Annotated in this window: 105 protein-coding genes and 1 pseudogene (1 of these 106 only partly in view); 20 read left to right on the forward strand and 86 right to left on the reverse strand. The window is 34.6% G+C overall.

From position 1 onward, the window contains the following. From BLR17_RS12970 to BLR17_RS12990, 5 genes are all read right to left on the reverse strand, one after another. Positions 1 to 278 carry the 5' portion of a hypothetical protein gene (locus BLR17_RS12970; RefSeq protein WP_066328828.1) on the reverse strand. It extends 214 nt beyond the left edge of the window, so 278 of the gene's 492 nt are visible here — the first part of the coding sequence; its start codon is at positions 276 to 278; its stop codon lies beyond the left edge, outside the window. Positions 279 to 329: 51 nt separating this feature from the next. Continuing rightward, positions 330 to 1,076 carry an SDR family NAD(P)-dependent oxidoreductase gene (locus tag BLR17_RS12975; protein ID WP_066328829.1) on the reverse strand — a complete coding sequence of 249 codons (747 nt, stop codon included), beginning with the start codon at positions 1,074 to 1,076 and terminating at the stop codon, positions 330 to 332. Positions 1,077 to 1,566: 490 nt separating this feature from the next. Next, positions 1,567 to 2,955: a dihydrolipoyl dehydrogenase gene (gene lpdA / locus BLR17_RS12980; RefSeq protein ID WP_066328830.1), complete on the reverse strand. Its 1,389-nt coding sequence runs from the start codon at positions 2,953 to 2,955 to the stop codon at positions 1,567 to 1,569. Between the two features lie 411 nt (positions 2,956 to 3,366). Continuing rightward, complete coding sequence (locus tag BLR17_RS12985) at positions 3,367 to 4,398, reverse strand: iron ABC transporter permease (protein ID WP_066328832.1); 1,032 nt, start codon at positions 4,396 to 4,398, stop codon at positions 3,367 to 3,369. A gap of 6 nt (positions 4,399 to 4,404) precedes the next feature. After that, entirely contained in the window at positions 4,405 to 5,547 is a 1,143-nt protein-coding gene (locus BLR17_RS12990; protein WP_066328834.1) for an ABC transporter substrate-binding protein, read from the reverse strand. A 98-nt stretch (positions 5,548 to 5,645) separates the two neighbouring features. On the opposite strand from BLR17_RS12990, the gene BLR17_RS12995 reads away from it, so the two are divergent. From BLR17_RS12995 to cobC, 5 genes are all read left to right on the forward strand, one after another. Continuing rightward, entirely contained in the window at positions 5,646 to 6,008 is a 363-nt protein-coding gene (locus BLR17_RS12995) for a C1orf53 family protein (RefSeq protein ID WP_066328836.1), read from the forward strand. 107 nt (positions 6,009 to 6,115) lie between these two features. Further along, a complete protein-coding gene (locus BLR17_RS13000) occupies positions 6,116 to 6,631 on the forward strand; it encodes a bifunctional adenosylcobinamide kinase/adenosylcobinamide-phosphate guanylyltransferase (protein WP_066328837.1) in 516 nt (171 codons plus the stop codon). 166 nt (positions 6,632 to 6,797) lie between these two features. Next, positions 6,798 to 8,474, forward strand: coding sequence for a nicotinate-nucleotide--dimethylbenzimidazole phosphoribosyltransferase (gene cobT / locus BLR17_RS13005; RefSeq protein ID WP_066328838.1), 1,677 nt, complete (start codon positions 6,798 to 6,800; stop codon positions 8,472 to 8,474). A 56-nt stretch (positions 8,475 to 8,530) separates the two neighbouring features. Continuing rightward, positions 8,531 to 9,349 (forward strand): adenosylcobinamide-GDP ribazoletransferase, encoded by an 819-nt coding sequence (locus tag BLR17_RS13010; protein WP_066328839.1) that lies wholly within the window; start codon positions 8,531 to 8,533, stop codon positions 9,347 to 9,349. Then, entirely contained in the window at positions 9,334 to 9,855 is a 522-nt protein-coding gene (gene cobC, locus BLR17_RS13015) for an alpha-ribazole phosphatase (protein ID WP_066328840.1), read from the forward strand. Before BLR17_RS13010 ends, cobC begins: the two co-directional genes overlap by 16 nt. A gap of 279 nt (positions 9,856 to 10,134) precedes the next feature. On the opposite strand, the gene BLR17_RS13020 is transcribed toward cobC, so the two are convergent. The 19 genes from BLR17_RS13020 to BLR17_RS13110 form a co-directional block, all read right to left on the reverse strand. Further along, positions 10,135 to 10,497: a hypothetical protein gene (locus BLR17_RS13020; protein WP_066328841.1), complete on the reverse strand. Its 363-nt coding sequence runs from the start codon at positions 10,495 to 10,497 to the stop codon at positions 10,135 to 10,137. A 114-nt stretch (positions 10,498 to 10,611) separates the two neighbouring features. Next, entirely contained in the window at positions 10,612 to 11,244 is a 633-nt protein-coding gene (locus BLR17_RS13025; protein ID WP_066328843.1) for a response regulator, read from the reverse strand. Further along, positions 11,241 to 12,896: a sensor histidine kinase gene (locus BLR17_RS13030; RefSeq protein WP_066328844.1), complete on the reverse strand. Its 1,656-nt coding sequence runs from the start codon at positions 12,894 to 12,896 to the stop codon at positions 11,241 to 11,243. The genes BLR17_RS13025 and BLR17_RS13030 overlap by 4 nt, the downstream gene beginning before the upstream one ends. Positions 12,897 to 13,298: 402 nt before the next feature. Next, positions 13,299 to 13,718, reverse strand: a complete 420-nt coding sequence (locus BLR17_RS13035; protein ID WP_139068387.1) for a hypothetical protein — start codon at positions 13,716 to 13,718, stop codon at positions 13,299 to 13,301. Between the two features lie 196 nt (positions 13,719 to 13,914). Then, positions 13,915 to 14,709: an alpha/beta fold hydrolase gene (locus BLR17_RS13040; RefSeq protein ID WP_066328846.1), complete on the reverse strand. Its 795-nt coding sequence runs from the start codon at positions 14,707 to 14,709 to the stop codon at positions 13,915 to 13,917. Positions 14,710 to 14,952: 243 nt separating this feature from the next. Further along, the gene (locus tag BLR17_RS13045) at positions 14,953 to 17,196 is read right to left on the reverse strand and encodes an AAA family ATPase (RefSeq protein WP_066328847.1); all 2,244 of its coding nucleotides are present in this window, start codon (positions 17,194 to 17,196) and stop codon (positions 14,953 to 14,955) included. A gap of 262 nt (positions 17,197 to 17,458) precedes the next feature. Further along, on the reverse strand, positions 17,459 to 18,958 hold the full coding sequence (locus BLR17_RS13050) for an FGGY family carbohydrate kinase (RefSeq protein ID WP_066328849.1): 1,500 nt from the start codon (positions 18,956 to 18,958) through the stop codon (positions 17,459 to 17,461). Between the two features lie 450 nt (positions 18,959 to 19,408). Next, positions 19,409 to 20,383 carry an ABC transporter permease gene (locus tag BLR17_RS13055; protein ID WP_066328850.1) on the reverse strand — a complete coding sequence of 325 codons (975 nt, stop codon included), beginning with the start codon at positions 20,381 to 20,383 and terminating at the stop codon, positions 19,409 to 19,411. Positions 20,384 to 20,385: 2 nt separating this feature from the next. Beyond that, on the reverse strand, positions 20,386 to 21,876 hold the full coding sequence (locus BLR17_RS13060; RefSeq protein WP_066328852.1) for a sugar ABC transporter ATP-binding protein: 1,491 nt from the start codon (positions 21,874 to 21,876) through the stop codon (positions 20,386 to 20,388). A 1-nt stretch (position 21,877) separates the two neighbouring features. Continuing rightward, positions 21,878 to 22,492 carry a DUF2291 domain-containing protein gene (locus tag BLR17_RS13065; RefSeq protein WP_169817167.1) on the reverse strand — a complete coding sequence of 205 codons (615 nt, stop codon included), beginning with the start codon at positions 22,490 to 22,492 and terminating at the stop codon, positions 21,878 to 21,880. Position 22,493: 1 nt separating this feature from the next. Beyond that, positions 22,494 to 23,414: a D-ribose ABC transporter substrate-binding protein gene (locus tag BLR17_RS13070; protein WP_066328856.1), complete on the reverse strand. Its 921-nt coding sequence runs from the start codon at positions 23,412 to 23,414 to the stop codon at positions 22,494 to 22,496. Next, entirely contained in the window at positions 23,411 to 24,367 is a 957-nt protein-coding gene (locus BLR17_RS13075) for a transketolase family protein (RefSeq protein ID WP_066328858.1), read from the reverse strand. Before BLR17_RS13075 ends, BLR17_RS13070 begins: the two co-directional genes overlap by 4 nt. Further along, the gene (locus tag BLR17_RS13080; protein ID WP_066328859.1) at positions 24,367 to 25,206 is read right to left on the reverse strand and encodes a transketolase; all 840 of its coding nucleotides are present in this window, start codon (positions 25,204 to 25,206) and stop codon (positions 24,367 to 24,369) included. Before BLR17_RS13080 ends, BLR17_RS13075 begins: the two co-directional genes overlap by 1 nt. 10 nt (positions 25,207 to 25,216) lie before the next feature. After that, the gene (locus tag BLR17_RS13085; protein WP_066328860.1) at positions 25,217 to 26,620 is read right to left on the reverse strand and encodes an L-fucose/L-arabinose isomerase family protein; all 1,404 of its coding nucleotides are present in this window, start codon (positions 26,618 to 26,620) and stop codon (positions 25,217 to 25,219) included. 50 nt (positions 26,621 to 26,670) lie between these two features. Next, positions 26,671 to 27,432 (reverse strand): DeoR/GlpR family DNA-binding transcription regulator, encoded by a 762-nt coding sequence (locus BLR17_RS13090; protein ID WP_066328861.1) that lies wholly within the window; start codon positions 27,430 to 27,432, stop codon positions 26,671 to 26,673. A 389-nt stretch (positions 27,433 to 27,821) separates the two neighbouring features. Further along, on the reverse strand, positions 27,822 to 28,145 hold the full coding sequence (locus BLR17_RS13095) for a type II toxin-antitoxin system PemK/MazF family toxin (RefSeq protein WP_066328863.1): 324 nt from the start codon (positions 28,143 to 28,145) through the stop codon (positions 27,822 to 27,824). Beyond that, a complete protein-coding gene (locus BLR17_RS13100) occupies positions 28,136 to 28,381 on the reverse strand; it encodes an AbrB/MazE/SpoVT family DNA-binding domain-containing protein (protein ID WP_066328865.1) in 246 nt (81 codons plus the stop codon). The genes BLR17_RS13095 and BLR17_RS13100 overlap by 10 nt, the downstream gene beginning before the upstream one ends. Positions 28,382 to 28,649: 268 nt before the next feature. After that, positions 28,650 to 29,336 carry a hypothetical protein gene (locus BLR17_RS13105; protein ID WP_066328867.1) on the reverse strand — a complete coding sequence of 229 codons (687 nt, stop codon included), beginning with the start codon at positions 29,334 to 29,336 and terminating at the stop codon, positions 28,650 to 28,652. Positions 29,337 to 29,453: 117 nt separating this feature from the next. Further along, complete coding sequence (locus BLR17_RS13110) at positions 29,454 to 30,131, reverse strand: Crp/Fnr family transcriptional regulator (RefSeq protein WP_066328869.1); 678 nt, start codon at positions 30,129 to 30,131, stop codon at positions 29,454 to 29,456. A 109-nt stretch (positions 30,132 to 30,240) separates the two neighbouring features. Here BLR17_RS13110 and BLR17_RS13115 point away from each other — a divergent pair, with 109 nt between their 5' ends. The 8 genes from BLR17_RS13115 to BLR17_RS13150 all read left to right on the forward strand — a co-directional run bounded on the left by BLR17_RS13115 (position 30,241) and on the right by BLR17_RS13150 (position 39,223). Then, the gene (locus tag BLR17_RS13115; RefSeq protein WP_066329001.1) at positions 30,241 to 32,649 is read left to right on the forward strand and encodes a heavy metal translocating P-type ATPase; all 2,409 of its coding nucleotides are present in this window, start codon (positions 30,241 to 30,243) and stop codon (positions 32,647 to 32,649) included. A 206-nt stretch (positions 32,650 to 32,855) separates the two neighbouring features. Further along, positions 32,856 to 33,047: a cbb3-type cytochrome oxidase assembly protein CcoS gene (gene ccoS, locus BLR17_RS13120; RefSeq protein ID WP_066328870.1), complete on the forward strand. Its 192-nt coding sequence runs from the start codon at positions 32,856 to 32,858 to the stop codon at positions 33,045 to 33,047. Between the two features lie 2 nt (positions 33,048 to 33,049). Continuing rightward, positions 33,050 to 35,230 carry a cytochrome-c oxidase, cbb3-type subunit I gene (gene ccoN, locus BLR17_RS13125; RefSeq protein WP_066328872.1) on the forward strand — a complete coding sequence of 727 codons (2,181 nt, stop codon included), beginning with the start codon at positions 33,050 to 33,052 and terminating at the stop codon, positions 35,228 to 35,230. 91 nt (positions 35,231 to 35,321) lie between these two features. Then, a complete protein-coding gene (locus BLR17_RS13130; RefSeq protein ID WP_066328874.1) occupies positions 35,322 to 35,495 on the forward strand; it encodes a CcoQ/FixQ family Cbb3-type cytochrome c oxidase assembly chaperone in 174 nt (57 codons plus the stop codon). A 21-nt stretch (positions 35,496 to 35,516) separates the two neighbouring features. Further along, complete coding sequence (locus BLR17_RS13135; RefSeq protein WP_066328876.1) at positions 35,517 to 36,419, forward strand: cbb3-type cytochrome c oxidase N-terminal domain-containing protein; 903 nt, start codon at positions 35,517 to 35,519, stop codon at positions 36,417 to 36,419. A 105-nt stretch (positions 36,420 to 36,524) separates the two neighbouring features. Beyond that, positions 36,525 to 37,958 (forward strand): cytochrome c oxidase accessory protein CcoG, encoded by a 1,434-nt coding sequence (gene ccoG, locus BLR17_RS13140; protein ID WP_066328877.1) that lies wholly within the window; start codon positions 36,525 to 36,527, stop codon positions 37,956 to 37,958. A 30-nt stretch (positions 37,959 to 37,988) separates the two neighbouring features. Next, positions 37,989 to 38,444 carry a FixH family protein gene (locus BLR17_RS13145; RefSeq protein ID WP_245683142.1) on the forward strand — a complete coding sequence of 152 codons (456 nt, stop codon included), beginning with the start codon at positions 37,989 to 37,991 and terminating at the stop codon, positions 38,442 to 38,444. 77 nt (positions 38,445 to 38,521) lie between these two features. After that, positions 38,522 to 39,223, forward strand: a complete 702-nt coding sequence (locus BLR17_RS13150) for a sulfite exporter TauE/SafE family protein (RefSeq protein ID WP_066328878.1) — start codon at positions 38,522 to 38,524, stop codon at positions 39,221 to 39,223. A gap of 97 nt (positions 39,224 to 39,320) precedes the next feature. On the opposite strand, the gene BLR17_RS13155 is transcribed toward BLR17_RS13150, so the two are convergent. From BLR17_RS13155 to nhaA, 13 genes are all read right to left on the reverse strand, one after another. Further along, a complete protein-coding gene (locus tag BLR17_RS13155; RefSeq protein WP_066328879.1) occupies positions 39,321 to 39,800 on the reverse strand; it encodes a hypothetical protein in 480 nt (159 codons plus the stop codon). 13 nt (positions 39,801 to 39,813) lie between these two features. After that, positions 39,814 to 40,671 carry an SGNH/GDSL hydrolase family protein gene (locus BLR17_RS13160; protein ID WP_066328880.1) on the reverse strand — a complete coding sequence of 286 codons (858 nt, stop codon included), beginning with the start codon at positions 40,669 to 40,671 and terminating at the stop codon, positions 39,814 to 39,816. A 10-nt stretch (positions 40,672 to 40,681) separates the two neighbouring features. Continuing rightward, positions 40,682 to 41,254, reverse strand: coding sequence for a dihydrofolate reductase family protein (locus tag BLR17_RS13165; RefSeq protein WP_066328881.1), 573 nt, complete (start codon positions 41,252 to 41,254; stop codon positions 40,682 to 40,684). Between the two features lie 190 nt (positions 41,255 to 41,444). Then, positions 41,445 to 41,954, reverse strand: a complete 510-nt coding sequence (locus BLR17_RS13170; RefSeq protein WP_066328882.1) for an HPP family protein — start codon at positions 41,952 to 41,954, stop codon at positions 41,445 to 41,447. Positions 41,955 to 42,129: 175 nt separating this feature from the next. After that, on the reverse strand, positions 42,130 to 42,540 hold the full coding sequence (locus tag BLR17_RS13175; protein ID WP_066329004.1) for a nuclear transport factor 2 family protein: 411 nt from the start codon (positions 42,538 to 42,540) through the stop codon (positions 42,130 to 42,132). Between the two features lie 12 nt (positions 42,541 to 42,552). After that, on the reverse strand, positions 42,553 to 43,077 hold the full coding sequence (locus BLR17_RS13180; RefSeq protein WP_066328883.1) for a TetR/AcrR family transcriptional regulator: 525 nt from the start codon (positions 43,075 to 43,077) through the stop codon (positions 42,553 to 42,555). A 279-nt stretch (positions 43,078 to 43,356) separates the two neighbouring features. Further along, entirely contained in the window at positions 43,357 to 43,722 is a 366-nt protein-coding gene (locus BLR17_RS13185; protein WP_066328884.1) for a hypothetical protein, read from the reverse strand. 127 nt (positions 43,723 to 43,849) lie between these two features. Then, the gene (locus BLR17_RS13190; RefSeq protein WP_139068388.1) at positions 43,850 to 44,239 is read right to left on the reverse strand and encodes a hypothetical protein; all 390 of its coding nucleotides are present in this window, start codon (positions 44,237 to 44,239) and stop codon (positions 43,850 to 43,852) included. A 383-nt stretch (positions 44,240 to 44,622) separates the two neighbouring features. Further along, entirely contained in the window at positions 44,623 to 45,987 is a 1,365-nt protein-coding gene (gene hemN, locus BLR17_RS13195) for an oxygen-independent coproporphyrinogen III oxidase (RefSeq protein ID WP_066328886.1), read from the reverse strand. A gap of 226 nt (positions 45,988 to 46,213) precedes the next feature. Beyond that, positions 46,214 to 48,169 carry a DUF349 domain-containing protein gene (locus BLR17_RS13200; RefSeq protein WP_066328888.1) on the reverse strand — a complete coding sequence of 652 codons (1,956 nt, stop codon included), beginning with the start codon at positions 48,167 to 48,169 and terminating at the stop codon, positions 46,214 to 46,216. A 248-nt stretch (positions 48,170 to 48,417) separates the two neighbouring features. Beyond that, complete coding sequence (locus tag BLR17_RS13205) at positions 48,418 to 49,029, reverse strand: alpha-ketoglutarate-dependent dioxygenase AlkB family protein (RefSeq protein WP_066328890.1); 612 nt, start codon at positions 49,027 to 49,029, stop codon at positions 48,418 to 48,420. A gap of 29 nt (positions 49,030 to 49,058) precedes the next feature. Then, positions 49,059 to 50,366 carry a TIGR00341 family protein gene (locus BLR17_RS13210; protein ID WP_139068389.1) on the reverse strand — a complete coding sequence of 436 codons (1,308 nt, stop codon included), beginning with the start codon at positions 50,364 to 50,366 and terminating at the stop codon, positions 49,059 to 49,061. Beyond that, positions 50,350 to 51,528 (reverse strand): Na+/H+ antiporter NhaA, encoded by a 1,179-nt coding sequence (gene nhaA / locus BLR17_RS13215; RefSeq protein WP_066328892.1) that lies wholly within the window; start codon positions 51,526 to 51,528, stop codon positions 50,350 to 50,352. Before nhaA ends, BLR17_RS13210 begins: the two co-directional genes overlap by 17 nt. Positions 51,529 to 51,673: 145 nt before the next feature. Here nhaA and yaaA point away from each other — a divergent pair, with 145 nt between their 5' ends. After that, complete coding sequence (gene yaaA, locus BLR17_RS13220; protein WP_066328894.1) at positions 51,674 to 52,432, forward strand: peroxide stress protein YaaA; 759 nt, start codon at positions 51,674 to 51,676, stop codon at positions 52,430 to 52,432. Positions 52,433 to 52,624: 192 nt separating this feature from the next. On the opposite strand, the gene BLR17_RS13225 is transcribed toward yaaA, so the two are convergent. The 5 genes from BLR17_RS13225 to BLR17_RS13245 all read right to left on the reverse strand — a co-directional run bounded on the left by BLR17_RS13225 (position 52,625) and on the right by BLR17_RS13245 (position 58,584). Continuing rightward, positions 52,625 to 54,205, reverse strand: coding sequence for an MDR family MFS transporter (locus BLR17_RS13225; RefSeq protein WP_066328895.1), 1,581 nt, complete (start codon positions 54,203 to 54,205; stop codon positions 52,625 to 52,627). 379 nt (positions 54,206 to 54,584) lie between these two features. Next, the gene (locus BLR17_RS13230) at positions 54,585 to 55,664 is read right to left on the reverse strand and encodes an HlyD family secretion protein (protein ID WP_066328896.1); all 1,080 of its coding nucleotides are present in this window, start codon (positions 55,662 to 55,664) and stop codon (positions 54,585 to 54,587) included. Between the two features lie 20 nt (positions 55,665 to 55,684). Beyond that, positions 55,685 to 57,007: a TolC family protein gene (locus BLR17_RS13235; protein ID WP_066328897.1), complete on the reverse strand. Its 1,323-nt coding sequence runs from the start codon at positions 57,005 to 57,007 to the stop codon at positions 55,685 to 55,687. Continuing rightward, a complete protein-coding gene (locus BLR17_RS13240; RefSeq protein ID WP_066328900.1) occupies positions 56,997 to 57,623 on the reverse strand; it encodes a TetR/AcrR family transcriptional regulator in 627 nt (208 codons plus the stop codon). The genes BLR17_RS13235 and BLR17_RS13240 overlap by 11 nt, the downstream gene beginning before the upstream one ends. Positions 57,624 to 57,900: 277 nt before the next feature. Further along, positions 57,901 to 58,584: a 2'-5' RNA ligase family protein gene (locus BLR17_RS13245; RefSeq protein WP_066328902.1), complete on the reverse strand. Its 684-nt coding sequence runs from the start codon at positions 58,582 to 58,584 to the stop codon at positions 57,901 to 57,903. Positions 58,585 to 58,759: 175 nt separating this feature from the next. Here BLR17_RS13245 and BLR17_RS13250 point away from each other — a divergent pair, with 175 nt between their 5' ends. Continuing rightward, a complete protein-coding gene (locus tag BLR17_RS13250; protein WP_066329006.1) occupies positions 58,760 to 59,311 on the forward strand; it encodes a DUF4494 domain-containing protein in 552 nt (183 codons plus the stop codon). A gap of 68 nt (positions 59,312 to 59,379) precedes the next feature. Here the strand turns inward: BLR17_RS13250 and BLR17_RS13255 are convergent, their stop codons facing one another. Beyond that, entirely contained in the window at positions 59,380 to 60,108 is a 729-nt protein-coding gene (locus BLR17_RS13255; protein ID WP_066328903.1) for a sulfite exporter TauE/SafE family protein, read from the reverse strand. Positions 60,109 to 60,427: 319 nt separating this feature from the next. Here BLR17_RS13255 and BLR17_RS13260 point away from each other — a divergent pair, with 319 nt between their 5' ends. Continuing rightward, positions 60,428 to 60,709 carry a hypothetical protein gene (locus BLR17_RS13260; protein WP_066328905.1) on the forward strand — a complete coding sequence of 94 codons (282 nt, stop codon included), beginning with the start codon at positions 60,428 to 60,430 and terminating at the stop codon, positions 60,707 to 60,709. A gap of 186 nt (positions 60,710 to 60,895) precedes the next feature. On the opposite strand, the gene BLR17_RS13265 is transcribed toward BLR17_RS13260, so the two are convergent. Together BLR17_RS13265 and BLR17_RS13270 are read right to left on the reverse strand one after the other, a co-directional pair. Further along, positions 60,896 to 62,278 (reverse strand): DUF6055 domain-containing protein, encoded by a 1,383-nt coding sequence (locus BLR17_RS13265; protein WP_066328906.1) that lies wholly within the window; start codon positions 62,276 to 62,278, stop codon positions 60,896 to 60,898. Between the two features lie 123 nt (positions 62,279 to 62,401). Beyond that, a complete protein-coding gene (locus BLR17_RS13270) occupies positions 62,402 to 62,818 on the reverse strand; it encodes a winged helix-turn-helix transcriptional regulator (protein ID WP_066328908.1) in 417 nt (138 codons plus the stop codon). 128 nt (positions 62,819 to 62,946) lie between these two features. On the opposite strand from BLR17_RS13270, the gene BLR17_RS13275 reads away from it, so the two are divergent. Genes BLR17_RS13275 through BLR17_RS13285 form a run of 3 tightly spaced genes read left to right on the forward strand, consistent with a single transcriptional unit; the run spans position 62,947 to position 65,479 of the window. Further along, positions 62,947 to 63,651: an SDR family oxidoreductase gene (locus tag BLR17_RS13275; RefSeq protein ID WP_066328909.1), complete on the forward strand. Its 705-nt coding sequence runs from the start codon at positions 62,947 to 62,949 to the stop codon at positions 63,649 to 63,651. 39 nt (positions 63,652 to 63,690) lie between these two features. Continuing rightward, positions 63,691 to 64,458, forward strand: coding sequence for an SDR family oxidoreductase (locus BLR17_RS13280; protein ID WP_066328910.1), 768 nt, complete (start codon positions 63,691 to 63,693; stop codon positions 64,456 to 64,458). A gap of 19 nt (positions 64,459 to 64,477) precedes the next feature. After that, on the forward strand, positions 64,478 to 65,479 hold the full coding sequence (locus BLR17_RS13285) for an NADP-dependent oxidoreductase (protein WP_066328911.1): 1,002 nt from the start codon (positions 64,478 to 64,480) through the stop codon (positions 65,477 to 65,479). A 149-nt stretch (positions 65,480 to 65,628) separates the two neighbouring features. Here the strand turns inward: BLR17_RS13285 and BLR17_RS13290 are convergent, their stop codons facing one another. The 24 genes from BLR17_RS13290 to BLR17_RS13405 form a co-directional block, all read right to left on the reverse strand. Next, the gene (locus BLR17_RS13290; protein WP_083189489.1) at positions 65,629 to 66,816 is read right to left on the reverse strand and encodes a two-component regulator propeller domain-containing protein; all 1,188 of its coding nucleotides are present in this window, start codon (positions 66,814 to 66,816) and stop codon (positions 65,629 to 65,631) included. 107 nt (positions 66,817 to 66,923) lie between these two features. Then, on the reverse strand, positions 66,924 to 67,658 hold the full coding sequence (locus BLR17_RS13295; RefSeq protein ID WP_066328915.1) for a hypothetical protein: 735 nt from the start codon (positions 67,656 to 67,658) through the stop codon (positions 66,924 to 66,926). Positions 67,659 to 67,813: 155 nt separating this feature from the next. Beyond that, positions 67,814 to 68,605 carry a hypothetical protein gene (locus tag BLR17_RS13300; RefSeq protein WP_066328916.1) on the reverse strand — a complete coding sequence of 264 codons (792 nt, stop codon included), beginning with the start codon at positions 68,603 to 68,605 and terminating at the stop codon, positions 67,814 to 67,816. 154 nt (positions 68,606 to 68,759) lie between these two features. Next, positions 68,760 to 69,254, reverse strand: a complete 495-nt coding sequence (locus BLR17_RS13305) for a hypothetical protein (RefSeq protein WP_066328918.1) — start codon at positions 69,252 to 69,254, stop codon at positions 68,760 to 68,762. A gap of 276 nt (positions 69,255 to 69,530) precedes the next feature. Then, positions 69,531 to 70,292 carry a tryptophan synthase subunit alpha gene (trpA, locus tag BLR17_RS13310; protein WP_066328924.1) on the reverse strand — a complete coding sequence of 254 codons (762 nt, stop codon included), beginning with the start codon at positions 70,290 to 70,292 and terminating at the stop codon, positions 69,531 to 69,533. A 125-nt stretch (positions 70,293 to 70,417) separates the two neighbouring features. Next, positions 70,418 to 70,738, reverse strand: a complete 321-nt coding sequence (locus tag BLR17_RS13315; RefSeq protein ID WP_066328926.1) for a gamma-glutamylcyclotransferase family protein — start codon at positions 70,736 to 70,738, stop codon at positions 70,418 to 70,420. Between the two features lie 93 nt (positions 70,739 to 70,831). After that, positions 70,832 to 72,013 (reverse strand): tryptophan synthase subunit beta, encoded by a 1,182-nt coding sequence (trpB, locus tag BLR17_RS13320; RefSeq protein WP_066328927.1) that lies wholly within the window; start codon positions 72,011 to 72,013, stop codon positions 70,832 to 70,834. Position 72,014: 1 nt separating this feature from the next. After that, positions 72,015 to 72,635: a phosphoribosylanthranilate isomerase gene (locus BLR17_RS13325; RefSeq protein ID WP_066328928.1), complete on the reverse strand. Its 621-nt coding sequence runs from the start codon at positions 72,633 to 72,635 to the stop codon at positions 72,015 to 72,017. A gap of 162 nt (positions 72,636 to 72,797) precedes the next feature. Continuing rightward, positions 72,798 to 73,589 carry an indole-3-glycerol phosphate synthase TrpC gene (gene trpC, locus BLR17_RS13330; RefSeq protein ID WP_066328929.1) on the reverse strand — a complete coding sequence of 264 codons (792 nt, stop codon included), beginning with the start codon at positions 73,587 to 73,589 and terminating at the stop codon, positions 72,798 to 72,800. A gap of 56 nt (positions 73,590 to 73,645) precedes the next feature. Then, positions 73,646 to 74,014 (reverse strand): four helix bundle protein, encoded by a 369-nt coding sequence (locus BLR17_RS13335; RefSeq protein WP_066328930.1) that lies wholly within the window; start codon positions 74,012 to 74,014, stop codon positions 73,646 to 73,648. Between the two features lie 50 nt (positions 74,015 to 74,064). Beyond that, on the reverse strand, positions 74,065 to 75,057 hold the full coding sequence (gene trpD, locus BLR17_RS13340) for an anthranilate phosphoribosyltransferase (RefSeq protein ID WP_066328931.1): 993 nt from the start codon (positions 75,055 to 75,057) through the stop codon (positions 74,065 to 74,067). A gap of 90 nt (positions 75,058 to 75,147) precedes the next feature. Further along, entirely contained in the window at positions 75,148 to 75,714 is a 567-nt protein-coding gene (locus tag BLR17_RS13345; RefSeq protein ID WP_066328933.1) for an anthranilate synthase component II, read from the reverse strand. 89 nt (positions 75,715 to 75,803) lie between these two features. Then, positions 75,804 to 77,204, reverse strand: a complete 1,401-nt coding sequence (locus tag BLR17_RS13350; protein ID WP_066328935.1) for an anthranilate synthase component I family protein — start codon at positions 77,202 to 77,204, stop codon at positions 75,804 to 75,806. A gap of 271 nt (positions 77,205 to 77,475) precedes the next feature. Then, positions 77,476 to 78,747 (reverse strand): hypothetical protein, encoded by a 1,272-nt coding sequence (locus BLR17_RS13355; RefSeq protein ID WP_066328937.1) that lies wholly within the window; start codon positions 78,745 to 78,747, stop codon positions 77,476 to 77,478. A 194-nt stretch (positions 78,748 to 78,941) separates the two neighbouring features. Then, on the reverse strand, positions 78,942 to 79,508 hold the full coding sequence (locus BLR17_RS13360) for a YceI family protein (protein ID WP_066328942.1): 567 nt from the start codon (positions 79,506 to 79,508) through the stop codon (positions 78,942 to 78,944). A gap of 198 nt (positions 79,509 to 79,706) precedes the next feature. Then, positions 79,707 to 80,273, reverse strand: a complete 567-nt coding sequence (locus BLR17_RS13365) for a YceI family protein (RefSeq protein WP_066328943.1) — start codon at positions 80,271 to 80,273, stop codon at positions 79,707 to 79,709. A 27-nt stretch (positions 80,274 to 80,300) separates the two neighbouring features. Continuing rightward, complete coding sequence (locus BLR17_RS13370; protein ID WP_066328945.1) at positions 80,301 to 80,933, reverse strand: NAD(P)H-dependent oxidoreductase; 633 nt, start codon at positions 80,931 to 80,933, stop codon at positions 80,301 to 80,303. A gap of 4 nt (positions 80,934 to 80,937) precedes the next feature. Then, positions 80,938 to 81,399 (reverse strand): MarR family winged helix-turn-helix transcriptional regulator, encoded by a 462-nt coding sequence (locus BLR17_RS13375; protein WP_066328946.1) that lies wholly within the window; start codon positions 81,397 to 81,399, stop codon positions 80,938 to 80,940. Between the two features lie 366 nt (positions 81,400 to 81,765). Next, positions 81,766 to 84,486 carry a family 78 glycoside hydrolase catalytic domain gene (locus tag BLR17_RS13380; protein ID WP_066328947.1) on the reverse strand — a complete coding sequence of 907 codons (2,721 nt, stop codon included), beginning with the start codon at positions 84,484 to 84,486 and terminating at the stop codon, positions 81,766 to 81,768. A gap of 105 nt (positions 84,487 to 84,591) precedes the next feature. Then, the gene (locus BLR17_RS13385) at positions 84,592 to 84,885 is read right to left on the reverse strand and encodes a chaperone modulator CbpM (RefSeq protein ID WP_066328951.1); all 294 of its coding nucleotides are present in this window, start codon (positions 84,883 to 84,885) and stop codon (positions 84,592 to 84,594) included. Beyond that, a complete protein-coding gene (locus BLR17_RS13390) occupies positions 84,882 to 85,787 on the reverse strand; it encodes a DnaJ C-terminal domain-containing protein (RefSeq protein WP_066329007.1) in 906 nt (301 codons plus the stop codon). Before BLR17_RS13390 ends, BLR17_RS13385 begins: the two co-directional genes overlap by 4 nt. A 275-nt stretch (positions 85,788 to 86,062) precedes the next feature. Next, on the reverse strand, positions 86,063 to 88,303 hold the full coding sequence (locus tag BLR17_RS13395; protein ID WP_066328953.1) for a cation:proton antiporter domain-containing protein: 2,241 nt from the start codon (positions 88,301 to 88,303) through the stop codon (positions 86,063 to 86,065). Between the two features lie 152 nt (positions 88,304 to 88,455). Further along, positions 88,456 to 89,802, reverse strand: coding sequence for an adenylosuccinate lyase (gene purB / locus BLR17_RS13400; RefSeq protein WP_066328954.1), 1,347 nt, complete (start codon positions 89,800 to 89,802; stop codon positions 88,456 to 88,458). A 147-nt stretch (positions 89,803 to 89,949) separates the two neighbouring features. After that, on the reverse strand, positions 89,950 to 90,645 hold the full coding sequence (locus BLR17_RS13405) for an SIR2 family NAD-dependent protein deacylase (RefSeq protein ID WP_066328955.1): 696 nt from the start codon (positions 90,643 to 90,645) through the stop codon (positions 89,950 to 89,952). 198 nt (positions 90,646 to 90,843) lie between these two features. Between BLR17_RS13405 and BLR17_RS13410 the strand changes: the two genes are divergently transcribed. After that, a complete protein-coding gene (locus BLR17_RS13410) occupies positions 90,844 to 91,503 on the forward strand; it encodes a TrmH family RNA methyltransferase (RefSeq protein WP_066328956.1) in 660 nt (219 codons plus the stop codon). Between the two features lie 47 nt (positions 91,504 to 91,550). On the opposite strand, the gene BLR17_RS13415 is transcribed toward BLR17_RS13410, so the two are convergent. From BLR17_RS13415 to BLR17_RS13495, 17 genes and pseudogenes are all read right to left on the reverse strand, one after another. Then, entirely contained in the window at positions 91,551 to 93,149 is a 1,599-nt protein-coding gene (locus BLR17_RS13415; protein ID WP_066328958.1) for a PepSY-associated TM helix domain-containing protein, read from the reverse strand. Positions 93,150 to 93,237: 88 nt separating this feature from the next. Next, complete coding sequence (locus BLR17_RS13420) at positions 93,238 to 95,397, reverse strand: TonB-dependent receptor (protein WP_066328959.1); 2,160 nt, start codon at positions 95,395 to 95,397, stop codon at positions 93,238 to 93,240. A 92-nt stretch (positions 95,398 to 95,489) separates the two neighbouring features. Further along, positions 95,490 to 95,870, reverse strand: a complete 381-nt coding sequence (locus tag BLR17_RS13425; RefSeq protein WP_066328960.1) for a hypothetical protein — start codon at positions 95,868 to 95,870, stop codon at positions 95,490 to 95,492. A 266-nt stretch (positions 95,871 to 96,136) separates the two neighbouring features. Next, the gene (locus BLR17_RS13430; RefSeq protein WP_066328961.1) at positions 96,137 to 96,688 is read right to left on the reverse strand and encodes a hypothetical protein; all 552 of its coding nucleotides are present in this window, start codon (positions 96,686 to 96,688) and stop codon (positions 96,137 to 96,139) included. Positions 96,689 to 96,952: 264 nt separating this feature from the next. After that, on the reverse strand, positions 96,953 to 97,720 hold the full coding sequence (locus tag BLR17_RS13435) for a hypothetical protein (protein ID WP_066328962.1): 768 nt from the start codon (positions 97,718 to 97,720) through the stop codon (positions 96,953 to 96,955). A 536-nt stretch (positions 97,721 to 98,256) separates the two neighbouring features. Continuing rightward, a complete protein-coding gene (locus BLR17_RS13440; RefSeq protein ID WP_066328963.1) occupies positions 98,257 to 99,012 on the reverse strand; it encodes a hypothetical protein in 756 nt (251 codons plus the stop codon). 312 nt (positions 99,013 to 99,324) lie between these two features. Beyond that, the gene (gene secA, locus BLR17_RS13445; RefSeq protein ID WP_066328965.1) at positions 99,325 to 102,672 is read right to left on the reverse strand and encodes a preprotein translocase subunit SecA; all 3,348 of its coding nucleotides are present in this window, start codon (positions 102,670 to 102,672) and stop codon (positions 99,325 to 99,327) included. 80 nt (positions 102,673 to 102,752) lie between these two features. Further along, the gene (locus tag BLR17_RS13450) at positions 102,753 to 102,974 is read right to left on the reverse strand and encodes a DUF2795 domain-containing protein (protein WP_007138072.1); all 222 of its coding nucleotides are present in this window, start codon (positions 102,972 to 102,974) and stop codon (positions 102,753 to 102,755) included. A 160-nt stretch (positions 102,975 to 103,134) separates the two neighbouring features. Next, positions 103,135 to 103,704 carry a cob(I)yrinic acid a,c-diamide adenosyltransferase gene (locus BLR17_RS13455; RefSeq protein WP_066328966.1) on the reverse strand — a complete coding sequence of 190 codons (570 nt, stop codon included), beginning with the start codon at positions 103,702 to 103,704 and terminating at the stop codon, positions 103,135 to 103,137. A gap of 74 nt (positions 103,705 to 103,778) precedes the next feature. Next, on the reverse strand, positions 103,779 to 104,468 hold the full coding sequence (locus tag BLR17_RS13460; RefSeq protein WP_066328968.1) for an ABC transporter ATP-binding protein: 690 nt from the start codon (positions 104,466 to 104,468) through the stop codon (positions 103,779 to 103,781). Between the two features lie 111 nt (positions 104,469 to 104,579). Further along, complete coding sequence (locus tag BLR17_RS13465; protein ID WP_066328969.1) at positions 104,580 to 105,359, reverse strand: O-methyltransferase; 780 nt, start codon at positions 105,357 to 105,359, stop codon at positions 104,580 to 104,582. Between the two features lie 93 nt (positions 105,360 to 105,452). Next, positions 105,453 to 106,124, reverse strand: a complete 672-nt coding sequence (locus BLR17_RS13470; RefSeq protein ID WP_217635908.1) for a 3-keto-disaccharide hydrolase — start codon at positions 106,122 to 106,124, stop codon at positions 105,453 to 105,455. A gap of 31 nt (positions 106,125 to 106,155) precedes the next feature. Beyond that, positions 106,156 to 106,491 carry a cupin domain-containing protein gene (locus tag BLR17_RS13475; RefSeq protein WP_066328970.1) on the reverse strand — a complete coding sequence of 112 codons (336 nt, stop codon included), beginning with the start codon at positions 106,489 to 106,491 and terminating at the stop codon, positions 106,156 to 106,158. Between the two features lie 63 nt (positions 106,492 to 106,554). Beyond that, positions 106,555 to 107,913, reverse strand: coding sequence for a glycoside hydrolase family 28 protein (locus BLR17_RS13480; protein WP_066328971.1), 1,359 nt, complete (start codon positions 107,911 to 107,913; stop codon positions 106,555 to 106,557). A 145-nt stretch (positions 107,914 to 108,058) separates the two neighbouring features. Beyond that, complete coding sequence (locus BLR17_RS13485; protein ID WP_066328972.1) at positions 108,059 to 109,456, reverse strand: Gfo/Idh/MocA family oxidoreductase; 1,398 nt, start codon at positions 109,454 to 109,456, stop codon at positions 108,059 to 108,061. A 682-nt stretch (positions 109,457 to 110,138) separates the two neighbouring features. Beyond that, positions 110,139 to 111,740 (reverse strand): annotated as a pseudogene (locus BLR17_RS13490) (RagB/SusD family nutrient uptake outer membrane protein); the annotation flags it as partial. A 19-nt stretch (positions 111,741 to 111,759) separates the two neighbouring features. After that, complete coding sequence (locus BLR17_RS13495; protein WP_083189492.1) at positions 111,760 to 115,083, reverse strand: SusC/RagA family TonB-linked outer membrane protein; 3,324 nt, start codon at positions 115,081 to 115,083, stop codon at positions 111,760 to 111,762. Between the last annotated feature and the right edge of the window lie 260 nt (positions 115,084 to 115,343).

Consider the following 115,343-nt stretch of genomic DNA (forward strand, 5'->3'; position numbering starts at 1 on the left):
ACTCGTTTAATTTCTGTTTGTATGAATTGTTCTTGATTTTCATTGAATTTTAGTTCGACTTGTGCCACTTTTTTGCTGTTAGAATAAATGCTACCTACACCAATTGCTGTAAAAAAGATTCCAATAACCAATAAAGGAAAAAGCAACACTTTGGCAGATGGTAAATTTCCGTATAAATAAAACAGAAATGCAATTGCAATTAGAAATAGCCCAAAACCTAATATAAATTTGCCTTCAAAAATTTCTCCGTTGTACCAATCAAAAGTATTTTTTATCATAATTTCATTTTTTTAATTAATAAACAAATATTCTATTTATTTTTAATATGATTATTTTGCATTATAACCGCCATCTATGTTTAAAATAGTTCCTGTCATAAATGTATTTTCGTCAGATGCTAAAAAGTAAATTGCTTTTGCAATATCTTCAACTTCACCTAATCTATTCATTGGATGAATTGCTTCAATGCTTGAAACATCATATGTTCCTGAAGCAATAGCGTTTTTCAAAATATCTGTTTTAATTGCTCCTGGTGCAACTGCATTAACTCGAATTCCTTGTTGTGCATAATCAATAGATGCGCCTTTTGTTAAACCTACAACTGCGTGTTTTGATGCATTGTATTGTGCGGTTGCATACAAACCATTTAATCCTGCTATGGAAGCTAAATTTACAATTGTTCCACCACCTGTTTTCAGCATTTCTATGATTGCATATTTCATTCCATAATAAACGCCCATTACATTTGTTTCAAGCATTTGTTTTAAGTCGTTAGATTCTGTTTCTGCTAATACTGCATTTCCTAATGAAATTCCCGAGTTGTTTACAATAGAATCTAATTTACCAAACTTTTTAACTGTCGTTTCAATAACTGATTTTACTTGTTCTTCGTTTGTTACGTCTAAAGGTAGAAATGTAATGTCTGCACCATTTTGTTTAAAGTCTGCAATTACAGATGCTTCTTTGTCAGCATTTCTACTAGTTATTACTACATTGTAACCATTTTTTGCAAAATGTAAAGCTGTTGCTTTTCCAATACCTGTTGTTCCGCCTGTGATAATTACTGTTTTTTTCATTTTCTTTTATTTTTAATGATTTATACAGCAAAGGTAAGTCGGTGTTAAATAATAAATTTGTCTGTGAGGTTCAATATTTTTGTCTGTAAAGTTCGTTTGGTGTCGTCGTTCGGTAAAATTACAGCTAACTAGTTTATAGGCGAAACAAACCTTCGCAAATACACCCAAAATCGAGTAGATTGGCGAAGGTTTGTTTCGTTTTTATCAGTTTCAAATATATTTAAATATTCTTACAATTTGTTAATTTATTATGTGATTGCTTCGTCCCTCGCAATGACTCGTTGTTATGGAAATTGTGCTGCGTGAGGGATGGCAGCGGAACTCTCCCGATTTTTTATCGGGAAGCGGGAGTGTACAGCCCGACCCTGGTGGAACGGAGTGGAAGCAGGGGCACGCCCCAATAAATAGCCATAAAAAAATCCGACTGGCTTGCACCAATCGGATTTCTATAATTATAAGGATGAGATTGCTTCGTCCCTCGCAATGACTACTAGATGTGAATTACTTCACCATAAGCAGCAGCAACAGCTTCCATAACCGCCTCACTCATGGTTGGGTGTGGGTGGATTGATTTCAAGATTTCGTGACCTGTAGTTTCTAGTTTACGGGCTACAACTGCCTCAGCAATCATATCAGTAACTCCGGCACCAATCATGTGACATCCTAACCACTCACCGTATTTAGCATCAAAGATTACTTTTACAAATCCGTCAGCATTTCCGGAAGCTTTTGCTTTTCCAGAAGCTACGAATGGGAATTTTCCAATTTTTAAATCGTATCCTTTTTCTCTGGCTGCTTTTTCAGTTAAACCTACAGAAGCAATCTCAGGAGTAGCATAAGTACAACCCGGTACGTTTCCGTAATCGATAGCTTCTACGTGCATACCTGCAATTTTCTCCACACAGTTGATTCCTTCAGCAGAAGCTACGTGAGCCAAAGCCTGTCCAGGAGTTACATCACCAATAGCGTAGTAACCTGGGATATTTGTTGCGTTGTAAGCGTTTACTAAGATTTTATCTCTGTCAGTAGCGATACCTACTTCTTCTAATCCGATGTTTTCAATGTTAGTTTTGATACCAACAGCTGATAATAAAATATCTGCTTCAAGAATTTCTTCTCCTTTTGCCGTTTTAACGAATGCTTTTACTCCTTTTCCTGTTGTGTCAATTTTCTCAACAGAAGAATTAGTCATTACAGTAATTCCGGATTTTTTCAAAGCTTTTTCAAATTCTTTAGAAATATCCTCGTCTTCTACAGGAACTACATTTGGCATAAATTCAACGATAGTAACCTCAGTTCCCATTGAGTTATAGAAGTGAGCAAATTCCACTCCGATAGCTCCAGAACCTACGATAATCATCTTTTTTGGTTGTTCCGGTAAAGTCATTGCCTGACGGTAACCAATTACTTTTACACCATCTTGTGGTAAGTTTGGCAACTCACGAGAACGAGCACCAGTAGCAATGATAATATGATCCGCACTGTATTCAGTAACTTTTCCGTCTTGAGCAGTAACGTCTAATTTTTTACCTGGTTTTAATTTACCAAAACCATTAATAACGTCGATTTTGTTTTTCTTCATCAGGAAAGTAATTCCTTTGCTCATTCCATCAGCAACATTACGGCTACGTTGAATTACAGCAGGGAAATCCTTGTCAAATTCAGAAACTTTCAATCCGTAATCGGAAGCGTGTTTTAGATAATCAAAAACCTGAGCCGATTTCAATAATGCTTTTGTTGGGATACAACCCCAGTTCAAACAAACTCCACCTAAGTTTTCTTTTTCAACTACGGCTACTTTAAAGCCTAATTGTGATGCTCTAATGGCAGTTACATATCCGCCGGGACCACTTCCTAAAACAATAACGTCGTATTTCATTTCTATTTATTTTACTTGTTTTTATTGGTGAAATGCGATGAGCAAACTCACATCATTTCTATATATTTTATTTGTTTTTTAGTTGTAAAAAATGAAGTTTGTCCATGCGGTCTTCATCTTCTGCAGATTACTAAATTGATTGAGACTGCGAATTTAATGATTTATTCTGTTTTTGAAACTCACAAAAGCACAAACTTTTAACAGAATGCTGTTTATAAACGATGATTTTTCGAAATCTAACAAAATAGGCTCTGTTTCTTATATATTTTTAGGAATCTGTTAATGCTGTTGCGGACTTTTAACCATTAAGATTACAAGGTATTGCGCAAAGGGCACAAAGCTTTCTATTCTTTGTGTTTTTAAAGATAAAGAATGATTTTTTCTTGCGCTCTTTGCGGTGGAAATTTATAATTATCCAATCATTTTTTGTTTTCTTAGCAACAACCAAATCACAATTGGTGCTCCAAAAATAGAAGTTACCGCATTAATAGGTAAAGTAATTTCACCACCGGGAACCTGCGAAATGGTATCGCAAATCAGCATGATAATAGCGCCAAAAAGTAATGTGCTCCAGAATAAAACAGTATGATTGCTGGTGTGAAAAACCAATTTGGCTATATGCGGAACTGCAAGTCCAATGAAAGCAATAGGACCTGCAAAAGCCGTGATGCTTCCTGCCAGAATACTGGTCGCCAAAATGATTATCAATCGAGCTTTGTTGTAATTTAAGCCAAGACTCCGGGCGTAGTTTTCGCCAAGAAGTAAAGCGTTTAATGGTTTAATACTCCAAAGGCTCAACAATAAACCAATGGACACGCAAACCAATAAAATAACAATGGAGGACCACGAAAGGTTTCCTAAATTTCCTAAAGACCAAAAGGTAAATTTTTGCAATTGTTCGGCAGTGCTAAAAAAGCTTAACGTTCCCACAATGGCGCTACTTAAACTCCCAAACATCAGTCCTACAATCAAAATAGTCATGGTGTCCCGCAAGCGAATAGAAACCAATAAGACTGCCAATAATACAAGAGAACTCCCAATGGTTGAAGCTAAGACAATTCCATAGGGTGAAAGTACTATTTCCTGTAAAAAAGGAGGAAGTAAGCCTGCGCCTAAAATGGTAAAGGCCACTCCTAAACTCGCTCCCGAACTCAATCCTAAAACATAAGGCCCGGCTAATGGATTTCTAAACAGGGTTTGCATTAATAGACCACTTATCGAAAGTCCGATTCCTACCAAGATAACCGTGATGGATTTGGGTAAACGGTAATTCATGATGATGTATTCCCAGGTTGATTTACTGGCATGACCACCACTTAAACTATGGTAAACTTCTTTAAAAGGAATGGTTATCGACCCTAAACTGATATTGGTTAAAAATAAAAACAGCAGTCCTAAAACAAGGTAGGTGAATAGAATCGTATTTCGTTTTTGGTTTTTCAATGGAGCTTAATTTAGTTTTGTTGCAAAAGTAAATGCGTAGTCATTTAGCAATTCGGGGTGGAAGATTTTAATGTAATCTTTTAAAACCAAATCAGGTCGGCTTGGGGCTAATTCATAATAAATTGTTCCTCCGGTAGCACCAAACCTGCTCTCAAAAGTATAAATATTTTTGTTGTTAAAAGCAGCAAACTGGCTGTAATGTGGATTGCTGTCGGCCAAATCTTTTAAATCTTTAAACGAGCCGGTAGCAATCCAGACATCAGCGTTTTTAGCTTTGTCCAATATGTTTTCAAAAGCTAACCCCAGGCTGCCGCTGCCTTCAACATCAGCCCATAAATAATTCGATTTGGCGTCTTTCATAAATTGGGCAACCCAACTTTTTCCTTTGGCTACAAACCATTGATTTTGGTACATCGAACCATATAAAACAGTCGATGCTGCTTTTTGATTGGCTACTAGTTTTAGTGCTTCGTTGTAGTTTTTTACAATGTTGTCAAAAAGTTTTTTTCCTTCTTTTTCTTTGCCAAATAAGGCTGCGTACAATTTAATCCATTCGGCTTTTCCCAGCGGGGATTGTTCCATCCAGTCGGCCTGTATAATCACGTTTAAACCACTTTTTTCTAAGTTGGCAATCATCGGATTGTTGTTGTCAATTCCAAAAGTTACGATAGCTTCCGGAGCTAAGTCAATTAGTTTTTCGATATTTAAACGTTCGTTTTGACCAACATTTTTCACTATTCCGGCATCAATCAATTTTCGGGTTTTTTCAGAGGAAATATAGTCCGTGTGTGGAAATCCGGTCAGGGATTTTTCAACATGAAGCATTTCTAAAAAAGGAACATTCGTAGTCGAAGTCACTACGATTGATTGTAACGGAACGGATAGTTGGGGGTATTTTTGTAAGCTGTCCGGAACGGAAGCATTTTTCTCTTTTAAGATATAAGTGAAATTTTTATTGGCATCCGGCCAGGGATTTAAAACCTTCACAATAGAGTAGCCATCGTATTTGTAAATAGCCAGATTGCTCGAATATTCAATTTCGTTTTTTACAGTTGCAATTGTTTTAGTGTTAGTGTTTTCGGTTTTTTTACAGCTAATAAAAAAGCAAATACTTAAAACTGAAAAAAATGTATAAAGAGAGTTTTTCATTGTAAATCATAAAAATCAACGCAAAGGTATAAGAAAATCCACAAAATATCTTGTTTGTTTTTTAGGATAAAAAAATCAACAAACACTATCTTTACCTCATGAATGCTATAAAAGTAAAACAATGTTCCAATTGCGGGACACACTTTAATTGTGGTGATAGTGCTCCCAAAAAGAAATGCTGGTGCAATGATTTTCCGCCTATTTTTAATTTATCGGAAGGAGGGGATTGTCTTTGTCCGGCTTGTTTTAAAAATAGTTGTTCAATAAAAATAGAAGAATACGTTGCTACTATAACACCCGAAACCGCTTTGGATAATAAAGCCAAAGATTTACCCAAAACAACGAATCTAATTGAAGGAATCGATTATTATTTAGAAAACGGAAATTATGTTTTTAAAGCCTGGTTTCATCTCAAAAGAGGGAATTGTTGTGGAAATGGTTGCCGACATTGTCCGTATTAAAAAAGTTGTGAGTTATGAGTTATGAGTTATGCGAAGAGAAACATACGTTAGAAAAAACAATTAGAAATTAAAATTTATAATTAACAATTTACAATCAATAATTAAAAATGATTTATTTCATAACAGGAGGGGAGCGCTCCGGGAAAAGCAGTTATGCTGAAAATATTGCTAAAGATTTATCGTCAAGGCCGATGTATGTGGCTACGGCCAGAAAATGGGATGATGATTTTCAAAAGCGAATTGATCGTCATCAAAAAGACCGTGACGAACGCTGGATTAATATTGAAAAAGAAAAGTTTTTAAGCGAAATTGATTTTTCAGGACAAGTGGCTGTGATTGATTGCGTAACTTTATGGCTGACCAATTTTTTTGTAGATACTAAGAACGATGTTGAGTTGAGTCTGATTCAGGCTAAGGCTGAATTTGAAGCCGTGGCCAATCAACCCAATGCGACTATCATTATTATTTCAAACGAAATTGGTATGGGTGTTCATGCAGATACGCATATTGGTCGGAAGTTTACCGAATTGCAAGGCTGGATGAACCAATATTTAGCAAAAAAAGCGGATAAAGCCATCTTAATGGTTTCGGGAATTCCTGTTGTTATTAAAGGAGGGTTATGATTTAACAATGGCAATTTCAATAATCAATAATAATCACGAAATTCAAAAGCAATTGTAAGATACAATTTTAAAACATAGTTTTTTTGAAATTGAAATTGATGATTGAAATTGTTATTGCCATTGATTTTTGCCATTGATTTTTTGAAATTGAAATTGATTTTTTAATATGAGCAATTTAGACGAAATAATAAAATCACGCCGTGATACCCGTCATTTTACCAATGATGCAGTTCCTGATGCTGTGATAGAGAAAGCTTTACAGGCGGGACACTGGGCGCCTTCTGTTGGCTTGACCGAAGCCACGCGCTACTATTTAATTAAATCAGATGAGGTTAAGAAGGCTGTAAAAGAGTTATTTCTTGAATATGATATAAAAGCTGCCAAAAGTACCGATGACGAATTACAAAAAGCGCAATATCAGGCATTAAAATTAGAAGCTATTGAAGAGGCTCCTTTGGGATTAGTCATTTGTTATGATCGTTCAGTGCTGAATCATTTTACCATTGGAACAGTGGGAAGCAATGAAGCGATTAAGTTTAGTGCGGTTTGTGCGGCTCAAAATATTTGGCTTTCGCTTACTGAACAAGGTTATTCGATGGGCTGGGTTTCGATTTTGAATTATTACCAATTCAAGAAAATATTAGGCTTACCAGAGCATATTGAACCACTGGGGTATTTTTGCGTAGGCAAACCGGCAACGGATTATGATAAGCAGCCGATGTTGCAACAGCTGCATTGGAAACATAAATCAGAAGCGCCTTGTGTGACTGAAATAAGTCAACTCAGTTCGGCTGAAGACTGGGAGGTTGAAGTAAATGTAGCTCACAAAGATACTTCAGTTGCTTTGAAGAAGGCATTAGAAGACAAAATAAACCAAAAAACAAAACCTACTGGTGCATTAGGCGTACTTGAAAAAATAGCCCAACAAATCGGTGAAGTTTTTCAAACATTGGAACCTAAAATTAAGCAACCTCATATTGTTGTTTTTGCAGCCGATCATGGAATTGCACAGCATGGGGTAAGCGCTTATCCACAAGATGTAACACGCCAGATGCTGACTAATTTTTTAGATGGCGGAGCGGCAATTAATGTATTTTGCAAACAAAATAACATTGCGCTTTCGGTAGTTGATGCGGGTGTCAATTATGATTTTCCTTCCAATACCAAACTAATTTCGGCTAAGATTGACAAAGGAACCCATTCGTTTTTAAATGATTCGGCTATGAGTAAAGCACAAATGGAATTGTGTTTTGCTAAAGGAGCTGAAGTTGTGACAAATATTGCAAAACAAGGCAGTAATTGTATCGGTTTTGGTGAAATGGGAATTGGGAATACGGCTACCGCTTCGGTTTTGATGAGTGTACTTTGTAATTTTTCTATCGAAGATTGTGTAGGCAGAGGCACGGGAGTTACGGACGAAAAACTGGAATTCAAAATTAATATTTTAAGAAAAGCAATAGAAAATTATCACGGCCCAAAGGATTTGGATTCTTATTTGGCTCATTTTGGCGGATTTGAAATTTTGCAAATGGCAGGCGGAATGCTTGCTGCTTATGAACAGAATATGGTTTTTTTAGTGGATGGTTTTATTTGTAGCGTCGCTTTTTTAATAGCTTTCAAAAAAAATCCTGCAATATTGAAAAATGCTGTTTTCAGTCATCAATCGGCTGAGAAAGCCCATAAAAAATTGTTGGATTATTTGGATGTATCGGCAATTCTTCAGCTTGATTTGCGTTTGGGAGAAGGAACAGGCTGTGCCCTTGTTTTTCCAATAGTTCAGTCGGCTGTGGCATTTTTAAATGAAATGGCGAGTTTTGAAAGTGCCGGGGTGAGTAAAAAATAGAAAGCAGAATATAGAATACAGAAGGCAGATTTTAGAATTAAAGTATTTATAAAATAATGAAAAAAGAACTCCATATATTTTTTACAGCATTGATGTTTTATACCCGAATTCCCTGTCCTGCAACTATAGATCACCATCCTGATTATTTAAACAAGGCTTCGAGATATTTTCCTTTAATTGGTTGGATAGTAGGAAGTGTAAGTTTTGTAACCTATTATTTTTCTGCTTTTGTTTTTTCAAATGAAATTGCCGTTGTGCTTTCGATGATTGCCGGTATTCTGGTTACGGGAGCTTTTCACGAAGATGGTTTTGCCGATGTATGTGATGGTTTTGGCGGAGGCTGGACTAAAGAAAAGATTCTTTTAATTATGAAAGACAGTGCTATAGGAGCTTTTGGTGCGATTGGTTTAGTATTACTTTTTTTATTGAAGTTTCAAAGTTTGATTCAATTAATAAGTAATATTCAAATAGTAGGTGTTGGAATTGGGATTCTGTCCCGAAGTTTCGGGATTGAAATTTTACTTCTTTTTGTAGCAGCTCATGCTTTGAGTCGTCTGGCTGCTGTTTCTATTGTTTTTACCCACGAATATTCCAGAGAAGATGCGACAAGCAAAAGCAAACCGATTGCTCAAAATTATACTTGGAAAGAAATTATAGGTGCTTTCTTTTTTGGATTAATTCCCTTGTTGGTTTTGTCTTATTTTCAATGGCAATTGTTTCTGGCAGTAATTCCGGTTTTTGTAACCCGATATTTTCTTGCACGTTATTTCCAAAAATGGATTGGCGGTTACACAGGAGATTGCCTTGGAGCAACGCAACAGGTTTGTGAAGTCATTTTTTATCTGTCAATAATTGCAATATGGAAGTTTATTTAGTCAGACATACCGAAACAGTTTGTGAAAAAGGTATTTGCTATGGACAAACTGATGTGGGGCTGAAAGCGCCTTTTTTGGAACAATTTGAATCGATAAAAAAGCAAATTCCTGCTGATACAATCATTTATTCCAGTCCTTTATCCCGATGTGTTCAATTGGCTAATTATTTAGCGCCTTCGATAATTACCGATTCTCGTTTGATGGAAATGCATTTTGGAGATTGGGAAATGAAAAAATGGGATGCCATTCCTCAGGATGAGTTCGCTCCCTGGATGAATGATTTTGTCAATGTAGCTGTTCCTAATGGAGAATCTTTTGTTGGTTTACATCATAGGGTAACTGATTTTTGGTCTGAAATAATAACTCAAAATAACTCAAAATCAATAGCAATTGTTTCGCATGCAGGCGTGGTTAGGAGCATTTTGTGTACTATTTCAAATTTACCTCTGAAAGACGCTTTTACCAATAAAGTCGATTTTGGTGAACTTATCAAGTTGAAATTATAACTTAAGGTTTTTGATTGTATTTTACTGGTTAACAGTGGTTTGTTTTGTTTGAATAAAATGTTTATATCGCAAAAAAATATATTAAAATAGTGCTGTTCAAACAATTGAAGAGTTGCTGCTTTGAATTACAGTAGTAGTTTTGAGTATGGTGTATGAAAAAGTTGGAGCCTTTGAAGAGCAGAAAAAAAATGAGGCTGTCTGAAAAGTAATTTTCAGACAGCCTCTTATTTTCTAATGACACTTTTTTTCTCTGTTTTTTTATGCAGATTCAGTTCACTTTTATTTTTCTGTACCAACTGTTTCCACTGCAACCAGTTCTTGTTTAGAGGTGTTATTCCATGGACCATGATTTTTGTAAGCCGGTCCTGTTAATTGTTGTCTTTCAGAACCTGTAGTTTGCACCAGTACCAGGTTTTCTTTAGAAGTGATTTTTCCTGGCTTTTGGTTTTTGTATGCAGGTCCCTGAAGCGTTACTTTATTACTTTCTGAATATATTTTAGTTGGCACTGCTTTGTGCATCCAGGATTTAAAATTTTTAAAAGCCGGACCTTTTAAATCACTTTGTTTCACCTCATTTTTCTCTTGTGCAAATCCGTTAAAAGAAATTACTAAAAATCCTAAAATCAATGCTATCTTTTTCATGGCTATTACTTTTTGTTGTTTTAACAAAATTACATTCAGTAATAGTCTTTTAGGATTATGTAAATTTACTCAATTTGCATCCGTATTTATACGGATATTGTTGTTTTTAATCGCTTAAACTAAATTCATTTTTGCTGCTTTTTTTATGAGTTCAGCGGTATTTTTTACTTCTAACTTTTTTAAAATATTAGCACGATGGGTTTCTATGGTGCGGGAACTCACAAAGAGTTTAGCTGCAATTTCTTTAGTGGTTAAGCCCTTAGCAATTAATCCTAAAACTTCGGTTTCTTTGTTGGATAGAATATTCTCACTGATACTTTGTTCCGACATGAAGTTGATCATTTTTTCTGAAATTTCAGCACTGAAATATTTTTTCCCTATAGCAACGCTTCTTATGGCGACTATCAATTCCGATTCATCTGTATTTTTTAACAGGTAGCCGTAAGCGCCCATTTTAGCGCATTTTGCGATGTAATTACCATCATCATGCATGGAAATGACAATAGGTTTTATATTTGAATTTAAAGCTTTTAATTCTTTTAAAACGGCAAAACCATCCCTGTTGGGCATTGTGATATCCAATAATACAATATCCGCCTCAAATTGGGTATTTACAAGCTCCATCAACTCCAAACCATCAGCGACACTTTTAACTATTTTGATGTCGTCATGTTTTCTTAGTAACTCGGCAAGTCCATTTCGAAAAAGCTCGTGATCATCGGCTATTATAAGTTTTATTGCTGTCATAATTCTATGGGTAATTCAATTTCAAAACTGCTGTTTTCGGGAGTTGAATGGATGGTAATCGTACCATTGCAAATTTCAACTCGTTCCTTGATGTTCGTAATTCCTGAGCCTAATTTAATCGAATTGATGTCAAATCCAATTCCATCATCAAAATAAAAAAGAGAAATAAAATTATCAAATTCTGAAAGTGTAATTCGGATGTTCTTTGCATTAGCATGTTTTAAAGAATTATTGATTAATTCCTGGCAAATTCTAAAAAGATGAATGGCTTGTTGGTTGGTAATATTAGAACCTTCCTGTCGCGTTAAATCTTCATATTCAATAGTTACCGTTGTCGATTTTTTCAGGTTTTCGATAAAATTGGTTAATGTAACCCCGATTCCAAAATCATCTATTGAAGCAGGCATTAAAGCATTGGACATCAATCTGATTTCTGAAATGGTATCATCCACTATTTTTTTCATTTCTGATTTTTTGACTTCATTTTCCACTCGGTTTTCAATGTAGTGTTTCAAAGAAGTTAAATACGGACCCACGCCGTCATGAAGTTCCCTCGCTAGGCGACGTCTTTCGTTTTCCAATCCGTTTACCAGCATTCGTTTGGACTGAATTCGGGTATTTTCTTCTTTATTTCTAAATTCGATGAGTTTGTCTCTCATTGCTAAGAGGCTTTTTCCTAGTAAATCATTCGAACTTTTAGGTTTAAAATCAGTGTTTAAATTCATTTTACCAATATCATCAGAGAATTTGACCGCGCCCTGCAAAGAAGCTTTTAAATTGGCCAAAGCATCAAACATTTCCATTATTTCACTGGAGTTTTTGATGAATTCATTGGTTTGATTGTAATCGCCTTCAGCCATAATTCGGAGGCTTTTTTGCATATTCTTAATGGGGTTGGTAATAATGCGTATCAGAAAAAGCGAAAGCATCACCGCCAGTAAAAAAATGGCAATCGTTAAGCCTATCAGTCTTTCTTTTAATTCCTGTAGCGGAACCGTCACTTCATCCACATCCATTTCAGAGAGAATGACCAATTTTAAATTGTACACTTTTATGAGACTGTACACACTATACACATCAATGCCACGGTAATCCTTAAAAACCCCTCTGCCATTGAAACTTTTAAAAGCATTGTTTACTCCTTTAGTTTTTACAGTTATGGTGTAAGGAATTTTATTGGGATAAAAACGGGATTGGGAACGCATCCGAAAATCTTCGCCTACCAGATACGATTCACCACTGGCACCCATTCCGGTACGTTCCAGAAGTATATTTCTGATTTTGTTGTAATCTAAAATTTTAATTATTGTACCTCTTTTCGAATGGGAGATAAAAGCGATGGTTGTTTTTTTAGCAACATGGTAAGGGGTCAAATCGTAAATTCCGGTACTGTTTTTAATACTGTCCGGAAGTTGCAGCAGTGAAGGATCTGTTTTTTGGTTTTGCCAATCGGAAGCTTCAAATCGTTCCCATTCGGATTTTAATAAATGTTCAATCTGATTTTGCTTAAGCGTTTTAATCGAATTTAATTGCAGCAAAATACGATCGTTCAACACATTTGAAAACTGTTGGTAGGAAGAAAAAGACAATAAAGCAATAACTAATGCGATTAAACTATTAATGATAATCAGTATTAGTGTTTTGATGTGCATGTTTTTGCTTTTTTTTATTGATGTAAATATACTTGGTTTACCGATTTAAAAGAAATTTTGATACAATTGTTCTGCTGAATTTTCCTGAAATTGTAAGTCTTTGATTGAATTTAACCGCAAACTTGTCCTGCTGATGAATGAAGTTTTTATTGAACCATAAAAAAAGGATAACACGCAGATTCAGCAGATTTTTTATTATTTTCTGCGTGAATCTGTTTAAATCTCCCTAAATCTGCGTGAAAATGAATGTGAAGTTTTTAGTCTTAACGCTATTGAATTGACTTTTTATAAGTGAAATTTTTAAGGTTAAGAATTTCTCACAAAGATGTCTTGCTAACGAAGGAAGCATCTCATAAAGTATTGTTTTTCATGTACCGCTTTGTAAACGATAGCCATTAAGTGTTAAAAATCTATTTTTAAAGAAAGTGAAGCTTGTTTTTTAAAAGCTACATCATAGCCTTGAGGAAGAAGTATATTTTGATTGTCAATACTTATGGCTACAGCCAATTTTTTGTTTTTTGAAGCATTCACAAAGCAAGGAATACTTGCCAGTGACACAACACCTCCTCCAACAGCAATATAGGCTCCGGTAAAATCAAAATCAAAGCCGGAACCATAAGACGTTTGGTTTGAATTGCTTAATTGGACAAGACCGCCAATAGCAGCTAATCCTAAGCCGCTTCCCAGTATTATCCAGGCTGTCTTTTTTTGTTTTTTACTTTTTTCTAAATAATAATCTTTTGAAAGTGGAGTAGTTGGTGTTTGACCAAATGAATTTAGAATGAAAAACACCATCGATAGCGAAAGTAGCATTTTTTTCATAACCTAAAGAAATAATGCCTACTCTTTCAATATGCAGTTTTCGGCTACTCTGATGTATTTATTTTCCGAATTTCCCAAAAAAATAAGGACTTGAATACAAGTATTAAATTAATGAAAAAAATGATACGGAACTGTTTTTGAGTTGATTAAGTTTTTGATTAGCAGTTCGCCCTTTTTCTGTTCGTATTTTTAAGTATTATTTATTTAGGAATTTTTCTATCATTGGAATTACAAGTTCACTTTCCTTAAAATCAGCTGTTATTGTTGTAATTTCTCCAATGTATTGTCCGTGTCCACCCGGAATGATTGCTAATTCAGCGTTTTCAATTTGTCTGTGCAATTCAATAGCGTGTTCCGGAGTGATAATGTCTTTGTCGCCAATAATGATTAAAGTAGGTGCTGTAATAGATTTAATTTGCTCGTCCGGAATGTCTTTGAAGTTTAGCATTCTCTTGGCATCTCTGTCGTGCATAAGTTGTAAACCATCGGCATCTGCTGCCACTTTTTTGTAGCCCACTTTTAAAAGTTCGGGCATATTTTCCAATTTGGCATTTTCCATAAATCCCCAGAACCATTCAGGAACTCCGTTTCGTTTGGCAAGTGCTGAAGCTAAAATTATTTTGTCAACTGCTTCAGGGTGGCGAATAGCGATTTGTAATGTAGTTGTCCCACCATTGCTAAAACCTAAAAAGTCTGCTTTAGCAATGTTTAAATTTTTAAGAAGTCTGGCAACATCGTCGGCGTCCTGCTCAAATGTTAGGTCCGCATTTCGATCATTTGTACGTCCGTGAGCCTGAAGTTCAACAGCAATTACTTGCCTGCTTTTAGCAAGTAGCGGAATGATTTTTTCAAAATTGGTCTGAATTGTTGAGCCACCACCGTGAATTAAAACAATGGGTTTTCCCTGTCCGTGGATTTCATAATACATTTTCAGACCATTCACTTCAGAATATCCATTTTTAAAAGTCAAATTGTCACTTGTTGTTGCCATATTTTTAGCTGTATTTTTTGTTTTGTTGTTTCAGGACGATTTTTCTAATTCTGCTTCTTTAGAAGTTATATTCATATTTTTTTACAATAACAGCTAACGTTTGGTTAGTAGGAGAGCATCTCAACATGTATATTGCATTACAAATGCTACGATTTGTTTTTTTATTGTAAGTAGGCACTCGTTGCAAACGAGAGCCAGAGGGCACACTTATTGGTTATATCGTGTGTTGGGCGGTCGTATTTTTTAATTCATCATCATTTTATAGTGTTCTTCTCCAATATTTTTAAATATCATCTCGAAAGCAGTAAAAAGTTTATCAGGTTCCTCATTGACAATTCTTTGATAGTATAAATCATCAAAAGGTAATGATTTATGGCTTACATCATTGATTTCAGAAATCAACGCAGAGCATATTGGGTAAATAGGGTCAGTAACATCAAGATTTTTAATACTATCCCAATGACTTTTTCCTAATCCAATAAAATTTACATAACTCTCAATAATTCGACGCATACTATTCCCAATAGTAATATTGAATACTTTATCATTAGAATCTTTCAATACTTTGATACTTTTCCAAAGCAACATATAATCATTATGCACAAAGGTTTCATCTCCTTTATATTCAATTCCTGACTTACTATTATGTTTTGATACGGAAAAATGAGCTTTCTTTTTGCAAATTGGTCTCTGTTTAAAAGATACCTCCTTATAAAAATATAAATTGTGAGATAAAATAAACACTTGATTAATGTTTGGATTTTCAAACTGATTTCTATCAGTGGCAGAATACTTAATTAATGAATGAATAAGAGTTGAAACAACAAATAGTACTTGGCTATCAAGACTTGATACAGGGTCGTCAATTACGATAATTCTTTTTCTTAATTCAGAGTCTTTATCTTTTGTACCTAAAACTAATTGATAAAAATATAGAAAAGCAATAAAATTCTTTTCACCCTCACTAAGTGTCTTAAAAACTTCTGTTTCTGTGCTATTTTGACGTTTTAAAATATATCTTGATATGTTATTTGAAGATTCTTTTTCTTCTATTGTAAAATTATCAAAGCCACAACTTTTCAATATTCCATTTATGGCTTTTACAGCTTCATCAGTTGAAACAGTTAGTAATTTTAATTCCTCAATCTCTTCTTTGATTGTTTTCTCAGATTGTTCAAAATGGGATGTAAGAGAATGCAATTTGTTTAACAAAACGATGATTCTCTTTTCATAATTGTCATATTCAGTTATATAATTTTCCGATTCTTTGGCTAAATAGTTCCAAACATCTTCAACTAATTGCTCTTTATTTTTTTGAAAATCAACTATTTTTTCATTGTTCTCTTCAATTTCGTCATTGATAATTTCTAATTCAGGATTAAAGTTGGATACATCAAAAAACTCAATTATCTCATTTGAATATCCAAGTTTTCTCTCAAACTTTTTTATGTTATCTGCAAGCAAGTCACTACACTCTTTATGAAAATCAGTGGTCTTGTTGTCTTTATTATAAACTTTTGAAACCTCATTTACATTTTCTAACAGTAGTTTGAAAGTCGAAATGTAAGTTTCTTTTAATGATTTTAATTTATCAATTTTTTCTTGGTAGGTCTTATTAAAATACTCTTCGAATCTTTGTTTTAAGTTGTCATCATATGTTTCACTTTGACAAAAAGGACAAATGTTTTCTTTTCCTTCAAGTATATAATTACGCCCTTCTTCAACCCATTTTCTTATACCTAAGGACTCAATTAATTCAGCAATATCAACTTCTTTATTTGTAGTAATAACCTCTTCCATTAAAGGGATTATTTCATTTTCAATCTCCTTAAGTTTTTCGCAAAACTGTGAAGATATTTTAACCTCAATCTTTTTCCTCTTAACTTCAAATAAATCTTTATACCTAGATGATAAGTTTTCAAGTGTTAATTTCTTGCTAGCTGCATCTAAAGGCAAATAGTCTTTTACATTTTTAAGATGATTGTCTTTACTTCTTGAATACTCTAGTTCAATTTCATAAAAAGTATCAAAAGAGTTTCTTTCCCACCAGCAGTTTTTCTTTAAATCATCTAGTTTGTCATTTAATGCTTTTTTAATTTTTTTTTCTCGTGATGCTAAAATTTCAAAATATGAGTCAAGTTTTTTAATCTCTTTTTGTTTTGCCTCAATTTTATCGTCAATGTCTTTATTTCCCTCATTTAGAGTAAATACTCCTGACAATTCGGTATTAGAAATAAAATTCCTCTCCACATACTTTTCATCAAAAACTATAATTTCATCTCGATGAGAGTCATAGCCTAAAACTTTACAATGTTCAAATTTTTTATCCTTCTCAAAACTTGATAAACTTTCATTATGTAGGAGTTTCGCCAAGGTCGATTTCCCGGAACCATTACTTCCAAAAAAGAAATTGACTTTTGATAAATCAGTCACTTCAACTAGATTTTCAAAAGTATTAACCCTTTTAAGTTCTATTTTATGAATCATTCTAATTATCTTATTTATAGGATTTTTTTTTTAGTATTATGCCCAATTAGTTTTATGCTTGTTTGACATATTATACGCAAGTTTTTGTTTGTAATCTTGCGTATAATTTTAAATAGCGTAATACAAAAATAAAAATATTTCTTACATATACAAAAACAGCCGCTTTAAAAACGGCTGTAAATGGGTATTCTATATTTTCTGAAAATCTGTTTTCTACTTTCTGTATTTTGAAGTCTGAAATCTGCCTTCTGCGTTCTGCCTTCTAAAATCTGGCAATCTTCTCTTTCCAACCCTGATAGCCATTAGTTGGTAAATCGTTATTAGCATTAGCTAAAACCTGTTCAGTTTGTTTTTTATTGATTTCCGAAAGTTGTGCTATACTTTCATAAACACCACTTTTCAGTCCGGATAGATAAGCTGCTCCTAAGGCAGAAACGTCCGGATTCTTTTGTTTGTTTAAAGGAATGCCCAATAAATCAGCCAGAAAGTGAATCACAAATTGGTTTTGGGTCATACCGCCGTTTACCGAGATTGATTTTAATGCAGCCTGCATGTCTTTTTCCATTGCTTCGACTACATCTTTTATTTGGTACGGAATACTTTCTAGCGCAGCCCGAACGATATGATTTTTGGTAGTTCCAAAAGTCATTCCTTCAATAGAAGCTTTTCGGCTCATTTGCCAGTGCGGTGCGCCAAGTCCGCTAAAGGCGGGAATAAGATACACGCCGGCATTGTCATTTATAGCTGTTGCCATGGCAGCGGTTTCGGCAGGAGAGGAGAACAATTGCAATTCGTTTTTCAGCCATTCAATAGTCGAACCACAGGAAACAATGGCTCCTTCCAGTGCGTAATCCACGCGGTCTTCGGTACTCCAGCAAATCGTGGTCAACATTCCTGCTTGAGACAAAACGGCTTTGTCGCCAATGTTCATCATAATCGAACTCCCGGTTCCCAGAGTGACTTTAGCAGTGCCTTTTTCGAAACAGCCTTCTCCAAAAGTTGCCGCATGCGAATCGCCAATCAACGATGTCATTGGAATAGAAAAATTGTCGTCTAACTTTAAAATTTCACTCCAATTTACTGTTCCAAAATCATGTGAAGAAGGGCAGGGTTGCGGTAAGTTTAAATTAGATAATCCCCATTTTTCAAGGATTTCTTTATCCCATTGTAAAGTATGAATATTGAAAAGTAAGGTTCGGGATGCATTGGTATAATCGGTTTTAAAATGGGTTCCATTGGTCAGTTTGTACAAAAGCCAACAATCTACCGTTCCGAAAAAGACCTCTCCGTTTTCTATTTTCTTTTTTAACTCGGCATCATTTTGTACCAGCCAAAGCAATTTGGTCCCCGAAAAATAAGGATCTAATAACAAACCTGTTTTTAGTTTGATAAAATCATTCTGTCCTTTTTCGATTAAATCCGTACAAACAGCAATAGAACGCTTACAAGCCCAAACCACCGCAGGAGCCAAGGCTTTCCCGTCTTTGTCCCAAAGGATAAAAGTTTCCCTTTGATTGCTGATACCGCAAGAAACAATATCGGAAATATTCAGACCTTTTTGGGTGAAATCGTTTAGACATTCGGTTACCGAATCCAATACGTTTTGAAAAATGTCTTCCGGATTTTGTTCTACAAAACCATTGTCAAAATAATCGGTTTTTAAATCCACACTACCTTTGGCGGCCGCCTGACCTGATTCATCAAAAAGTATGGTTTTGGTGCTGCTGGTACCTTGGTCTATCGCGAGAATGTATTTTTTCATTTTGAATTATAAATCAAATTGTTGTTGTGATTGCTGTCCTTAGCTTCCGCAGTCGAGTGTCAAATGTTTGAAGAATGCGTAAAAAGAAAAGCTGTTTGAGCGTAGCGAGTTCTTTTCTTTTAGCATTCGAAAACTAATTTGACCGACGAGGAAGTGTAAGACTTGATTTTTTTGTTTCTTTTTTGATTAAGCAAAAAAGAAAAATATTTAAAACTAATTTTGTCTTGAAAGCACTTCGATATCCTTATTTTTTTTAAGGAAAGATGATATTTTAAACCATTAAGATAATTAAGGAAATTTAAGCTTAATGTTTCTTCATTTTCTTAATACTGACTGATTTTACACCTCCCTAACCCTCCTCAAGGAGGGAATTGAGACTTGAAAACCTAATCGATTCCCCTCTTGAGAGGGGTTAGGGGTGTGTTATTCGTTCTATTATTTAAAAAAATATTACTTATTTTTCTGATTCATTTTGTCAATAATCACCGCTAATAAAATAACGATTCCTTTTACAACCTGTTGCCAAAACGGCGACACATCCAGTAAAACCAATCCATTATTTAATACCCCGATAATTACCGCACCGATTACAGTTCCTGCAACGGTACCCACGCCACCAGACAGCGAAGTACCACCTATAACCACGGCTGCGATAGAATCCAGTTCGTAACTCATACCGGCATTAGGTTGGGCAGAGTTGAGTCTTGAAGTTACTAAAACACCACCTACAGCCGCCATCATTCCGGCAATTCCGTAAACGGCCAATTTGATTTTATTGATGCTGATTCCTGATAAAAAAGCTGCTTTTTCGTTTCCTCCAATAGCATAGATGTAGCGTCCAAAGGTTGTTTTCTTAGTTAGAAAAACTACGATTAGAACCATAAACAGCGAAATCCAAACCGGTACCGGAATTCCTAAAATCCAACCTGAACCAATAAATTCAAATTCAGGACCTAAATTAGAAATCGGAATACCTTCAGTGTAAAGCATTGTCAGTCCGCGGGCTATGGTTAGCATGGCTAGCGTTGCCACAAAAGGCGGAATTGCAAATTTAGTAATCACCCAGCCGTTAAACAGTCCTAACGCCATTCCGATGAGTATCGCCGCCAAAATGGCTCCTAAAACGGTAAAACCGACAAATAAATCCATGGCTTCAAAGGAAAGTCCGCTTTTTAATAGTCCGGCACATATTGCTGCGGTAAGACCTAAAACAGAACCTACCGAAAGATCAATTCCGGCCATTAAAACCACTAAAGTCATTCCGACAGAAATACAAACATTAACTGAGATTTGTCTTAATACATTCCAAAGATTCGTGCCGGTCATGAATTTATCCGACAGCAGGCTGATAAATAAACACAAAATAAACAAGGCAATCAAAGATTGCGATTTTTTGATAATAGGGTGGTTTAAGGAAATAGTCATAATTATTCAGGTAAGGCTGATTTTAATAATTTATCTTCATTGGCTTCGGTGGCTAAATAGGAGGCTTTAATCTTTCCTTCGGCCATTACTAAAATTCGGTCCGAAAGCGCTAAGATTTCGGGAATTTCAGAAGAAACTAAAATGATACTCATTTGGTTGGTTGCGAGATCTTTTATTAGGTTGTAAATTTCATTTTTGGCATTGATATCGATTCCGCGCGTTGGCTCATCCATCATTAAAATCTGAGGATTGGTTGCGAGCCATTTGGCTAAAACTACTTTTTGCTGATTTCCACCACTTAAATTTTGGCATAACTGCATTTCAGATGGTGTTTTGATGCGTAGTTTTTCGATATAATCCTGTGACGAAGTTTTATCTTTTGAAGGACTTAAAAGCCCAAACGTAGGCAGATTAGTCAGACTGATATTCGAAGAAATATCCATTCCCAGCACTAATCCTTCGGTTTTACGGTCTTCAGTTACAAAAGCCAATCGGTTTGCAATGGCATCTTTCGGTTTTTTATGGAATGTGTTTTTCTCGTCAATTTCTAAAGCATACTCACTGTTTGAAGGGTGCATTCCGAATATGGTTTCCAAAAGTTCGGTTCTGCCGGCTCCCATCAATCCAAATATCCCCAGAATTTCTCCTTTTTTTAATTCGAAAGAAATATCGTGAAGCAATTTTCTTTTCTTATCATTTGGGTGCATCAGGTTGAGTTTGTCTACTTTCAGAATGGTATTTGGAAAATGATTTGCGCTGTTTTTTCTTTCGATAAGCACATCACGACCTACCATTTTTCGAATTAATTCTTGCTCGGTAGTGTCTTTCATTTCTCCGGCATCAATGCTGTTCCCGTCTCTTAAAACGGTGTAATGTTCGGCAATCTTGAATAATTCCTCCATTTTATGGGAAATGTAAACAATGGTTTTGCCTTCTTTTTTCAGCTCATAAATAATGCGATGTAGGTTGTCTATTTCTTTGTCGCTCAGGGCAGAAGTTGGCTCGTCCATCAAAATCACATCGGCATTACAAAGCAGTGCTTTTGCAATTTCAATTAATTGTTGTTCTCCTACTTTTAGCTGTTGCACTAAGGTTTTCGGATTGACGTTCAATTGAATTTTTTCAAAAATACGTTTGGCTTCCGTTTCCATTTTTGAGGAATCCAAAAGTCCGAGTGAAGTTTTAATTTCTCTTCCCAGGAATAAATTTTCGGTTACACTCAACTCCGGAATTAGGTTTAATTCCTGATGAATAATGGCAATCCCGGCATTTTGTGCTTCTTTTATACTCGAAAAGGAAACTGTTTGTCCATTTAATTGAATTTCACCATCGTATTGCGTGTAAACCCCTGTCAAAATTTTTAACAAGGTCGATTTTCCCGCACCGTTTTCTCCCAATATGGCATTGACTTTGGCAGGATAAAATTTAAAATTTACCTGATTCAGTGCTTTTACGCCCGGGAATTCTTTCGATATGTTAATTGCTTCTAACAATTTACTGCAGTTTAATTTGTGATGGAATAATTAAAAGATCGGTAAACAAAATTTGTTTTTTGCTTAATTTGATGGCTCCTGAAAACGAAATGCTGTCGCCAATTTTTACTTTTTTGATTTCTTTTGGTACCACCTCATTTCGAACAATATCATTTAAGGATTCTGAAACTTTGTTGAATTGAGCATTGGTTTTAAAATCGGTTAGTTTTACCAAGCCGGAAGCATCTCGTAAAGCATTTCCGAAAATGTATTTGGTATCAATGTAAACAACACCATTTTTTTCGTCAGCAATAGTGTAAACTCCGTCTTTGATATCGATGATTTTTCCGGTGCTTTTAATCATAAAATAAGCCGAATTTCCTATTCCTAGTCGGTTTCCGTATTTTTTAAATGCCTCATCCTGATTGGTTTTTACCGAAGAAATCAAATTTGTTAAAGCAATCGTTTTTTTGCTTTTCAAAATACCTTTGTAGTAAATGGAATCAGCGTAAGCTTTAAAGTCGAAATTTTCCTTATTTGCATTTTTGACATCACTCAGTTTTTTGAAATAAACCGAATTGTATCCTAAAACTGCAATGATTACGAAAGCTAAAAGATATAAATACTTTTTTTTCATTTTAGTAGTCTTTAATGTTTGCTGCATTTACTAATTCAACTTCTACAGGAACTCTTTGAGGAAACACTTTTCTTCCTTTAAAATATTCATCTGCATATTGGGCAGCGGTTTGAGCCATCACTTTAGGAAATTGCATGCCTGTAGCCACAATTTTCTTTTCTCTGATTTTTTCAACCACATCACCAGCACCATCAAATCCGAAAATTTTAACTTTAGTTTCTTTTCCTGCCGCTTGCAAGGCTTGAAAAGCACCCATTGCCATTGCATCATTGCCACAAAAAACACCATCAATATCAGGATTAGCCTGCAGTATCGTTTCTAAAACTTCCATGGCTTTATTTCGGTCGAAATCACCACTTTGTTGCGCTACCATCTTTAGGTTTGGAAATTTATCCACAACCGAATGGAATCCTCCTGAACGTGCCCAGGTGTTATTATCACCAACCAAGCCCAGAATTTCTACATACTTTCCTTTTTCTTTTAATTCTTTTACAAATTCGATTCCGATAGCAACACAACCCGAATAGTTATCCGAAAGAATTTGGCTTGTAGCGGCATCATCGGCATTTACTTCTCTATCCATGCAAAAAACCGGAATTCCGGCTGTTTTAGCTTTTAAGATATTCGAAATAGAACCGTCAGAATCCGTTGGGTTTAACAAAATCGCATCATAACCCGAAGAGATGAGGTTCTCAAAATTGTCCGATTCGATAGCAGGATTGTTTTGAGAATCGAATATTTTGGCTTCATAACCTAATTTTTTGGCATTTTCAGCAGCTGATTCGGCCAGCATCACAAACCAGGGATTGTTCAATGTTGAAACCACAACTGCAATTTTAGGCTTCTCAGACTTCTCTTTCGAAGAACATCCAAAAACAAAAACTGCGGTTAAAATTATTAAGGAAAGCTGTTTTATCTTCATAGGTTGATTGTGTTTAAAGCAGTATTTTTTAATCCTTCGGCTGAGATACCATAATGATTGAAAATTTCGATTTGTGAACCCGAAACCGTGTGATCATCCGGTAATCCTACAATTTTGAATTTATTGGTAAAACCATTTTGGAACAATAAAGAAGCCACAGCTTCGCCTAATCCGCCATTTACCGAATGTTCTTCCACTGTAATAACAGGTTTTCCATTTGAGGCAGAGTCCAGTAATAATTCGGTATCCAAAGGTTTAATTGTGTGTAAACTGATTATTTTACAGGAAATATTATGCTCTTTTTTCAATAGTTTAGCCGCTTCCACACAAGGAAGTACGGCTTCGCCGGTAGCAATAAAAGTCAAATCGTTTCCTTCCTGAATGACACGTCCTTTACCAATTTTAAAATCAGTTGCATCCGGATTCAGGTTGGCAGGCATTGTTTTTTTACCAAAACGCAGGTAAACAGGACTTTGCATTTCGGCTGCTTGTTTGATGGCTTCGGCAGTTTCGAAATTATCGGCAGGGGCAACAATAGTAATGTTATTGATGGCTCTCAAAACCGCATAATCATGCAAACTATGGTGTGTGGTGCCTAATGCTCCGTAACTTACACCGGCACTAATACCGATCAGTTTTACAGGATTATCAGAATAAGCTACGTCGTTTTTAATTTGTTCCAAAGCTCTTGCGGTAAGAAAACAGGCTGGAGAAACAGCAAATGCTTTTTTGCCCATACTGGCTAATCCTGTGGCAACACCTACTAAGTTTTGTTCGGCAATACCCACTTCAACAATTTGCTCGGGATATTTTTGTCCAAAAGGAACTAATTTTCCGGAACCACGGGAATCGCTGGTAACCACGATAATATCTCTGTCGGTTTCGGCTAGATTTTGAAGTACTTCAGAAAACACTTCAAGGTTAGCGGCGTCAATTGTCTTTATATCTTCCATTATTTCAAGCTGTTTTCAAGTTCTTCTAATTGTTGGTCTAATTCTTCCATAGCCAAATCGTATTGCTCTTTCGACGGAACACCGTGATGCCATTTCAATACGTTTTCCATATAGCTGATTCCTTTTCCTTTAGTGGTATGCGCAATGATAAAAGTTGGTTTCCCTTTTTCTAACGGAAGTCCTCTAAAGGTTTCTAAAAGCTTTTCGATATTATGTCCGTCAACATGTTTAACTGCCCATCCAAAGGCTTCCAATTTTTGATCAATTGGCTCTAAGCCCATCACATCTTCGTTAGGAGCAGTAATTTGCAATTTGTTGTAATCTAAAATTGCGCATAGATTATCCAATTTATAATGAGCTGCAAACATCATCGCTTCCCAGTTAGAGCCTTCGGCCATTTCGCCATCTCCTAAAATGGTAAAAACTTTAGCCTTTGAATTGTCTTTTTTGGCAGCCAAAGCAGCTCCTGCACAAATAGGCAAACCGTGACCTAAACCACCGGTATTTTGTTCAATGCCGGGAATAGATTTGGTTGGATGCCCGATATAAGGCGATTTGTACTGGCAAAGTGTCAATAAATCTTCTTCAGGGAAAAAGCCTTTGTCGGCCAAAACAACATACAAAGCTTCCACACAATGTCCTTTACTCTGAATAAATCGGTCTCTGTCATTAGAACCGAAATTCTCAGGAGAAACGTTCATCACATCATTGTACAATACATTCAGAATGTCTAAAATAGAAAGACTTCCACCGGTGTGACCCGCCTTAGCATTATAGATGTATTTGAGTATTTTTTTTCTACTCTCTATTGATTTTCGTTTTAAATTTTCGATATACATCTTGATTTATTTAGTGTTTGTAAACTTCCCAGCCCATGTAGTTTCCTAAGGCTTCTTCTAAGATGGCTGCTGTTTTTGAAGCGTTCATTACCACGTGGTGTTCAAATCCGTTTTTACAAACGTATTGCATCAATCCTTGTAAATCCGGGATTTGGGCTACGGCTCTGTTCCCAAAAGTGTTCAATTCGTCGTTGGTCAATTCGCCTTCACCAATGTAAACTTTGATGATTCCTTTAGGGTCATCCGTACTGATTCTACCGTAAGTTAATGGCATAGCCGGAGTTCTTCCGTCCAAAGCTCCGTAAGTATTTTCAACTCCCACAGTAGTTCCTAAGATAGGAGCAGTGCTCAAAGAAATGTCCGGCAGGAATGATTTTGCCCAGTTTCCGCAGTGGAATAACACACATTTTTCAGGATCGTCGGCATAGTTGTTATTCCAGTCCACCAAAGCACTTGGAGAGCCTGAAGCCAATTGCATCGCATACATACTCAATGTACCTGTAACGTCCACTTCGCAGGCACTTGGAAGCATGTTTTCGCTCATGATACTCATGCTCGTACACACATTACAGCCATAGTTTTGTTGTAATGAAGTCCAACACTGAATAGCCGTAGCGTCTAAAGCATACTCTTCCATGAAATCTTTCAGTACCACATCTAATTTTGCAATTTGAAGCATCGCTTCGTTAGGTGTTTTTCCCTGGGCAACGTAAGCGTTGATTGATTCCAGATGTTTTTTTACAGCCGGACTATCAGCCGTTAATTTGTTAGCTTTTCCTAAAATTTCAGATAAATCTACAGTGGTAACCGTGATACCGTTTCTTTGTAATATTTTTTCAGAATAACGAACCGTGTTAAAAGCACCCGGTCTTGCACCGATAGCACCAATACGTACATTACGCATTCCTTTAACTACACGACAAACAGCAGTAAAGTCTAGTAAATCTTTTTGGAAAATAGGATCTGACGGACTCATTACGTGTTGGCTTGTCAATGAGTATTTGATACCGTATTGGTATAAATTGTTGCAAACGGAGATTTTTCCACACCAGGAATCACGACGGTTTACCACATTCATTTTTGTCAATTCATCCGGATAAGCCTGGATTAAAACAGGAACATTTAAATTGGCTAATTTTAGGGTATCAGCTACTCCTTTTTCATCACCAAAATTAGGCAGTAAAACAAGTACTCCCATAATTTCATCCTGGTGTTTTTTGAATAATTCGGCACATTTTTGTGCTTCTTTATACGTTTCTACACCGCCTAGTTTGGTGTCAGTACTCTCTAATAAAATAGGTTTGATGTTTAATTTAGCAAAAACTTCAATGATTTCAAATCTTGCTTTTTCTACTAAACTATCCGGGAAAAAATCTCTGTTTCCAATTATTACTCCTAAGGTTGATGTTGCCATTGTGTTTGTTTTTATTTTCTTTTTGTATATTTTTTTCTTTGTTTTCTTTTTTATGCTACGATAACTTCAATTTCATTATCTCTAAACACTTCTTTGTGTTTTTCTTCAATTCCGTTATCGGTAATGATATAATCAATTAAGGATAAAGCGCCTAAGCTGGCCAAAGCACTTTTGCCAATCTTTGTGCTGTCAGCCACTAAATAAGTAACTTCGGCTGCATCAATCATTGCTTTTTTAACTACCAAGTCACTGATGCTAGGGTAGGTAAGTCCTGATTTCAGGGAAATTCCTGCAGTGGCTAAAAATAGTTTTTGAACATTTAAGCCTTTGAAGAAATCGGCGGCTTTTTGACCGGTTAATGATAATGTAGGTGGTTTGAATTCGCCTCCGGTCATAATTACCTCAATATCAGGATCGGTTCCTAATAGTAAAGCAATGTTTAAAGCATTGGTAATTACGGTAAGTTGTTTGAGTCCTTTTAGTTTCTTGGCTATTTCAGTGGTTGTAGAACCCGAATCAAGGATAATGGTGTCTCCGTTTTCAATAAATTCCAGGCATTTTTCAGCTATTGCCGATTTTTCTTCTAAATTTTCCTGACGTTGAAGCGAAAAGCTTCTCACTTGATCTTCAACGTTTTTAATACTTGCTCCGCCGTGTTCTTTCAAAATTAGCCCCTCACTTTCTAATTTTTCAAGGTCCTGACGAATAGTTACTTCGGTAACTTTAAATAGACGGGCTAAATCAATGACTTTGGCAAAACCGTCTTCTTTTAATAAATCGAGAATTTTCTCTCTTCGTTGATTGGGTAACATAAATTGTGTTTTCTTTTTGTGTTAGTGTGAAAACAAATATAAAAGAAAATAAACGAAAGAAAAAGAAAATAAAAGTTAATTTTTGATAGAACGAATTAAAATTTAAGAAGCTATTTTGTTATTCGAAAAAATAATCCGATTTTGTTGATGGATTATTATCTAATAAAAGAAAATGACAGGTCGCTCCTACGGAGCTAAAAACCCGAATAATCCTCTATTTCTATAAAGAGAAAGTCTCTATGGGACTTTGACTAACTCCGTTAGGAGTGAAATGTTTGTAGAAAAAAAGAATCCATGCAAAGAAAGCTCCATAGGAGCGGGTAGTTTCAAGGTGGTGTTGTGAATAGGAAATATTTCACAGTGTTAAAAAAAATAGAAAGCTGGTGTTGTCAGTCAACAAATGTTTCTCTTAAAGTTTCTTTGACTTTTGTGATTTCTTTTTCAGTCAAATTTCCCAGCACTTTAACTATTCTTAGCCTGTCAACCGTTCTGATTTGATCCAAAACAATCCAGCCTTTTTTCTTATCGTGATTGATTTCAACCCTGGTCGGATAAGCTTTGGAACTACTTGTCATAGGTGCGATGACAATTGTTTGCAAATACTTATTCATTTCGTTTGGAGAAATTATAACGCTTGGACGAGTTTTCTTCATCTCGCTTCCAATTGTTGGATCGAGATTTACCAGAACGATTTGGTATTGCTTTAAATCCATTCTTCAAGATTTTCGTCTTCAAATACATCATCAATCAGCAATTTATCATCGCCATTTTCATGCATTTTTTTAAATGCTTTATCCCAACCAGTTCTGGGTTCTGATTTTGGTTTTAAAATGATATAACCTTTTTCTAAAATAAGCTCCACTTTATCTGTGATATTGTATTTTTCAATTAAAGTTTTTGATAATCTTATTCCTTTTGAGTTTCCTATTGCTATAACTGAAACATCCATAACTATATTTTTTTTGTAAGTACAAAGTTATTACTTTATTTCGGAGTTTCTAATTGTGAATAAAGTTTTTACAATGGCATTGATATATTTTTTTAAGAATTATTTTTAGTGAACCGCGTTGCAAACGCTACGATTTATCTATTTATGTAAGTAGGCACTCGTTGCAAACGAGCGCCAGTGGGAATTATTTTTTAGTGAACCGCGTTGCAAATGCTACGTTTTATTTATTTATGTAAGTTGGCACTCGTTGCAAACGAGCCAGTGGGAGTTATTTCTGTGCAACTAGTCTTATTCTTTCTTTGATTGTATTCTCTTTATCTTTTATAGATGACAGATTCTCTCTTTCGATGCTTGAAAGAATTTCTTCAACTTCTTGATCAATATCAGCATAATCAATGATTTCTTCTGAATATTCTGACTCGAAATTTTCATCCATATTTTGGTCTGTAAAAAAATTATACCGATCAAAAAAGTTAGTTTTACTTTCTAAACTCCAAATTTCATTTTCGCTGTAATTTTTTGCAATTCTTTTATGATTTGTATCTAAATTTAAACGGTATATTTTATAATTTTTTTTACTCATGAGTGATTGCCAAAATTCTTTGGAACCAGGACTCGTATGATATTTATCTGAAATTAATTTATAGTCAAATTCAAATATCAGTAAATCAAATAAGTAAGTAAGATAACCTTGTTTGGGATACTTGGAATAAGTCCAACCGATTTCAAAATATTCAATTCCATGATAAACACTTATTTCGCCGTGTATTAGTGAAACTGTATCTCTTTGCTCTTTGTCTATAAGTTTAAAAGTTAGTTTGTCTGTAGAAACTTTAATTTCTTCGTATTTTCTTGATGTAATTTTTTGAGGTTTATAATCTTCAAAAATCTTTTTTTCGTATAGTTTTTCTAGATAATCATAATCTAAATCCTCAGGTTTTTTTATTATTGGCATTTTAGATTAGGGGTATCGTTTTCTAATAATATTTACTAACTTATACTCACTACTGTTTAGGGTATTAATAATAAATATATAAATAATATTTTGTACAAAAAAATAGCAAAGAAAACCTTACGCCATCTTTTTAAGCTGAGGAATATTTTTAAGAGTGATTTTTTTAGCTTTTAATTCGATTAAACCTAATTTATTAAAATCAGACAATAAACGAATACAGCTTTCGGTAGCGGTACCAATCATGCTGGCGAGTTCGTCGCGGGTGAGTTGGATTTTTAAGCTGTCGTCTTCATTTTTGCCAAAGGTATCCTGAAGATAGATTAGGGTTTCGGCCAGACGTTGTTTTACAGTTTTTTGGGCCATGTTGACTACGTGATCGTCAGACTCTTTCAAATCACCACAAATGGTTCTCATGACATTCATAGAAAACTGATTGTTTTTGTCAAAGAATCCCATGATTTCACTTTTTGGGATAAAGCATACCTGCATGTCCTCAAGCGCTACAGCGCTCAGGTTGACAGGTTCTTCACTTATCATCGAGCGTTGTCCTAAAAGTTCTCCTTTGGTCACCAGTTTTACAATATGATCTTTTCCATTCTGACTCAGTTTGGTCAATTTGCAAACGCCGTCTTTGACGCAAAAAATGCCATTGACATTTTCGCCTTCTTCAAAGATCACTTCTCCTTTTTTCACTAAACGGGAAGTCTTGCATTCGGCAAGTTTGACTAATTCCTCTTTGTTTAGTGCTTTCAGGGAGCTGAATTCTCTAACGATACATTGTTCACATTTGCTCATTTTGAATGAATGATTTGATTATTTACAAAATTAAGTATTTATATGACATATATCATATTTTAAGTGTTATTCCTTTAAGAATTTTGCATTAGGTAAAATGAGCAAAGTTATGGATACACAAAACTGTTTCCATTGTGGTTTGGATATTGAAAAAGAAGCTGAAATTCTATTTGACGCTAAAACATTTTGTTGCACCGGTTGTAAAACGGTTTACGAAATTTTTAGTCTGAATGATTTGACTTCTTATTATGATTTCGAAAAATCACCTGGAGCCACTCCGCAGGAGATTAAAGGAAAATATGATTTTTTAGAAAATGAAAGCATCGTTGCAAAATTATTGGAATTTCAGGAGGATTCAACCGCTATTGTTTCACTTAGTATTCCTCATATACATTGTAGCTCTTGTATTTGGATTCTGGAAAATTTACAACGCCTTCAAAAAGGAATAAATAGTTCTCAGGTTAATTTTCCTGAGAAAAAAGTTCGGATTATTTATAATTCCAATGAAGTTTCACTGAGCGAAATTGTTCGCCTCTTATGTTCTATTGGATACGAACCTTACATCAGTCTGGAGGATTACACCACTACAAAGGCAAAAGCCGACCGAAGTTTGATATACAAATTGTCAGTTGCTTTCTTTTGTTTTGGAAACATCATGCTGCTTTCTTTTCCGGAATATTTTGAGGTGAAAGAATTTTGGCTGGACAACTATAAACCGTTTTTCAGATGGTTGATTTTTGCCTTGTCATTGCCTTCTTTCCTGTATTCTGCCAGCGGTTATTATGTTTCGGCTTATAAAAGTATTAAATCCGGAATGCTTAATATCGATATTCCTATTGCTTTAGGAATCGTTGTCTTTTTTATTCGAAGCACTGTTGATATTGTGATGGACTATGGTTCCGGTTTTTTTGATAGTCTGACCGGTTTGGTTTTCTTTATGCTTTTGGGCAAAATGTTCCAAATTAAAACCTACAGTTTCCTGAGTTTCGAAAGAGATTTTAAATCCTATTTTCCGGTTGCTGTTACCCGAATCAATACGGATGCTTCCGAAGCAAGTGTTGCTGTTTATGATATTCAAAAAGGAGACCGATTACTCATTAGAAACCAGGAATTAATTCCGGTTGACGGGATTTTGATAAGTGAAAATGCGACTATTGATTACAGTTTTGTTACCGGAGAAGCCATTCCGATAAGTAAAAAATCTGGAGATAAAGTCTTTGCAGGAGGAAAACAAATTGGTGAAGTAATCGAAATGGAAGTGTTGTTTTCGGTTTCCCAAAGTTATCTGACCCAATTATGGAGTAATGATGTGTTCCAGAAAAATGTGGAGCAAAAACACAAAAACATTACCGACAGCATTTCGCGTTATTTCACGCCCATATTATTATTGATTGCTTTTGTGGGATTTGCTTATTGGATTTTTAAAGATGCCAATACAGCTTTTAATGTGTTTACTGCGGTATTGATTGTGGCTTGTCCTTGTGCTTTGGCTTTGACGGCTCCATTCACATTGGGAAATGTATTGCGAATTGTAGGTAAGCAAAAGTTTTACCTCAAAAATGCTCTGGTAATCGAACAATTGGCAAAAGTAGATACGATTGTTTTTGATAAAACAGGAACAATTACGACTAATAAAAAATCGAATATTTCGTATGAAGGAAAACCGCTGTCTGAAGCTAATTTAATTCAGGTTAAATCAGTGCTTCGGGGGTCTAATCATCCTTTAAGCCGCATGTTGTATGACTTTTTTCCGGATAATGGAAGAGTGAATGTCAGCGATTTTGAAGAAATCACCGGAAAAGGAATTCAGGCAAAAACAGCGGAAAGTTTGGTCAGAATAGGCTCGGCAGGTTTTGCCGGAAATTCTGAAGAGAATAGTGGCTTGCAAACTTCGGTTCATATTCAAATTGACGGAGTGTATTTTGGGAAATATGTTTTTAAAAACCAATATAGAGAGGGCTTGGAGCAGTTGTTTAGCGGTTTGAAAAAAAACTATGAAGTGAAGGTTTTGTCAGGAGATAATGCCGGAGAAAAAGAAGCTTTAGAGCAACTTTTACCTCAGGGAACCGAATTGGTTTTTAATCAAAAACCGGAACAAAAACTCGAGTTCATCAAACAATTACAGGCTTCAGGTAAAAATGTGATGATGGTAGGCGACGGACTGAATGATGCCGGAGCGCTGGCACAAAGTAATGTGGGGATTTCTATTTCGGAAAATGTGAATGTTTTTTCACCGGCCTGTGATGCTATTTTAGACGCTACACAGTTTCAAAAACTGAATTCTTTTTTAAAATTTTCCAAGAAAGCCATGTTGGTTATCAAAATGAGTTTTGGATTATCATTGCTCTATAATGTGGTGGGACTAACTTTTGCCGTAACAGGCAAATTAGAACCTCTTGTTGCGGCAATTATAATGCCTTTGAGTACCATAACCATAGTGAGTTTTGTAACCTTAATGAGTAATTACTATGCGGGGAAGTTAGGGGTTAGAGGCAAGAAGCAAGAGGCAAGAAGTTAGAAGGTTAAAGGAGTAATTTTTCTGTTATTTAGGAAAATTTCGTGATTTCCCCTCCTCTGGAGGGGTGCCCGGAGGGCGGGGTGGTTTATTTAAAGAAAAGAGATTATCGAAATAAGATATTTTTCTCTTTAATAAATCCAAAGTATGATAAATATCATAGTATGCCCGAAACAAGGAGTTTAATTTTGTTAACACAAATTTAAGGTATGAGTGTCATCTATTTATTAATCACTATTAGCATATTCGTAGCTATAGCCTTTTTGATTGCCTTTTTTGTGGCAGTCAAGAACGGGCAGTATGACGACGATTATACGCCATCCGTCAGAATGCTTTTTGACGATGAAATTAATTTAAAAGCCAAAAAAGAAATACAAACAACTGAAGAAAAACAAAATTAATTATGGAAATGCAGCAGTTTTATTACGACAACAAAATTGTCAAAAAGTTCATTTACGCTACCATTGTTTTTGGGGTAGTAGGAATGGCTGTCGGACTTTTATTAGCAATCTTTTTTTTATTCCCTAACTTAACTGATGGAATTTCCTGGTTGAGCTTTGGTCGATTAAGACCTTTGCATACCAATGCGGTTATTTTTGCTTTTGTTGGGAATGCTATGTTTGCGGGAGTGTATTACTCTTTGCAACGACTTTTAAAAGCAAGGATGTTTAGTGATCTTTTGAGTAACATTAATTTCTGGGGATGGCAATTGATTATCGTAGCTGCGGCAATTTCGCTTCCGTTAGGATACAGTACTTCAAAAGAATATGCCGAATTAGAATGGCCTATCGATATTGCAATTGCGCTGATTTGGGTAGTTTTTGGTATCAATATGATTGGAACTATTTTAAAAAGAAGAGAGCGCCATTTGTATGTAGCTATTTGGTTTTATCTGGCCACATTTGTAACTGTTGCCGTATTACATATTTTCAACAGTTTGGCTTTACCGGTTTCTGCATTAAAAAGTTACTCTGTTTATGCAGGGGTTCAGGATGCCTTAGTACAATGGTGGTACGGACACAATGCGGTGGCTTTTTTCCTGACTACGCCTTTCTTAGGAATGATGTATTATTTTATTCCTAAAGCGGCTAATCGTCCGGTGTATTCTTACCGATTATCTATTGTTCACTTTTGGTCTTTGATTTTCCTGTATATCTGGGCGGGACCTCACCACTTATTGTATTCTGCTTTACCTAACTGGGCACAGAATTTAGGAGTTGTTTTCTCAGTAATGTTGATCGCGCCGTCTTGGGGAGGTATGATTAACGGATTGTTGACCTTACGTGGTGCCTGGGATAAAGTTCGTGAAGAACCGGTATTGAAATTCTTTGTTGTAGCGGTGACAGGTTATGGTATGGCTACTTTTGAAGGGCCAATGTTGTCATTGAAAAATGTAAATGCCATTGCGCACTTTACCGATTGGATTATTGCTCACGTACACGTAGGAGCTTTAGCATGGAACGGATTTATGGCTTTTGGTATCATCTATTGGTTGATTCCTCGTATGACTAAAGGACCTTTGTATTCACTAAAATTAGCTAATGTACATTTCTGGATTGGTACCCTTGGAATTATACTTTATACTTTACCAATGTATGTTGCCGGTTTCTTACAGGCGTCAATGTGGAAACAATTTAATCCTGACGGGACTTTGACTTATGGTAACTTCCTTGAAACGGTAACTCAAATTATTCCAATGTATTGGATGAGAGCGGTAGGAGGAACGATGTATGTAGCCGGAATGTTAGTTTTAGTTTATAACATTTATCAAACCGTTAAAGCTAACAATATTGTTGAGGACGAATTAGCAGAAGCTCCGGCTTTACAAAAAATCAGTGCCGGAAGAATTAAAGGGGAAAAATTCCACCCTTGGTTAGAAAGAAAACCAATCCAATTGACGATTTTGGCTACTGTAGCGATTTTGATTGGAGGTATAATTCAAATCGTACCTACGATCATGGTGAAATCTAATATCCCAACCATTACAAGTGTTAAACCTTATACACCATTAGAATTAGAAGGACGCGATTTGTATATCCGTGAAGGTTGTGTGAGCTGTCACTCTCAAATGGTACGTCCATTCAGAAGTGAGGTAGAACGTTACGGACCTCAGTCTAAAGCGGGAGAATTTGTTTACGATCATCCATTCCTTTGGGGGTCAAAACGTACTGGTCCTGATTTGTTAAGAGTAGGTGGTAAGTACAATGACAACTGGCACTTTAACCATATGTGGTCTCCACAAAGTACCTCTGCGGGTTCTATCATGCCGGGTTACAAATGGTTATTTGACAACAAAGCCTTAGATATTTCGGATATCGAAGGAAAAATGGAAGCAATGAGAACATTAGGGGTTCCTTATACTGATGCTGACATTGCCAATGCTCAGAAAACAATTAAAGAGCAATCTCAAAAAATTGAAAATAGCTTACACGCCGATCCTGATTTTGTAAAAAGTTACGAAGAAAGTAAAAAGAAAGCGGCTGCCAGAGGAGAGCAATTCATAGCGATGAAAGACAGGGAAATTGTAGCCTTGATTGCTTACATCCAAAGATTAGGAACTGATATTAAAGTGAAAACAAACTAAGTAACAAAGTAACTAAGTGTCAAAGTAGCAAAGAATAAAAGTTAAAGAACTTTGAAACTAAGCTACTTTGATACTCAAAAACTCAAAAAAAATGTTTGAACAAATAAAACATAATATGGAAACCATCGCGGGAGTTGCGATTTATCCAATAGTATCCTTATTGATTTTCTTTTTCTTCTTTTTAGGATTGGCACTTTGGGTTTTCTCCTATAAAAAAGAGAAAATCAATGAAATGAGCGAAATCCCATTGAGAGACAGTTTGTAGTATAATTTCAAAATTAGTAAAATGAAAAAATTAATTCCAGCATATGTAAGAGTTCCAGTATTATTCTTCATCATTTTTGGTGCGATTGAATATTTTATCGACTCGGGCGATAGAGCAGCTTTTATAAAATATCCTATTATTGATGTAGTCTTATTGGTTGTTTTAGTACTGTTGATTGCCGTAGAAATGGTCATCAGTGCAGCTGATAATATTGTGTATCAGCTATTACCTGAGGAAGAAAAAGCCCGATTAGCTGCCGAAGAACTATTACCGGTTAAAGAATCAGCCTGGTTTAAAAACCTAATGAATAAGCTTACCCGAACAGTTCCTATTGAAAATGAGTCACGCCTGTTATTAAACCATGATTATGATGGGATTAAAGAATTGGATAATAATTTACCGCCTTGGTGGGTGTATTCATTCTATGCCTGTATTGTTTTTGCAGCTATTTATTTAGTTCGTTTTGAAATTTTGGGAGCTGATAATCAGGAAATGGAATTGAAAAAAGAATTGGCTCAGGCCAAAATAGATGTAGAAGCGTACATGAAAAATGCACCTGATTTAATGGATGAAAAAACAGTTACGCTGCTTACAGATCCGGCTGCTTTAGCCCAAGGGAAAGAGATTTTTACAACTAATTGTGCCGCCTGTCACAGAGCGGATGCAGGTGGACAAATTGGACCAAACTTAACGGATGACCATTGGATTTTAGGTGGCGGAATTAAAAATGTATTCCATACGATTACTAACGGAGGACGTGACGGAAAAGGAATGGTTTCCTGGAAGACCAACGGGATGAAACCTAAAGATATTCAAAAAGTAGCCAGCTATGTATTGTCGTTAAGAGGCAGTAATCCAAAAGATGCAAAAGCTCCCGATGGTGAACTTTGGGTAGAAGAAGCTTCTGCTTCTGCAGTAAAATAATTATTTAGTATCCATTAAGGAATTAAGCAGGGTTTGGTTTTTAAAAATTAATTCCTTAATGGTAAAAAAAATCTAAAGTTTTTTAGAGGATAAATCATAAGCAAAATGTCAAAATTAGCAGACGAAACTTTTAGCCCCGAAAGCTTTCGGGACAGCATTGGAACTATTGACAATGAAGGGAAAAGGAAATTTATTTATCCTAAAAAACCTTCGGGTAAATTTTACAATTACCGAAAGGCACTAAGTTATTTGCTGTTATTAATTCTGGTTGCTAATCCGTTTATAAAAGTAAATGGAAATCAGTTTATGATGTTCAATATTCTGGAGCGTCGATTTAACATCTTTGGTTTTCCATTTTGGCCGCAAGATTTCTACCTCGTTGTGCTTTTTATGATCATAGGAGTGGTGTTTGTGATTTTGTTTACGGTAATCTTCGGACGTATATTTTGTGGTTGGATTTGTCCGCAAACAATTTTTCTGGAAATGGTTTTCAGACGAATCGAATTTTGGATTGAAGGAGACAGAGGAGCTCAAATGCGATTGGCAAAACAGGAGTGGAATGCCGAAAAAATCAGAAAAAAAGCATTGAAATGGACGGCGTTCTTATTGATTTCTTTTGGTATTGCAAATGTCTTTCTGGCGTATTTGATAGGGAGTGATGCCCTGATTGCAATGATTGAGGACGGACCGGCAAGCCACATCAAAACTTTGATTGCATTATCTGTTTTTACAGGAATCTTTTATTTTGTTTTTGTTTGGTTTAGAGAGCAGGTGTGTATTATTGCCTGTCCTTACGGAAGGCTGCAAGGCGTTCTTTTAGACAATAAATCGATTAATGTGGCTTATGATTTTGTTCGCGGTGAAAAAGAAGCAGGACGAGCCAAATTTAATAAAAAAGAAGACAGAGCATTAACCGGAAAAGGGGATTGTATTGATTGCCGACAATGTGTAAATGTGTGTCCTACCGGAATTGACATTCGAAACGGAACACAATTAGAGTGTGTGAATTGCACCGCCTGTATTGACGAATGCGATACCATCATGGAAAGTGTGGGATTCCCAAAAGGTTTGATTCGATATGCTTCGGAAGATGAAATTGAGAAAAAAGCGCCTTTTAAGTTTACCGCAAGAATGAAAGGCTACACGGCAGTGCTGACTATTCTGGTGGGAATGTTAGTAGGATTGTTGTTTTTACGTACCGATGTTGAAGCACTCATATTGCGATTGCCGGGGCAGTTGTATCAGCACAAAGGAGAAAACATTAGTAATGTGTTTACTTATAAAATTATTAATAAGACCAATGAGGATTTTAATGCAATTCATTTTAAGTTAAAAGACATCAAAGGGAATTTGAAAGTAGTAGGAAATCAAATATTGAAAGTACCCAAACAAGGTATGAGCAGCGGAACTCTGTTTGTTGAAATTAATAAATATTTGCTGGAAAGCGACAAAACAAAATTAAAAATAGAAGTGTATAACGGCGATAAAAAAATAGAAACAACCAGTACTAGTTTTTTAAGCCCAAGAAGTTTTGACTAAAAAAGGATTGCGTACTTCAAAAAAGATAAGATGATGAAAAAAATCAATTGGGGAACAGGACTTGCAATAGCGATTGCATTATTTATGAGTTTCATATTGTATTTTGTAATTAAAGTACAATCGAATTCTAAGTACGATAACGAATTAGTGGTCGAAGAGTATTACAAACACGATGCCCGTTTTCAGGAAGAAATGGAACGTGTACAAAACGCTCATGATTTAGACCAAAAACCAATTATAACTAAAACAGAGGAAGGAATTACTATTGAATTTCCTCAGGAATTTAAAGCTAACCAAATTACTGGAACAGTGTCCCTTTACAGGCCGTCTAACAAAAAATTAGATTTCGATACTCCGATTTCGTTGTCTAATCCAACTTTGCTCATACCTAAATCAAAATTGGTAGGCGGTCAGTGGGACATTAATATGGAATGGCAATACGCCGGAAAAAAATACCTGACTAAAGAACCTATTTATATTAACTAGTTACTAAGTTGCTAAGGTTCTAAGAGACTAAGTTTCTTAGCATCTCAGCAACTTAGGACCTTAGCAACTCAAAAAAAATGCTTTACACCGCCTTGATATTCGGCTTAATCAGTAGCTTTCACTGCATAGGAATGTGCGGGCCAATAGCTATGATGTTGCCCGTAGATCGAAGTAATCCGGCTAAAAAAGTAACGCAAATTTTAAGTTATCATTTAGGGCGAATTTCGGCTTATGCCGTTATTGGTTTTGTTTTTGGTTTGTTAGGAAAAGGTTTTTTTATGGCTGGAATGCAACAAAAACTGTCTGTTATAATAGGGGTTTTGATGATTGTAGCCATTGTGATTCCTGAAAAAACTTTTGCCCAATATAATTTTTCAAAACCTGTTTTCAGATTAATTTCAAAAGTAAAACAAGCCCTGGGCAATCAGTTTAAAAAGAAAAGCTATCAATCGCTTTTTACGATTGGTTTATTAAACGGATTTTTACCCTGCGGAATGGTTTATGTGGCATTGTTTGGAGCAATTGCCATGCAAAGTATAGGTTTGGGAATTTTTTATATGGTTTTGTTTGGTTTAGGAACCGTGCCGTTGATGAGTACGGTGGTGTATATCAATTCCTTTTTGACGGTATCTATTCGTAACAAAATACAAAAAGCAATTCCTTATGTGGTTGTTTTAATAGGGGTTTTGTTTATCCTTAGAGGTTTAGGATTAGGGATTCCTTATGTTTCACCTGCCACAATGAGCTTGTTTGTGCAGGCAAATCCTAATTGTCATTGAGTGATTTTTTTTGGTTTAAATAATTCGATTGAAAAAGCGGCTTTCCTTTTAGGAAGCCGTTTTTTTATTATGACAGGCTGTTGAAGGAATTTTGCGATTATCCCATCCCGGAAGAGGCTGAAGAGGCCGTAGCTATAATGTAATTAGTGGCATAAACTACAAGTAATACAAAGTAGTCATCAATAGGTTTATTGTCTAAATGAATGCTATAATTATAACGGAATTTTCTCCAGACAAATTGAGGTTTAAATTCCATTAGTTTTTCTCCATTTTTATTCTCTAAAGTGTATTTATTATGGAAGAAACCTTTTCCCTTTAAAAGAAATTCCTGTCCGTCCTGGAAAACAAATTCAATTTGTCCTCGCCAATTCATTTTGAAAGATCCAATTTCTGTTTCGTTTTTTGTAATGTCAATCGTTGTTTTAAAAATACTCCGGGGTTTAATTAGATAGTTTTCAGCATTTGGAAGTTTAATAGTTGCCTTTTCTGAAAATAGATTTTCATAAAATAGTTCCCCCAGAAGTTGTCCTTTTTCAACCAACTGAAAGTTTTTGGTATTGATAGCTAAGGCTTCCATAATTAGTAGCTTTTTATTGTTTTACAAAACCCGAAGGCAGCGCCAGTAATTGATACTGAATGGTTTTTGCCAAACGGTAATCGCCCACCGCATTAGGATGCAGCATGTCTGTGTCTTTTTTACTAAAATATTGCGCATGCGATTCGGCCATAGGGAATAAACCGCTGGTTGAATATAAGTCGATAACAGGGACAGCCCAGATAGCCGCTGCCTTTTTTAGAGTTTCCACATAATTTTCGATATACAAACCTTGTTCGTTGCTGAAGTTCTCATCCGGTTGTACGTTTTTATCGTTAAACTTAGCATAACCTCTGTGGATAGGCGTCATGATAATAATTTGTTGTTTAGGATAATTATTTTTCAGGAAAGACATGGCCTTATTAATTCTTCCGCAAAAGGTGCTGTCATTGATAATGGGGATGCGGTATTTACGGCTGACTTCTTTTCCGTTAAAATTCGTCTGCTTAGTGGTTTCGCTAAAAAAATCCCCCATAGGAGTGCCATGCATGTAATCATTTGTTCCGGCAAAGATGATAATGGCATCAATATCACTCCCTTTTTCAGCCTGCAATTTTTCAGCTTGTTTATAAATGTGGTTCCATTGATTTCCACTGATGCCATACACAAAAGGTTCAATGCCTAATAATTCAGTCAAATATTCCCAATACACATAAGTCGTTCCCACTCGGCGTTTATCGGTCATAGAATCGCCCAAAAAAGCCACTTTTTTCCCCTGCCATTGAGAGTTTAATGTTTTTTCTTCTGTGGTCAGTTCTACTTTTGGAGCAGTGATGGCAGCGGGCTGTTGTGCCCAACCTTTACTGCAAATAGTGAGTAGAAATAAAAAGCTAAAGCGAATACATTGTTTCATTTTCTAAATTTTATGCCTGGTCAATGATATAACTGAGTTCGGTTACACCGCAGTCAAAGGCTTTGGTGTTGACTAATTTGAGTTTGGTTTTTTCTTTGATATTGGCAAATAGAGGAATACCTTGTCCTAAGATTACGGGATTGACAAACAGCCAATAGCCGTCAATAAGATTTTGCTCCAGCATGGCATGCGTAGCAGTAGGGCTACCAAAAAGTAATATTTCCCCTCCCGGCTGATTTTTGATGCTGTTGATGTGCTCTGTCAGGGAATCACTAATGATGGTTGTATTTGATAGCGAAGTTCCTTTTAAACGTTGAGACAAAACGATCTTGTGCGCCTGACTATACCATTGCGAATGTTCTTTGTCGTGCTTGCTGGCATTGGGTTTATCTGCTGCGGTAGGCCAGTAATTTTCCATCATCTCATAGGTAACGCGGCCATACAAGGCAGTATCAGTCTGACTGATGCGCTGCCCCACATGATCAAAAATTTCTTCGTTAATTGTTATCCAGTCCATTTCGCCTTGAGGTCCTGCCACAAAACCATCCAGTGAAATATGCATAAAGGAAATTATTTTTCTCATAGCTTACTTTTTACTTCTTACTCAACCATGTCAATTTTCTATAAAGATAGAAAATTAGATTTGTTTTCGATTCGGCCTATGTGAGGTAAAATACGAGATTGTTTTGTTGTTGCAGTTTTTTTGCTGAAATTGAGGTTGCTGAAGATACTTTTTATATGTTTTGTAATATCTCTTTTATTTTATCAAAGTTTTATCTCCAGTATTTTGGATATTTTCTATATGGGTTTATGTTGTTAAAAAGCAAAGCAACGATAGCTATTATTGCTGAACCCGATAGAACAGGATTCAATAAAAAATCCCAGTGACAAGCCCCTAGAATAACCACTATTGGATCTGCTCCGGCTGGCGGATGTGTGGTTTTAGTTAGTAGCATTATTCCAATGGCTAATCCAACTCCTAATGAGAGGGTGTACCATTCGTTGCCAAAAAGCCAAAAGCAACAAAGCCCTATGAATGTTGAAATTAAGTGTCCGCCAATAATGTTTCGGGGTTGTGCCAAAGGACTATCAGGAACTCCAAATGCCAGTACGCAACTTGCACCAAATGGAGCCATAATAAGTGGTATTTGAAAGTTTTTTGTCAAAAAAGATAATATTGCAATGGTTATAAAACCTCCAATTCCTGAATAAACCGAAAATTTTAAAGTCACCGGTTTGGGGCTTTTTTCTACAGTTTTAAATTTGATAATGTATTTTTTCATTTTACTATTATTGAGTTTTAGATAGTATTTTAATTGCCTGTTTTATGATTTATTTAAATTATAACAGATAAAAAAAGAACCTCTTCTAAATTATTTAAAAGAGGTTTCGAGTATTAGTTTACGATAAAAGCTAGGGGATTCATTTCTAAATGGTATCATCGATTGGAATATGTTTTTATAAATATCTCTCAGATTCATTTATTTCAAGGTCATTAATACTTGCATATCTTTTTTTCATCAACCCATTTTCGTCAAATTCCCAGTTTTCATTACCATAGGCTCTAAACCAATTTCCATCTTTTTTTTGGTACTCATATTCAAATCTTACTGCGATTCTATTATCTGTATGTGACCAATACTCTTTTTTGAGTTTGTAATTCAATTCTCTTTTCCATTTGTCGCTAAGGAATTTTACGATTTCTTCTCGTCCATTAACGAAAGTACTTCGATTTCTCCATTCGCTGTCAATGGTATAGGCTAATGAAACTTTCTCTGGATTCTGAGAGTTCCAGGCGTCTTCAGCCATTTGAATTTTTTGTTTTGCGGTTTCCAACGTAAAAGGAGGAAGGGGATGTTTCTGTTCCATTTTGTTATTCATTTAAATTAGACTTGTTGTTATTGCTTTTGATTGATGTACAATTTCGTTTGACTTAAATAATTGACTTTCTATGATAGCGCTTTCAAATAACAGGTAAATATGTGTTGCCAATAATTCATCCTTTACCAATTGATTAAAGAATATTCTTAAATCATTTTTGTGTGATTGGATTACTTTTAGAATGCTTTCTTGTTCTTTTGATATTTCAGATAAAATATTAAGAAAACTGCAACCTCTGAAGTTTTCTCTCTCATTCATTTGCATGATAAAGTCAAATGCGCTTATAACTTTTTCTTTTTGATTTTTTGATTTTGATGTAAAATCAATAAGCTTACTAAACCAATAATCATGTCTTTTATTTAGAAAAGCTACACATAAGTCATCTTTAGATTTAAAATGCTGGTAAAAGCTGGCTTTAGCAACATTTGCTTCACTTATGATTTGGTTAATTCCGGTGCTGTTATAACCTTGTTGATGAAATAAAACAGAGGCTTGTTCTAGTATTCTTTCTCTTGGTGCACTCATGAGTTCCTTATTTTTTCTTCAAAGGTATAAAAAAAACAAACATACAGACAAGTCTGTCTATTTTTTTTATTGAATTTTTTTAAAAAATTACAAAAGGAGCTTTTGAATCCTTTAGTAAGATTGAGAATTCTGGGGGCAAAAAGACTTGCTGATACTACTGAAATTTCCAGATTAGGAAAAAACTACAGGTGTTTTTCTGAAGATTCACTCGTAGTAACGGCGAAAAACTTAATTTAATGAATTGAATAAGGTAGTAGAGAGTAATAGAGACAACAATGATTAACCTCCAAGGAATAAATCCAAAACGATGGCTATTAAAAAAAGTATTCCTCCAATGGTTTTAGTAACCGAAGCAAAACGTTGGTAATTTTTTTCATTATCTCTTTTGTCAAAATGATCAACGACAATCGACATCGTATTGGCGATTGCAAACAAAAAAGACGCATATAAAATCCATGCCAATAATCCATGATAGTGAGAACCTTGTCCCGCTCTTTTACCCGGTACAAAAATATCATCTACCATTACTCCAATCGTCCCGTAAAGAAGCACAAACATTGATATAAGAACACTTGCAATCCTTTCCTCCAGAGGAATTTTATTCGGTTTGTATGCTACTTTTTCATTTGTATTTTCTATTTTCATAAGATGTGCAGTTGGGAGTACTTCATAAACCGCGTTGCAAACGCTACTATGTGTCTATTCAGTAAGTAGGCACTCGTCACAGACGAGCGCCAGTTGAGAAACTCTAAATATAATTTTTTGATTCTCGTTATTTATTTTTCAAATTGAAAGTTTCGATTATATTTTCTTTTAATCTTAATGTAATCATAGAATTTTTCCGAACATTAATTTTGTATTTAATTGTATCTGCATCATTATAAGACACCAAATATGTTGAAAGAATTTTTTTCGTTTCATTTTCGTACTCAACTGAATCTACAATTTTATATTTATAAATATCTTCGCTTTTGAATTCCATATTTTTAAAAAAGGCAATTTTATCTTCTCGAATACTAATTCCAGATAGAGAATCCGAATTACTTATCCATTCGCCTTTGGGAATTAATTGCGATGCATTTAATTCTACTTTTAAAGTTTTCTTTCTGTCGCAGTTGCTAAAAAATATTATTACAATTAAACAAAGTAAATTCTTCATCATAATTTATGTTAGTTATCTCTGTTCGTAGTTTTAAAAATAGCTATTATCACTGATGTTTCCGTTTAGATATTTTCTGCGGTAACAAATGTTTATTTTCAAATTGTTTTCATCTGCGTAATTTCGACATAACTCCTTAATGACTAGTGAATAAGTAAAAAAAACCTTCGTATATGCACTTAAAATCGGGTAGATTGGCGAAGGTTTGTTTCGTTTTTGTTTGTAACAAATATATTTATTTTTTCTTACAAATGAGAAAAGACTAATTTCAATTTCAAGCGTTTTGTTTTGGGAAAGTAAAGGATAAAGAACTGTATCAGGAAAAAAAATCCGACCTGTGGGGACAAATCGGATAGTAGGTTAAGTGGCTGATTTTTCAATGGGGATTAGATTGTCATTGAAAACAGTGCTGTTTCGGGGGCTTTTCGTTTTAAATGCAGGTCAAAAGCCATGCAGATGTTTCTAACATAAGCTTTGCCTGTATCAGTTACCTGAACGCCGTTTTCTTTGATTATTAAAATTTTGTCTTTCTCCATTTCTTCCAGTTGTTCTAAAATTTCCGGAATTTCTTTGAAATAAGTATTTTTTTCATCCCAAGTGGTTTCAAATTGACACATTAAATTCAGTATGTGTTTTCTAATGATAAGGTCTTCTTCTGTTAATAAATGTCCTCTGAAAACAGGGAGTTTATCTTGTGCTAAAGCTTTGTAATAATCGTCCAGATTTTTTTCGTTTTGGGCAAAACTATACCAACTATCACTAATGGATGAAACGCCCAGACCAATCATCAATTGGGTTTTAGAAGAGCTGTAACCCATAAAATTACGGTGCAATTGTCCGTTTTGAAATGAACGATACAAGCTGTCGGTAGCTAAGGCAAAATGATCCATTCCTATTTCGTGATAGCCGTTTTTTTGTAATAATTCTTTTCCTATCTGGTATAAAATCCTTTTTTCCTGATCTTTCGGAATGTCTTCGTCTTTAAAGCCGCGCTGTCCGTTTCCTTTAATCCAGGGCACATGAGCATAGCTGTAAAAAGCCAATCGGTCGGGTTGCAGGGATTTGGTTTTTTCAATGGTGTCCACAACATTTTCAATGGTTTGGAATGGTAACCCAAAAATGATGTCATGCCCGATAGAGGTATAACCAATTTCTTTAGCCCAAAATGTCACTTTGGCTACATTGTGAAAAGGCTGTTCACGATGGATGGCTTTTTGCACTTTTTCGGCATAATCCTGCACGCCAAAACTCACTCTTCTGAAACCTAAATCGTAAAGTTTTTCCAAGTGTGCATGAGTGGTATTATTAGGGTGTCCTTCAAAACTAAATTCGTATTCCTCAGCTCTGGTGGCATGAGTAAAAATACCGTTGATTAAATCTTCCAGATTTTTTGTAGAAAAAAAAGTAGGTGTTCCTCCACCCAGATGAATTTCTTTGATAACGGGTTTTTCGTCAAGAAGTTGACAATATAAGTTCCATTCCTTTAAAACGGCCTCTATATAAGGTGATTCTACATTATGATTTTTAGTAATTCGTTTGTTACAACCACAAAAAGTACACAAACTTTCACAAAACGGAAGGTGGATGTACAGGCTGATTCCTTCTTTGGTATTGCTCTCTTTGAAAGATTTTTTTAAAGAACTTATCCAATCCTCATAAGTGAATTGGGCTTCATTCCAGTAAGGAACAGTGGGATAGCTGGTATATCGGGGGCCCGGCACATTGTATTTTTGAATCAAAGAATTTTTCATGATCAATTATTTTACTCTCCAAAAGTAGTTCGATTGAATAGCAATACAAATGATAATTGTCATACTTTGTTAATTATGGGTTATGAGTTATGAGTTATGAGTTGTGGGGTGCGAGTTCTGATAGCTATCGGGATGAGTTGTGAGTATAAAAAAAGCGATTTTCAATTTGAAAATCGCTTTTTAATAAAACTTCTTGTTTCTTGCTTCTTTTTTCTAAAATCTAAATTTATTCCTGATTGATATTTCTAAGTTGTTTTAGCTTTTCTTTCCAGGTATCTAAACTTTCTTTGTGGATAGCAATGTTTTTGCGAACTTCTAACACAATGGAGTTTTCTTTTTTAGCGTTTTTGGTATTGGCAAAAAACTGAATGTTGTTTTCCAATTGGAAAATTTCGTTTTGTACTTCTTCGATTTTGCGAATGATAAAAATCTTTTCGTTTTCCAGTTTTCGGCTGTCGTGACTCTCTGAAAGATTTTCAATTTTATTGGCAAAACGCATCATATCCGAATCTTTTTTGCTTAAACTCAATTTGTCAAACAAAGCATCTAATATTTTATTGAATTTACCTTCAATATGACGTCTTGTAAAAGGGACTTTACCAAAGCTTTTCCAGTTTTCGATATGCTGTTTGATGGCATCCAAATCGGTTTTGTGGTCGCCTACTAACTGGAATTCTTTAATGGTTTCCAAATAAGCTTTCTTTTTGTCAAAAGCTTCCATTTCTTCGGCATTGTGCTCGTTTCTTTGTTCTTTTAATCGGTCAAAATAGTGATTACAAGCCTCTTTAAATTCAGCCCAAACTTTATCGGAATATTTTCTTGGAACATGTCCTATTTTCTTCCAGTCTTCCTGGATTTGTTTCATGATTGGAGTAGTTCCGGCAAAATCTTCGCTGTCTTTCAATTCGTTTGCTTTGGCTACCAGAGCATTTTTCTTGTTCAGATTTTCGTTTTGCTCTTTTTTAATGTCTTTGTAAAATGAATTTTTAAAAGCATTAAAGTTTCTAACAGCATTTTTAAAAGCGGCCCAGGTTTCTTCGTTGACATCGGCAGGTACTTTTCCGGTAGAGAAAAAAGTATCTCTTAAAGCTTCTACTTTTTCTATTTGAACCAGCCATTGCGAATGTGCATTAACTTTTATCGTAGCCAATTCTTCAATTTGAGCAATGATGTCTTTTTTCTTTTGCAGATTTTCCAACTCCGTTCCTCTCATTTTTTCAAAAAGAACTTCACGCTTGTCATGCATTTTTTTAGTTAAATCACTAAACTGATTCCAGATTTCGTCGCGAAACTCTTTAGAAACAGGACCTATTTCTTCTTTCCAAATGCGGTGTAAATCTTGTAATTCTCTAAAGGATTTGTTGACATCTTCTTCGTGAAGTAATTCTTCTACACGCGCAATTATTTTTTGTTTTTGTTCTAAATTGTGTTTAAAATCTAGATCTCTTGCCTCTCTGTCTAAGTGTAAATAATCGTAAAAATTTTCAACATGAAAATGGTAGTTGTTCCAAACGTGGTTGTATTTGTCTTTAGGAATAGGGCCTGCATTTTTCCAACGCTCCCTTAATTCGTTGAAATGTTTCAGCGTATCCTTGATGTTTTCGTTTGGATTAATCAATTCTTTTAACTCTTCTACAATGGCTAATCGAATTTCTAAATTGGATTTAAGATTGTTTTGCAGACTTTTAAAATGGGTATTTTTATTGTCTTTGTATAAATTGTATAATTGATCAAATTTATTTTTTAAAGGATAATGATACTGAAATTCTTCAGTAGTATCGGGATTTTCAGCTAGAAACTCCTCTTTTTTTTCTTCAATGAAATGGTTGTATTTGGATAAAAAAGCTTTTTTGATTTCTTCAACATGTTCGCGTATGGACATGACTTTTTCATTAGAAACCAATTTTTGCAATTCATCCACTATAGCTTCCATCGATAAAGTATCGTAATCTAGCATCGGAATTTCATGACGTGCTTTGAGCGTTTCGTCTTCGTGTTCTTCCGCATTAGATGCCTCAATTTCGTTTAAGGCTTTTTGCTTTTCTAAAATTTCAGTGTCCTCTGATGTTTGTTCTGTGGCTTGGTTATTAGTCACTTCAGTATTAGCCTGAACATCAGTAGCTAAATTTCCATCTGTCTCCTTACTGGTTTGTGACAGGTTATCATTCATTTCTTCTAACATTTTTTAAATGTTTAAGGGTTCTTTAATTAGTTAATTTGATGTGAAAGATACTAAAGGTCTGTTGAAAAACAAAATAAAAGCTTTGTTAATTAGCTTGGGTAGTTAATAAAGGGATGATTTTTTAAGGAAATCGTTGTTGATTTTTTTACCAATTGGAAGAATTTGCAAAAATTAATTAAACATATAAGCCATGTATGTTTTTTAAAACAAGTAAGAAAAACTTCTATGACTTATATGTTTAAAAAAAATCATTCATGAACAATAGTCCTGAAAGTCAGGTTAATTCTGGGTTTGTTGACTTTTGTAGTAGGGGGAAGGCGATGCAGCCAATGTGTTTGGGTTTCGTCTTTCATGACAAGGAGACTTCCTCGTTCCAGTATTAAAGACACGGTTTCTTTGGTTGTTTTGTGTTTGAAAGCAAATTTTCTTTCGGCACCAAAACTCAGCGATGCAATTGCCCCGTTTTTTTTCAAATCTTTTTCCCCGTCGCTGTGCCAGGCCATGCCTTCGCTGCCATCATGATATAAATTGAGCAGACAGGAATTATAAGTTTCTCCGGTTTTTTCTTCGACTAAAGTTTTTAATTGCTTTAATTCTGGAGTCCAGGAAAGGGCTTCTTTGGTAATTTTAGAATAGCTGTATTTAAAATTGGTATCGCCATACCAGGCTACTTTTCGTTTGGTGGTAATGAGTTGTCCAAAAATGATGGCTTCGTCATTTTTCCATTCGATGGTTTCCAGTAAACGATTCAAATAGAACTCTGCCTTAGCATAATCCATGATTGGTCCATAATACAGCACGGTTCCGTCTTTAGGTAAAAGATTGCTGTTTTCGTTAAATTCGGGACTAAATAAATCCATTGGGTTTCTTTATTATTGCAATAAAGATATTAGTTTTGGCGGTAAATTTCGATTTGTTTTCTAGTTAATCGTTGTTTTAACCACTGTATGATTTTCTTTTTTTCCGAAACATCCAGTTCATTTTTACTTTTATAAATGAGAATAGGAACTATTTTTAAGCTATCGGTTTTTTCGTTAAAAATATGATTGGATATTGATATGTTTTCGATGGAAGGGAATAATATTTTCATTTCAGCCAGCAGTTCTTTGTTGTTGAAATGATTGGCTTCTATTTCTTTTTTTAGGTTTAAAATGGTAACGTCTTTTTCGCTTATAGTCGATTTGTTAAACTTAATTTCGTTCAAAATATCGCTTTTTATGTCGGTTGTGTCTTGTTTAATTATCAATTGAGTATTGGTCAAATCATAATCTTTAAGACTTTTGTTTAAATCTTTGATTTCAGAATCACTAAAACGTTTTGAAAGGAAACCCAGTTCAATTATTTTTGGATTTTTATTGAATCTTGTTTTTTGGTAGACAATGGTAATCCCTTTTTCAGTAAATTCTTTTTCAGTAAAAACAGCTAATTGTTGTTCGAATTTTTTTTCTTCAAAGAGCAGATAAGCAAAGTAAATACTTGGAAGAATAAAAATGATTAGCAGTGTGCTGATGTAAAATTTTACTTTTTTTTGGGTAGGCTCGTCCAATTGTTTCTTTGTAGGATATGCCAGGTATTTAACGATTAAAAAGGTTGAAATGCAAATAAAAATGCAGTTAATTGCATATAAATACATGGCTCCTAAAAAGAATTTAAAGCTAGCGGTGGCTAGTCCATAACCCGCAGTACATAAAGGAGGCATCAAAGCTGTAGCGATGGCAACTCCGGGAATAGGATTTCCTTTTTCCACTCGGGTGATAGCTACTGCACCTACAATTCCACCAAAAAAAGCGATAAGAATATCGTAGAAATTAGGAGAAGTTCGGGATAAAAGTTCCGGCTGCGCTTCTTTAAAAGGACTGATATAGAAATAAATTGCAGAGACAATTAAGCTCACTATTGTAGCAATAAATAGGTTTTTAAGTGACCTTTTAAGTAGTTCAAAATCATAGGTCCCTAAACCAAAACCGGCACCTACAATAGGCCCCATTAATGGTGAAATAAGCATTGCGCCAATAATTACAGCAGTCGAATTAACATTTAAACCAACTGATGCTACTACAATGGCACAGGCTAAAATCCATAGATTAGACCCCCGGAAAGAGATGTTAGCAGTTACGTTCTCTAAAACCTTGGCTTTATCCTCTTCACCTTTGTTGAGGTTGATATAAGCAAATAGTTTCCTAATTAGAGACGGCATGTTTTTTCTTGTTTTTTAAATTTTGTTTTAAGGCTAAAAAACCAATGCAGCCGGCAATTAAAGACGAAATCAGAATAATGAATTTAGCGTTGTTAATGATATGTAGGTCATCAAATGCCAATAGGGTAACAAAAATAGACATCGTAAAACCAATTCCGCCTAGGAAACCAACACTGATGATTTTTTTCCAATTCAGGTCATTAGGTAATTTACACAAGCCAATAGTTACGGCAATAAAACTGAAGAGTGTGATACCAATTGGTTTTCCTAAAACCAAACCTAACATAATTCCCATACTGTAATGTAAATGTAGCGCATCAACAATATCATCTCCTAAAACAATAGCGGTATTCGCTAAAGCAAAAAGAGGAAGGATAAAAAAAGCAACGGGTTTATGTAAATAGTGTTGCAATCGATAAGACACTGAACGGCTGCTGCCATCACCAAAAGGAATTACAAATGCTAATAAAACACCAGTAATTGTTGCGTGAATTCCTGAGTTCAGCATGAAATACCACATAATTGCACCACCTATTAAATACGGAATTAGGTTTTTGATTTTCATTCGGTTTAGGATGAATAAAAACAATAAGATGCCCATAGCAATACCCAGGTTCATCCAGGAAAGTGATTTTGTATAAAATATAGCAATTACTAAAATAGCTCCTAAATCATCAATAACAGCCAGGGCGGTTAAGAATACTTTTAACGATAATGGCACCCGATTTCCTAATAATGATAATACACCCAGAGCAAAAGCAATATCAGTAGCCATTGGAATTCCGGCACCGGAATGTGCTGGTGTACCTACATTTAAAGCTAAATAGATTCCGGCAGGAATTAACATTCCCCCAAGTGCTGCAAAAATGGGTAATAAGGCTTCTTTGATGTTAGCTAATTCTCCAATATAAATTTCTCTTTCTAATTCTAATCCAATTAAGAGGAAGAAAATAGTCATTAAACCGTCATTGATCCAATATTCTACACTTTCAGTACCTAATTTCATATGCCAGATATGAAGATATTCGGTTGCAAAGGTGGAATTAGCCAATAGTAAAGAAATGAGTGTGCAAGCAATTAAAACTAATCCACTGGATTTTTCATTTTCAAAAAATTCTTTAAAAAGAGCAGTACTGTAAAGGCGTTTAATTGTTTTTCTCATTTGTATAGATTATTTCTCTTTAAGAAAAAAAAGAGAGTCGTAGAACCACAAAAATAACGAAATACTATATTTATTAAAAGCTTTAGGTGTTAATTTGTTTGCAATTAGTATTTTTGAATTGGTTAAAAAATGTCAAAACCATTTTATGAAAATAGTAATATCACCCGCCAAATCATTAAATTTTGAGAAAGAATTGCCTACAGCTCAGTTCACTCAGCCTTTGTTTTTAAAAGAATCCCGTCAAGTACACAAGGTGTTAAAACAGCAATCACCTAAAGACTTATCTGATTTAATGTCTATCTCTGATAAATTAGCCGATTTGAACTGGCAACGCAATAAAGAATGGAAAACGCCTTTTACTCCCGAAAATGCCCGTCCAGCCGTTTATACTTTTGATGGTGATGTGTACACCGGTTTAGACGCTTATTCGATTCCGGTTGAAAAATTGGAGGTACTTCAGGATAAATTAAGAATTCTGTCAGGTTTGTACGGAATTTTAAAACCATTGGATTTAATTCAGGCTTATCGATTAGAAATGGGAACAAAATTGCCTATTGACGACAAAAAAAATCTGTATGATTTTTGGAAAACAACTTTAACACATTCGTTAAACAAAGAATTGAAAAAAGAAGAGTTGTTTATCAATTTAGCCAGCAACGAATATTTTTCGGCTATTGATGCTAAAGCTTTGAAAGTTCCTGTAATCACTCCGGATTTTAAGGATTATAAAGATGGGAAACTGAAGATGATTAGTTTTTTTGCCAAAAAAGCAAGGGGAATGATGGTGCGTTATATTATTGATACTAATGCTGAAACCATTGATGATTTAAAAGGATTTAATTATGAAGGCTATCAGTTTGATGCCAATTTATCCAAAGGAAATCATTTGGTTTTTACTCGATAACTTGTTTTTTTTACCATATAAGTCATATAAGTTTTAATTTTTTTGGATAAGAATATTTAAGCCCATATAAGCAAAAAAAAAAATGCCGTCTCGTTCTAAAAAAGCGAGACGGCATTTTTGTAATCTGAGATCTGAGATCTATCCCGATGGCTATCGGGACTAAAATCTGCAATCTAAAATCTGCCTTCTGAATTAGTGCATCGCATCGGCGGCATTGATTTTATTTTTTCCTTTTTTGATTAATAAAATAAAAGGAATGCAGCATAGAAACAGTAAACCTAAATAAAGGAAAATATCCATATACGCTAATACTGTACTTTGTTTCATTACTGAAAAATCCAAAACTTCATAGGCTTTTTTAAGGGATTCGTTAATCGAATAACCTTTGGCCATAAAAGCTTTTTGCATTTGAGAGATTCTTTGTTGTACTTCAAATGAACTTCCGTCTAAATTAGCTACTAAATTAACACGATGCATCTGTGTTAATCGGGTGATGAATGTGGTAATAATGGCAATACCAAATGAACCGCCTAATTGTCTCATCATCCCCGTGAAAGCAGCACCTTCACCAATATGTTTTCCTTTAAGTGTAGAAAGGGATAAAGTGGTAATAGGAACAAATAGCAATCCTAAACCAATTCCTCTCAAAATTAAAGGCCAATACATATGTTCTACACCGGTATCCGGAGTCATGTTGTAATACATGCTTAGTGTAAAAATGAAAAAGATTAAGAAACCTACAGCTACCATATAACTTTGCGGAACGCCTTTTTGAATCATTTTCCCCACAAAAGGCATCATTATCGCTGTGGTAATGGATCCCGGAATTAATAGTAAACCGGCATCGGTAGCTGTCCAGCCCAAAATAGCCTGAGTATAGATAGGGATAATTAGCGTAGAACCGTACAATCCAAATCCCATAATGAAACTCATAATGGTACCAATTCGAAGATTTCCGTCTTTTAATACTTTTAAATTAACAATAGGATATTTGTATACCAATTGTCTCCAGATAAAGAGAATTAACCCAAAAAGCGAAACAACACTCAGTGTAATTATTATATTATCATTAAACCAATCATCCTGTTGTCCGTGTTCCAAAACAAATTGTAAAGAGCCAATAAATGTTGCCAAAAGAATGATTCCGTACCAGTCCACCTGATTTGATTTTAATTTTTCGCCATATTTTGGACTTTTTACAAAGCTCAATGTCAAAAGTGTGGCAATTATTCCTAAAGGAATATTGATGTAAAAAATATAGGGCCAGGAAAAATTATCTACTAAATAACCTCCTAACGGCGGTCCCAATGTAGGTCCTACAATTACTCCCATTCCATAGATAGCCTGCGCCATTCCGCGTTTGGCGATAGGATAACTTTCGGTAATGATGGTTTGAGCTGTTACTAATAAAGCACCACCTCCTAAACCCTGAACAAATCGAAAGGCTACTAATTCCCATATATTTGTGGCATTTCCGCATAAAAAGGAGGAAACCGTAAAAATTACAATCGATACAGCAAAATAATTACGTCTTCCAAATTGTTGCGAAAGCCAGCTTGTCATTGGGATTACAATAACGTTTGCAATGGCATAGGCAGTAATCACCCAGGCAACATCCGTTAAGGTGGCACCCAGACTTCCTCTCATGTCAGTCAAAGCCACATTGACAATAGTGGTATCTACAATTTCCAGCAAAGCACAAAGTACCGCGGTTATTGTAATGATAACCCTTCTAAAGCCATATTCTACTAAATCGTCGTCTGCTAGTACCATTTAATACTAATTTTATTTTTATTGTTTTGGTCTAATCCCGTTGTTATTTTATACTCAATAAGTGTGTTTTCAAAGCGTCTGTTCGAGTGTTTTGCGTAATGAAATGAAGCAAAATGTATCGAGAACCGTTTTTGATTATAAATTTTTCTTTTTTGCTTGATCAAAAAAGAAACAAAAAAATCAAGTCTTACGCTTCCTCGTCGGTCAAATTAGTTTTCGAATGCTAAAAGAAAAAAACTCGTCCCGAAAGCTTTCGGGACTCAAACAGCTTTTCTTTTTACGCATTCTTCAAACATTTGACACTCGACTGCGGAATCTAAGGACGCCCGAAACCGGAAATAACAATGATTTGATTTCTAATTGAATTAAACCTCTACAGTTATTTTATATGTACATCTACGTCCACATTCATTCCCGGACGTAATAATTTTACTTTTTCAATATCATTGCTTGGATCGATACTAATTTTTACCGGTAAACGTTGGATGGTTTTTACAAAGTTTCCTGTAGCATTATCAGGAGGCAGTATTGAAAAACGAGATCCTGTAGCCGGAGAAAATGAAGTGATTGTTCCTTTGAATTCATAATCAGGATATGCGTCCACTTTTAAAGCTACTTTTTGACCGGCAACCATTTTGTTTAACTGCGTTTCTTTGAAATTAGCAATAACCCAGGCTTCGTTGTTGTTGATAATGTAGAACAAAGATTGTCCCGGTTGTACTAATTGTCCCGGTTGTATATCAATTTTAGAAACCTGTCCGTCGATAGCGGCTGTAACAACAGTGTAGCTTAAATTTAATTTAGCTGATTCCAATAAAGCCTGAGCTCTTTTGATATTAGCCGAAGCAACATCTGTTTCTTTATTTGAAACAACCGATTTTGCTTGTATAACCGATTTTTGGAAAGCACTCGCTCTTTCCTGTTGTTGTAAAATACGTACCTGATTTTCAGCTTCCTGTTTTGCAGCTAAAGCTTGTTCGTATTGTTGTTTTGTAATAGTATGATTTTTATACAAATTGCTGTAACGGTTGAAATCATTGGTTGCCAAACCTAATTTGATTTTAGCAGTTTGAATGTTTCCAGTTGCCGATTTTACATTGGCATCCGATACTGAAATATTAGCTAAAATGCTACCCACATCCGCTTTTGAAACTTCAAAATTTCCTTCGGCTGCGGCCAATGCTGCTGTAGCTTCGTCAATTTTTAACTGATAATCTTTTTGATCAATCGTAAAAAGAGTATCTCCTTTTTTTACAAAATCATTGTCTTTGATGTATACTTTACTCACGTAACCGGAAACTCTCGGGATAATAGGAGTCATGTATTTTTCTACCTGAGCATCATCGGTGCTTTCGTGAGATAAGGAGTGAATGTATTTGTAGGAACCATATATAACACCTAATAGTACTAAACTACCTATTATAGCTATAAATTTTTTATTTGTTTTTTTCTTTTCCATTTTGGTATCGATTATATTTTTTAAAGCTTGAAAGTTTGGTTTAATTGTCCTGTTACAGAAAGTAAGTTGTAATATTTTTGAATGATATTGGCTTTGGCCAATGCTTTATTGATTTTTGCACTTAGCTGTTCAACATCGGCTTCAAGTAAATCATTAGTGTCCGACAAACCGTTATCGTATTTGTCTTTAATCATTCGGTAATTTTCGGTTGCCTGATCTACAGCCTGAGTGTAAACAAGATTTTGTTTTTGAGCTAAATCATATTCTTCGATGGCTTGCTGTACCTGAATTTTGATGTAATCGGTCAGCAGCATTTCCGAATTTTGAACTTCGGCAGCCTTGCTCTTTGCTATTTTTACTTCAGTTCCGTTTTTGAAAATATCACTAATGTTATAGGAAAGTCCCACACCAAAATTCATGGCATTTTGAACAGTTACCACATTTTTCAAGTCCAAAGTAGTATATCCGCCAATAAGTGACAGCGAAGGATAGTAACCACTACGAGCTACTTTTATATGAGCCTGACTTGCTTTTTCTTCAAATCGTAAAGCTTCTAAATCCTTACGATTCTCCAGCGCCGGATTTTCGTCAACAGGAACATTGTTTGTTTCAAAATTATAGAAATCACTTTCTCTGATTTCAATGATTGTTTTAGGATCCAGTTTTAAAAGATTGGTCAGTTCGTAGTTGATTACGCTTAAATCGCTTTTGGCCTTATCCAATGAGAGTTGAACTTTAGATAGTTGTAATTGTGTTTTTAATAAATCGTTTTTAGGAACGATTTCGTTTTTTTCCAATTCGGTGAAATCTTTTACACGTTGCTGAGCGCTTTTGTAATTTTCGTTGAGTAATTCAACTGTTTTTTGTGCTTTGTATAAGGCAGCATAATAGTTAATTACTTTCATTGCTGTTTCTTCCTTAGTTTGCAAAGCATTAGCTGTTTCAGCCTGATACAAATTGTCCGAAACTTTAATGCTGTTTTGTAATTTAAAACCGGAGAAAATAGGCAAATTAGCTGTGATTTGTCCTAAAACCAATTGATCTACATTAGGAGCTTTTGAGTCTGAACCGCTATCGCTGCTGTTGCTTTTCAGGTTTACAGAAGCTTTAGTTAGTCGTTGGTATTGAGCAGAAGCCTTTAAATCAGGATAAATATGATTTTTAACCGATTGTAACTCGTATTTTTTAGTAGCTACTTTGGCATTGGCCAGATTAACTTCGTTGCTCTTGTCCCAGGCTAAATGAACTGCTTCGTCGAGTGATAAACTCTTTTTTTCCTGTGCTTCTACGGAAGATATTCCCAGCAATATAGTTCCAAAGAGTATTAAATGATTAGCTTTCATATATTAGAAGTGCTTTGATTGTTTGTTGTATATGTGTTTTAAATTTTGTTTGGATATAATTTTCAAATGCTTCGTCTGTTTCCAGATTCAGTAATTTTTTGAAATAAGCTTTATTCATGCTAAAATGAAAAAACGTACCCATTATTGTTGGAGGAATCAAAGGAATAATTATGTCTTTTCTGAAAATTCCTTTCTGTTGGCCTTCGTGAATAATCGTTTCAATAGATTTTAAATTCCGATCCCTCACTTCGTTTAATACTTTCAATTTATCCTCCCTTTGTTCGGTTGTAAATTCAAAATGTAAGATTCTGTAAATTCCTTTATTACATCTGATGCGGTTGACGTACAGTTCAATTAGTTTATCAATTTTTTCAATTGGGTCTAAATCTTCAACAGACAGGTTTTCCATTTGAATTTTTAAATCGGAAGTACGATAAACAATCAGGGATTCTAACAATTTTTCCTTCGAACCAAAGTAATAAGAAACCATCGCAACATTAATGTCGGCCTCTTTAGCTATGGTTCTAATCGAAGTTCCCTCGAATCCTTTCTCGGCAAATAAAGTCTCTGCTATCAACAGAATTTGAATTTGCTTTTCGTTAAAATCAGTTTTCACTTGGATTTGTTTTTAATTACAGCACAAAATTAAACAACTGTTTAATTTAAACAACTGTTTAATTTTTATTTAACGTAATATTAACATAAAAACAGTCACTGTTTTTTAGTGATAGATAATTTTATGTTGTTGTTTATGAGTGGTTTGTGTGTTTGTTGGTGTAGTTTTGTTACACAGAGATTCACAAAGAGGGCTCAGAGTTACACGAAGAAAAGAGAAAAGTTTTAATTAATAAAACTTAGTATTTACTTACTGAATCTTAGCGTAACAATAAATTTTATTTTAGTAAAAACGTATGTAGAATTTGCGTTTTTTCCTTTCTTTGGTACCAGTCGTTACAGACTAATTCGACGTTGTCAACTGTAAATTTTCCAAAATCCTGTTTGCGGTATTTTTCCAATATCGAAATGAATTTTGTTGTATCGGCAATAGTTTTTCTAAAGCGACAAACGCTCACATGAGCGGTAAATAAGGTATAACGGCTATCGATGCTTCGTTGAACAGTACTGTTTTTAAATGCTTCCCGAAGCGCATCCCGAAAGGAATTTAGCGTATCATTACTTGGGAATCCCTGAATCATAATGGTAGAATCAGAAGCTGTAATTCCGTTGAGGTGAATTTCTAAATTCTTTAATGAAGCTATATTTTCCTGGATAAGCGCAATGTATGCTGAAGGATTAATTTGGCTCAAAGAAAAACCATCACGGCAGGAAATAATAGATAAAACGGTGATGTGAATATCTGAATTAGGGTAATAATACTGCGCCGGGTCTTCTTTTTTAAGTTCGTTTAAAAACGACTGAATCTGGTTTTTAATAGATTCCAGTGGTCGAATGAGTAAAGTAATGCCAAAACGATGGTCATTTTCGTCATCAATTTTAGAATCTAAAACGTACCTATTGCTTGAAATAGCCTGTGCTGATTTAGTAAACAATTGGTTATAATGAGCGGCTAAATCCATAAGAGAAGTTTGTGAAATACAAAACTAAGGATTTTTTAGTGAGTAATTATAATAGAAAAACTAAGTGCTTAGTTGTGAAAAGGATAGCTTTTTGGGGTCAAAATTGTGAATATCTATTTTGATAATCTGGTGTTTATTTTACTCTAAAATCTATCTTTGGCATCCTAAAAAAAAAATTATGGCAACTTGGTACGAATGCAAAGTAAAATATAGAAAAACGGACGAAACAGGCAATCAAAAAATGGTAGGCGAAATTTATTTGGTTGACGCTATTTCTTTTACAGAAGCTGAGAGTAGAATTAATGAAGAAATGAAAGCTTATGTGAGTGAAGAATTTAAAATAGCTAATATTAAAGTAGCTAATTATGCCGAGATTCATCCTTTTGAAAATGCCGACAGATGGTTTAAATCAAAGATTTCATTATTGGCTTATGATGAAGAGAGTGGCAAGGAACGCAAAACCAATATGTATTTTCTGGTTCAGGCCAATGATGTAAAAGAGGCTTATGATAATACGGTGCATACTATGAAAGGAACGATGGGTGATTACACCATTCCGGCTATTTCAGAATCGGCTGTTTTGGATGTTTTCCCTTATTTTAGCGGAGACGAAGACGAATTGGAACAATTAGAGCGATTCAATGCACTGAAAGCTTCAAAACCGGTGGTTGCGGAAATCGAAGACCACATGGAATTTGTAACTGAAGAGGAGGAAGAAACAGTGTAATATTCTTGTTCTTTTACACAATCGCAAATTAGAAGTATTTTTAGGAGTATTCTAATTTGCGATTTTTTTTAGTTAAATATCACTTTCGAAAGTGTCACTATGCCGGTAATGAAGATTAAAACTAAAACAATAGATTTGAATTGTTCGTCCGAAATACGGCTTAGAATTTTTTTACCAAAATAGGTTCCTATAACACTTACCGTAAGCAATATAGGGATAAGGTATAAATCATGTTTGTGGACATAACCATTATAGGTGTATACAAAACTTCTGCTGGAATCAATAGCCAGATCGATGATGGCTGAGGTGGCAATAAAAACTTCCATTTTAAGATTATAAGCTGCTAAGGTCATGCCGCGAATAGCCCCTCCTGTACCTAACAAACCCGCAATTAATCCGGATAAGGTTCCTCCCAGAACTGAATTAGTAAAGTTAGGTTTGATACTAATATTTTTAAAAAAAAGAAAAAACAAACTAATAATAATAAGGAAAGCAGCAAGAGCGATTTCAAGAGTTTTAGTTTCGATGTATTTGCTGACAAAAGCACCAGCAATAACAAAGAGCACAGCAGGAATACCTATAGTGAGCAGTAGTTTTTTATCGAAACCTTTTCTGAAAAAGGCAATTTTGGTGATATTACTTGAAACATGAAAGAGTGCTGTAATACCTAAAACCGAATGAAAGTCCAAAAAATAGCTCGCTATGGGGACAAAAAATAAAGAAGAACCAAATCCTCCAACGGTGCCTAAAATTTCGGCAAGCAAGGCTAATAAAATAAATAAAGGGAGATTTTCCAAGGCGATGCGTTTTTTGGGGAGTGATTTATTTCATTGATTGGATTGTTAATCAATTTGTTAGTAATTGCTATGTAAAAATACACTAAAAAAGGAATAGCTAATTCATTTTTTCAAAGAAAGAATGGCGATGCGAATAAATATGTCTATTGGATTCTTAATTGCTGAAAAGTGGAATTTTACTTAAAAAATTAATAAAAAATTGGCAATTATCAAGAAGATTGTTGTTAATTTTATAGTAGGTTATTGTTCGAGAAATCCCAATTTAAGCCTTTTTTTTAATGACAATAACAAGTTTAGTATTAATTAATTTTTTTCAATTATGACAGAGGAATTCACAATTATAGAGAAAGAAGACATAGCTTCTCTTAAGTTTCCAACTACAGATGTTCTGGATGACGATAACGAAGTAAAAACAAGAATAAGCGAGATAAACAGGGCTTTATCTTTAGGGAATTTAGAGCATTCAAAAATTAAAATATTTTTTGAAGACAATGAATCCAAAAAGATTGTGAATACTACCGTTTGGGCCGTTACAGATAAGAATGTAGTTTTAAAACAGGGTGTAATGATTCCTATTCACAGAATCTACAAATTGTTTTAGTAACTTTATTAGTTCATTAGAATTGTCAAACTTCCCGAATCTGTAATTGTTATTTCTGAATGTTTTGGGATAGAAAACGGCGCAAGCCTCTGCGGAGTTTGCGCCGTTTTTTATTGGGGTTTATTTTTTGGAAAACCTATAATAAATCAAGTGGATAATGGGAACCAAAAATGAGTACCACAAGTTTTAATCCTTCTTGGATGTGTTAGTGAATTTAACTTTATAAGGGAAATTTTCATCATTGTCAGGCTTGTCATCCCACACATGATTTCGGTGTTCGGTAGGAGCTCCGGTTACCACTAGCCAAAGTTCTTTTGCATCCTGAGGTATTGTGATGGTAACTTTGCCTTTTTTTGTTTTTTTTATCTTACCATAAACAGCAGAGTCATTTTCTTTTATAACAACAAAGCCATAACGCCATCCTTCAATAGCAGACCATTTTCCTTTTAATCCTTCGAAATCTACAGCGACTTTCGTACCTGTTTTTGGAACACTAAGCGGAATGGCATTGTAACCATAAACCTGAGGGATTTGTTTGTCGGCTATTTTGTAATAACCATTATCAGCAATTTCTAACGCGGTGTGATGCGTGTATTTTTTTTGTTCAGCAGCAGCTAAGTTTTTAATAAAGGTTTTATTGTGGTTTCCTAAAGGATAATCCCAGTTGATATTTTTGCAGGCATATTCAAAAAACTCGTCATTGAATTGTTTCTGATTGATTCCTGTGATTCTTTTGTAGGTTTGCAGCGGATGTTCAGGAGTTTGAGCGCTTCGCCATAGTTTTCCTAAAAAATCGATTCCGTGTTTTTGTTTCCAAAATTCCATCAAATACATCGATTGGTATCGGTAATCTTCATGCGAAAAATGTTTGTGCGCATTTTCTAAAAAACGGGGTATTTCTCTGGTAAAGCTGTCATTATTAATTTGCCATGACATAAATTGGGCGCATTGTTCCCAAAATTGCCCCACATAGTTTTGATCTCTAAAACCATAATTGCCATCGCAGGCAGTTTGATATTGAAAGGTATGACCAAATTCATGAGCCAAAGCAGAATCGGTGTTAGAAGCCCAGGGATTTACCCATAAAGCGCCTATAACATTATCATATCCCGCGCCTGTGGCCAACCATTCTTCCTGATAACGGAGAATGATAATCATTCGATATTGATCTGTTTTTGATTTTCCTTTTTGTACAAATTGCATCGTATCCCGATAATAGGAATAATACTTTTCGGCTTTTGTCAAAACAGTATTGATATCGACATTCAGTTTTGGATTTGGCGCTTTGTCGGGATATTGCCCAAATCCTTTTGCCCAGAAAATAATGATATTGTCAGAAGACGCACTTCTTTGGTAACTCCATTCGCTATCGCTCGAATTAAAATCGTTATTCTTTAATTCGATAGGAATGTAAATGGCTTTTCCTCCAATTGGTTTTTCTCCAAAAGTATAGTTGGAATTGGAGCGTATTTCTTTTGAAATTAGTTTTACAGGAGCAGCATTTGCAGCACAAAAACAACTGGTGATGATGGAAAATAAAAAGGATTTAAAAAAAGGAAATTGCTTCATAGTTAAACTATTATTGATTTGAGCTTTCTAATTTAATAATATAAAGTCATGAAAATTAGTTGATTAATGAAATGAATATCGAATTAATCGCTCATTGCTAATAATTTTCGATTTTTCTTTTTGCTATAAAATTACCTTCTTTAATTCTTTTGTTTGGGTTTTTATAAATCCCTCTTTGTCTTTTTTTATTTCTTCTACAATCGCTTTTCTTTCAGCTGGTAATGTAGAATATTTATCAGCCCATAAATTTATTTCAATCATCAATGGTAATAAATCTATTCCTTTTTGGGTGAGTTTGTATAAAACTTTTGCTTTGCTATCAGGATGATTCAATTTACTGATGATACTATTTTCTTCCAGCATTAATAATCGAGCAGCTAAAATATTGGTTGCTATTTTCTCTTCGGATTTTAGAAAATCGCCATAAGTACATTGTTTGGATAACATTAAATCTCTGATAATGAGTAGTGACCATTTGTCTCCCCATACGTCTAGAGAGCAGCTAATTGGGCATTCGGATCTTTTTTTTGTAGTTGCCATAAAAATAATTTATAAAATCACTTGCGATTTGAAAGTTGTTTGTATATTTGTACTTGCAAAACGCAAGCAAATTTACAAATTTTAATTCAGAGTCACAATCAATAGAAAAAAAATAAAAATTCAAAATAATGAAAACAACAGGAAATACCGTTTTTATAAGCGGTGGAAGCGCAGGGATTGGGTTAGCAATTGCTAAAAAGTTAAGCGCAGCGGGTAATAAAATTATTATCAACGGGCGTAATGAGGAACGTTTGCAAAAAGCCTTAAAAGAATTAGATAATGCCATTGCCATTCAGGGAGATTTATCGGTAGAAGCAGATAGGATTCGTATTGCAAAACAACTAAAGGAAGACTATTTTGGTGTAAATATCATCATCAACAATGCTGGAGCTGCTTTTGGATATTTGTTAAGTGAAACAACCAATGCACATGAGAAAGCAGCTATCGAAATGAATACTAATTATTTTAGTGTAATTCATTTTACAGAATTGATGTTGCCACATTTAATAGAAAAAGCTGGAGCAGCAGTTATAAACGTTTCTTCTATTGCGGTATTTGGCAGTCACAAATTCTTACCAACGTATGGTGCTACTAAGGCAGCTTTGCATAGCTATACTGTTGCTTTAAGAGATACTTATGAAGAGATAAGAAATGTACAAATTTATGAAGTGTACCCACCATTGGTAAACACAGAATTCTCAGCCGAAATAGGTGGAGCTAACGGTATTCCGCCTTCTGAAGTAGCGGATGAATTGTTTTTGGCATTAGAAAAAAATCAATTTGATATACCTGTAGGAGATACGAAGCAGTTTTTTAAAAAGGAACTTTTGTAACGATAAAGTATCACTTTCTTATCATTAAAAACAACAACTATGAATCTAAAAGGAAAAACAATTCTGATTACAGGAGGTGCCTCAGGAATAGGACTGGAAGCAGCTAAGCAATTTATAGCATTGGGAACAAATGTTATTATTACTGGAAGAAATCAAGACAAGTTAGAAGCCGCTAAAAAAATACATCCACAATTGACCGTTATACAAAGCGATGTTGCAAATGCTGATCAAGCACTCTTACTTTTTGATAAAATTAAAGAAATGGGAGGTATTGATATTTTATACAACAATGCTGGAGTAGGAGTACCACCTTTAAATCTAGGTTTAGCCAATGAAAAACATCTGGAAGGAGCTATTTATGAGATGGATGTCAATTATCTTGGTGTTATTCGGCTGAATAATCTTTTTCTGGATATGTTGAAATCAAGAAAAGAAAGTGCCATTATCAATACAACTTCTATCTTAAGTTATGTCCCTTCATTGCTGGAAGCTACTTATTCCGCTTCTAAAACGGCATTGGCATTTTATACCAAATCACTTAGAGAACATTTGAAAATAGCAAACAGTCGAGTGAAAGTTTTTGAATTGTTGCCTCCACTGGTTGCCACTGAGATGACTGCAGAAAGAGATGATAAAAAAATGAGTTCTGAAGAATTGGTAAAAGGCTTGATTGCTGGATTAAAAAAAGACCAATATACCATTCGTGTAGGAGATACTAAATTAGTTTATCTATTGCATCGCTTTTTTCCAAAGTTGACTTTTGGTTTAGTTAATCCAAAGAAAAGCCACCAATTTTTACAAAAGTAATTCTCATAAATAAAGAAAAATGAAAGCATTTATCATAAATAAATACAGCAAAAAAGGAAGTTTACAGCTTACTAATGTAGCTATTTCAGAAGTTAAAATTAATGATGTCTTGGTTGAAGTGCATGCTTCGGGTTTAAATCTTTTGGACTCCAAAATAAAATCGGGCGAATTCAAATTGATTTTACCCTATAAGTTCCCACTAATTTTGGGACATGATGTAGCGGGAGTAATTACTAAAGTGGGAAAAAATGTAACAAAGTTTAAAGTAGGTGACGAAGTTTATGCCAGAGTAGCTGATTTTCGCATTGGTACGCTTGCCGAATTCATTGCCATAGATGAAAAAGATGTGGCTCTAAAACCTAAAAATATTTCAATGGAGGAAGCAGCTTCGATACCGTTAGTGGCTTTAACGGCTTGGCAAGCTCTTGTTGAAAGGGCAAAACTTAAAAAAGAACAAAAAGTATTCGTTCAAGCGGGATCGGGAGGTGTTGGAACCATTGCTATTCAGTTAGCAAAACATTTGGGAGCTACTGTAGCTACTACAGCTAGTGAAAAAAGTTTTACCATGTTGAAAAATCTCGGAGCTGATATTCTCATTGATTATAAAACGCAAGATTTTGAAAGTATTTTAAGAAACTATGATTTGGTATTGAATAGTCAAGATACCAATACATTAGAAAAGTCATTGCGAATTTTAAAACCAGGAGGAAAAGTAATTTCTATTTCAGGACCGCCTACACCTGATTTTGCAAAGGCAATTGGAGCACCTTGGTTTGTTAAAGTCATCTTATCACTCATAAGTTCTGGTATTCGTAAAAAAGCAGCTAAGCTGGGAGTCAATTATTCTTTTCTTTTTATGAGAGCAGATGGAGAACAACTAAGCCAAATAACATCCCTTATCGAATCGGGAGTAATAATCCCTGTTTTAGATAAGACTTTTGCCTTTGAGCAAACTAATGATGCTTTAGCATATATAGAAAGTGGTCGCGCTAAAGGGAAGGTTGTTGTTAGAGTAAAGTAAGTTTTAGTTTTATACTACTTTTGGAAATCGATGCAATCGAGCGCCAGTTTGGAAGCAGCATTTGCAGTACAAGAAAAACTTAAGATGGTATAAAATAAGAAGGATTTAAAAAGATGAAGTTGTTTCATGATTGATAATAATGTTGAAAATTAAAGCTTGATTACCTTTTTATTGACAATGCCTTTTGGTGTTGCTATAGCTACAACATACATGCCTGATGCAAAGTTTGAAAGATCAATCTCGTTGATATTGGTATCCAAAACGCTTAGTTTTATTAGTTTTCCATCGATTGTGTGTACACTAAGTTTAGAGTTCAACAGCATATCTTCAATTTTAATATAAATTTTGTTATAGGTCGGATTGGGATAAATCAGGAAATCGTAGTCGGTTAGGACTTGTTTGCTGGTATTTGTTTTTTTTGGAGTTAATCTGGAAAGTCCCGTAAAAGTTCCTATCCAGGCTTCTGAATTGTTTTCAAGAGTGATGGAATGGGTATTGTTTCCTATTAGACCATCTTTCATATCGTAATTTTCAAACTCAGTACCATTGAATTTAGATATCCCATTATTGCTGCTCGTAATCCATAAATTGTCCTGTTTGTCAGTTGTAAGCGACCAGATGTAATCACTAATCATTCCATCAGTCATGGTGTAGGTTTTCCAATTGATTCCGTCAAATTTCGTTAATCCTTTGCCTAAAGTAGCAAACCATACATTTTCTTGCGAATCAACGGCAACTTTATAGACAGCATTTGATGGTAATCCGTTTACAGTTGTATAAGATTCCCAGTTTGTTCCGTCAAATTTGGAAACGCCCTGAGGTGTACAAAACCATTTGGTTCCGTTTTTATCAATGGTGATGGCGGTAACACAATTGTAAATCAAACCATCATCAGTAGTATATTTTGTCCAGTTGGTACCATCGTATTTCAGCACTCCGTTTACGGTACCAAACCACTTATTGTCATCTGCATCAATAGCCAGTGATCTTACATAATTGATGCCTTCGTTTATCCCAAAAGTAATCCATTTTTCTCCATCAAACATTGAAGCTCCGGTATTGGTGCCAATCCAAATCGCACCATTTTTATCAGAAGCCAGAGAATAGATTAAATTGTCAATAAGACCGTTTTCGGTAGTGTAATTGGTCCATGTTGTACCGTCAAATTTGGTTACTCCATTAGTAGTCCCAAACCATTTATTGCCTAATAAGTCAACAGCAATGGCGTTGATGCAGTTAGCTCCTAATCCATCCGATGTTGTGAAATTGGTAAATGTTTGCGACCAACTCATTGGTGTCAAAAACAAAATAAACAGTAGAAGTGTAATTTTTTTCATAGTTGCATTTGGTTTTGGAATTCTTTTTATTGAGACGCGTTGCAAACGCTACGATTTAACTTTTAATGTAAGTAGGTACTCGATGCAATCGAGCACCAGATTGGTTTTCATTTTTTGAAAGTATCATATTTAAAAGCAAAAATTAAAATTGTTGCGAAACAAATTAGGCAGATTATAAATAAACCAAAAACTTGAAAAAATAGATTTTTTTCTTCATCTACCTTATTTGTAAATTTTTTATACATTTCTATGGACTGTAATTTTTGATTAGGAAATTTTGACATCGCAAATTTATTTTTTACTAGTATTTTTTCGTTTAAAGCTTCCAACTCAAAAAAAGCACTTTCCATTTTACCATAAATCTCAACAGTATTGTGTGAAGAATTTGATTCGATTTGAATAGAAAATTCATGCATTAAGTCAACTAATTTTTTTTCACCATTTAAATACTCATTGTAAAGAGAATACATACTAGGAAATTCTTTATTTTCCGCTTCATTTTCAAATTTAGAGAATCTTGCAATATCGTTTAACACAGATCTTTTTAATTCTACGGATTTAGAAATATTTGAATTATGTGGAAGTTTTTGCGCTGCTACGAGGAAAATTCCATATTCTTTTATTCTTATTCTAATATTAGGCAATGAATCGTTTGTAAATTCACCTATTATTTGACTATTTAGCATTCTATTATTAGAAATAGTAATCGTGTCAATAGCCTTTTCGTAATCTGAAAATATTTTTGATTGAATATCAAACAGTTTAAGCCCAAAAAAAGAAATCCCGCTAAATAAAATACCGAGAATTAATATCACATTTTCTCTTTTGAAATATGCTTTCATGAATTACGTTTAAAATTGTTGCTAACGTTCCCTTGCTACAAGAGGTTTGGGGTTAAATTAAGCCTTATTTTCGGATTTGCCTAAACTCCCAAATACAAAACCATTTTTAAATTAAGCCAAATGCCCAAATCTCTTGTAACGGCTGTTAGGCGCAGTTACTTTAATCTCTCAAATAATAGTTTCTCATTTAATTTTAAACCTTCAGTTGTGAATTCAAAATAGGATCTCACTCCATTTAATGAATTCCCTGGAGTAATTAGCCCTAATGTTACAAATTCTTTAATTAATGAGTCATTTTTATCCATAGGTATTGAATTTAAAATGTTTTCTGCAATATCTTCAAAATCTTTATGTCTTTTTTCTTTTATTAATTTGTTAAAAATTAAATTGACTTTATTATTATTAATTTCGTTATTCTTTTCAGGAACTATATTTTCATTTTCGGGCAATTTTACATCTTGTTGCTTTATCAAAAAATCTGAAAATTTCTTTTCTAACTTTTCATATTCTTCTTGTAATTTTAGTTTATTGGCTCTTTCTTCATCAACTTTTTTCTCAAGTCTTTTTCTTTCTTCTTCCGAAATATCATAAACAGATTTTAAAACTATACTTGTTTTATCTGTCCATTTATAAATCATTGGGGTGATTTTTTTTTCAAAAAAATTGATAATTAATCTAGATAAATTAATTAACAAATAAGAAGCAATCATTATTATAAATGCCTTAAGAATACATAAAAGTAAAGTTTCAATTAAAGGAAGATCTTTAAAATGGTTAATTATAAATTTTCTTTTAATGTATAGTGATGTTTTTGGGTCAAAATTGAATAAAGAATAAAATAAGTTCCAATTTTTAATTATCCAAACTAATAGAAGAGTTCCAAAAAAGGGATTTGAAGATTTTGTTTCTAAATTTTCTTTGAATGAAACAAGTAATTCTTTTATCATAAATTTCGTGTTTTTTTGTAATTGCACTCTAACGTTCTGGCGCTTGGCGAGGTTGGGGAATAAAGATGCGAGATTTTTCGATTAAAGACAAAATTTTCAAATACAAAACCAACTTTAATTTCATCCTAAAACCCCCAATCTTGCCAAACGGCTGTTACCTGCTGTTTATTTTACTAAAGTTTTTAAATATATATCCATTATATTCAATTATTGAATTGTCTTTTTCACTTGCTCCAGGCACTACTAAATAACTGATTTCATCGTCAAGATCAAAATTTACTTTTAGGGTTAAAAGCTCTAAAAATGTTTTTGAAAACAGTTCATTAATCATTTTCGGCATTTGTTTAAAAATCTTCTCGGCTTCAAAGATGAAAAACATTTTATTTGAATCTGTGGCGTAAACTATTGGGAGAATTGTAGTATTTTCAATTTTTTGATTATACTCAACAATACAGCTGTAAATTTCTCCACAGTTTAAATAAAAATACGGTTGGCTTAGTTCGGCAAGATTCTGAAAATTGTGATTACCCTCACTTATATACAAAGCTATTTCAAATTGTTTTTGATTACAATTTGGACACTTCAATTTTTCCCCGTCGAAAAAATATTCTTCCTTTTTACAATTTGGACAAATATGGTAAATATCCATTTGATGATAATTTTGGTGTTAAATAGAAGGTAACTAGTTTATATGCGCATAAATTGGACTAGTTATATCCTTTATTGGCATGTTATACGCAGTTTTTTTGTTATTATTATTGCACATTATTTTTTTATGTACTCTACAAAAATAGAATTATTTCTTACATATCAAAAGGCATGCTATTATTTTTTCTTTCAATACTATTAAATAGTAAACAACATAAAAAAATCCGATTTGTGTAATCAAATCGGATTTTAGTATGTTCATTATTTATGTGAGAGATTATCGAATTGCTTTTACAAAATCAGCAATTTTTCCGCTTCCTTCTTCTGATAAATGTTTGATAAACGCACTACCAATAATAGCGCCTTTGGCATATTGTGTAGCCTGGTTGAAGGTCTCGGCATTGTTGATTCCGAATCCTACAATTTGTGGGTTTTTTAAATTCAAATCGGCGATGCGTTTGAAGTAGTTTTCCTGTACGTTGCCAAATCCTGCTTGAGAACCCGTAACACTGGCCGAGCTTACCATATAGATAAATCCGCTGGAAACGCTGTCTATAAAACGAATGCGCTCGTCAGAAGTTTGTGGTGTGATTAAAAAGATATTGATTAATCCGTATTTGTCAAAAGTAGCTTTGTATTCTTCGGCATAGACATCCACAGGCAAATCAGGGATGATTAATCCATCGATACCAATTTCGGCACATTTAGCGCAAAAAGCTTCCACACCATATTGTAACATTGGGTTGAAATAACCCATAATTATCAGTGGAATAGATACTGTTTTGCGGATGTCTTTTAATTGGTCAAACAAAATTTGAGTCGTCATACCGTTGTGCAAAGCGGCAGTGGAACTGGCTTGGATAGTAGGACCATCGGCCAATGGATCGCTGAAAGGCAATCCAATTTCAATTAAGTCAACTCCGTTTTTTTCTAAGTCCTGAATAATTTGTACCGTATCGTTTAGATTAGGATATCCCGCCGAGAAATAGATGGAAAGTATTTTTTTGTCTTCTTGTAATTTTTGTTCGATTCTGTTCATTGTATCTTTTTTAAACACCTGAAAAGTCATTCCGAGGAACGAAGGAATCTCACTATCTGAATCACTTGATGTGATTGCTTCGTCCCTCGGAATGATATATTGGGTAACTATTTTAGTTTTCTATTTTAATTGGTAACAATGTAAGCCCAGGCAGTTTGCAGGGATTCCAGAGTTACTTCGATGCGTTTGTAATGCAGACCCTCGTAGGTATCGGCAAGGTAAACGTCTTTTTCGCTAATGTCATATACCACACCGTTCACAATATCTTCGGGATTATTGGTTGCAACAATAATCGGATATTTTTCCAGTCCAAATTCTTCTTCAATTTCGATATAATTAATCACATAACCGATTAATCTGTCGGGAACACCTTTTAGCGTACGTCCAAAAATATTTTCCTGGATGTCTTTGTCTTTTAAAGTTCCGTAAGCGAATAATTTTTCCATTTGTGCTATTTTGAAAATTGAACTTTCTTGTTTTTTTGTTGCGTTAGGGCTGGCAATGGAGCTCTCCCGATTTTCTTCGGGGTAACGTCCTGATTATATTTTAAAATATTCGATGTAGTTATTTAAATCTTTATCGCCACGACCTGAAAGACAGATAACAACCACATCTTCGGGTTTGAATTTTTTATCGTTCAACACCGCTAAGGCGTGAGAAGACTCAATAGCAGGAATGATTCCTTCCAGTTTGCATAATTCTAAACCTGCTTGCATCGCATCATCATCGGTAACAGAGAAAAACTCGGCACGTCCTGTTTCGGCTAAATGTGCGTGCATAGGTCCCACACCCGGATAATCCAAACCGGCTGAAATAGAATAAGGCTCAGTGATTTGTCCGTCAGGCGTTTGCATCAACAGGGTTTTACAACCGTGAATGATACCTACTTTTCCTAATTTGCTCGTAGCAGCACTATGTCCTGAATGGATACCTTTTCCTGCCGCTTCCACCGCAATGATTCCTACTTCCGGTTCGTGCAAAAAGTGGTAAAAAGTACCTGCAGCGTTACTACCACCGCCAATACAAGCTACTACATAATCGGGGTTTTCACGTCCCTCTTTTTCTTTTAATTGCCATTTGATTTCCTCAGAAATCACGCTTTGAAAACGCGTTACCATGTCAGGATAAGGATGTGGTCCAATGGCAGAACCAATGATATAATGGGTGTCAACAGGATTGTTAATCCAGTCGCGAATGGCTTCGTTAGTGGCGTCTTTTAGCGTTCTGGAACCCGAAAGAGCCGGACGAACGGTTGCACCCAGCATTTTCATACGGGCAACGTTTGGCGCCTGGCGAGCAATGTCAATTTCGCCCATGTACACAATACATTCCAATCCCATTAAGGCGCAAACCGTAGCAGTAGCCACACCGTGTTGTCCGGCACCGGTTTCGGCAATAATACGTTTCTTTCCCAGTTTTTTAGCAACCAAAATTTGTCCAATGGTATTGTTGATTTTATGCGCTCCGGTATGGTTTAAATCTTCTCTTTTTAAGTAGATTTTAGTATTGTATTTTTCAGAAAGTCTTTTTGCAAAATACAACGGACTAGGACGTCCTACATAATCTTTTAATAATTGGTCGAACTCTGCTTTAAAATCCGGTTCGGCCATGATTTTTAAGTATTGTTGGCGTAATTCCTCTACATTTGGATATAACATTTCAGGAATGTAAGCTCCTCCAAACTGGCCATAATAGCCTTTTTCATCAACGTTGTATAACATTTTATTTGTTTTTTATTGCGATGCACTGTAGTGCTTCTAAATTTTTTAATCCTGGTTCTATTTCAAATTTACTGTTTACATCAATAGCATAAACGGGTAAATGGGTTTTTATTATTTCATTGACAGCATCCATTTCGTCTAAACCAATTCCACCACTAAGGAAGAACGGTTTTGTTGATGGGTATTTCTCTAAAACTTTCCAGTCAAAGGTAGTTCCGTTTCCTCCGGGTAATTTTCCTTTGGTATCAAAAAGAAAATAATCGCATACTTCTTCAAACGGTTCCAAAACTGAGAAATCAAAATCATCGGCAACCGAAAAGACTTTTATGATTTCGATACCAGCTGCTAATTGCGTTTTCAAATTTAAACAAAATTCCACAGATTCATGTCCGTGTAATTGTACGGCTTGCAAATCGTGTTTTTGTACTTTTTCGATAATCTTTTCGACAGTTTCATTGACAAAAACGCCAGTTTTTTTAATTGACTTTGGCAAGTCAGGAATCAGTCCGTCAAAATAACGGGCCGATTTTTCCCAAAATATAAATCCCATATAATCGGGTAGGAGTGCGCCTACTTCGAGAATATTATCGGGATATTTCATGCCACAGATTTTGGTTTTCATTTTGCTTTTATTTTTTTGGAACACAGATTAAAGAAATTAAAATAATTTTTATCATTGTTTTTGATTTTTGTTTCTTCTACCGCAAATTATTTTTTAAATCTGTGTCAATTTCTCAAATTTCTTTAATCTGTGTTCTAATTTCTGCTTTCTGTTTTCTGAAATCTAACTTCTAACTTCTAACTTCTCAATAAATTCCGTTGCTGCCTTTCCGGCATTGTTGGTTTTCATAAAGTTCTCTCCAATTAAAAATCCTTTGTAACCATAAGGTTTTAGTTCGTTGATAGCGTTAACTGAGCTAATTCCGCTTTCGGAAACTTTTACAAATTCATCCGGAATCTGGTTAGCCAATTGCTTGCTGAAATCTAAACTTACTTCGAAGGTTTTAAGGTTTCTGTTGTTTACGCCAATCATATCTAATGTTGGCATAATTGATTTTTCTAATTCTTCCTGATTGTGAACTTCCAATAAAACTTCTAATCCCAGGCTTTTTGCAAATTCAGATAACGATTTGATTTCTTCACGGGTTAAAACTGCTGCGATTAGCAAAATCAAATCGGCTCCATGAGCTTTAGCTTCCAGAATTTGGTATTCATCCACAATGAATTCTTTTCGCAATAACGGAATGTTTACCGAAGCTCTAGCCAATAATAAATCGTCTAAAGAACCGCCAAAATATTTTCCATCAGTCAAAACTGAAATTCCGCAGGCACCGGCACTTTCATAACCTTTAACTACTTCTTCTACCGTAAAACCATAATTGATTTCGGCTTTAGAAGGTGAACGGCGTTTGTGCTCGGCAATGATTCCTGAGTTGCTGTTTCTTAAATTGTTGCTTAAAGAAATAGTCTTTTTTCCAAAGAAAACCGAAGCTTCCAATTGTGAAACCGGAATGATTGATTTTTTTAAAACTACTTCTTGTTTTTTGTCAACTATGATTCTATCGAGTATATTCATTTGTTTAATTTAAAGATTGAAAAATTTAAAGATTGAAAAATTCGTGATAAAACAAATTACTCTTTAATTTTAGTATTTAAATATTTTATAAAATTGGATAAGTTTTGAGAAATCTCAATGCTTAAATTGTAACTTATCTCAATTTCTAATTGTGATATTAATTCTAATTCTCTGGCTAAAACTAACATGCTCCTAACTTCCGCACAACTTCCTTTAGAAATTTTGAGATAGCGTATTAATTGTTTGTTGTTATTGTATTCTGAACCTTCAGCAATATTATTTGTAATAGAGATGACCGCTCTTTTTATTTGATCTTTAAAGGAATATTCTTTATCAAAAGATTTGTTTTCTAATAATTTAAAAATCAATTTGGCTAATTGAATCCCTTTTTGGTAGACTTCAAATTCTTCAAAGGACTTAGTCATAATCTTTCAATTTTTAAATTTTTAAATTTTTAAATTTTTAAATCTTTCAATTATTTGCTTAATTCCTGTAATTTTTTCAAGGCAGCTAATCCTTTTCCGGAGAACAAACTTTCCTTAGCCTGTTCAAATCCTTCTAATGGCGTGCATCCTGTAACGGTAGCAATTGCAAGACCTGCATTGGCACAAACCACATTGTTTTGCGCTTCGGTTCCTTTTCCGGAAATGATGTCTAAAAACATCTGAGCTGATTCAGCAATGGTTTTTCCGCCTTCAATTTCGCTTTGTTGCAATAATCGAACACCAAAATCTTCTGGATTAATCATTCCTTCAGTGCTATGGGTAATCACTTTTGTAGCTCCGGTTAAAGATACTTCATCATATCCGTCTAAAGCATGAACAATAGTGAAATTGCTATCGGTATTTTGATAAAGATAAGCATACATTCTGGCCAATTCAAGGTTGAAAACCCCTAGCAATTGGTTTTTTGGAAATGATGGATTGATCATTGGTCCTAAAATATTGAAAATGGTTCTTACTCCTAATTCTTTTCGAATAGGTCCCACGTTTTTCATAGCAGGATGGAACAGGGGAGCGTGCAGAATACAAATTCCGGCCTGGTCCACACATTTTCTTAGGAAATCAGCGTCGTTGCTGAATTTAATTCCTAAACTTTCCATTACATTGCTGGAACCCGTAATAGAAGAAACACCGTAATTTCCGTGTTTAGTCACTTTTATTCCTGTTCCGGCCGTTAAAAAAGAAGCTAAAGTAGAAATGTTGAAAGTGTCTTTTCCATCACCTCCGGTTCCTACTAAATCGATGGTGTTATAATCGGATAAATCAATGCGGACACACAATTCCTGAAGCGCTTCTCTAAATCCGGCTAACTCGTCAATACTAATGCTACGCATCATGTATACCGTTAAAAAAGAGGCAATTTGACTTGGATTATAGCTTCCGTTAGAAATATTAACCAATACGTTTTTAGCTTCCTCTTTGGAAAGCAATTCGTTATTGATTAATCGATTTAATATGTTTTTCATTTTTTTTAAGTTGCTATCCCGATAGCTATCGGGACTAAGTTACTTAGATTCTAAGTTTTTAACTGAATACTGAAATCTGTTGACTGAATACTATGAATTAACCCAGTTTTCCAGCATTTTTTTTCCATTAGGCGTCAACACACTTTCCGGATGAAATTGCACTCCGCGAACATCAAATGTTTTGTGACGCAAAGACATCACCTGACCATTTTCGTCAAAAGAAGTAGCTTCTAAATCCGCTGGTAAAGTAGCGTCAACAACCCATGAATGGTAACGGCCTACTTCGAATTCTTTATCTAAACCTTGGAATAAAACTTCGTCGTCCACAACTGTTTTTACCAAAGTTGCTACACCGTGATACACTTTGTCTAAGTTTGAAAGTGTTCCTCCATAAACTTCGCCAATGGCTTGCTGACCAAGGCAAACACCAAAAATACTTTTGGTAGCACCATATTTGGCGATAACAGGCTTTAGCAAACCGGCTTCATCAGGAATACCAGGTCCGGGAGAAAGAAGAATTTTGTCGAAATGAGCAATTTCGTCTAATTCAAATTCATCATTTCTATAAACGGTTACTTCACAATTTAAATCTTCCAGATAATGCACCAGATTGTAAGTGAAACTATCGTAATTATCTATAACTAATATTTTTTTCATTTTATCTAAAGTTGAGTGTTTGGAGTTAGGGGTTATGCGTTTTTGGCGCTTAACATTTAACTCTTAACTTTTTTGTCTGTCATTTAATTCTAAATAGTCTCAGCTAAATCCAAAGCGGCATTTAACGCTCTTAATTTGTTGTACACTTCCTGCATTTCGCTTTCTTCATCAGAACTGGCTACAATTCCGGCTCCGGCCTGAGAGTGCAACTGATGGTTTTTGCTCAGGAAAGTACGAATCATAATGGCGTGGTTGAAGTTGCCTTCAAAATCCATAAAACCAATGGCGCCACCATAAAAATTACGATTCGTTTTTTCGTAATCTTCAATTAACTGCATCGCTCTGTGTTTTGGTGCACCGCTTAAAGTTCCCGCCGGGAAAGTATCAGCAACTACCTGCATTGTTGTAGCATCATCGTGTAAATGACCTGTAACTTTTGAAACCAAATGGATTACGTGAGAGAAAAACTGCACTTCTCTGTATCTTTCCACATTTACATTGTGTCCATGACGACTCAAATCGTTTCGAGCCAAGTCAACTAACATTACGTGTTCGCTGTTTTCCTTTTTATCTTCTGATAATTTTTTAGCCAGAACAGCATCTTTTTCATCATCACCTGTTCTTCTGAAAGTTCCGGCAATAGGGTGGATTTCGGCTTTTCGGTCTTTTACGATAATTTGGGCTTCCGGAGAAGAACCAAAGATTTTAAAATCGCCATAATCAAAAAAGAACAGGTAAGGCGAAGGGTTTATGCTTCTTAAAGCTCGGTACACATTGAATTCATCTCCTTTGAAACCTTGTGTAAAACGTCTTGAAAGAACCAATTGGAACACATCACCACGGAAACAGTGTTTTTTTGCTAAAGCGACATTGTGTTTGAATTCTTCATCGGTTAAATTAGAGAATCCTTCACCTTCTTTAGAAAATTTATAAGAAGGAATATTTCGGGACTGCATTAACTGCTCAATTTCGGCAATATTGTTTTTATCGTCTACACTGTGGCAAAAAATGTAAGCCTCATTTTTGAAATGATTGATGGCAATAATGTTTTGGTAAACCGCATAAAATAAATCAGGAATAGTATTGCTGTTTTCTTTTTTAGCGATGGTTACTTTTTCAAAATAACGAACGGCATCATAAGAAATGTATCCAAACAAACCGTTATTGATGAATTTGAAATTGTTTTTCTCCGATTTAAATTGTCCTGAAAACTGCTGAATTACTTCAGGAATATTGGTTTTAGCGTCAATCGTAGTTGTTTCACTGCTTCCATCAGGGAATTGCTTGAAAATAGTTTCATTTTCAATTTTTATAGAAGCAATAGGGTTGCAACAGATGTAAGAGAAACTATTGTCATTAGCATGATAATCGCTGCTTTCCAGTAAAAGACTATTAGGAAATTTGTCTCTTATTTTAAAATACACGCTAACAGGCGTTATGGTGTCAGCCAGTATTTGTTTGAATTTTGTATTAAGTTTAAATTGTTTCAATTGGAATAAATTTAAAATTTGTAAGCATTTGTTTTAATCTTCTTTGGCATAAAAAAAAGGCCTGTCGTGATGACAAGCCTTTATATTTTAGATAATACCATAGGAGCTTAGTTCACGACTATTGACGTAAATTGTTCCACCACCAAGTATTATTTGTAATCATTTCCATAACGCAAATATAGGAATGTAATTTTAATTTACAAATAGTATAAAATAAAAAATGAATTTAAAATGTAATATTCGTTTAATGTCTGAGTTTGGATTGTAAGAATTAATGGTTGCTTACAAGATTATTGTTTAATCGAATTCTAAAATCAGGTTTGTTTTTTGAATTAGCATCCATGAATAATTCGCTGTTAGCGAGGTTTTTAAATTCCAAAACAGAATTATTCAGATACCAATTTGTTAGTTCGTTTGTCAAATTCTTTTCTTCACTTTCAAAACTGCCCTTGCAGTTGTTAATCAGTAAATTATTGAAATTAATTTTAGATAAATTTTCAGCTATTGGTTCAATATCTTTTCCCATCAGGATAAAAGGGGCAAATCCGGAAATGACACTGTTAGTTAAAGTTAGATTACTGTCTTTTTTTATAAAAATAGATTCCCGAACTAATCCCTGATCGTTGCTTTCCATATTAATCAGTGTAATATTATTAGCTGTGATTTGAGTTCTTTTTTTATTTAAATCAGCATTTTCAAGTTTGTCATAAGAGTCGATTTCGAAACATCGGGAACCTGAAAAATCAGAATTGTAAGGGTATCTGATAGCAATGCTGTTTGAAATAGTACATTGGGCACCTTGTGTAAAATCAAAATCGTCATCGGTACATCGGTAGGAGATGAGCTGGTCTAAATTCACATCACCGCCATAGCATTCGAAAGAATCGTCATTAGAATAGCTGATTTGAATATTACTAAGTACCGTTTGTTTTCCTACTCCGGCTAAGGACAAACCATTTAGTTCTTTTAATTCATTGAGTTTTCTGCCTGAATATTCAATGCGAACATACTTAAAAATCCCTGAATTGTCATCAGGATTTTTGCCTCCATATTGACACATGGAAGAATCTAGATTGAAATCAAGAAAACTCATGCCGCTAATTTTATTAATTGGAGCATTTCCTAATATGATAATTCCGCCCCAATCTCCGGGTTTTCGGCTGTATCCGTCTTTGTTAGAAGTAAAAATTATCGGATTGGTTTCCAGGCCTTCGGCAAGGATTTTTGCTCCGCGGGTAATTACTAAGGTTCCACATGTTTTTTGATCTCCTCGAATAATGGTTCCTGGCTCAATGGTAAGATTAGCATTTTTTATATAAACTACACCAAGAAGTAAATAGGTGTTTTTGTTTGATAAAGTCATGTCTTTGTCAATGATACCGGATAAAATATGTGTTGGCTCATTGTATTCTGTTGAAGCAGGTTTGAAATTAGTCCAATTGTTAAATGAATTGGCTGCAGTGGTAATTCCTTTCGATTCTTGGGCAAAAGAAATAAAAGTGCTAATAATTCCTAAGATTGAGAATGTAATTTTTAGTTTCATAATTTTGTAGTATTAAGTGTGATTTTTTTGGTAAATCGGGGAATACAAAATTAGAAACTGCTTTTTTTGAGGATGTTTTTTTAAGATTGTCTAAAGGTTAAGAATGTGTTACTTTTTCTATAAATGAAGCGTTTTTTAGATAAACAAAAAAGGCTGTCCTTTAGACAACCTTTGTTTTACAGTTTTTTTTAAAATTAGAATTTCAAAGCTACAGCCAATTCAAATTCGTCATAGATTGTTTTATCTCCTAAATCATCAAAATAACTTCCTGAACCATATTTGATATCGTATTTTGTTCGGTCAATTTTTAAATTTGCTGTTGCGGTATTTCCTTTAACGTTTAAATCAAAAATCACAGGATTAGAAATACCTTTAATTGTTAAGCTTGCAATTATGGTGTAAGTGTTATTTCCTTTGGGAGTAATGTTTTTGAAAGTTAAAATAGCCGTTTTGAAATTATTAATTCCAAAAAAATCATCCGATTTTAAATGTCCTTCCAGCTTTGCTTTTGAACTGCCTGTTTGGTCCGTATTGTTCAGCGTTGTCATGTCGGCAACAAAACTTCCTCCGGTGATTTTGTTAGCCTTAAAAACAAGTTCTCCTTCCTTAAATTTTATTGTTCCTTCATGTTCTCCTGTTATTTTTTTTCCTGTCCAGGTGATGAGACTTTTAGAAACATCTATTTTTTTAGTTTGTGCTTCAACCGCTGTTAAAGAATAAAGAAAAATAAGAGTCAGGAATAGTAGTTTTAAATTTTTCATTTTATGTATGGTTTTGGTTAATACTGGTTATTTTGGGTTCATTGTGGTTGAAAATGAACCTGATGTATCTCAAAGTTACAATAAAAGCATAAGATTTTGATTAAAAAAATAATAAAAGGAGGTTGTGAATTGAAAAAAATGAATAAAAAAATAACCCCGACAAAATGCCGGGGTTAGTAAAGTAAAATGGGAATAGAATTAGAATTTCAAAGCAACAGCTAATTCAAAATCGTCATAGATAGTTTTGTCTCCTAAACCTTGGAAGAAGTTTCCTGAACCGTATTTAATGTCATATTTAGTTCTGTCAACTTTAAATGCAGTTGTAGCAGTATTTCCTTTTACAGCAAGTTCGAAATTAACAGGTTTAGTAATTCCTTTGATAGTTAAATCAGCTGTTACAGTATAAAGGTCTTTAGCTTTTGTATTTATTTTTTTGATAACTAAAGTTGAAGTTGGGAATTTATCTGTTCCAAAGAAATCATCAGCTTTTAAGTGACCGTTTAATTTACCTTGGTATTCTCCGGTTAAGTCAGTAGCAGTTAATGAAGTCATATCAACAGTAAAAGAACCACCAACTAATTTGTTTCCTTTTAAAACGACAGCTCCGTCTTTGAAGTTTACTGTTCCAGAGTGCTCTCCGGTTACTTTTTTACCTACCCATTTGATAGTAGAAGCTTTTGCGTCAATTTTTTTAGTTTGTGCGTTTACTGAAATACCAGCTGCTGCTACGAATAATGCTATTGCAATTGTTTTTAAATTTTTCATTTTGTTTGATTTAAATTTGATTAATAATTATAGCGTAATAAATAATTCTTCTTGTGATTTTCTAACTTTTTTATAATGTTGGGTTGTGTCTTCTTCGTGTCTGTAACCTAATGTTGCAATAAGAGAAGTGTTCAATCCTAATTTGTCAAGACCTAAAATTTCGTTTACCTGTTCCGGAACAAAACCTTCCATTGGAGTGACGTCAATTTTTAATTCGGCAGCTGCATTCAATAAATTTCCAAGAGCTAAATAGGTTTGTTTTGAAGTCCAAACTTGTTTAGTATCTTCAGGAAGATTCAAAAGTTTCGATTTCATAAAATCGGCATAGCCTGTTAACGAATCCGCAGGAATGTTTCTTGTAGTGCTAATGTTTGAAATGTAGTTGTCAATCGTTTTTTCTTCAACCTGAGTTTCATTTGCAAAAATGATAAGGTGAGAAGCATCTACAATTTGTGATTGTCCCCAGGCAGCTGGTTGAATTTTAGCTCTTAATTCAGGATTTTCAACAATGATTACTTTGTAAGGTTGTAATCCATAAGAAGACGAACTCAATCGGATGGCTTCTTTTAAAGTGCTTAAGTCTTGTTTTGAGATTTTTTTTGTAGCATCAAATTTTTTTGTTGCGTATCTCCAGTTTTGATTTTCTATAAAGGTGCTCATACTATTATTGTTGTTGATTTCTGTATTTTTCTAATAATGTGTTTAACTGTTCTAATTCTTCTTTGCTTAGATTCGTTGTCAAAGCATTTTCGTGTGCTGTAACTTTTGGATCCAATTCTGCTAAAATATCTAATCCTTTTTGTGTAATTAATACTTCAATTTTTCTTCGGTTATCCGGACAGACATTTCTTGTTACTAATTCTTTTAACAGTAGTTTGTCAACTAATCGGGTCGTATTACTTGTTTTGGCTACCATGCGTTCCTGAATGATACACATGTTAGCAGGATTACCTTTTTGACCTCTAAGGATACGTAAAACATTGTATTGTTCCCCTGACAAGTCATAAGGTTTTAAGATTTCATTAAACTTTTCACTCAAAATATTGTTGGTGTACATGATATTGAGAATAATTTTTTTGGAAAGGTCTAATGCAACCGTACTTTTTATTTCATCTTCAATTTTCATTCCAATACTGTTTTTATTTGTTGATACAAATGTAATACTTTTTTATTTGTATATACAAGTGTTGTAGTGAAGAATTTTTATATTTTTTTGTTAAAATAACTGGAAATGATTGTGAGTATTTGAATTTACTGGTTTTTTTATTGTTCGTTCTAACAATTTATTACTAATGTTTTTTTGTATTTTTTCAAAAAATAGAAGTTTTTGAAACAGCTAATACGTAATCATTACTTTAATGGATAGTTTTTTATTAGAAAATTGATTCTAAATTGAGCAAAAAAGATTTTGAGTAAAATAGAAAAGGATAAAAAAAAGGATAACAACCGCACTGTTATCCTTTTTAATTTATTTCAGTAATTTGAAATAGCTTTATCTCTCCAAATAATGTTCTCCCGAACCAATAGCATCAAGATAAAGATAGTTTCCTTCTTCGGAAGCAGATACTTCTTTGTTGTCTAATTTAATTGTGTTCCCTGTTTTGCCACATTTTGGCAGGTACACTTTTGCGGTACAGTTAACCGGAACACTGATTTTTAAGGTGTATTTATTGTTAGAATAATTCCAATCAACTTTGATATCTCCTTTGTCAGTAGGATAGGTACCATTAGCAGAAGTTAATTTGGTACCAAACCAAAGTGGTTTGATTTGGATTTTTTCGTGTTGAGGAGCTAGTGCTTTGATTCCTAAAATATAATTTTGCATACCAAGTAAACCTACCGTTCCCCAAGGATGTGACATACTTTGATTGGTTCCGTCAGCATCCCAGGATTCCCAGGTGGCAGTTCCGCCAAGGGCAATGGTTTTAGCCCAGCCATCCCATTCGGTATTGGTATACAAATCAATCAGATGTTCACCTTCATCAGCAAGTCCCAGAGATTCCGGTAACCAACGCAAGGGAACCATCCCAACACTCATTTTGAGTCTTTTGATTTCGTCAATAACTTGTTTTTTATTGTTTTCAGGAACAATATTTAGCGCATAAGGAAGGATGTTGGCGTGTTGCGAAACATGAGTACTCACAGTTTGATTATTGTGAATTCCATCAATATACAGTCCGTTTTGATTAATTAAATGAGTGTTAATCGCTTTTTTAATAGCTTCGGCTTTGTCGGTATATAGTTTTTTATCGGCTGTGTTTCCTGTAATGTCAGCAATTTTTGAAATAATATTAAAATCTTCATAAGCATAAGTATCAATAACGGTTTTGGATTCTACCGACATGTCGTAGCCATAACGCATTGTAGGTGGCCAATCGATAATTCCGTATTCATAAGGCCCTTTTCCGCCTTTAAGTTGGTGAATTAATCCTGTACTTTCATTTTTATAAGTGTCGACATAATCTGCAATTTTTTTCAAACGAGAATAATTGGATTTTAGGAATTCAATATTTCCCGTTTCGATGTAATAATCCCAAGCCCAAAGCAGGTAGGCTTGAGTAAAATCAGGGATGTCTCTTCCGCCATCAACATTTGGATAAACAGCATTCAATCGTCCGTCAGGCCAGTATTGATCCTGAGATTCAAGGAATTCCTTTAAAGCTCTGGAATTCATTGTTCTGTCATACATCACACTCATACAAGGAACCGCCTGTGACCAGCTATCCAATAAAAAAGCACCTTTTTCTCTGGTAGGGGTATCGACAAAATTTTCCTGCGCACCCAGAATTAAGGTATGCTTCATTAATTCCCAAACATTATTAAGCATTTCGTTAGAAGATTGGAAAGAAGAACGGGAAGGATCTAATTCGAAATGACGACTAATAAAACTTACGTTATTTTGATTCAGTTCGTTCGGAGCATTATCAATTTGCAAATAGCGCATTCCAAAATAAACATTAGGATTAAAAACAGCATTATTGCCACTTGGAACGAAATTGAAACTTAAATTGGTAGACTGATTGTATTTAATATCAATTCTGCCTTCAGGATTTAAGGCATAACCTCCCAGCATTTTGATAGTATCTCCGGCTTTGCGTTCATTGAAAGCTATTTTAAAACTACCGGCATATACTTTCCCCAAATCAATCAGGTATTTACCGTTACCTAAATTTTGGATAGATTTAGCTTTAATTTCTTTTTCGACAACGCGGGTTAGGTCGGATTGTAAAGTTCCTGTCCAGGGAGTGGTAGGTTGAGGACCTATTTCGACAGCATTTTTCCAATTAGAATCATCTAATTTTAAGTTGTTCCAATTAGTAATTTTTTTACGGGAATCGATGGTTTCGATTCTGCCAACACCTTCACCGCCACGTTGTGGTTGCCCTACAGCCCATTGTGCGGCCTGTGTTTGTTTCCAGGATTTGTCTGAACCAATAATAGTTTGTGTTCCGTCACTATATTCGATAATCGTTTTTGAAATCATACCACGGCTTCCTGTGGCGCGTCCCTGACCTCCGCCATACCAGTGCGTAAGGCAAGCTAATAGGTTTTCGGAATTTTTATTTAATAAGGTAGTAATATCCCAGGCGTTATAATAGCTGTATTGTGGATAATGGTGGTTGAATCCTTTCCCCACAAATTGACCGTTGACATATAATTCATAGCTATGACAGGCAGAAATATAGGTTATGGCTTTTTTGATGGTTTTGTTAGGAAGCTTTGTTATTTTTCTAAAGTAAGTGTAATCGTCATTGTCTTTAGAATCTCTTTTTGTCCATTGTGCGGAATTCCAATCATTATTGTGTAATAATCCGGTTGTAAAGCTGGCCGTTTCCGAATAAGGACTCATATTTCCATCTTTGTCCCAACAACGAACTTTCCAGTAGTAAGTTGTTGCTGCTCTAAGAGTAATACCATCTGGATAAATATAGTTTTGCTTTCTGGAATTGGTTTTCTTGCTATCCCAAATATCAGCTTTATTGGCTTTAAGATTAGCCAGACTGGAAGCTACAATGATTTGGTAAGCCGATTGGATTTCGTTAGTGTCAGAATCACTGAGGTACCAGCCAAAATAGGGTTTGTCGTTGGTTCCAATAGGATTTTGTTTGTCAAAACTTCTTAAGTTAAAAGGAGCATTTGGATTTGCGGCATTAATTGGGTTTAACGAAAAAAGTAAGAATAATAGAAAGAAGGTTTGTTGTATGGATTTCATTAATAGCAGTTTGTTTATTTTTTATGATTTGCCAAAATATAAAAAATAATCGGTTCAGCTTTCCTGCTTTTTTGAGTTTTTTTAGCCTGATAGTTTAAGTTGAATCTAGTTTTCGTATAGCAATAAGCGGTTTCGAACTCTAAGTAATTCAGCTTGTAAGGCGTCTATTTTTTGAAGTAAATTAAGAACAACATCTATCCCTTCAATGTTTACTTCTAAATCTTTGTGCATACGCACAATTTTTTCAATTTCATAGATTGATTCTTTATGTACATACTGAACGTTATCTACAAATTGAATTTCGATTAAGCCATTTTCATCGAGAGTATTGAAAAAACTAATTTCAACTTTATAATGTTGGCATAAAGTGTTTATAGGGATAAAGTTTTCGGTATTCATGTTGTTCTTAATTTAGAGAGTTCGGTAAATAATTCTAATTCTTTAGGGGTTAGATGTGTTGGGATTTTAATTTGAAAAGTGATGTATAAATCGCCAAAATCCCCTTCTTTTTTATAAACAGGAAATCCTTTTCCTTTGAGTTTTACTTTAGTGCCATTTTGTGTTCCTGGTGCAATTTTAAGTTTTGCTTTTCCGTCAAAAGTATTTACGGTAACTTCTCCACCCAAAACGGCTTTGTATAAATCGAGGGTAACAGTAGCATATAGATTGTCCTTGTCTCTTTTAAAATCAGGATGATTATTGATCGTAAAAGTAATGTATAAATCGCCTTTAGGACCTCCGTTCATACCGTCACCACCATGTCCGGCAATTTTAATGGTTTGTCCGTTTTCTATACCGGCAGGAATGGTGAAACGAATATTTTTTCCATTAACCATAACGGTTTTTTTATGAGTAGTGTAAGCATCTTCCAGATTCAACTGCAATTCGGTTGTGAAATCGTTGCCTTTGTATTGTTGGTTTGTAGTTCTGCTTCTGCGACGACTGTTTCCAAAGAGTGATTCGAAAAAATCCGAATAATCATCGTTAGCGTCTCTTCCGTAATTATTAAATTCTTCCTGAGAACCTCCCGAACCATAATAGCGTTGGTGCTGATTGGCTTTTTCAAATTCGGCAGCGTGTTCCCAGTGTTCACCATAAGCATCGTATTTTTTTCTTTTTTCGGCATTGCTTAATACTTCATTGGCCTCATTAATTTCTTTGAATTTTTTTTCAGCCTCTTTGTCATTAGGGTTGATGTCAGGATGGTATTTACGGGCTAATTTTCGGTAAGCCTTTTTTATTTCGGCATCAGTGGCTTTTTTATCTATTTCTAATACTTTGTAATAATCTATAAATGCCATATCGAATTGTTTTACAATTACTGTTCTGTTAGCTTTCTTATAGTATTTCCAAAAGGAAATCACATGATGATTTTTGAGTTTTTACCATCTTGCAAACATAAATTTACTTAAATTTTAATTGAAAATGAATAGATAAGGTGTTTTTTTTAGAATATATGCTAATTAGTCTCTGCCGAATTTTATTTGGCTGTTTACATCGTAAAACAAAAAAAATGCCTGAACTATTTTTTAGTTCAGGCATTTCAAATTCATTATCTAAATATTCCGAATAGCTTTTAATCTTTAAATAATTCGGCCATTAATTTTTTGCTGCCTACTATCCAAAGTAAATCGTTTTGTTCCAAAATAATATTGGATTCAGGATTCAGGATTCGGTTTCCTTGTCGTTCAATACTAACTAATAATCCTTTGGTGCGTTCTCTTAGTTTTGACTGACCAACGCTTTTGCCAATAAATTCGTCATTGTGTAAAACAATTTGGCGAAGAATAATTTCGTCTTTGACCACTGTCTCGGGAACTTCTACTTCATTTTGTCTTAAAAAGTTAGCAAATTCTTTGACTTGGGCATCCGAACCAATAACGCAAATTTCATCTCCGGGGAACAAACGTTCGCTCTTATTGGGGATTTGAATAATGATTTCCCCTCTTTTAATGTAGGCAATATTTACGCCAAGTAACTCTCTCATTTTGATTTCACGGAGCGTTTTTCCGGCCAAGTTAGATTCTTTTGAGATTTCAAACGTAGTCATGTGGCCATCCCAGGAGGTTAAATAGGCATAACTTCGGTCTATCTTTTTTTCTTCTCTATCGTTGAGGTTCGTCAGGAAATGACTTTCAATTTTATGGTATTGTTCGTGTAGTTTTTTAGGGAAAAGCAAATAAATTACAATAGCAGTTACCAAGGCAAAAAAGGCAATGACAGGTGAGAAAAAGATATTCAATAAAAATCCAATATAAAATACTGCTAATGCCATTCGGAAAAAGAAAAGCATTAAAATAGGACCACGGTATCTTTTTTCTTCAAATAATTGATCAACTTCTTTTACGGCCACACGACGAAGTGAAAGTGCCCATAAAAAAGGAGAAATAATAATCATAGTAATTAATGCGGCGATGGCATTTCCAAATTTAGAATTTTCCACTAGCGGCAATACAAATTTGGAAGACATTAAAATGATTGAAGTAATGATGATAGTATGCAAAAGAATTTGCAGTAAATGTGCTCTAATAACCACCTGCCAGGTACTTACAGAACGGATAGCTTGTGCATTAGCACTGTAACGGGCAATTCTTTTAGTCCATTTTCGGGGTAATTCTTTTTCAAGATAAACTGAAAAAGGAACCGCCATTTTAACCATGAAAGGTGTGGTAAAGGTGGTAACAGCCGAAACAGCTACAACTACAGGATATAGAAAATCGCTGGTTACATTCATAGACATTCCCAGAGTAGCAATGATAAAGGAGAACTCTCCAATTTGTGCTAAACTCATTCCTGTTTGTACCGATTGTTTTAAAGGTTGTCCTGAAATGATGGCTCCAACAGTTGAACTGATGGATTGCCCAAAGATGGTAACTAATGTTAAGATTGCTACCGGAATGGCATATTCGTATAAAGTGTGTGGGTTAATTAACATCCCAACAGATACAAAGAATACGGCACCAAATAAATCTTTTACAGGTTTGATAAGATGTTCAATGTGTTCGGCATGGGTGGTTTCGGCAATAATAGAACCCATGATAAAAGCTCCTAAAGCAGGTGAAAAACCAACGTTTGAAGCCAGAATTACCATCATCAGACACAAGGCTAAGGATAAAATTAGCATCATTTCATCGGTCAGTAAGTGTTTGGTTTTTTTTAATAAAGTAGGGATAAAAAAGATTCCGCCCACAAACCATGCAATCAGGAAAAAACCTAGTTTTAATACTGATAATAACAATTCTCCTCCGGAAAATTGCTGACTTACGGCTACGGTGGATAATAGGACCATCATTAAGATGGCAACAATGTCCTGAACGATAAGTGAACCAATAACAATTCCTGCAAATTGTTGTGCTTTAACGCCTAATTCGTCAAAGGTTTTAAGAATGATAGTGGTGGAGGAAATAGAAAGAATAACCCCGAGGAAAATACAATCCATCTCTTTCCAGTCCATCCATTTCCCAACCAGAAAGCCAATAAGCACCATGGCTATAATTTGAGTGATGGCAGTTATGGAAGCAGTACCGCCTACTTTCATTAATTTTTTAAAACTAAATTCGAGACCTAAACTAAACAATAATACAATAATGCCTATTTCTGCCCAGATTTCTACACTATGAACATCTTTTACCGAAGGGAAAAAATCAAAATGATTTCCTGCTAAGAAACCGGCAATTAAGTATCCAAGTACAAGAGGTTGCTTAATTTTTTTAAACAATAATACAGCTATACCAGCAGTCATTAGAATTAATCCTAAGTCACTGATTAGGGGTTTTAAATGTTGGGATGCTTCAGCAACTGCAGCAACAGTACTCATATTTTAAATTTTTATGCAATGTTGTTAAAAATACTAAATGCACTTTTGTTATGCAATTTTAGTGCGTAATTAACATAGATTTATACAAAAAATCCCATCCTGATAGCTATCGGGACGGGATTTGTTTTTTAAAGAGTATAGCTCTTTTGTTATTATATTCCGATAAAATTAGCTGGTGTAATTTGTAATAATTCGGTTTTGATAGCATCAGAAACATCTAAAGTACCAATGAATTCATGAATTGATTTTTTAGTAATCGCTTCATTAGTTCTTGTTAAACCTTTTAAAGCTTCATAAGGATTTGGATAAGCCTCACGACGTAGAATGGTTTGGATAGCTTCAGCTACTACGGCCCAGTTGTTTTCTAAATCTTCGTGGAATTTAGCTTCGTTTAATAATAATTTGTTTAATCCTTTCAAAGTAGCTTCAAAAGCGATGATGGTGTGTCCCATTGGGACTCCAATATTTCTTAAAACAGTACTGTCAGTCAGGTCACGTTGTAATCTTGAAATAGGTAATTTAGCAGAAAGGTGTTCGAAAATAGCGTTAGCAATTCCTAAGTTTCCTTCTGAATTTTCAAAATCAATAGGATTAACTTTATGAGGCATCGCTGATGAACCAATTTCTCCTGCTTTGATTTTTTGTTTGAAATATTCCATCGAAACATAAGTCCAGATATCTCTGTCTAAGTCGATGATGATATTGTTGATGCGTTTTAAAGTATCAAAAAAGGCAGCAAAATGATCGTAATGTTCAATTTGTGTTGTTGGGAAAGAATGGTGCAATCCTAAATTTTCTTCAACAAATTTAGTTCCGAATTGTTTCCAGTCAATTTGAGGGTAAGCCACATGATGTGCATTGTAGTTTCCTGTTGCTCCACCAAATTTAGCTGCAAATGGAACATTGAATAACAAACGCATTTGCTCTTCGATACGCTCCACAAAAACTGCGATTTCTTTGCCTAAACGGGTAGGAGAGGCCGGTTGTCCGTGAGTACGGGCAAGCATTGGTACATCCTTCCATTCAATTGCTAATTCTTTCAATTTAGCAATAACATTAATTAAAGAAGGCATATATACTTTCTCAAAAGCTTCTTTTGTAGAAAGTGGAATAGCAGTGTTGTTGATATCCTGAGAAGTCAATCCGAAGTGGATGAATTCTTTGTATTCTGATAAACCTAATTTTTCAAAGGCATCTTTGATAAAATATTCAACGGCTTTAACATCATGATTGGTTACTTTCTCTGTTTCTTTAATCCAAAGAGCATCTTCAGTAGAGAAATTTTTATAGATATTACGCAAACTCTCAAACAAACTTGGGTTTACATTTTTCAATTGTGGCAAAGGCACTTCGCACAAAGCAATAAAATATTCAACTTCTACTAATACGCGGTATTTGATTAAAGCCTCTTCAGAGAAAAAAGGAGCTAAAGAAAGGGTTTTATTTCTATATCTTCCATCAATTGGAGAAATTGCATTCAATTCGTTTAAAGTCGTCATTGTCTTTTTATGCTAATAAAAGTTGTTATTTATCCGAAACCGTTTAAAGAAATCGGACTTATTTTTTTGAAAGGCACAAATATAGGCAGAATTTTAGGAATTTAGGGCTATTTTTTAAATTGATTTATTGCCTTTTTCGATAGTTATTTATTGAAATTCGGCTAATAATCTATTTTTTAAAAGCGGAATACCTTCAGTAGCTAACATTGGAAAAGTTTCCAATGGATTTCTTAAATCAGGTATCGAAATAGGATTAGGATCAATGTAAAAAACTGGAGTTGCAGGCGGCACAAAAGCTAATAATCCAGCCGCGGGATACACTTGTAAGGAAGTCCCGATAACGGCAAAATAATCGGCGGTTTCAGTAATATCGAGTGCTTCGTCAAATAAAGGTACTGATTCTCCAAACCAAACAATATGGGGACGCAACTGATGATTGAAACTATCTACATTACCTAAATTTAAATCGCCTTCCCATTCTAAAATGTAATTGGGATTTTTTGTGCTTCTTACTTTTCGTAGCTCACCATGCAGATGCAATACTTTTTTGCTTCCGGCACGTTCGTGTAAATCGTCTACATTTTGCGTAATGATATGCACATCATAATGAATTTGCAGTTGGGCTAGTTCTTTGTGTCCAATATTAGGTTTCACTTCTTTGAGTTGGCGCCTTCTTTGATTGTAAAAATCCAAAACCAATTCGGGATTTTTTAGCCATCCTTCCGGCGAAGCTACTTCCATGACATCATGTCCTTCCCAGAGTCCATCGCTGTCTCTGAAGGTTTTAATACCACTTTCGGCACTGATTCCGGCTCCCGTTAAAACGACTAACTTTTTTTTCATTGAGTTCTTGATGATAAATTTAATGTTAAATATAGCTTTTTTTAATTGAAGATGATAGCTTAGATGAAAAAGGAACGCAGATTCGAGAAATTATACAAATAGCAGCAGATTTATTTAATTTTTAAAATTTCTTAAATCAGTGTTCCAAAATATTTTTTTTTCTTTTTACTATTTTTGCACCCAAAATAAAAAAGCATCATGATTGATTTAGATTACCTCGCTTATTTAGAAACCATATTAACGGATAACCGTAAAGAGCGTTTTTTAGAAGTTTTGGAAAATCGTACCAAACACTTTACAGTTGCTGTTGAAGATGTGTATCAACTACATAATACTTCTGCGGTGATGCGCAGTTGTGAGGTTTTTGGAATTCAGGAATTGAATGTAATTGAAGAGCGTTTTGGTAAAAGAATTGACAAACAAATAGCCATGGGTGCTCAAAAATGGGTCGATATCATTCGTCATGATTCGGTTGTGGGTTGTATTAATTCGCTTAAAGAACAGGGATACCAAATTATCGCCACCACTCCGCATGAGCAGGATTGTACGGTAGAAAAATTTGATATCAGTAAACCCGCTGCATTGTTTTTTGGAACAGAAAAAGAAGGTTTATCTCAAGAAGTGATGCAAAATGCAGATGGTTTTTTGAAAATTCCGATGGTAGGTTTTACCGAAAGTTTGAATATTTCGGTTTCCGCGGCGATTATCATTCAGGATTTGACCAACCGATTAAGACGTTCAGATATTGATTGGAAATTAACACCGGATGAAATTTTAGAAAAACGTTTGGATTGGACCCGAAAATCGATTCGCAACATTCAGAGTGTTGAATCAAGATATTATCAGGACAAGTTGTGAGTTAAGAGTTGTAGGTTATTTTAACAACTCTTAACTTCTAACTTTTTTTACTTTTTCTTCAAAAAAAGAATCAATCCCAATACACTTATAATTAGAATACAAAGGGCAATTAAAACCATAGTTAAATCACGGATGTTTTTTCCGGCCCAGTCCATGAAAAGGAATTTGTGTAAAATAGCGAAAGAATAGCCTTCTGTAATATCCGAATTGTTGATTTTTGCAGCCAGTCTTGAAGTGGCGGTTTCTATAAAATAAGTCGTTTTTTCAGGTGTGTCGTAAGCTAATTTGACTACAGGCAAACGCTTGTTAACAAAACCATACTCTCTGTTTTCAAAATTAGTAATCAGTTTTGATTCTAATAATTTTACGTTTTCTAAGGAAGTTTCGGCTTCATTCGGAATTTCCGGAGACATCATTTCACAACAAGGTGCTTTTGGAGCACCATCGGTAAAATAATAAGCCAGAAATTCGGCATATTGAAAATCTATATTTGGTATAATTTTGTTGGTTGCCGCATTAATATAAACTACTTCAGTTTTAGGATTTTCCTTTTTATTCCATTTCGAATTGGAATCTGATTTTGGTTTTTTGAACTTCCCTTTTGCAGCTTCTTCCAGTTCACAACGGTAATAAATACTGTCGTTGAAAGAGATAAGGCTTTGATTTTGAAAGCGGTTCCAGTCTAAATTGAGTTTGTTATTTGCTAATACAATTTCCTTAGTCTTAAATGTTGGTTCATATACCATTTGGTCCAAGGTGTAAGGATCCCATTTGGTTGTTGCATGATAAGCACCACTAAAGGCAAAAGTTAAGGTGAATAAAGAAACCCAGATTCCAATTTGGCGATGGTATTTTCGAATACCTTTTTTGGGTTCCAGACTATCAGCTTTTTTAAATTGTTTCCATAAAAAACCATAGATTACAATTCCGCTAATGGCCGAAAATCCTATGATTGACAATAAGAAAATCATTGTGATAATGCGGATGCTATTGTTACTGATGGCATCAATAAATGACCAGTTATGAAACGTATCAAAAAACCAAATGAAAAATTGTCTTGATTTTGGATTAAAAGTAGCCAGTTTGCCCGAAGACGTTTCTACATAGATTTCCATACCGTCAGGACGGTCAAAACTTAGTTTGTAAACCGGTAAATAACGGTTGACATATTTGTATTGCTTATCAAATTCAGTGATGATTTCACTCTTTTTTACAGGGCTTTTTTGATCTTCTAAGAAATAACGTGACAGCCATTCGGCATAAATGGTGTCTCCGTTTTGAAGTTCTTTTCCATTGGAACTATCAAAATAATGTAAATCACCTATGATATTTTTTACCTGATAAAAAGTGGTATTGTTAAAAGCAACAATTCGGAAGTTTTTAAACTGTTTGATGTTGTTTTGGGTTAAAACTTCCTGAATAGATAAAGCTAATTGTTGTGGTGGTACGGTTTGAATTTCCAGTTTTTCATGGGCAATTTCCGGTTTGAAAAAATGAGCCATAAACGGATGCATCAATCCTGACAAAGTCCACAAAATAACCGGTATGATGGTGATGATTCCAATGGTTTTGTGCCATTGGTACATATGCTGCTTGATTTTCTTTACGAATTTCGAATCTTTCTTTTTGTTGTTTTTTTTACTCATTTTTTGAGATTTTTTACCGTTAAGATTATCTAATGAAAAACCTAAATGCCCTTAACTTTTTAAAGGTTTAATTAAATGTTTACAGTGTTTATTTTTTTAAACACAGATTGTATTGAATTCCTAATAAAAAGGTTCTTGGAGCAGCTGCTACATAACTTGTTTGTGAGTTTGCAGCATTTCCCCGGGTTAAATTATAGGCGTATAATTTATCGGTAAGGTTCATCACATTTCCATAAACTTCGATGTTATGGTATTTGTATCCTACACGGGCATTAAAGATATTGTAACCATCGTATTTAACCGAATTTATTTGGTTTTGGTAATAACTACCTACTGATTGCCATTCGATAGAAGTTCTGAAATTAGGTAACCAGTTTGGGTAATAACTCACTTCTGAGTTTCCGGACCATCTTGGTGCCTGAGGCATTTCGTAACCGGCTAAGTTTTGTAAAGCATCTGCTGAATTATCCGAAAGTTGGAAATCAATGTAACGATGTTTGGCAATTGTTCCTCCTAAGCGAATGTTCCATTGTGTGCCGGGTTTGTAGTTGAGACCTAATTCAATTCCTTTGTGATTTGTTTCACCTGCCGAACGATAATCGGTGGAACTGTCTTCAAGACGAACGTTTAGCAATTCGTTTTTTCCATCCATATAGTAAATGGCATAATCAAGTACCAATTTATTATTCAGCAAGTTAATCCATCCGCCAAATTCGTAATTTTCAAAAGTAGCCGGTTTTAAATTATAATAAAACTCAGCTGCTATTCCGGTAGTTCCTCCGGTTCCAGTTTTGGCTCTGAAAATAGACGTAATACCAGGAGGTGAAAATCCTTGCGAATAGTTTCCGTAGAATCCAACATTTTTGATTGGGTTGAAATTAACCCCTGCTTTGAAAGTGAATTTGTTGTAATTTTTATTTCCTGCAGAGTTATCCAAGGCATTTTCGTAGTTGATTTTCATTGCATCATAACGAGCTCCTACATTAAAAGTTAGTTGGTCAACAGGGCTAAAGCTGATTTGTTTAAAAACAGCCGTATTGTAGATGTCTGCGGTGTAATTAGCCAGTTTAATTTCCGGATGTTCAGCTACAATTTCGTATTTATTTACGGTTTGTGTTCCTGGATTACCCGGATTTAAAGAGGCTTTTAAATTGATTAAATAAGCCCAATAAGTCACAGGAGAATAATCGTATAAAGCTCCGCCCACTATTGTCGTGTTCCAAAAATCAAGTTTTTGAGTGTGTTGTCCAATAAGTCCGTAGCTTTTAAAATTGTTAGAATTTACTTCTCCGGTTGCAGTTGTAGGGTTTTTTGTGGCACTCCAACGAATTCCATAAGACGGATTCTGTCCCAGTTTGTTATCACGGTGGTAAATCGTCAAATAGCTGTTGGCATTTGTATTCCAATCGTGTTCCAATGTCAATCGTGTTCGCAAAGCATCCGACTTTCTGTAAGTAAAATCAGAAGTACTTTTATAACTTCTGTTATTAAAATCAGTTTCGTTTACCCCGCCACTCATATCCGAATAGTATTTTCCAATCATGGTGTTACTTATCAAACGGGTTTTGTTGTTGATAGTATAATCTACTCTGATATTCAAATTGTCTTTGTTGTAATCCGAATAGGTCATCCAGGAGTTTTGCTGAAGACTTGAGATTCCTGAAATGTGAAATCCGATTTTACCGATGGTAGCTGCACCTGAAGCCTGAATTCTTTTGTAACCCCATTGATCAGCCTGGATACCAAATTTAAACTGAGGATAAAAAGAAGGCTTTTGCGAAATTAAATTAATGGTTCCGCCTACAGCTTCCGGTCCGTACAAAGAAGAAACAGGACCTTTGATGACTTCAATGCTTTCTAAATTAAACTGATTGATTTCCAATAAAGCATTGTGATTAAAAATTCCCAATGGACGAATAGGTAAACCGTCTTCAAGATATAGATAATAGGCATTGGTGGTCATCGGCTGACGAATAGCCATCATATTTTGTTCATTACCTAAGTTTACCATCAAAGCACCAGGCGTTTTGTTGATGATTTCATAGGCAGCAACGGCTTTGGTTTCGTTGATGGTTTTAGCCGTTAGTTTACTGATAGCAACAGGAGTTGCTGCACGTTTTGTAGCGGTACGATTGGCAGTGACAAAAACATCGTCTAATTTTTGGATTTTAGTAGTGTCGATTTTGTTTTTGTTTTGCGCAACAACAAATTGGCTCATAGCAAGGAAAGCCAGGAAAATATTTTTCATTTTAAGTAATATAAATTTAAGAATAACGGGCTTTTCTTAGATGAAATCCAAGAAAATACACTTCCAGGTAACTGGAATGGTTGTACTGAAATTTATATTAAACAGGATGGAGGTCTAAAGGAAGAAAGGGTTACCGAAACAGGTTTCTTCTCCTGTGTATGGAAGTTAGGTTTTGAACTGTAATTGAATTCAATAATTTTGAAATCATCAGCTACAACCGTATTCTGGATAAAAACCAAATCAACTTTGTTGTCCAGATTGTTTTGCATTCTTTTTTCGTTGTCCTCGTATTTTTTTAAGCTTTTTTGCAATTCGCATCGACCGTTACAGGTATTGTCAACCAATTTACGTTGCACACAAATGGTTTTTGCAATTTCGTCCTGATGTAATTTGAATGAGGTATATACAAAAAAGCTACCGAAAGAGGGTAGTAATAAAAGAATTGAAAGTATTATGCTGAATAAAGACTTCAAAAAAGTGCTTTTTTGTTTACAATTGCAAAAGTACTGATAAATATTTTTTTAGGGCGTTTTTTTAACAGAAAAAACTAGGTACATAAACAATTTTGAGCTGTTGGGTTTTGAAAATAGTAACCGTAAGCTTGTCATGCTGACGAAGGAAGTATCTCATCACATTAACTTAATAAAGATGATAGTGCTAAAAAACCGCATTACAAACGCTACAATTTTTCTATTAATTTAAGCTGGTACTCGTCACAGACGAGCACCAGAGGGAGTTTTTATTTCCATCTTATTATTAATCTAGTTCTGTATGCACCTTTCTTATGATTGCCAAGTATAAATTGGAAAACAGATATTTCGTTGTTTTCCCAAGCTAATTCTTTCTGCCAATATGTTGGTTCATTTTCAGTTGTTAGTTTTCCTTCTTTCTTAAAAAAATCATTAAAAAGTGTTGTGTTTTTTTCATACACGGATTTAATTAAATCATCGTTTTTTAAGTTATCCCAAGAATATTCAATTAGTCTTACAATACTATCATTTTTTGTGTAGAAATATGATACAACTGGATTTGGAGAAAACTTTTTTCTTTCAAATAATTTAGGTTGCGCAAAGTCAAAATTTTTAATTCCTGGGAAGTATTGATCTGATAAACTTATTGAGTATGATTTGAAAATCTCTTTGCTGTTGATTTTGTTTTCAATTTTATTGACTTCTTTTAAACTTGGTCTTTTAACTTGGAAAACAGAATTATCACTATGAATTGCTTTTGAATTTGAGCAACTGTAAAGAGTAATTAATATTAATAAATTTATGGTGATAATTTTTTTCATCATACGGTTTTTTTGAAATAGTAGGGTGTTCTTCGTTTGGAAGTTTTAAAAATCCGCGTTACAAACGCTACAATTTTTTTATTAATTTAAGTAGGTACTCGTTACAGACGAGCACCAGAGGGATATTATCCGCAATCTTGTCATGCTGACGAAGGAAGCATCTCATTTAGTAACTCGATAAAGGATTTAACTCATTATTGTATGTCCAGAATGAAATTCTGCTTTATCGTTTGTAGATATCCGAGTGGTCGGAATGAGCTTTTTTTAGAAATCATAGGTTAATTCGATTGTGTTGTTAGGAGGAACTGTAATTTCATAATCCTGACTCAAATTAATTCCATTTTTTACTTTAATTATTTGTATAATATTTTTTTCACCTTCAGCTACAAATATGTTAAAGACATTATTTAAATTTTTAGCAACCCAGTTGTCATAACCACTGAATCCAGTAGAATATTCAGAATCTAAAAATGTATTGTTGCCTATTTTTTCTCCAAAAGGGTAAAATGTTCTTACTTCAAAATGGTCAGCAGCTAACTGTGGAAGAAAATTATTTAAATGAATTTTAATATAAGCTTTTTTGGGTATATAAAAGTTTTTTTCAATTATGGTATCCCTTTTTGTAATAGAATAAATGGGATATTCAAGGGATATACTGCTAGTTCCTGGTGGATTATATGATTTTATATATTTATTGGAATCAATTTTTGAATCATCAATTTTTATTTCAAAATAACCAGGGGATGTATTTCCAAGTTCAGTGTCTTTGATATAAAAGTTTTTATTGTAATTTCCATTTTCGTCCGATTGTGTACTTACTATTTTTCTTGTATAACTACCGCCTAATTCGCCTCCCCATATTTTGTATTTTAATGAAACTTTGATATTAGAAACAGGGACATTATTTAATGTGACAAATTTTCCTTTTAGAGTGGTACAGTCATTAGTACAGCCTTTTTTTGTGTCATCATCTACTTTTTCACAACTAGTAAGTATTATGGATAGTGTTATAAAATAAAAAAAGTTTTTCATGTCGTTAAAATTTTTTAAAACAGGTTTGTTTTAAGTTGTTTTATATCATTTACTTATATTGTTGTAATTTGCGAAAGTGGATGATTTATTTTATAAATATAGCAGATTGTACTTACAATAAAATGTTTTTAATGTTATTTTTTTAATTAAATATTGTAACCTGAAGTTTTTGGATATTAAAAGAAATCCCCGATTATTTTCATGATCGGGGAAATTTATTTTGATTCAGATTTGATAACTTTTTAAAGGCTATCAAATCTGAATGCGGATTATTTATTGATAATAATTCATTTTACTATCGCCGCTGCGAGCAGCACGCTCTAACTTGATATAGTTTTGGTTTAGTTTATTGGTTACGGGTACTAGCAAGATGGTCGCACGAGTTGGGTGTGTTCTCGGCTAGGAAGTTTTAATAAGTGTTACAAACGCTACATTTTTTTATTAATTTAAGTAGGTACTCGTCACAGACGAGCACCAGAGGGAGGAGGCTTAAGGTTTATATCCGCGCGGTTGGGTTGCAAAAAAACGGTATTAGGTTAGTTGTATTTTTGATATAAATTTGCACCAACTTTATCTCCCAATTTCATTAGATTATTGTAAATAACTTTGCCAATCTCATTTAGGTTTTTGTTTCCAAAATCTAAAGCAATAGTCAGAGGTAAATGAGCATCAGACCTATAACTTCGAGCTATAGCTAAATTGCCTTTTTTTTCATAATCATCTGCAGTTTGTAACCAATTTTTAGCTATTCTAAAAAAATGTTCTGAAATAATATCCTTTTCAGTATTGGTTGGGTCTAATTCGATTGCTTTACGGCAATGTTTTCTGATATTAAACATATCACCTTTATCAAAAGCTTCGAAGGCTAAATTGCGATAATCTATAGCTGTTCTTTTATTTTCAATCTCATTTTTTTCTACTGTTGCTTTGCTCTTAGCTGATATTTTATTGAATATTATTAGTCCCTTATAATTATTGCAATTATTCTTTATGTATTCATATATAATTAATCTATTATTTTCTTTCTTCCACAATTCATCTTTTGTTATTTTATTCATGCAGTCAAATATGTTTTCCAATATTTCTATTTGTTCTGAATGATGTTCAATTTCTGCAACCTTTTTATCTTTTGCTGTTGCAATTATTTTTTCAAGTTTATTTTTTTTCATTGTTACTTCGTCTAGACAAAAGCAAAGATTCTTGGCGGCATCAATTGTAAGGTCTTCTTGGGCTGTAGATTTTGTGTGTATAATACAAACAATTGCTATTGAAATTAAATCCTTTATTTTCATTTTTAAATTAAGTATTTATAATGTTATATGTGTTTGTCAATTTGAAAAAAATACTTTTTGATAACAAACAAATATATTTAAATAGTCTTAAAAATTTTATTTTAAAAAAGGGAGTTTGTACCCTAGCCCCGATAGAGCCGATATCCTCGTAGTGAAGCGAAGAGATAAAGGCGAAAGTGGGAGTGGAGTGTATTGAAAGGACAATAGTACTGCTCCAAAAAAAAAATCCCCGACTATTTTCATAATCGGGGATTCTCATATTTATTTTGTCTGCAAACTGCTACTGCTCCCGATAGTTATCGGGACTGCAAACTATTCATTAACAATAACCCATTCGCCGGTAGCTAATAAGGCTTCTGCTTTTTTGTATTTCATAGACTCGGTTTTTCCGGTAGCTATTTGCAATAAAGTAACCGTATCGTTGCGGTTGATTTTTGGCATCTCTCTTACAATGGTTTCCGTTACCTGACGTTGCTGAGTCTCACCAGCTTCGTGATTGCTATTTTTGCTGTTAGGAATTTCGTCTTTAGTCAATTGTAATTTTTCTTTTGGACGAACCACTTCTCTTGCTTCTTCAATTTCCGGAGCCGATTGTTGCGGTAAATCACCTTTGAACAAGAAGGAGATTACTTCTTTGTTGATTCCGTTCAACATGCTGTTGAATAAGTTGAAAGCTTCAAATTTATAGATAAGCAATGGGTCCTTTTGCTCGTGAACGGCTAATTGAACTGATTGTTTCAATTCGTCCATTTTGCGTAAGTGTTTTTTCCATGCTTCGTCAACAATCGCTAAAGTGATGTTTTTCTCAAAATCAGCAACTAATTGTCTTCCTTCTGTTTCGTAGGCTTTCTTTAAATCGGTTACAACGCTTAAGGTTTTTACACCATCAGTAAAAGGAACTACAATACGCTCAAACTGATTGTTTGGATCTTCGAAAATGTTTTTCACGATAGGGAAAGCTTCTCTGGCGCTACGCTCACATTTTTCGTTATAGAATTTCAACGCTTCTTTATATACTTTTCCGGTTAATTCTAATTCGTTTAATTTCGTGAATTCCGCTTCAGTCACAGGAGAAGTGATAGAGAAATAACGGATTAAATCAAATTCGAATGTTTTGAAATCATTAGTCGCTTTAGTGTTTTGAATAAATAATTCGCAACTGTCATACAACATATTGGCGATGTCCAGTTTCAAACGCTCGCCAAACAAAGCGTGACGACGACGTTTGTAAACTACCTCACGTTGTGCGTTCATTACGTCATCGTATTCCAATAAACGTTTACGAACACCAAAGTTGTTTTCTTCTACTTTTTTCTGAGCACGTTCGATAGATTTCGTCATCATCGAATGTTGGATCACTTCACCTTCTTCAAGTCCCATTCTGTCCATTACTTTCGCAACTCTTTCAGAACCAAATAAACGCATTAAGTTATCTTCAAGAGAAACATAGAATTGAGAACTTCCGGGATCTCCTTGACGACCGGCACGACCACGTAACTGACGATCAACACGACGAGAATCGTGACGTTCCGTACCTACGATTGCTAAACCTCCGGCAGCTTTCACTTCAGGAGTCAACTTGATATCGGTACCACGACCAGCCATGTTGGTAGCAATAGTTACCACACCTGCTTTTCCTGCTTCTTCTACAATCTGAGCCTCTTGTTTGTGCATTTTAGCATTCAATACGTTGTGCGTTACACCACGCATTTTCAACATACGGCTTAATAATTCAGAAATCTCAACAGAAGTTGTACCAATAAGAACCGGACGACCTGCTTTAGATAATTCGGTTACGTCTTCGATAACGGCGTTGAATTTTTCACGAGTAGTTTTATAGATAAAATCTTCTTTGTCTTTTCTGGCAATCGGACGGTTTGTTGGGATTTCCACAACGTCTAATTTATAGATTTCCCAAAGTTCGCCAGCCTCAGTAACAGCAGTACCAGTCATTCCGCCCAGTTTGTTGTACATTCTGAAGTAGTTTTGCAAAGTTACTGTTGCAAATGTTTGGGTAGCTGCTTCGATTTTTACGTTTTCTTTAGCCTCAATCGCCTGGTGTAATCCGTCAGAATAACGACGACCATCCATGATACGACCTGTTTGCTCGTCTACAATCAGGATTTTGTTATCCATGATTACGTATTCAACGTCTTTTTCGAATAAAGTGTAGGCTTTTAAAAGTTGCGTTAAAGTATGGATACGCTCACTTTTTATGCTGAAATCCTGAAATAATCTTTCTTTTGCTTCCGCTTCAGCATCTTTTTCTAATTTTTGTTTTTCGATGTTGGCAATTTCAGTTCCAATGTCCGGTAAAACGAAGAAATCAGCATCAGTGTCTCCTGAAAGGAATTTGATTCCGTTATCAGTCAATTCCACCTGATTGTTTTTTTCTTCGATAACAAAATACAATGCTTCGTCAACCTTTGGCATTTCGCGGTTGTTGTCCTGCATGTATTGGTTTTCTGTTTTCTGAAGTAATTGTTTGATTCCTTCTTCACTTAAAAACTTAATCAAAGCTTTGTTTTTAGGCAAACTTCTGTAAGCTCTTAACAACATGAAACCACCTTCTTTAGTGTTTCCTTCTTTGATTAATCGTTTCGCTTCGGTCAAGAATCCTGTAGCTAACTGACGTTGTAAACCAACAAGTGTTTCGATTTTTGGTTTTAATTCCATGAATTCATGACGATCTCCTTGTGGTACCGGACCAGAGATAATCAAAGGTGTACGGGCATCATCAATTAATACCGAATCCACCTCATCGACAATAGCATAATTGTGTTTTCTTTGAACCAAATCAGATGGCGAATGCGCCATGTTGTCTCTTAGGTAGTCAAAACCAAATTCGTTATTGGTACCATAAGTAATATCAGCATCGTAAGCTTTTTTTCTTCCTTCAGAGTTCGGTTGGTGATTATCAATACAGTCTACTGTCAAACCGTGGAATTCAAATAAAGGGGCTTTCCAGGTACTATCACGTTTTGCCAAATAGTCATTCACGGTTACTAAGTGAACTCCGTTTCCGGTTAAGGCATTCAAATACAAAGGAAGTGTAGCTACTAAAGTTTTTCCTTCTCCTGTTTGCATTTCGGCAATTTTACCCTGATGCAACACCATACCACCAATTAACTGTACGTCATAGTGAATCATATCCCAGGTAATGTCTTTACCGGCAGCATTCCATTTGTTTAACCAGATGGCTTTGTCTCCGTCAATGCTCACATAGCTTTTTGTAGCCGAGAATTCGCGGTCTTTTGGAGTGGCAGTAACCGTAATTTCTGAGTTTTCTTTGAAACGTCTGGCAGTTTCTTTTACTACAGCAAATGCTTCCGGAAGAATATCCATTAAGGTTTTTTCAGAGATAGCGTAAGCCTCTTTTTCCAGATTGTCAATTTCTGTGTAAAGATCTTCTTTTTTATCAATGTCTTCAATGCCTTCTACTTCAGCCTGCAAACTGGCAATTTTAGCATCGGCAGCAGCGCGGGCTTGTTTAATGGCGTCTTTAAAGTAGATAGTTCTTCCTCTAAGTTCGTCGTTAGACAAAGCAGTAAGACTAGTTTCAAAAGTCTTTATTTTATTGATATAAGGTTGTAAAGCTTTAACATCTTTTTCGGATTTATCTCCTACAAAGGCTTTAATAATGCTGTTTATAAAACTCATAATAGTTTTGTATTTCTAATTAATTCTATCTCTATGTTGAACAAAAAAAAAGTCTCTTTTGAGACTTTTTCTTAGTTTTTTTAGTATTCATCCTCGTTCCAAAGATAATCTTCGTCTGTTGGATAATCTGGCCAAATTTCTTCCATTGACTCATATATTTCGCCTTCATCTTCAATAGATTGTAGGTTCTCTACTACTTCTAATGGAGCTCCTGCACGTATAGCGTAATCAATAAGTTCGTCTTTGTTAGCAGGCCATGGGGCATCACTAAGATAGGATGCTAGTTCTAATGTCCAATACATCTTTTGTCGATTTAGTTTTGTGCAAAAATAAATTTTTTACTGAAAAAGACAAGTAAAAAACCATTTATTTTAAAAAAAATTAAGAACGTGTTTTTTAGTAAACAGTTTTCGGTGTTCAGTATTCAGTTTTTCCTGTAAACTGACCACTGCAAACTGAATACTATTTCCTCGGAATCCATTTTACTTCCTCGGCGTTCAAATCAAGGGACAACTTTCGTGCCAATACAAAAAGATAGTCAGAAAGTCGGTTTAAATAGCTAATAACTATTTCAGGAACAGTTTCGTTATGACTTAAATGTACTGTCATACGCTCGGCTCGACGACAAATGCAACGGGCAATATGACAATGTGACACAGTAGGATGTCCGCCGGGTAAAACAAAATGCGTCATTTGAGGAAGTTGTGTTTCCATGGCATCAATTTCATTTTCCAATAATGCGATGTCGCTTTCAATAATTCCTAAATTTTGCAGACGGAGTTTCCCGTTTTTTAAAATTTCTTTTTCTGCCGGAGTGGCTAAAATAGCACCAACAGTAAAAAGACGATCCTGTATTTCGATTAGGATTTCTTTATAATGCGAATCGATTTCCTGATCACGAATGAGTCCGATATAAGAATTCAATTCGTCCACCGTTCCGTAGCTTTCAATGCGGATGTGGTCTTTTGGGACTCTGGTTCCGCCAAAAAGAGCTGTGGTTCCTTTATCTCCTGTTTTAGTATATATTTTCATTTAAAGTTGTTTAATCGATTAATTGTTTAATCGTTAAGTCGTTTATCCGGTTAAACGCATAAACAAATAAACGGTTAAACTTTACTGGTGTCACTTTCAATCAATCCATCTCTTAAACGAATGACTCTGTGTGCATAAGCTGCAATTTCTTCTTCGTGGGTTACCAGGATAACGGTGTTTCCATTGGCATGAATCTCATTAAAAAGTTTCATGATTTCTACTGATGTTTTACTGTCCAGATTTCCTGTAGGTTCATCGGCAAGAATTATGGAAGGTTTATTGACCAAAGCTCTGGCCACAGCTACCCGCTGACGTTGACCTCCCGAAAGTTGGTTGGGCTGATGATCCATTCTGTCGGCAAGGTTTACTTGTTGGAGTACTTCAATAGCTCTTTTATTGCGTTCCTGTTTTGAATATCCGGCATAAATCATAGGCAATGCCACATTATCTAAGGCAGTAGTTCGTGGTAGCAGGTTGAAGGTTTGGAAAACAAAACCAATTTCTTTGTTACGGATTTCGGCCAGTTCGTTATCTTCCATTTGGCTTACATCTTTTCCGTTTAGGATATAAGTTCCTGAAGTAGCAGTGTCCAAACAACCCAGAATATTCATCAGAGTCGATTTTCCCGAACCGGATGGCCCCATTAAAGCAACATATTCGCCTTTGTGAATTTCTAAATCAATGCCTTTTAATACATAAACAATTTCATTTCCCAGTTCAAAATCCCGTTTGATATTCGTTATTTTAATTAATGGCCTGCTCATAATTTTAAGGTTTCGATTTAGAATTTATTTTCTAAAACCAAAGCTAAACAATCCTTGATAAATTTGTAGGTATTATTGTGAAAATCTTATGATTTAGAGAGGGCAAATGTATTATGTTCTAATAACAAAATGTTCTTTGGGTTGTTCTCTTCTAAAGAAAACCAATCCCCATTGAAAAGTATCAATTGTTACGCTGACTTTTGGATGTTTTTTTATCGTTTCCCAGGCTGTTTCCATTCCGACTGACCAATGAATATCGTCAAAAATCCAAACTGTGTCATTAGTGATTGTAGGTAATAAAAGTTCGAAATAGTCTAAAGTAGCTTCTTTTGAGTGATTGCCGTCAAAATATATCAGATTACAGATTTTAGATTTTAGATTGCAGCTTTGAAAGTACTCATTAAATTCAGTTGTGACCCATTCTACATTATTGAAATTGAATAATTGCAATTGATTTTTTGCAATTGCCATTGTATTAGGGCAACCTTCTAAAGTTGTTATTTGGGCATTTTTATTTCCAAGAGCCAGGGCAGAAGTGGCTAATCCTAATGAAGTTCCTATTTCTAAAATGCTTGATGGTTGAAAATAATTGACAATTCGATACAATAAGAGGGCGCGTTTCGATGAAATTCCTGCTATTTTGGCTATTTCGGCAATACTTCTTTTATTCGAATTAAAAACTCTGGAACCTGCACCAAAGTCGGTGACTTCAATCGAATTTTTATTTTCTAAAAGTGTGTTGCGGTATTGCTGTAAAATAGCGTATTCGGGTTTTGATTTTTTGTCATAAAAACATTTGGTAATCAAACTGAATACAAAAGGGGAATGCACCGCATGTTCGTTCTTAGAATACCAAAGGAATTTTAAGTAAGCTTTAATTTGAAACCACATAGAAATTAAAAAAGTAAACCGCAAATTTCGCAAATTAACGCAAATCTGCTTGTGTTAATATGTGAAATTTGCGGCTAATTAAAAAAGAGGATTTTATTTACTTTTTTTAATGCACACTTTTCTAAAGTCAATCGGGAAACCTTCGTATTGCAATAAAACTCTGCCTTCAGTAACCGAAGATTCTGTACCCTGATTTACTAATTTTCCGTTTAGTTTTTGAGTGATTACACCATTTTTTGAAGTAATAATCAGTTTATTCCATTCTCCAATTGGTTTTTCAGCATCAGCAAAACGTTTGCTAACCACACTTTTTCCCGGTGTTATTTTAGTACCGTTGATGTTTAAAGTTACTTCCTGAAGAAAAACGAAATCACCGGTAGCTCCTTCTTTTATTTGGAACTGAATGCCTTTTGGCCATAAAACATCGGGAGTTTCAGACGGAACAAGGTACATTACACCACTGTTTTTGCTGTTATTTTTTTTAACAAAATTGGCATCGGTATTCCATCGGTATTCTACTGTTAGTTCAAAATATCGAAAAGACTGTTCCGACATTAAGTAGCCCGCCTTTGGTCCATACATGCGAATCATTTTGTTTGCTACCGAAAAAAGATCGGCGGCATTGTTGTGTTTTCCGGCTTCTTCGCCAAAGGCATACCAGCCTTTTAAATCTTTTTGATTAAAAAGAGCAATGCGTTTTTGAGCGTTATTATTTTGTGAAAACAGAAACAAAACAATAAGTAGTAAACGATAAATAGTATTCATAAGGATTATTATTTTATTTGAAATTTTGGCTTTATAAAAATTCTTCACGCAAAGGAGTAAAACTATCCACCAGTTTTACATATTCTGTTAGGGTTTGAATACTATGATTCAGATTAGATTCAATTTTATAAACATCGCCTTCGTTTAAAAGATATTCCCGGTCTTCTACAAATAATTTCAACGAACCCGAAGCCACATAGGTAATTTGCTCATGAATGTGTTGATGGGGCGGATCGGGTGTTTCCATTGGCCCGTTGTGAAATTCAAAAATAGTCATCATCAAATGGTCTAAGTGAATCACTTTGCGCATTAATGAGCCATTGGGATTGATAGCTTCAAATCCTTCGGTGCTTTTAGTTACTTCCATGTTTTTTTTGTTTATAAGTGCTTCAAAGTACTTAAATATTTTTTTGAAAATCTAATTATGCAGCTAATTTAGTTGATAAACATTTTTAGTGTCTTCTTGAATAAGCCAAGGCCTTTTATCCGGTAATTTTGTTGTTATTTTACAATTTTTGAAAGTAACAGTGTCTGCATGTCTGATGAAGAAACCAAAAGCATTGGTGTTTCCAAAATAACTTCCTTCAGGATATTTACCGTCATATTCCATAACGGTTTGATCGGTTGTTTGAATTCCTCCTTTTAATTCGAAATTTAGATTTTCAAAAGTTACATTCTGGATATTATGTCCTTTTATTCCGGTAATAATCGAAGGATATTGTTGGGTGAAATCAGTTCCAACAATATTTTTAAAATAGATGTTTGAAATAGTTCCAATACGTGTTTGTCGGTTAGGAACGGTTCTTTTTCTATCGGCTAAAAGTATGAAGATAGCCTGTCCACAGTTTGAAATTTGGCAATCACGAAAATTTAAGTTGTCAATGACAGCTCCATCCATAGATTCTATGCAGAAAGCAGAATTTTGATACGCATTTTGTAGCATCAATTCGGAAACATCAAAATTCATAAAGCTTCCTAAACCATCCGTTCCTAATTTAAAGCAATTGCCGGCTTTGACATTTAGTTTGTCTAATAGGCAACGTCTGACAACAATATCTTTGCAACCGTATTCGCTACCGCTTTTAAAACAAATTCCATCATCTTCCGATTGGATAAAACTATCTTCAATAAGTACATTATGGCAGTCAACAATGTCTATTCCATCACGATTAGGTGTTAGTTGTCCTGTGTTTACTTTAATTTTTTGAATAGTAATATTATCCGATTCGATATAAACCTGGGTCCAGCAAGCGGGTTTAATAAGGCTTATTTTGGAAACTGTAATAGCATTGCAGCCTACAAACGCCAGAATAGAAGGGCGGTCTTTTTCGGTACCAATTTCTTTGACATGCATCCAGGGTTCATAATCGCCCTGCCCGTTAATGGTTCCTCCTCCGGTTATGGTAACGTTATGTACTTTGTTTCCATAAATTAATCTTCTTTGACAATCCTGAAGCATTCTATTGGGGTATTTGGTGTCAATAAGATGATGCGGATAATCCTTTTCATCATCTGATTTTATTCCTAAAAGAGTTGCTGTTGAATTAATTTTTAAGGTCAAATTATTTACTAATAACAATTGTCCGGTTAGGAAAATACCTTTTTCTAAAACAACTGTCCCTCCATTTTCTTTACAGGCATCTATTGCTTTTTGTATAGCCGCCTGATCATTGGTTACGCCATCTCCTTTGGCACCAAAATCACGTACATTATAGTTGTGTTGGCTTATTTGAGCATTGGAAAACAGAATGGACAGAATGAAGAAAAGTGTTATAAAGTTTTTTTTCATGTTGTATAGAAATTGGAATAAGAGCCGAAGTTAATTAATCATGGAATTTGGTGGAAAATAATTGATAAAAATAACCCATTGGAAGTAAAGCTAAAAAGCAAATACCAATAATGGGTTATTTATTAAAATTGAACGATTTAGAAAATTATTTATTTCTGTTAGGCATTGGTGTTATATCGGTTAAGTCTTCTATTTTTATAGGATTTCCTGATTCAATACTATTTCGGGCGGCGATACCAATTAAAACTGACATGGCACCGTCCCTGCTTCCGGCAGATCTTTCAAACGGATCGGCAGTATTTGGTGTTTTGAAAATTTTGTCATGCAGGCGTTGATCGCCACCACCGTGACCGCCTTTTTCTGTTGGAACAGTTACTTTTTCAAAATCTTTCCAAAGTTTATGTACTATAATTGTTTCATGGTCTGCATCTTCTAAGGCTGATTGTTCCATTTCCTTGGCATGCATTTCAGCCTGATCCACCTTTGTTTTTTTATCATACGGAATATCTAGAGATGCTTCAATGCGTCCTTCGGTACCGTTAAAAGCCAATCTCCAGCCTTCAAAAGGGGAGTAGGTGGTAAGTGAATAATTTACAGTAGCATTGTTAGCATATTTTATTTGAGCTGACATTTTATCGTAAATATCGATTTCTTCTCTGAAAAGACAGTTGTCCCGGATGTAACCATCGTATTTTTCATTGGCTACATACAAGTCCATCGATTGCTGGTCTTTAGTAATGTCATAATAGTAGTTGCAGGTGGATTTATGTTCGCAGCTTCTACAATTTTTACCTCTGAAAGGATTGTTTTTTCCATAATGTTCTAAATCGCCCAAGGCAAAAACTTCAGTCGGATCGGAATCAAGCCACCAGTTAAGTAAATCAAAATGGTGTGTGGCCTTGTGTACCCAAAGTGAACCTCCATTTTCTTTTTGACCATGCCATCTTCTAAAATAAGAAGCGCCATGATAGGTGTTTAAATACCAATGAAAATCAACAGAAGTGATTTTTCCAATAGTGTTATTGGCTAATAATTCTTTTATTTTGGTGCTGTAAGGGCTCCATCGATAATTAAAGCCAACAATTAAATTTTTACCTGATTTTTTTTCGGCATTTAAAATTTCCTGGCATTTATTTTCGTCGGTGGTAAGTGGTTTTTCGGTAAGCACATCATAACCGGAAGTTAATCCTTTGATGATGAATTGATGATGGGTTGAATCTTTAGTAGTTACAATAATTAAATCGGGTTTTGTTTTTTGTAACATTTCATCAAAATTTACGAATGTAGGACAATTTACTCCCATAAATTTTTTAGCATACTCCAATCTTCCGGGATTAATGTCGCTGAGGCCTACAAATTCAAGTATATCTGAATATTCCTGAATTAATCTTTTGCCCCAAAAACTAGTACCTCTGATTCCTGTTCCTACAAGAACAATTCGAAGTTTTTTAGTAGTATCAAAATCAAAAGAACTAAGAGGAAATGCTGTATAAGCCGCAAGCATGCTTATAGATGTTAAAAATTTTCTTCGTGTAACTTCCATAAAATTTTGGTTTTTAAATTAAGGTTAATAGAATTAAAAGGATTGGTTTTTATAAATGTAATTAATTTATTTTGAATTTTTTAGGGTCGATTTGAAGTTAGCTAATAAAAAATCCTCCGTCTTTTTTAGACGGAGGATTTAATGTAATTAACAATATTTATTATTCAGAAGCGTATCCATAACCTTGGGTAATATTACCGTTAGATTGAGAAAGTGTTTGGTAAGAGAAAGCTCTTATGTAACGAGGAGGATAACCGGCTGTATAATAATTATCTTGATATCCCTTAAAAATATCTGTAGTATATTGGCTTTCATTAGCTACAATATTGATTCCCCATTTGGTTTTTACATATCCTGCATTTTGAAGATCTGTTGCTTCCTGGCTATTTGGATTGATATATCTGTACAAACCTTTAATAGCTATGTTTCTATTTCCGGAAGAAGCTGTGAATCCGTTTCCTGAGTTGTAAGTGGTTCCTGTCCATTTATCACAGTTCCCTCTCCAACCAGGTGTTAAAACTGGATAATTTGGATTAGATTCATCTACATTTGCATTTCCTGTTAACATAGTTGATAAGCCAAAAGAAGTCATGTTTACCGCTTTTGTCCAAATATAATTAGAAATAGTTAATCCTGTTTCTGGGAAAGTGTAATATCCATTAGTTTTTAAACCGTTGACCATGGCGATTTGTCTGTCACGAAGTTTTTTGATTCTTTCTGGCATTTTTCCTGATAAAATCATGTCCCAACGTGTATGTCCTTCTCCTGCTAATTCTAATTTGCGTTCCTCTAATATTCCATCAATTAAGGCTTCACCTGTTAGAGCATTTACATAGTTTGTTACTTTAGCGGTTTGATCAACAGAAGAAAATGCACGACTACGTACTTTCGTTAAATTTAATTTAGCATTTGGTTCATCTCCCAAAAGGGCATAAGCGTAGGATAAATTTAAAATTACATCACTCATACGCATTTGTACCCAGTTACATCCAGAAGAACGCTGCGCTGCTGTATAAGGATCTTTCATACGGCTTTCATCCAGTTTGTTATTAGCTAAACCTCCTTTTTCTCTGCTTCCCGGAGAAAAATCAATTAATTTTTCAGAGCAGGCTCCTGAATTAGCTGTAACTGCTACTGTTACATCTCTTCGCATGTCTTTTGGATCAAATTCACCATAATAAAACGCAGCATAAATACGGCTTTGTCCATATGCTTTACAAGGAAAAGCGTTAGCTCCACCACCACCTGATGGACGGCCAAAAGCATAAGGGAATTCCGAAACACCTACTGCTCTTGTTGTTCCTGTTTCAAAAATTGATTCTGGACTAACAGTTAAATCCATGATGTATTGAAAATGTCTTTGGAAAGGATTGTTGAAATTTCCAGTTCTTTCATCAGTGGTTATTAAACGAGCTGTACCTGAATTATCTACTAATTTTTGAAGGTATTCTTTTGCAATAGCAATATAGGTTTTGTAATCGGTGCGTCTCACATATTTAGCGTTCCAAAATACGGTTCCTTTTTGTTCAAAAGTTACAGTTCCATAATCAAAATCAGTACGGCGCGTCTGCCACCCTCCGGCAGCAAGAGCCATTCTTCCAATTAATCCCTGAGCAAAAGATCGGGTAAAACGCTCGGCTGTTAAACCTCCTTCTCCGATACGATTCATAAGTGGTTCAACTTTTTTAAGAGCTTCAATTTCTTTATCATAAATTTCGTCTCTGGAAGTTAATCCAGTTGTTTCTAATTGCTCTAAGTTTCTTACCGGAACATCAAAATAAGGGACATCACCAAAATATTTAATTAAGTATTGATACATATTGGCACGAAAAACGACTGCCTCTCCATATAATTGTGTCCATTCAGTAATTTTGTTAGCGGCAACCGCATCTTGGTATTCTTGTTTAGCGCCGATTGCTTCAATCATAACATTGGAACGACTAATTATTTTATAGGCATTAGCGAAGAAACTTTTTGGATTTGTTTCATTGATACTTAAATCAGTAGCGAAAAGTCCTTCTGGAATATGTCGGCTTTGTGCGCTATAAGCTTCCGGATGACATTCTGAGTCAGAACCTACGATTTCAGTATCATAAAACATTCCTGAGTCGGCAAGTCGCCAAATATCATAGTTCCCAACCATAGCTTTGTAAGCTTCACTTGGAGAGGAAAAAACAAAGTCTTCATCTACCTGTGAAGGAGATTGTACTTCTAAAAAATCTTTGTTACATGCGGTATTTGATAAAATCGAAATACAAAGCATGAAATATAATAACTTTTTCATAATTTAATTAGCTTTAAAATTAGAATGCAACGTTAACTCCTAATGTAAATGAACGCGGACGAGGATAAGAACCATAATCAAGCCCCGGAGTAGGGTAGTCTCCGTTTCTTGAAGAATCAGGATTAACTTCCGGGTCTAAACCGTTATAACTAGTTATTGTAAATGCATTATAGATAGTTCCGTAAACACGTAAATTACTGAATCCGATTTTTGTTAAAATATTTTCAGGAAGAGAGTATCCTAAAGTAAAAGTATTTAGTCTTAAGAAAGAACCATCTTCAATAGCGTAAGTAGAAGTCATTGTTGATTCGGCAAAAGGAATAAAAGTAGTTGTATTGGCATTTAATGCATTTAAATCAGCTGGTGCTACAACCGGTGTAATCTGTCCGTTGATAACATCGTAGATTTTGTAAGCTCCTGCTAATTCTTGCAGTCTGTTTCTAAATAATCCTGATTCTTTATTTCCCTGATAAGCATTTAAATGATTAGCATTATAAATGTCATTTCCGTAACTCCAGTTAAAATCAAAACCAAAATCAAAGTTTTTATAATTCCCACTTAGGTTAAAACCACCAGTATGTTTAGGATTCATATTTCCAATAACCTTTGTATCACTTTCGTTAATAATTCCGTCGTTATTAAGATCTTTGTATTTTGGTACTCCGGGATAAGCGGTTTGAGAACCTGGTTTATGTCCGGTTGTTCCGTAAACAGTAGCAAGATAACCACTGGCAATATCAGGAATTCCTGATTTTAAAGTGTAAGTTCCGGCTCCAGCTGCATTGTAGTCAAAATCATTTGTAGTGTACCAACCGTCATAAACCCATCCGCGAACTAAACCTACAGGTTTGCCAACTTCAAAAACATAATCTCCGGATTGCGGTTTGTTGTTGATACCTCCCCAGGCAGAGCTATAAGTGGAATTAATTCCTTCTCCTAATTTATCAACATTTCCTTTGTTAAAGTTAATGTTGACACTTCCGTGCAAATTAAAATCTTTTGTTTTTATTAGATCTCCGTTCAAAGAGATTTCTATTCCTTTATTACTAGTAGTTCCTAAATTATCATACATTGCGGAAAAACCACTTATTTCAGCAATTGGTCTTAATAATAATAAATCTTTTACGGTATTTTTATAAACATCAATTGTACCTTTTAATTTATTATTGAATAAAGCAAAATCAAGTCCTATGTTTCTAGTAATTGTCGTTTCCCATTTTAAGTTAGGGTTATTAAGAGTTGAAGCTGGTACATAAGATAATTGTTGAACTTCATTTAAAGAATATCCAGTTAATCCTCCTGATTCCCAGTTCATTTTCCATAATCCTGCATTAATCCCATCATTACCTACTTCTCCATAGGAAGTACGTAATTTAAGACTACTAATCCAGTTTATATTTTTCATGAAATTTTCATCAGAAATACGCCATGCAACTGCACCAGCAGGGAAATATGCCCAACGTTGAGTTGGAGCAAATCTAGAAGAACCGTCTGCTCTAAAAGTGGCGGTAAATAAATATTTATCTAAAAAAGAATAGTTAACACGACCAAAATAAGAATTAGAACGATTTGGTGTACCAATATTGGAGCTGAATCCACCATATTTTGTATCGGAATGATCGTAAGAATCCATGTTTGCAAAAGCACGCTGCGCATCAAAGGAAACAGGGTACCTTCTTCCGAAGACATAAGTGCTTTCAGAATGGGAATCAGCAACTTCCATTCCTGCAAGAATACTTAATGAATGTTTTTCCCCTAATCCTTGTACATCGTAGTTTAGTGTGTTGAACCAACGATAATTCCATCCTTCTGAAGCGTTAATAGATGCATCTCCTGCAAAAGTTTTGTTGCCTTGTGAGTCTACATATCGTTGATAAATAGCCCCCTGCCATATTTTTCTTCTGCTCCAATCAGAAGTTAATCCTAAGTTTGTTTTAGCAGTAAGACCTTTAGTGATTTCCCAGCTAAATGCAGTATTAGCTACTAATTTTCGAGCGATATTAGTGTCTGTGTAATCGTTAATTCTTTTTACAGGACTATAAATGTCATTTAATAGTGTTTCATAATCTCCTAATTGTGTATTAATGGTAACATCAGATTCACCTAATACATCACTTGCAGCTATAGGACGAAACCAGTAAGCAGATGTTAAAAGAGAACCTCCTCCGGAGCTTGTTCCTTCGTTTCCGATATTTTGTTCTTGACTGTATCTTGTGTTTAATGAGAATGTTATTTTATTTCCTAATTTTTGATCTAATTTGAAGGTAACATTCGATCTTTTGTAAGATGAATTTATTTTCATACCCTCCTGATCAATATGATTTACTGAAAATACATATTTTGTTTTTTCGTTTCCACTTGTGATATTAAAGTCATGATTGTGTGTGAATGAACTTTTATAAACTTGTTTACTAAAGTCTTCACTTTTTACAGTTTTATAGTAATCAATTCCTGCACTGTTACTGCCGTTAAATTCATTACCTATTAACCATAATTTTTCCCAGGCATTGGCATAGCCATCTCCGATAGCTTGTGCATAAGCCCAGTTGTATTTAATATAATCGTAACCATTCATTACAGGTAGATATCCTGTTGGTGTGTTGAATTGGGTATAACCATCATATGTTACTTTTGTTTTTCCTTCTTTACCACTTTTAGTAGTTACTAAAATTACTCCATTTGCTCCCTGAGCTCCATAAATGGCGGTAGCAGAAGCGTCTTTCAATACATCGATACGTTCTATTTGACTTCCCGGAATGCTACTGATTGAAGAAACCTGAAAACCATCGACAATATAAAGAGGTTCGTTGCTTTGTGAAATGGAACCTCCACCACGTACACGGATTGATATGTTTGCACCAGGTCTACCATCCTGAGCAACTACATTAACTCCAGGAAGTTTTCCTTGTAAAGCTTGAGCAACATTTGCAACTGGGGCTCTGGTAACTTCTTCACTGGTAACTGAAGCAATAGACCCTGTAAGATCTTTTCTTTTTGCAGTTCCATAACCAATTACTACAATTTCTTCCAGTTGGTTGCTTTCTTCATTCAGGCTGGCATTGATTGTGGTTTTGCCATTTACAGGGATTTCCACAGTTTTATAGCCGATGAAACTAAATTGTAGAATTGATTTAGCATCAGTTTTAATGGTATAATTACCATCAAAATCAGTTGAAGTACCTTTTGTGGTACTTTTGATAAGTACAGAAACTCCTGGTAGAGGTATCCCTGTTTTGGTGTCTTTAACTATACCTTTTACAGTAATTTGTTGCCCAAGTGCAGGGAGGTAAAAAAGAAAACCTAATAGAATTATATAAAATTTATTATTAATTTTTGTATTCATATTTTTTGTTTGTTGGTTAAAAATAATAGTTTATTTAGTAGATAAATTAGTTTTAACTGGTGTTGTGTAGATTCATGCTTTTGAGAATATTAGATTAATAAATAATTGTTAAAAAAAGATTTAATAAATAAAAAAGAGCTGTTTGTTGAAAAATGTAATCGATTAACTTTATACTTAAAGTTTTTACTAAAAATAGTAAAAAAAATAGTAATCGATTACAAGATATAAATTTTTTAAAAAATAACATGAATTTAAATTAT

This window comes from Flavobacterium glycines, assembly GCF_900100165.1.
In the GTDB taxonomy this organism is placed as follows: domain Bacteria; phylum Bacteroidota; class Bacteroidia; order Flavobacteriales; family Flavobacteriaceae; genus Flavobacterium; species Flavobacterium glycines.

Excerpts from the sequence above, each read along its gene's own strand:
- BLR17_RS12975 (WP_066328829.1), bottom strand. The coding sequence starts at position 1,076 with ATGAAAAAAACAGTAATTATCACAGGCGGAACAACAGGTATTGGAAAA.
- lpdA (WP_066328830.1), bottom strand. The coding sequence starts at position 2,955 with ATGAAATACGACGTTATTGTTTTAGGAAGTGGTCCCGGCGGATATGTA.
- BLR17_RS12990 (WP_066328834.1), bottom strand. The coding sequence starts at position 5,547 with ATGAAAAACTCTCTTTATACATTTTTTTCAGTTTTAAGTATTTGCTTT.
- BLR17_RS12995 (WP_066328836.1), top strand. The coding sequence starts at position 5,646 with ATGAATGCTATAAAAGTAAAACAATGTTCCAATTGCGGGACACACTTT.
- BLR17_RS13000 (WP_066328837.1), top strand. The coding sequence starts at position 6,116 with ATGATTTATTTCATAACAGGAGGGGAGCGCTCCGGGAAAAGCAGTTAT.
- cobT (WP_066328838.1), top strand. The coding sequence starts at position 6,798 with ATGAGCAATTTAGACGAAATAATAAAATCACGCCGTGATACCCGTCAT.
- BLR17_RS13010 (WP_066328839.1), top strand. The coding sequence starts at position 8,531 with ATGAAAAAAGAACTCCATATATTTTTTACAGCATTGATGTTTTATACC.
- cobC (WP_066328840.1), top strand. The coding sequence starts at position 9,334 with ATGGAAGTTTATTTAGTCAGACATACCGAAACAGTTTGTGAAAAAGGT.
- BLR17_RS13020 (WP_066328841.1), bottom strand. The coding sequence starts at position 10,497 with ATGAAAAAGATAGCATTGATTTTAGGATTTTTAGTAATTTCTTTTAAC.
- BLR17_RS13025 (WP_066328843.1), bottom strand. The coding sequence starts at position 11,244 with ATGACAGCAATAAAACTTATAATAGCCGATGATCACGAGCTTTTTCGA.
- BLR17_RS13030 (WP_066328844.1), bottom strand. The coding sequence starts at position 12,896 with ATGCACATCAAAACACTAATACTGATTATCATTAATAGTTTAATCGCA.
- BLR17_RS13035 (WP_139068387.1), bottom strand. The coding sequence starts at position 13,718 with ATGAAAAAAATGCTACTTTCGCTATCGATGGTGTTTTTCATTCTAAAT.
- BLR17_RS13040 (WP_066328846.1), bottom strand. The coding sequence starts at position 14,709 with ATGGCAACAACAAGTGACAATTTGACTTTTAAAAATGGATATTCTGAA.
- BLR17_RS13045 (WP_066328847.1), bottom strand. The coding sequence starts at position 17,196 with ATGATTCATAAAATAGAACTTAAAAGGGTTAATACTTTTGAAAATCTA.
- BLR17_RS13050 (WP_066328849.1), bottom strand. The coding sequence starts at position 18,958 with ATGAAAAAATACATTCTCGCGATAGACCAAGGTACCAGCAGCACCAAA.
- BLR17_RS13055 (WP_066328850.1), bottom strand. The coding sequence starts at position 20,383 with ATGACTATTTCCTTAAACCACCCTATTATCAAAAAATCGCAATCTTTG.
- BLR17_RS13065 (WP_169817167.1), bottom strand. The coding sequence starts at position 22,492 with ATGAAAAAAAAGTATTTATATCTTTTAGCTTTCGTAATCATTGCAGTT.
- BLR17_RS13070 (WP_066328856.1), bottom strand. The coding sequence starts at position 23,414 with ATGAAGATAAAACAGCTTTCCTTAATAATTTTAACCGCAGTTTTTGTT.
- BLR17_RS13075 (WP_066328858.1), bottom strand. The coding sequence starts at position 24,367 with ATGGAAGATATAAAGACAATTGACGCCGCTAACCTTGAAGTGTTTTCT.
- BLR17_RS13080 (WP_066328859.1), bottom strand. The coding sequence starts at position 25,206 with ATGTATATCGAAAATTTAAAACGAAAATCAATAGAGAGTAGAAAAAAA.
- BLR17_RS13085 (WP_066328860.1), bottom strand. The coding sequence starts at position 26,620 with ATGGCAACATCAACCTTAGGAGTAATAATTGGAAACAGAGATTTTTTC.
- BLR17_RS13090 (WP_066328861.1), bottom strand. The coding sequence starts at position 27,432 with ATGTTACCCAATCAACGAAGAGAGAAAATTCTCGATTTATTAAAAGAA.
- BLR17_RS13095 (WP_066328863.1), bottom strand. The coding sequence starts at position 28,145 with ATGGATTTAAAGCAATACCAAATCGTTCTGGTAAATCTCGATCCAACA.
- BLR17_RS13100 (WP_066328865.1), bottom strand. The coding sequence starts at position 28,381 with ATGGATGTTTCAGTTATAGCAATAGGAAACTCAAAAGGAATAAGATTA.
- BLR17_RS13105 (WP_066328867.1), bottom strand. The coding sequence starts at position 29,336 with ATGCCAATAATAAAAAAACCTGAGGATTTAGATTATGATTATCTAGAA.
- BLR17_RS13110 (WP_066328869.1), bottom strand. The coding sequence starts at position 30,131 with ATGAGCAAATGTGAACAATGTATCGTTAGAGAATTCAGCTCCCTGAAA.
- BLR17_RS13115 (WP_066329001.1), top strand. The coding sequence starts at position 30,241 with ATGGATACACAAAACTGTTTCCATTGTGGTTTGGATATTGAAAAAGAA.
- ccoS (WP_066328870.1), top strand. The coding sequence starts at position 32,856 with ATGAGTGTCATCTATTTATTAATCACTATTAGCATATTCGTAGCTATA.
- ccoN (WP_066328872.1), top strand. The coding sequence starts at position 33,050 with ATGGAAATGCAGCAGTTTTATTACGACAACAAAATTGTCAAAAAGTTC.
- BLR17_RS13130 (WP_066328874.1), top strand. The coding sequence starts at position 35,322 with ATGTTTGAACAAATAAAACATAATATGGAAACCATCGCGGGAGTTGCG.
- BLR17_RS13135 (WP_066328876.1), top strand. The coding sequence starts at position 35,517 with ATGAAAAAATTAATTCCAGCATATGTAAGAGTTCCAGTATTATTCTTC.
- ccoG (WP_066328877.1), top strand. The coding sequence starts at position 36,525 with ATGTCAAAATTAGCAGACGAAACTTTTAGCCCCGAAAGCTTTCGGGAC.
- BLR17_RS13145 (WP_245683142.1), top strand. The coding sequence starts at position 37,989 with ATGATGAAAAAAATCAATTGGGGAACAGGACTTGCAATAGCGATTGCA.
- BLR17_RS13150 (WP_066328878.1), top strand. The coding sequence starts at position 38,522 with ATGCTTTACACCGCCTTGATATTCGGCTTAATCAGTAGCTTTCACTGC.
- BLR17_RS13155 (WP_066328879.1), bottom strand. The coding sequence starts at position 39,800 with ATGGAAGCCTTAGCTATCAATACCAAAAACTTTCAGTTGGTTGAAAAA.
- BLR17_RS13160 (WP_066328880.1), bottom strand. The coding sequence starts at position 40,671 with ATGAAACAATGTATTCGCTTTAGCTTTTTATTTCTACTCACTATTTGC.
- BLR17_RS13165 (WP_066328881.1), bottom strand. The coding sequence starts at position 41,254 with ATGAGAAAAATAATTTCCTTTATGCATATTTCACTGGATGGTTTTGTG.
- BLR17_RS13170 (WP_066328882.1), bottom strand. The coding sequence starts at position 41,954 with ATGAAAAAATACATTATCAAATTTAAAACTGTAGAAAAAAGCCCCAAA.
- BLR17_RS13175 (WP_066329004.1), bottom strand. The coding sequence starts at position 42,540 with ATGGAACAGAAACATCCCCTTCCTCCTTTTACGTTGGAAACCGCAAAA.
- BLR17_RS13180 (WP_066328883.1), bottom strand. The coding sequence starts at position 43,077 with ATGAGTGCACCAAGAGAAAGAATACTAGAACAAGCCTCTGTTTTATTT.
- BLR17_RS13185 (WP_066328884.1), bottom strand. The coding sequence starts at position 43,722 with ATGAAAATAGAAAATACAAATGAAAAAGTAGCATACAAACCGAATAAA.
- BLR17_RS13190 (WP_139068388.1), bottom strand. The coding sequence starts at position 44,239 with ATGATGAAGAATTTACTTTGTTTAATTGTAATAATATTTTTTAGCAAC.
- hemN (WP_066328886.1), bottom strand. The coding sequence starts at position 45,987 with ATGAAAAATTCTTTGATTCAAAAATACAATGTGCCGGGCCCCCGATAT.
- BLR17_RS13200 (WP_066328888.1), bottom strand. The coding sequence starts at position 48,169 with ATGTTAGAAGAAATGAATGATAACCTGTCACAAACCAGTAAGGAGACA.
- BLR17_RS13205 (WP_066328890.1), bottom strand. The coding sequence starts at position 49,029 with ATGGATTTATTTAGTCCCGAATTTAACGAAAACAGCAATCTTTTACCT.
- BLR17_RS13210 (WP_139068389.1), bottom strand. The coding sequence starts at position 50,366 with ATGCCGTCTCTAATTAGGAAACTATTTGCTTATATCAACCTCAACAAA.
- nhaA (WP_066328892.1), bottom strand. The coding sequence starts at position 51,528 with ATGAGAAAAACAATTAAACGCCTTTACAGTACTGCTCTTTTTAAAGAA.
- yaaA (WP_066328894.1), top strand. The coding sequence starts at position 51,674 with ATGAAAATAGTAATATCACCCGCCAAATCATTAAATTTTGAGAAAGAA.
- BLR17_RS13225 (WP_066328895.1), bottom strand. The coding sequence starts at position 54,205 with ATGGTACTAGCAGACGACGATTTAGTAGAATATGGCTTTAGAAGGGTT.
- BLR17_RS13230 (WP_066328896.1), bottom strand. The coding sequence starts at position 55,664 with ATGGAAAAGAAAAAAACAAATAAAAAATTTATAGCTATAATAGGTAGT.
- BLR17_RS13235 (WP_066328897.1), bottom strand. The coding sequence starts at position 57,007 with ATGAAAGCTAATCATTTAATACTCTTTGGAACTATATTGCTGGGAATA.
- BLR17_RS13245 (WP_066328902.1), bottom strand. The coding sequence starts at position 58,584 with ATGGATTTAGCCGCTCATTATAACCAATTGTTTACTAAATCAGCACAG.
- BLR17_RS13260 (WP_066328905.1), top strand. The coding sequence starts at position 60,428 with ATGACAGAGGAATTCACAATTATAGAGAAAGAAGACATAGCTTCTCTT.
- BLR17_RS13265 (WP_066328906.1), bottom strand. The coding sequence starts at position 62,278 with ATGAAGCAATTTCCTTTTTTTAAATCCTTTTTATTTTCCATCATCACC.
- BLR17_RS13270 (WP_066328908.1), bottom strand. The coding sequence starts at position 62,818 with ATGGCAACTACAAAAAAAAGATCCGAATGCCCAATTAGCTGCTCTCTA.
- BLR17_RS13275 (WP_066328909.1), top strand. The coding sequence starts at position 62,947 with ATGAAAACAACAGGAAATACCGTTTTTATAAGCGGTGGAAGCGCAGGG.
- BLR17_RS13280 (WP_066328910.1), top strand. The coding sequence starts at position 63,691 with ATGAATCTAAAAGGAAAAACAATTCTGATTACAGGAGGTGCCTCAGGA.
- BLR17_RS13285 (WP_066328911.1), top strand. The coding sequence starts at position 64,478 with ATGAAAGCATTTATCATAAATAAATACAGCAAAAAAGGAAGTTTACAG.
- BLR17_RS13290 (WP_083189489.1), bottom strand. The coding sequence starts at position 66,816 with ATGAAAAAAATTACACTTCTACTGTTTATTTTGTTTTTGACACCAATG.
- BLR17_RS13295 (WP_066328915.1), bottom strand. The coding sequence starts at position 67,658 with ATGAAAGCATATTTCAAAAGAGAAAATGTGATATTAATTCTCGGTATT.
- BLR17_RS13300 (WP_066328916.1), bottom strand. The coding sequence starts at position 68,605 with ATGATAAAAGAATTACTTGTTTCATTCAAAGAAAATTTAGAAACAAAA.
- BLR17_RS13305 (WP_066328918.1), bottom strand. The coding sequence starts at position 69,254 with ATGGATATTTACCATATTTGTCCAAATTGTAAAAAGGAAGAATATTTT.
- trpA (WP_066328924.1), bottom strand. The coding sequence starts at position 70,292 with ATGAACAGAATCGAACAAAAATTACAAGAAGACAAAAAAATACTTTCC.
- BLR17_RS13315 (WP_066328926.1), bottom strand. The coding sequence starts at position 70,738 with ATGGAAAAATTATTCGCTTACGGAACTTTAAAAGACAAAGACATCCAG.
- trpB (WP_066328927.1), bottom strand. The coding sequence starts at position 72,013 with ATGTTATACAACGTTGATGAAAAAGGCTATTATGGCCAGTTTGGAGGA.
- BLR17_RS13325 (WP_066328928.1), bottom strand. The coding sequence starts at position 72,635 with ATGAAAACCAAAATCTGTGGCATGAAATATCCCGATAATATTCTCGAA.
- trpC (WP_066328929.1), bottom strand. The coding sequence starts at position 73,589 with ATGAATATACTCGATAGAATCATAGTTGACAAAAAACAAGAAGTAGTT.
- BLR17_RS13335 (WP_066328930.1), bottom strand. The coding sequence starts at position 74,014 with ATGACTAAGTCCTTTGAAGAATTTGAAGTCTACCAAAAAGGGATTCAA.
- trpD (WP_066328931.1), bottom strand. The coding sequence starts at position 75,057 with ATGAAAAACATATTAAATCGATTAATCAATAACGAATTGCTTTCCAAA.
- BLR17_RS13345 (WP_066328933.1), bottom strand. The coding sequence starts at position 75,714 with ATGAAAAAAATATTAGTTATAGATAATTACGATAGTTTCACTTACAAT.
- BLR17_RS13355 (WP_066328937.1), bottom strand. The coding sequence starts at position 78,747 with ATGAAACTAAAAATTACATTCTCAATCTTAGGAATTATTAGCACTTTT.
- BLR17_RS13360 (WP_066328942.1), bottom strand. The coding sequence starts at position 79,508 with ATGAAAAATTTAAAACTACTATTCCTGACTCTTATTTTTCTTTATTCT.
- BLR17_RS13365 (WP_066328943.1), bottom strand. The coding sequence starts at position 80,273 with ATGAAAAATTTAAAAACAATTGCAATAGCATTATTCGTAGCAGCAGCT.
- BLR17_RS13370 (WP_066328945.1), bottom strand. The coding sequence starts at position 80,933 with ATGAGCACCTTTATAGAAAATCAAAACTGGAGATACGCAACAAAAAAA.
- BLR17_RS13375 (WP_066328946.1), bottom strand. The coding sequence starts at position 81,399 with ATGAAAATTGAAGATGAAATAAAAAGTACGGTTGCATTAGACCTTTCC.
- BLR17_RS13380 (WP_066328947.1), bottom strand. The coding sequence starts at position 84,486 with ATGAAATCCATACAACAAACCTTCTTTCTATTATTCTTACTTTTTTCG.
- BLR17_RS13385 (WP_066328951.1), bottom strand. The coding sequence starts at position 84,885 with ATGAATACCGAAAACTTTATCCCTATAAACACTTTATGCCAACATTAT.
- BLR17_RS13390 (WP_066329007.1), bottom strand. The coding sequence starts at position 85,787 with ATGGCATTTATAGATTATTACAAAGTATTAGAAATAGATAAAAAAGCC.
- BLR17_RS13395 (WP_066328953.1), bottom strand. The coding sequence starts at position 88,303 with ATGAGTACTGTTGCTGCAGTTGCTGAAGCATCCCAACATTTAAAACCC.
- purB (WP_066328954.1), bottom strand. The coding sequence starts at position 89,802 with ATGACGACTTTAAACGAATTGAATGCAATTTCTCCAATTGATGGAAGA.
- BLR17_RS13405 (WP_066328955.1), bottom strand. The coding sequence starts at position 90,645 with ATGAAAAAAAAGTTAGTCGTTTTAACGGGAGCCGGAATCAGTGCCGAA.
- BLR17_RS13410 (WP_066328956.1), top strand. The coding sequence starts at position 90,844 with ATGATTGATTTAGATTACCTCGCTTATTTAGAAACCATATTAACGGAT.
- BLR17_RS13415 (WP_066328958.1), bottom strand. The coding sequence starts at position 93,149 with ATGAGTAAAAAAAACAACAAAAAGAAAGATTCGAAATTCGTAAAGAAA.
- BLR17_RS13420 (WP_066328959.1), bottom strand. The coding sequence starts at position 95,397 with ATGAAAAATATTTTCCTGGCTTTCCTTGCTATGAGCCAATTTGTTGTT.
- BLR17_RS13430 (WP_066328961.1), bottom strand. The coding sequence starts at position 96,688 with ATGAAAAAAATTATCACCATAAATTTATTAATATTAATTACTCTTTAC.
- BLR17_RS13435 (WP_066328962.1), bottom strand. The coding sequence starts at position 97,720 with ATGAAAAACTTTTTTTATTTTATAACACTATCCATAATACTTACTAGT.
- BLR17_RS13440 (WP_066328963.1), bottom strand. The coding sequence starts at position 99,012 with ATGAAAATAAAGGATTTAATTTCAATAGCAATTGTTTGTATTATACAC.
- secA (WP_066328965.1), bottom strand. The coding sequence starts at position 102,672 with ATGAGTTTTATAAACAGCATTATTAAAGCCTTTGTAGGAGATAAATCC.
- BLR17_RS13450 (WP_007138072.1), bottom strand. The coding sequence starts at position 102,974 with ATGTATTGGACATTAGAACTAGCATCCTATCTTAGTGATGCCCCATGG.
- BLR17_RS13455 (WP_066328966.1), bottom strand. The coding sequence starts at position 103,704 with ATGAAAATATATACTAAAACAGGAGATAAAGGAACCACAGCTCTTTTT.
- BLR17_RS13460 (WP_066328968.1), bottom strand. The coding sequence starts at position 104,468 with ATGAGCAGGCCATTAATTAAAATAACGAATATCAAACGGGATTTTGAA.
- BLR17_RS13465 (WP_066328969.1), bottom strand. The coding sequence starts at position 105,359 with ATGTGGTTTCAAATTAAAGCTTACTTAAAATTCCTTTGGTATTCTAAG.
- BLR17_RS13470 (WP_217635908.1), bottom strand. The coding sequence starts at position 106,124 with ATGAATACTATTTATCGTTTACTACTTATTGTTTTGTTTCTGTTTTCA.
- BLR17_RS13475 (WP_066328970.1), bottom strand. The coding sequence starts at position 106,491 with ATGGAAGTAACTAAAAGCACCGAAGGATTTGAAGCTATCAATCCCAAT.
- BLR17_RS13480 (WP_066328971.1), bottom strand. The coding sequence starts at position 107,913 with ATGAAAAAAAACTTTATAACACTTTTCTTCATTCTGTCCATTCTGTTT.
- BLR17_RS13485 (WP_066328972.1), bottom strand. The coding sequence starts at position 109,456 with ATGGAAGTTACACGAAGAAAATTTTTAACATCTATAAGCATGCTTGCG.
- BLR17_RS13495 (WP_083189492.1), bottom strand. The coding sequence starts at position 115,083 with ATGAATACAAAAATTAATAATAAATTTTATATAATTCTATTAGGTTTT.